Source organism: Pseudomonas sp. D1-1, assembly GCF_051132225.1.
Classification (GTDB): Bacteria; Pseudomonadota; Gammaproteobacteria; order Pseudomonadales; family Pseudomonadaceae; genus Aquipseudomonas.
This window is the reverse complement of sequence record NZ_CP071676.1, coordinates 4,382,020-4,497,362: the sequence shown is the minus strand read 5'-3', so window position 1 is coordinate 4,497,362 and position 115,343 is coordinate 4,382,020. Positions and strand designations below refer to the sequence as shown.

99 protein-coding genes, 4 tRNA genes and 1 riboswitch (1 of these 104 running past the window's edge) are annotated in these 115,343 nt (G+C 60.6%); of the genes, 64 read left to right on the top strand and 39 right to left on the bottom strand.

Features of this window, described 5'->3' with window-relative positions; all coding sequences use genetic code 11:
- Positions 1–20: 20 nt before the first annotated feature.
- The 6 genes from J3P86_RS20075 to rluB all read left to right on the top strand — a co-directional run bounded on the left by J3P86_RS20075 (position 21) and on the right by rluB (position 5,022).
- Positions 21–884 (top strand): PHP domain-containing protein, encoded by an 864-nt coding sequence (locus tag J3P86_RS20075; protein WP_434572306.1) that lies wholly within the window; start codon positions 21–23, stop codon positions 882–884.
- A 13-nt stretch (positions 885–897) separates the two neighbouring features.
- Positions 898–1,527 carry an L-threonylcarbamoyladenylate synthase gene (locus tag J3P86_RS20070; RefSeq protein WP_305499273.1) on the top strand — a complete coding sequence of 210 codons (630 nt, stop codon included), beginning with the start codon at positions 898–900 and terminating at the stop codon, positions 1,525–1,527.
- 132 nt (positions 1,528–1,659) lie between these two features.
- Complete coding sequence (locus tag J3P86_RS20065) at positions 1,660–2,358, top strand: segregation and condensation protein A (RefSeq protein ID WP_434700667.1); 699 nt, start codon at positions 1,660–1,662, stop codon at positions 2,356–2,358.
- 11 nt (positions 2,359–2,369) lie between these two features.
- A complete protein-coding gene (gene scpB / locus J3P86_RS20060; RefSeq protein ID WP_434697034.1) occupies positions 2,370–3,329 on the top strand; it encodes an SMC-Scp complex subunit ScpB in 960 nt (319 codons plus the stop codon).
- A 121-nt stretch (positions 3,330–3,450) separates the two neighbouring features.
- Complete coding sequence (locus J3P86_RS20055; protein ID WP_305499277.1) at positions 3,451–3,642, top strand: DUF1289 domain-containing protein; 192 nt, start codon at positions 3,451–3,453, stop codon at positions 3,640–3,642.
- A 144-nt stretch (positions 3,643–3,786) separates the two neighbouring features.
- The gene (gene rluB / locus J3P86_RS20050; RefSeq protein ID WP_305499278.1) at positions 3,787–5,022 is read left to right on the top strand and encodes a 23S rRNA pseudouridine(2605) synthase RluB; all 1,236 of its coding nucleotides are present in this window, start codon (positions 3,787–3,789) and stop codon (positions 5,020–5,022) included.
- A gap of 250 nt (positions 5,023–5,272) precedes the next feature.
- Here rluB and J3P86_RS20045 read toward each other — a convergent pair whose 3' ends face one another.
- Both J3P86_RS20045 and J3P86_RS20040 read right to left on the bottom strand, forming a co-directional pair.
- Positions 5,273–6,238, bottom strand: coding sequence for a leucyl aminopeptidase (locus tag J3P86_RS20045; protein ID WP_434698706.1), 966 nt, complete (start codon positions 6,236–6,238; stop codon positions 5,273–5,275).
- Positions 6,239–6,323: 85 nt separating this feature from the next.
- On the bottom strand, positions 6,324–6,461 hold the full coding sequence (locus J3P86_RS20040; protein WP_003178782.1) for a hypothetical protein: 138 nt from the start codon (positions 6,459–6,461) through the stop codon (positions 6,324–6,326).
- A gap of 657 nt (positions 6,462–7,118) precedes the next feature.
- On the opposite strand from J3P86_RS20040, the gene J3P86_RS20035 reads away from it, so the two are divergent.
- Both J3P86_RS20035 and arfB read left to right on the top strand, forming a co-directional pair.
- Positions 7,119–8,540 (top strand): amino acid permease, encoded by a 1,422-nt coding sequence (locus J3P86_RS20035; RefSeq protein WP_434628909.1) that lies wholly within the window; start codon positions 7,119–7,121, stop codon positions 8,538–8,540.
- Positions 8,541–8,823: 283 nt separating this feature from the next.
- A complete protein-coding gene (arfB, locus tag J3P86_RS20030; protein ID WP_030142489.1) occupies positions 8,824–9,237 on the top strand; it encodes an alternative ribosome rescue aminoacyl-tRNA hydrolase ArfB in 414 nt (137 codons plus the stop codon).
- On the opposite strand, the gene J3P86_RS20025 is transcribed toward arfB, so the two are convergent.
- From J3P86_RS20025 to J3P86_RS20015, 3 genes are all read right to left on the bottom strand, one after another.
- Positions 9,234–10,433 carry an MFS transporter gene (locus J3P86_RS20025; RefSeq protein WP_434601628.1) on the bottom strand — a complete coding sequence of 400 codons (1,200 nt, stop codon included), beginning with the start codon at positions 10,431–10,433 and terminating at the stop codon, positions 9,234–9,236. The genes arfB and J3P86_RS20025 overlap by 4 nt on opposite strands.
- Positions 10,434–10,516: 83 nt before the next feature.
- Positions 10,517–10,729, bottom strand: a complete 213-nt coding sequence (locus J3P86_RS20020) for a hypothetical protein (RefSeq protein ID WP_434628911.1) — start codon at positions 10,727–10,729, stop codon at positions 10,517–10,519.
- Positions 10,730–10,804: 75 nt separating this feature from the next.
- Positions 10,805–10,948, bottom strand: coding sequence for a hypothetical protein (locus J3P86_RS20015; RefSeq protein WP_305499286.1), 144 nt, complete (start codon positions 10,946–10,948; stop codon positions 10,805–10,807).
- Between the two features lie 288 nt (positions 10,949–11,236).
- On the opposite strand from J3P86_RS20015, the gene J3P86_RS20010 reads away from it, so the two are divergent.
- Positions 11,237–12,862, top strand: coding sequence for a methyl-accepting chemotaxis protein (locus J3P86_RS20010; protein ID WP_434628913.1), 1,626 nt, complete (start codon positions 11,237–11,239; stop codon positions 12,860–12,862).
- 202 nt (positions 12,863–13,064) lie between these two features.
- Here the strand turns inward: J3P86_RS20010 and J3P86_RS20005 are convergent, their stop codons facing one another.
- The 3 genes from J3P86_RS20005 to J3P86_RS19995 all read right to left on the bottom strand — a co-directional run bounded on the left by J3P86_RS20005 (position 13,065) and on the right by J3P86_RS19995 (position 15,824).
- Complete coding sequence (locus tag J3P86_RS20005) at positions 13,065–14,087, bottom strand: transporter (RefSeq protein WP_305499288.1); 1,023 nt, start codon at positions 14,085–14,087, stop codon at positions 13,065–13,067.
- Between the two features lie 181 nt (positions 14,088–14,268).
- Positions 14,269–14,574 carry a PepSY domain-containing protein gene (locus tag J3P86_RS20000; protein ID WP_434698705.1) on the bottom strand — a complete coding sequence of 102 codons (306 nt, stop codon included), beginning with the start codon at positions 14,572–14,574 and terminating at the stop codon, positions 14,269–14,271.
- Positions 14,575–14,696: 122 nt separating this feature from the next.
- A complete protein-coding gene (locus J3P86_RS19995) occupies positions 14,697–15,824 on the bottom strand; it encodes a glycerophosphodiester phosphodiesterase (protein ID WP_434628917.1) in 1,128 nt (375 codons plus the stop codon).
- Between the two features lie 234 nt (positions 15,825–16,058).
- Here J3P86_RS19995 and J3P86_RS19990 point away from each other — a divergent pair, with 234 nt between their 5' ends.
- Positions 16,059–16,385, top strand: a complete 327-nt coding sequence (locus J3P86_RS19990; RefSeq protein ID WP_434698704.1) for a DUF2025 family protein — start codon at positions 16,059–16,061, stop codon at positions 16,383–16,385.
- A 275-nt stretch (positions 16,386–16,660) separates the two neighbouring features.
- Here the strand turns inward: J3P86_RS19990 and J3P86_RS19985 are convergent, their stop codons facing one another.
- Entirely contained in the window at positions 16,661–16,969 is a 309-nt protein-coding gene (locus J3P86_RS19985) for an antibiotic biosynthesis monooxygenase family protein (RefSeq protein ID WP_434698703.1), read from the bottom strand.
- Positions 16,966–17,676 carry a CTP synthase C-terminal region-related (seleno)protein gene (locus J3P86_RS19980; RefSeq protein ID WP_434698702.1) on the bottom strand — a complete coding sequence of 237 codons (711 nt, stop codon included), beginning with the start codon at positions 17,674–17,676 and terminating at the stop codon, positions 16,966–16,968. The genes J3P86_RS19985 and J3P86_RS19980 overlap by 4 nt, the downstream gene beginning before the upstream one ends.
- Before the next feature lie 14 nt (positions 17,677–17,690).
- Between J3P86_RS19980 and J3P86_RS19975 the strand changes: the two genes are divergently transcribed.
- A complete protein-coding gene (locus J3P86_RS19975) occupies positions 17,691–18,638 on the top strand; it encodes a LysR family transcriptional regulator (RefSeq protein WP_434698700.1) in 948 nt (315 codons plus the stop codon).
- A gap of 3 nt (positions 18,639–18,641) precedes the next feature.
- Here the strand turns inward: J3P86_RS19975 and J3P86_RS19970 are convergent, their stop codons facing one another.
- Positions 18,642–19,250 (bottom strand): TetR/AcrR family transcriptional regulator, encoded by a 609-nt coding sequence (locus J3P86_RS19970; protein ID WP_434572330.1) that lies wholly within the window; start codon positions 19,248–19,250, stop codon positions 18,642–18,644.
- A 189-nt stretch (positions 19,251–19,439) separates the two neighbouring features.
- Between J3P86_RS19970 and J3P86_RS19965 the strand changes: the two genes are divergently transcribed.
- On the top strand, positions 19,440–20,486 hold the full coding sequence (locus J3P86_RS19965; protein ID WP_434698698.1) for an MBL fold metallo-hydrolase: 1,047 nt from the start codon (positions 19,440–19,442) through the stop codon (positions 20,484–20,486).
- 10 nt (positions 20,487–20,496) lie between these two features.
- Here the strand turns inward: J3P86_RS19965 and J3P86_RS19960 are convergent, their stop codons facing one another.
- Positions 20,497–20,814 (bottom strand): helix-turn-helix domain-containing protein, encoded by a 318-nt coding sequence (locus tag J3P86_RS19960; RefSeq protein WP_434698697.1) that lies wholly within the window; start codon positions 20,812–20,814, stop codon positions 20,497–20,499.
- 301 nt (positions 20,815–21,115) lie between these two features.
- Here J3P86_RS19960 and J3P86_RS19955 point away from each other — a divergent pair, with 301 nt between their 5' ends.
- Complete coding sequence (locus J3P86_RS19955; RefSeq protein WP_434698696.1) at positions 21,116–21,811, top strand: DUF6933 domain-containing protein; 696 nt, start codon at positions 21,116–21,118, stop codon at positions 21,809–21,811.
- A 45-nt stretch (positions 21,812–21,856) separates the two neighbouring features.
- On the opposite strand, the gene J3P86_RS19950 is transcribed toward J3P86_RS19955, so the two are convergent.
- On the bottom strand, positions 21,857–22,849 hold the full coding sequence (locus J3P86_RS19950; protein WP_434698695.1) for a hypothetical protein: 993 nt from the start codon (positions 22,847–22,849) through the stop codon (positions 21,857–21,859).
- Between the two features lie 343 nt (positions 22,850–23,192).
- Here J3P86_RS19950 and J3P86_RS19945 point away from each other — a divergent pair, with 343 nt between their 5' ends.
- Both J3P86_RS19945 and J3P86_RS19940 read left to right on the top strand, forming a co-directional pair.
- The gene (locus tag J3P86_RS19945; RefSeq protein WP_434698694.1) at positions 23,193–24,509 is read left to right on the top strand and encodes a HipA domain-containing protein; all 1,317 of its coding nucleotides are present in this window, start codon (positions 23,193–23,195) and stop codon (positions 24,507–24,509) included.
- Positions 24,506–24,910, top strand: coding sequence for a helix-turn-helix domain-containing protein (locus tag J3P86_RS19940; RefSeq protein ID WP_434628937.1), 405 nt, complete (start codon positions 24,506–24,508; stop codon positions 24,908–24,910). The genes J3P86_RS19945 and J3P86_RS19940 overlap by 4 nt, the downstream gene beginning before the upstream one ends.
- A 12-nt stretch (positions 24,911–24,922) precedes the next feature.
- Here J3P86_RS19940 and J3P86_RS19935 read toward each other — a convergent pair whose 3' ends face one another.
- From J3P86_RS19935 to J3P86_RS19915, 5 genes are all read right to left on the bottom strand, one after another.
- Positions 24,923–25,114: a DNA-binding protein gene (locus J3P86_RS19935; protein ID WP_434698693.1), complete on the bottom strand. Its 192-nt coding sequence runs from the start codon at positions 25,112–25,114 to the stop codon at positions 24,923–24,925.
- 163 nt (positions 25,115–25,277) lie between these two features.
- Positions 25,278–25,991, bottom strand: coding sequence for an HNH endonuclease (locus J3P86_RS19930; protein WP_434698692.1), 714 nt, complete (start codon positions 25,989–25,991; stop codon positions 25,278–25,280).
- A gap of 101 nt (positions 25,992–26,092) precedes the next feature.
- A complete protein-coding gene (locus J3P86_RS19925) occupies positions 26,093–26,626 on the bottom strand; it encodes a BRO-N domain-containing protein (RefSeq protein WP_434698691.1) in 534 nt (177 codons plus the stop codon).
- A 389-nt stretch (positions 26,627–27,015) separates the two neighbouring features.
- Positions 27,016–28,266 carry a ribonucleotide-diphosphate reductase subunit beta gene (locus tag J3P86_RS19920; RefSeq protein WP_305499322.1) on the bottom strand — a complete coding sequence of 417 codons (1,251 nt, stop codon included), beginning with the start codon at positions 28,264–28,266 and terminating at the stop codon, positions 27,016–27,018.
- Positions 28,267–28,755: 489 nt separating this feature from the next.
- A complete protein-coding gene (locus tag J3P86_RS19915) occupies positions 28,756–29,019 on the bottom strand; it encodes a DUF2790 domain-containing protein (protein ID WP_434698690.1) in 264 nt (87 codons plus the stop codon).
- A gap of 419 nt (positions 29,020–29,438) precedes the next feature.
- Here J3P86_RS19915 and acs point away from each other — a divergent pair, with 419 nt between their 5' ends.
- The 6 genes from acs (at position 29,439) to J3P86_RS19885 (ending at position 36,187) form a co-directional block, all read left to right on the top strand.
- A complete protein-coding gene (gene acs / locus J3P86_RS19910) occupies positions 29,439–31,394 on the top strand; it encodes an acetate--CoA ligase (RefSeq protein WP_434601607.1) in 1,956 nt (651 codons plus the stop codon).
- A gap of 630 nt (positions 31,395–32,024) precedes the next feature.
- Positions 32,025–32,798 (top strand): ABC transporter substrate-binding protein, encoded by a 774-nt coding sequence (locus J3P86_RS19905; protein ID WP_305499327.1) that lies wholly within the window; start codon positions 32,025–32,027, stop codon positions 32,796–32,798.
- A gap of 90 nt (positions 32,799–32,888) precedes the next feature.
- The gene (locus J3P86_RS19900) at positions 32,889–33,578 is read left to right on the top strand and encodes an ABC transporter permease (protein ID WP_434628947.1); all 690 of its coding nucleotides are present in this window, start codon (positions 32,889–32,891) and stop codon (positions 33,576–33,578) included.
- The gene (locus J3P86_RS19895) at positions 33,575–34,273 is read left to right on the top strand and encodes an ABC transporter permease (RefSeq protein ID WP_434572342.1); all 699 of its coding nucleotides are present in this window, start codon (positions 33,575–33,577) and stop codon (positions 34,271–34,273) included. The genes J3P86_RS19900 and J3P86_RS19895 overlap by 4 nt, the downstream gene beginning before the upstream one ends.
- 56 nt (positions 34,274–34,329) lie before the next feature.
- Positions 34,330–35,094 (top strand): ABC transporter ATP-binding protein, encoded by a 765-nt coding sequence (locus tag J3P86_RS19890; RefSeq protein ID WP_434572344.1) that lies wholly within the window; start codon positions 34,330–34,332, stop codon positions 35,092–35,094.
- 112 nt (positions 35,095–35,206) lie between these two features.
- Complete coding sequence (locus J3P86_RS19885) at positions 35,207–36,187, top strand: GlxA family transcriptional regulator (RefSeq protein WP_305499333.1); 981 nt, start codon at positions 35,207–35,209, stop codon at positions 36,185–36,187.
- 6 nt (positions 36,188–36,193) lie between these two features.
- On the opposite strand, the gene J3P86_RS19880 is transcribed toward J3P86_RS19885, so the two are convergent.
- A complete protein-coding gene (locus tag J3P86_RS19880) occupies positions 36,194–41,209 on the bottom strand; it encodes a dermonecrotic toxin domain-containing protein (RefSeq protein WP_434698689.1) in 5,016 nt (1,671 codons plus the stop codon).
- A gap of 291 nt (positions 41,210–41,500) precedes the next feature.
- Positions 41,501–46,675 carry an NEL-type E3 ubiquitin ligase domain-containing protein gene (locus tag J3P86_RS19875; protein ID WP_434698688.1) on the bottom strand — a complete coding sequence of 1,725 codons (5,175 nt, stop codon included), beginning with the start codon at positions 46,673–46,675 and terminating at the stop codon, positions 41,501–41,503.
- A 262-nt stretch (positions 46,676–46,937) separates the two neighbouring features.
- Between J3P86_RS19875 and J3P86_RS19870 the strand changes: the two genes are divergently transcribed.
- The 7 genes from J3P86_RS19870 (at position 46,938) to astE (ending at position 54,803) form a co-directional block, all read left to right on the top strand.
- Complete coding sequence (locus J3P86_RS19870; protein WP_305499337.1) at positions 46,938–48,158, top strand: aspartate aminotransferase family protein; 1,221 nt, start codon at positions 46,938–46,940, stop codon at positions 48,156–48,158.
- A gap of 209 nt (positions 48,159–48,367) precedes the next feature.
- Positions 48,368–49,387 (top strand): arginine/ornithine succinyltransferase subunit alpha, encoded by a 1,020-nt coding sequence (aruF, locus tag J3P86_RS19865; RefSeq protein ID WP_434698687.1) that lies wholly within the window; start codon positions 48,368–48,370, stop codon positions 49,385–49,387.
- 56 nt (positions 49,388–49,443) lie between these two features.
- Positions 49,444–50,469: an arginine N-succinyltransferase gene (gene astA / locus J3P86_RS19860; RefSeq protein WP_434628955.1), complete on the top strand. Its 1,026-nt coding sequence runs from the start codon at positions 49,444–49,446 to the stop codon at positions 50,467–50,469.
- The gene (astD, locus tag J3P86_RS19855) at positions 50,466–51,935 is read left to right on the top strand and encodes a succinylglutamate-semialdehyde dehydrogenase (protein ID WP_434631183.1); all 1,470 of its coding nucleotides are present in this window, start codon (positions 50,466–50,468) and stop codon (positions 51,933–51,935) included. Before astA ends, astD begins: the two co-directional genes overlap by 4 nt.
- A gap of 144 nt (positions 51,936–52,079) precedes the next feature.
- On the top strand, positions 52,080–53,426 hold the full coding sequence (gene astB, locus J3P86_RS19850) for an N-succinylarginine dihydrolase (RefSeq protein WP_434698686.1): 1,347 nt from the start codon (positions 52,080–52,082) through the stop codon (positions 53,424–53,426).
- A 69-nt stretch (positions 53,427–53,495) separates the two neighbouring features.
- Positions 53,496–53,783 (top strand): topoisomerase II, encoded by a 288-nt coding sequence (locus J3P86_RS19845; protein ID WP_305499345.1) that lies wholly within the window; start codon positions 53,496–53,498, stop codon positions 53,781–53,783.
- A 12-nt stretch (positions 53,784–53,795) separates the two neighbouring features.
- On the top strand, positions 53,796–54,803 hold the full coding sequence (gene astE, locus J3P86_RS19840) for a succinylglutamate desuccinylase (protein ID WP_434628959.1): 1,008 nt from the start codon (positions 53,796–53,798) through the stop codon (positions 54,801–54,803).
- A gap of 123 nt (positions 54,804–54,926) precedes the next feature.
- On the opposite strand, the gene J3P86_RS19835 is transcribed toward astE, so the two are convergent.
- Positions 54,927–55,436 (bottom strand): 6,7-dimethyl-8-ribityllumazine synthase, encoded by a 510-nt coding sequence (locus J3P86_RS19835; protein ID WP_305499349.1) that lies wholly within the window; start codon positions 55,434–55,436, stop codon positions 54,927–54,929.
- Between the two features lie 101 nt (positions 55,437–55,537).
- Positions 55,538–55,705: riboswitch (FMN riboswitch) on the bottom strand.
- Positions 55,706–55,966: 261 nt separating this feature from the next.
- Between J3P86_RS19835 and ltaE the strand changes: the two genes are divergently transcribed.
- The 7 genes from ltaE (at position 55,967) to J3P86_RS19800 (ending at position 61,922) form a co-directional block, all read left to right on the top strand.
- The gene (ltaE, locus tag J3P86_RS19830; RefSeq protein ID WP_434628963.1) at positions 55,967–56,971 is read left to right on the top strand and encodes a low-specificity L-threonine aldolase; all 1,005 of its coding nucleotides are present in this window, start codon (positions 55,967–55,969) and stop codon (positions 56,969–56,971) included.
- A 145-nt stretch (positions 56,972–57,116) separates the two neighbouring features.
- Entirely contained in the window at positions 57,117–59,738 is a 2,622-nt protein-coding gene (gene alaS, locus J3P86_RS19825) for an alanine--tRNA ligase (RefSeq protein WP_434698685.1), read from the top strand.
- An 83-nt stretch (positions 59,739–59,821) separates the two neighbouring features.
- On the top strand, positions 59,822–61,063 hold the full coding sequence (locus J3P86_RS19820; RefSeq protein WP_305499355.1) for an aspartate kinase: 1,242 nt from the start codon (positions 59,822–59,824) through the stop codon (positions 61,061–61,063).
- Between the two features lie 185 nt (positions 61,064–61,248).
- A complete protein-coding gene (gene csrA / locus J3P86_RS19815) occupies positions 61,249–61,437 on the top strand; it encodes a carbon storage regulator CsrA (RefSeq protein WP_003178872.1) in 189 nt (62 codons plus the stop codon).
- A gap of 62 nt (positions 61,438–61,499) precedes the next feature.
- Positions 61,500–61,590: transfer RNA gene (locus tag J3P86_RS19810), tRNA-Ser, on the top strand.
- A 106-nt stretch (positions 61,591–61,696) separates the two neighbouring features.
- A tRNA-Arg gene (locus tag J3P86_RS19805) sits at positions 61,697–61,773 on the top strand.
- Between the two features lie 72 nt (positions 61,774–61,845).
- Positions 61,846–61,922: transfer RNA gene (locus J3P86_RS19800), tRNA-Arg, on the top strand.
- Between the two features lie 47 nt (positions 61,923–61,969).
- Here J3P86_RS19800 and J3P86_RS19795 read toward each other — a convergent pair.
- Positions 61,970–62,455: a cell envelope protein SmpA gene (locus J3P86_RS19795; protein WP_434698684.1), complete on the bottom strand. Its 486-nt coding sequence runs from the start codon at positions 62,453–62,455 to the stop codon at positions 61,970–61,972.
- Between the two features lie 321 nt (positions 62,456–62,776).
- Between J3P86_RS19795 and mgtE the strand changes: the two genes are divergently transcribed.
- Positions 62,777–64,219, top strand: a complete 1,443-nt coding sequence (gene mgtE, locus J3P86_RS19790; protein ID WP_434628968.1) for a magnesium transporter — start codon at positions 62,777–62,779, stop codon at positions 64,217–64,219.
- Between the two features lie 121 nt (positions 64,220–64,340).
- On the opposite strand, the gene J3P86_RS19785 is transcribed toward mgtE, so the two are convergent.
- Positions 64,341–64,667, bottom strand: a complete 327-nt coding sequence (locus J3P86_RS19785) for an Arc family DNA-binding protein (RefSeq protein ID WP_010226671.1) — start codon at positions 64,665–64,667, stop codon at positions 64,341–64,343.
- 527 nt (positions 64,668–65,194) lie between these two features.
- Between J3P86_RS19785 and J3P86_RS19780 the strand changes: the two genes are divergently transcribed.
- The 12 genes from J3P86_RS19780 (at position 65,195) to J3P86_RS19725 (ending at position 85,380) form a co-directional block, all read left to right on the top strand.
- A tRNA-Arg gene (locus J3P86_RS19780) sits at positions 65,195–65,271 on the top strand.
- A gap of 430 nt (positions 65,272–65,701) precedes the next feature.
- Positions 65,702–67,363, top strand: coding sequence for a ShlB/FhaC/HecB family hemolysin secretion/activation protein (locus tag J3P86_RS19775; RefSeq protein ID WP_434698683.1), 1,662 nt, complete (start codon positions 65,702–65,704; stop codon positions 67,361–67,363).
- 9 nt (positions 67,364–67,372) lie between these two features.
- A complete protein-coding gene (locus J3P86_RS19770; RefSeq protein ID WP_434698682.1) occupies positions 67,373–67,891 on the top strand; it encodes a toxin-activating lysine-acyltransferase in 519 nt (172 codons plus the stop codon).
- Positions 67,892–67,936: 45 nt separating this feature from the next.
- Complete coding sequence (locus J3P86_RS19765) at positions 67,937–77,161, top strand: hemagglutinin repeat-containing protein (protein ID WP_434698681.1); 9,225 nt, start codon at positions 67,937–67,939, stop codon at positions 77,159–77,161.
- A 1-nt stretch (position 77,162) separates the two neighbouring features.
- Positions 77,163–77,759, top strand: coding sequence for an imm11 family protein (locus tag J3P86_RS19760; RefSeq protein ID WP_434698680.1), 597 nt, complete (start codon positions 77,163–77,165; stop codon positions 77,757–77,759).
- Between the two features lie 150 nt (positions 77,760–77,909).
- The gene (locus J3P86_RS19755; RefSeq protein ID WP_434628978.1) at positions 77,910–78,266 is read left to right on the top strand and encodes a hypothetical protein; all 357 of its coding nucleotides are present in this window, start codon (positions 77,910–77,912) and stop codon (positions 78,264–78,266) included.
- Positions 78,267–78,550: 284 nt separating this feature from the next.
- Entirely contained in the window at positions 78,551–78,787 is a 237-nt protein-coding gene (locus tag J3P86_RS19750; protein WP_434628980.1) for a hypothetical protein, read from the top strand.
- Positions 78,784–79,683 carry a PoNe immunity protein domain-containing protein gene (locus J3P86_RS19745; protein WP_434698679.1) on the top strand — a complete coding sequence of 300 codons (900 nt, stop codon included), beginning with the start codon at positions 78,784–78,786 and terminating at the stop codon, positions 79,681–79,683. Before J3P86_RS19750 ends, J3P86_RS19745 begins: the two co-directional genes overlap by 4 nt.
- 394 nt (positions 79,684–80,077) lie before the next feature.
- Entirely contained in the window at positions 80,078–81,685 is a 1,608-nt protein-coding gene (locus J3P86_RS19740; protein WP_434656293.1) for a response regulator, read from the top strand.
- Positions 81,678–82,370: a sensor histidine kinase gene (locus tag J3P86_RS19735; protein WP_434697060.1), complete on the top strand. Its 693-nt coding sequence runs from the start codon at positions 81,678–81,680 to the stop codon at positions 82,368–82,370. The genes J3P86_RS19740 and J3P86_RS19735 overlap by 8 nt, the downstream gene beginning before the upstream one ends.
- 330 nt (positions 82,371–82,700) lie before the next feature.
- Positions 82,701–83,942 carry a glutamine synthetase family protein gene (locus J3P86_RS19730; RefSeq protein WP_434700665.1) on the top strand — a complete coding sequence of 414 codons (1,242 nt, stop codon included), beginning with the start codon at positions 82,701–82,703 and terminating at the stop codon, positions 83,940–83,942.
- A gap of 70 nt (positions 83,943–84,012) precedes the next feature.
- Positions 84,013–85,380 (top strand): MFS transporter, encoded by a 1,368-nt coding sequence (locus J3P86_RS19725; RefSeq protein WP_434697061.1) that lies wholly within the window; start codon positions 84,013–84,015, stop codon positions 85,378–85,380.
- A 64-nt stretch (positions 85,381–85,444) separates the two neighbouring features.
- On the opposite strand, the gene J3P86_RS19720 is transcribed toward J3P86_RS19725, so the two are convergent.
- From J3P86_RS19720 to flgA, 4 genes are all read right to left on the bottom strand, one after another.
- Entirely contained in the window at positions 85,445–86,191 is a 747-nt protein-coding gene (locus J3P86_RS19720) for a flagellar brake protein (protein WP_434698677.1), read from the bottom strand.
- 92 nt (positions 86,192–86,283) lie between these two features.
- The gene (locus tag J3P86_RS19715; protein ID WP_434572372.1) at positions 86,284–86,751 is read right to left on the bottom strand and encodes a flagella synthesis protein FlgN; all 468 of its coding nucleotides are present in this window, start codon (positions 86,749–86,751) and stop codon (positions 86,284–86,286) included.
- Positions 86,752–86,799: 48 nt separating this feature from the next.
- On the bottom strand, positions 86,800–87,114 hold the full coding sequence (flgM, locus tag J3P86_RS19710) for a flagellar biosynthesis anti-sigma factor FlgM (RefSeq protein ID WP_434628992.1): 315 nt from the start codon (positions 87,112–87,114) through the stop codon (positions 86,800–86,802).
- Between the two features lie 161 nt (positions 87,115–87,275).
- Positions 87,276–88,040 (bottom strand): flagellar basal body P-ring formation chaperone FlgA, encoded by a 765-nt coding sequence (gene flgA, locus J3P86_RS19705; protein ID WP_434698675.1) that lies wholly within the window; start codon positions 88,038–88,040, stop codon positions 87,276–87,278.
- Positions 88,041–88,118: 78 nt separating this feature from the next.
- On the opposite strand from flgA, the gene J3P86_RS19700 reads away from it, so the two are divergent.
- From J3P86_RS19700 to flgE, 6 genes are all read left to right on the top strand, one after another.
- Positions 88,119–89,045, top strand: a complete 927-nt coding sequence (locus J3P86_RS19700; protein WP_305499370.1) for a chemotaxis protein CheV — start codon at positions 88,119–88,121, stop codon at positions 89,043–89,045.
- Positions 89,046–89,099: 54 nt separating this feature from the next.
- The gene (gene cheR / locus J3P86_RS19695; protein ID WP_305499372.1) at positions 89,100–89,927 is read left to right on the top strand and encodes a protein-glutamate O-methyltransferase CheR; all 828 of its coding nucleotides are present in this window, start codon (positions 89,100–89,102) and stop codon (positions 89,925–89,927) included.
- 354 nt (positions 89,928–90,281) lie between these two features.
- The gene (flgB, locus tag J3P86_RS19690) at positions 90,282–90,689 is read left to right on the top strand and encodes a flagellar basal body rod protein FlgB (protein WP_434572378.1); all 408 of its coding nucleotides are present in this window, start codon (positions 90,282–90,284) and stop codon (positions 90,687–90,689) included.
- A gap of 3 nt (positions 90,690–90,692) precedes the next feature.
- Positions 90,693–91,136: a flagellar basal body rod protein FlgC gene (flgC, locus tag J3P86_RS19685; protein ID WP_434698673.1), complete on the top strand. Its 444-nt coding sequence runs from the start codon at positions 90,693–90,695 to the stop codon at positions 91,134–91,136.
- Between the two features lie 15 nt (positions 91,137–91,151).
- Positions 91,152–91,871 carry a flagellar hook assembly protein FlgD gene (gene flgD, locus J3P86_RS19680; protein ID WP_305499375.1) on the top strand — a complete coding sequence of 240 codons (720 nt, stop codon included), beginning with the start codon at positions 91,152–91,154 and terminating at the stop codon, positions 91,869–91,871.
- Between the two features lie 32 nt (positions 91,872–91,903).
- On the top strand, positions 91,904–93,235 hold the full coding sequence (flgE, locus tag J3P86_RS19675; RefSeq protein ID WP_434698672.1) for a flagellar hook protein FlgE: 1,332 nt from the start codon (positions 91,904–91,906) through the stop codon (positions 93,233–93,235).
- 264 nt (positions 93,236–93,499) lie between these two features.
- On the opposite strand, the gene J3P86_RS19670 is transcribed toward flgE, so the two are convergent.
- A complete protein-coding gene (locus tag J3P86_RS19670) occupies positions 93,500–96,391 on the bottom strand; it encodes a ribonucleoside-diphosphate reductase subunit alpha (RefSeq protein WP_305499377.1) in 2,892 nt (963 codons plus the stop codon).
- Positions 96,392–97,265: 874 nt separating this feature from the next.
- Between J3P86_RS19670 and J3P86_RS19665 the strand changes: the two genes are divergently transcribed.
- Entirely contained in the window at positions 97,266–97,988 is a 723-nt protein-coding gene (locus tag J3P86_RS19665; protein ID WP_434601592.1) for a response regulator, read from the top strand.
- The gene (locus J3P86_RS19660; protein ID WP_434629008.1) at positions 97,985–99,595 is read left to right on the top strand and encodes an ATP-binding protein; all 1,611 of its coding nucleotides are present in this window, start codon (positions 97,985–97,987) and stop codon (positions 99,593–99,595) included. Before J3P86_RS19665 ends, J3P86_RS19660 begins: the two co-directional genes overlap by 4 nt.
- Before the next feature lie 200 nt (positions 99,596–99,795).
- Here J3P86_RS19660 and J3P86_RS19655 read toward each other — a convergent pair whose 3' ends face one another.
- Both J3P86_RS19655 and J3P86_RS19650 read right to left on the bottom strand, forming a co-directional pair.
- Positions 99,796–100,521, bottom strand: a complete 726-nt coding sequence (locus tag J3P86_RS19655; RefSeq protein ID WP_434629010.1) for a 4'-phosphopantetheinyl transferase family protein — start codon at positions 100,519–100,521, stop codon at positions 99,796–99,798.
- A 203-nt stretch (positions 100,522–100,724) separates the two neighbouring features.
- A complete protein-coding gene (locus J3P86_RS19650; RefSeq protein ID WP_434629012.1) occupies positions 100,725–101,516 on the bottom strand; it encodes a dienelactone hydrolase family protein in 792 nt (263 codons plus the stop codon).
- 143 nt (positions 101,517–101,659) lie between these two features.
- Here J3P86_RS19650 and J3P86_RS19645 point away from each other — a divergent pair, with 143 nt between their 5' ends.
- From J3P86_RS19645 to J3P86_RS19635, 3 genes are all read left to right on the top strand, one after another.
- A complete protein-coding gene (locus J3P86_RS19645) occupies positions 101,660–102,259 on the top strand; it encodes a hypothetical protein (protein WP_434629014.1) in 600 nt (199 codons plus the stop codon).
- A gap of 94 nt (positions 102,260–102,353) precedes the next feature.
- A complete protein-coding gene (locus J3P86_RS19640) occupies positions 102,354–103,031 on the top strand; it encodes a response regulator (protein ID WP_434572398.1) in 678 nt (225 codons plus the stop codon).
- On the top strand, positions 103,028–104,374 hold the full coding sequence (locus J3P86_RS19635; RefSeq protein WP_434629018.1) for an ATP-binding protein: 1,347 nt from the start codon (positions 103,028–103,030) through the stop codon (positions 104,372–104,374). Before J3P86_RS19640 ends, J3P86_RS19635 begins: the two co-directional genes overlap by 4 nt.
- A 187-nt stretch (positions 104,375–104,561) precedes the next feature.
- Here the strand turns inward: J3P86_RS19635 and J3P86_RS19630 are convergent, their stop codons facing one another.
- A complete protein-coding gene (locus tag J3P86_RS19630) occupies positions 104,562–105,560 on the bottom strand; it encodes an AraC family transcriptional regulator (RefSeq protein WP_434629020.1) in 999 nt (332 codons plus the stop codon).
- A gap of 334 nt (positions 105,561–105,894) precedes the next feature.
- Here J3P86_RS19630 and J3P86_RS19625 point away from each other — a divergent pair, with 334 nt between their 5' ends.
- On the top strand, positions 105,895–107,247 hold the full coding sequence (locus tag J3P86_RS19625; RefSeq protein ID WP_305499392.1) for a dicarboxylate/amino acid:cation symporter: 1,353 nt from the start codon (positions 105,895–105,897) through the stop codon (positions 107,245–107,247).
- 306 nt (positions 107,248–107,553) lie between these two features.
- Positions 107,554–108,729, top strand: coding sequence for a CaiB/BaiF CoA transferase family protein (locus tag J3P86_RS19620; RefSeq protein ID WP_434698671.1), 1,176 nt, complete (start codon positions 107,554–107,556; stop codon positions 108,727–108,729).
- A 121-nt stretch (positions 108,730–108,850) separates the two neighbouring features.
- On the opposite strand, the gene J3P86_RS19615 is transcribed toward J3P86_RS19620, so the two are convergent.
- Positions 108,851–109,345: a SprT family zinc-dependent metalloprotease gene (locus J3P86_RS19615; protein ID WP_434656316.1), complete on the bottom strand. Its 495-nt coding sequence runs from the start codon at positions 109,343–109,345 to the stop codon at positions 108,851–108,853.
- Between the two features lie 162 nt (positions 109,346–109,507).
- Positions 109,508–110,110 (bottom strand): Yip1 family protein, encoded by a 603-nt coding sequence (locus tag J3P86_RS19610; protein WP_305499396.1) that lies wholly within the window; start codon positions 110,108–110,110, stop codon positions 109,508–109,510.
- A gap of 431 nt (positions 110,111–110,541) precedes the next feature.
- Between J3P86_RS19610 and ttcA the strand changes: the two genes are divergently transcribed.
- Together ttcA and J3P86_RS19600 are read left to right on the top strand one after the other, a co-directional pair.
- Positions 110,542–111,366 (top strand): tRNA 2-thiocytidine(32) synthetase TtcA, encoded by an 825-nt coding sequence (gene ttcA, locus J3P86_RS19605; protein WP_434572407.1) that lies wholly within the window; start codon positions 110,542–110,544, stop codon positions 111,364–111,366.
- A gap of 68 nt (positions 111,367–111,434) precedes the next feature.
- Positions 111,435–112,109 (top strand): DNA-3-methyladenine glycosylase I, encoded by a 675-nt coding sequence (locus J3P86_RS19600; protein WP_434698670.1) that lies wholly within the window; start codon positions 111,435–111,437, stop codon positions 112,107–112,109.
- A 99-nt stretch (positions 112,110–112,208) separates the two neighbouring features.
- Here J3P86_RS19600 and J3P86_RS19595 read toward each other — a convergent pair whose 3' ends face one another.
- The 3 genes from J3P86_RS19595 to arsC are packed head-to-tail and all read right to left on the bottom strand — an operon-like array spanning position 112,209 to position 113,582.
- Entirely contained in the window at positions 112,209–112,634 is a 426-nt protein-coding gene (locus tag J3P86_RS19595; protein WP_434698668.1) for a DUF2069 domain-containing protein, read from the bottom strand.
- Positions 112,627–113,232 carry an NAD(P)H:quinone oxidoreductase gene (wrbA, locus tag J3P86_RS19590; protein ID WP_434698666.1) on the bottom strand — a complete coding sequence of 202 codons (606 nt, stop codon included), beginning with the start codon at positions 113,230–113,232 and terminating at the stop codon, positions 112,627–112,629. The genes J3P86_RS19595 and wrbA overlap by 8 nt, the downstream gene beginning before the upstream one ends.
- Positions 113,229–113,582 (bottom strand): arsenate reductase (glutaredoxin), encoded by a 354-nt coding sequence (gene arsC / locus J3P86_RS19585; protein ID WP_434697071.1) that lies wholly within the window; start codon positions 113,580–113,582, stop codon positions 113,229–113,231. The genes wrbA and arsC overlap by 4 nt, the downstream gene beginning before the upstream one ends.
- A gap of 105 nt (positions 113,583–113,687) precedes the next feature.
- Here arsC and J3P86_RS19580 point away from each other — a divergent pair, with 105 nt between their 5' ends.
- Positions 113,688–114,155 (top strand): TlpA family protein disulfide reductase, encoded by a 468-nt coding sequence (locus tag J3P86_RS19580; protein ID WP_434629035.1) that lies wholly within the window; start codon positions 113,688–113,690, stop codon positions 114,153–114,155.
- 75 nt (positions 114,156–114,230) lie between these two features.
- Here the strand turns inward: J3P86_RS19580 and J3P86_RS19575 are convergent, their stop codons facing one another.
- The 3 genes from J3P86_RS19575 to J3P86_RS19565 all read right to left on the bottom strand — a co-directional run.
- Positions 114,231–114,635: an META domain-containing protein gene (locus J3P86_RS19575; RefSeq protein WP_434698664.1), complete on the bottom strand. Its 405-nt coding sequence runs from the start codon at positions 114,633–114,635 to the stop codon at positions 114,231–114,233.
- A complete protein-coding gene (locus J3P86_RS19570) occupies positions 114,635–115,069 on the bottom strand; it encodes a hypothetical protein (protein ID WP_434572413.1) in 435 nt (144 codons plus the stop codon). The genes J3P86_RS19575 and J3P86_RS19570 overlap by 1 nt, the downstream gene beginning before the upstream one ends.
- Positions 115,070–115,247: 178 nt before the next feature.
- A protein-coding gene (locus tag J3P86_RS19565) for a 2-hydroxyacid dehydrogenase (RefSeq protein ID WP_434629041.1) crosses the window boundary here: on the bottom strand, positions 115,248–115,343 show its 3' end. 894 nt of this gene lie beyond the right edge of the window; 96 of the gene's 990 nt are visible here — the last part of the coding sequence; its start codon lies off the right edge, out of view; it ends in the stop codon at positions 115,248–115,250.

Sequence of the window (115,343 nt, the reverse complement as noted above, 5' to 3'; positions counted from 1 at the left end):
ATTTGAGGTAACAAAGTCTCGTGAATGTTGATTTGCACTGCCATAGCACGGCCTCCGATGGCGCCCTGGCGCCTGCGGTTCTGGTGGCGCGGGCGTTCGAGCACGGCGTGCGAGTCCTGGCCCTGACCGATCACGACACCCTCGAAGGTCTCGACGAAGCGCGTAGCGCCGCCACCGCGCTGGGCATGCAACTGGTCAACGGCGTCGAACTGTCCTGCACTTGGGGCGGTGCGACCATCCACGTGCTGGGCTACGGCTTTGATGTGAATGCACCGTCACTGGTCCAGGCCATTGCCGAATTGCGCGACGGTCGCTGGCTGCGCTCCGAGGAGATCAGCCGCAAACTGGCCCTCAAGGGCATGCCCGGCGCGCTGGAAGGCGCCCGACAGGTCCAGCAGGAACTGGGCGACAGCGGCAACGCCCCGGCCCGGCCGCATTTTGCCGACTGGATGGTGCGCGAGGGCTTCGTCAAGGACCGCGCCGAAGCCTTCCGAAAATGGCTGGGGGCCGGCAAGCTGGGGGACGTCAAGCAGCACTGGCCCACCCTGGAAGAAACGGTCGAGACTCTGCGGGCCGCCGGGGCGTGGGTCAGCCTGGCGCATCCCTGGCATTATGAATTCACCCGCAGCAAGCGCCGCCGCCTGATAGCCGACTATATTCAAGCAGGGGGCCATGCCATCGAAGTGGTCAATGGCCATCAGCCGGCCGAGCAGGTCGGCAGCCTGGCGATCCTCGCCCGGGAGTTTGGCCTGCTGGTGACCGCCGGGAGTGATTTCCACGGCCCGGGAGGCTGGTCCGAGATTGGCGAATACCGCCCGTTGCCGGAAGATCTGCCACCACTATGGTGTAGATTCAAACATGATCCCGTTATCGCCGCCGTCTGAACAGGTAGAACACGTGAGTCAATTTTTCCAGATTCATCCGGAAAACCCGCAAGCGCGCCTGATCAAACAGGCTGTGGAAATCATCCGTGGCGGTGGTGTTGTGGTCTATCCCACCGACTCGTCCTATGCCATAGGCTGCCAGATCGGCGATAAAAATGCGGTCGAGCGGGTAAGACGCCTGCGTCAGCTGGACGACAAGCACAACTTCGCGCTCATTTGCAGCGACCTCTCGCAGTTGGGCTTGTTCGCCAAGATCGACACCGGCACTTTCCGCCTGCTCAAGGCCCATCTGCCGGGCCCTTATACCTTTATCCTGAATGCCACCCGGGAAGTCCCACGGCTGTTGCTGCACCCAAAGAAGCGCACCATCGGGCTGCGGGTGCCGAGCCATCCCATTGCCCTGGCGCTGCTGGCGGAACTCGGTGAGCCGTTGATGAGCGTGACGCTGATCATGCCCGGCGAGACCGATCCGCTGACCGACCCCTATGAAATGCGCCAACTGCTGGAGCATCAGGTCGACCTGATCATCGACGGCGGTTACGGCGGCATGAAGGCGTCCACGGTGATCAACCTGGCCGACGGCGAACCGCAAGTGGTACGCGTCGGCTGCGGCGATCCGACGCCGTTCATGGTCGAGGCCTGAATGTCGGTTGTGGAAACCGCGGTCGAAAACGTCGACAGCCAGGCCGGTGCGCAACAGGAGCTGCCGTTCGCCATGGTCTATGGCCAGGCGGTCATGGAAATGCCCCTGGACCTGTACATCCCGCCGGATGCGCTGGAGGTTTTCCTCGAAGCCTTCGAAGGGCCGCTCGACCTGTTGCTGTACCTGATCCGCAAACAGAACATCAACATCCTCGACATCCCGGTGGCGGAAATCACCCGCCAATACATGGGCTACGTCGAGCTGATGCAGTCGGTGCGCCTGGAACTGGCGGCGGAATACCTGGTGATGGCGGCCATGCTGGCCGAGATCAAGTCGCGCATGCTGCTGCCGCGCTCGGCCGAGGTCGAAGAGGAAGAAGACGATCCACGGGCCGAGCTGATCCGTCGCCTGCAAGAGTACGAGCGCTTCAAGGCCGCGGCCGAAGGCATCGACGGCTTGAGCCGGGTCGGGCGCGATGTGCTGGTGCCCAGGCTCGACGCTCCCGAGGCGCGGGCGCGCAAATTGCTGCCGGACGTGAGCCTGGAAGAATTGCTGATGTCCATGGCCGAGGTCCTGCGCCGGGGCGACATGTTTGAAAGTCACCAGGTCAGCCGTGAGGCATTGTCCACTCGCGAGCGCATGAGCGATGTGCTGGAACGGCTCAAGGGCGGCAGTTTTGTGCCCTTTGTCGAGCTGTTCACCGCCGAAGAAGGGCGGCTGGGCGTGGTGGTGACGTTTATGGCGGTCCTGGAATTGGTCAAGGAATCCTTGGTCGAGCTGGTGCAGAATGAGCCGTTCGCAGCGATCCATGTGCGGGCCCGAGCCGAATAACGAGCAAACCGATGAATCTGACCGAACCCCGTGAACTGGCGCCCTTGCTTGAAGCTTTCCTGTTGGCCTCTGGAAAGCCGCAATCGATGGAGCGTCTGTTCGAGCTCTTCGAAGAAGGCGAGCGGCCTGAGCCTGCCGTGTTCAAGAAAGCCCTGACGCTGCTGGGTAAATCCTGCGAAGGGCGGGCTTTCGAACTCAAGGAGGTAGCGTCCGGCTACCGCTTGCAGATCCGCGAAAAATTCGCCCCCTGGGTCGGGCGCCTGTGGGAGGAGCGGCCGCAGCGTTATTCCCGCGCGATGCTCGAAACCATGGCGTTGATCGCCTATCGCCAACCGATCACCCGGGGCGAGATCGAGGACGTGCGTGGCGTGGCGGTCAACAGCCACATCGTCAAGACCTTGCTGGAACGTGAGTGGATCCGCGTCGTCGGCTATCGTGACGTGCCGGGCAAGCCAGCGATGTTCGCCACCACCAAGGCGTTTCTCGATCACTTCAACCTGAAGAACCTCGACGACCTGCCGCCGCTGGCCGAACTGCGGGAGCTGGAGCCCGAGCCGATGCTCGAATTCGACGACGCCCCGGTGCCCCAGGCCTTGCAGGAATTGGCCGACGCCAGCGCCGAGCCCGAAGAGCCGAAGGAAGAGACCAGTTTCCACTCGCTGCTGCTGGAGCTGGACACCATGGAGGAGGGCTTGAAGACCGACTTCGATGACCTGCTGCGTGACGCTCCTGGTCCTGAGGGTGAGTCGGATGAGCTGGCGGAGCCCGATAGCGCGGTGGAGCCCGAGCCCGAAGCGGAATGGGAACCGGAACCTGAAGAAGACATCCTCGGCGTTGCCCAAGCCCGGGAAAAACTGCTGGCCGCAGTCGCCGCCCTTGAGCCGCCAGAACCCGAGCTGAGCGACGAAGAAGCCGAAGCCCGCGCCCTGGCCGAAGCGATCGAAAACGAACGGCGCCAGTTCGACGACTGACACACCGCCTTCCCTTGTGGGAGCGAGCCTGCTCGCGAAAGCGTCCGCTCAGTCAACATGATTTTGACTGATACGCCGCCTTCGCGAGCAGGCTCGCTCCCACACAAATCCCGGGTGAATCATGAGTTCCACCAAAGACCCCTGCATCAGCCTCTGCAAGTTCGACGAAGATATTTGCATCGGTTGCGGGCGCAGCAAGCGCGAGATCAAGGCCTGGAAAAAACTCGACAAGGACGACAAGCGCGCCGTGCTGGCCGAAGCGGCGCTACGCCTGATCAAGCTGGGTGCCACCGGTCGGCGGAAAAAGCGCTGAGCGCGTTTCCATCAGCTAGTCTCTGATGCGCGAATCCTTCAACGAGCGTATGATTCGCGACCCTTTGGCGATCCCTTCGCCGAAAGACCCGTTTTCAAAGCGTCAGGCCAAGCCTGACTCGACCACACCGGGAGGTGCCCAGAAATGAAAGACCTAGACCAGAACGACAGCCAGGAAATCGGCCCAGCAGGCGAGAAACTGCAAAAAGTCCTCGCCCGTATCGGCGTCGGTTCGCGCCGTGACGTGGAAGCCTGGATCACCCAGGGCCGCATCAAGGTCAACGGCAAAGACGCCACCTTGGGCCTGCGTGTCGACATGCACGACGCCATTACCATCGATGGCAAGGTGATCAAGCGCGAAGAGGCCGCCGAAACGGTGCGCCGCGTGATCATGTACAACAAGCCCGACGGCGAAATCTGCACCCGTGACGACCCGGAAGGCCGTCCGACGGTGTTCGACAAGATGCCGCGTCCGAAAGAAGGCCGCTGGATCAACATCGGTCGCCTGGACATCAACACCACCGGTTTGCTGATGTTCACCACTGACGGTGAGTTGGCCAACCGCCTGATGCACCCGTCCTACGAGATGGACCGCGAATACGCCGTGCGCGTACGTGGCGAAGTCGATGACGAGATGATCGAGCGCCTCAAGGCCGGCGTCGTGCTGGAAGACGGCCCGGCCCGTTTCACCGACATCAAGCAAGCACCGGGTGGCGAAGGGTTCAACCACTGGTACCACTGTGTAGTGATGGAAGGCCGTAACCGTGAAGTACGGCGCTTGTGGGAATCCCAGGGCCTGGTGGTCAGCCGCCTGAAGCGCGTGCGTTTCGGCCCGGTGTTCCTCAACTCCGACCTGCCGATGGGCCGCTGGCGTGAAATGACCCAGCAGGAAGTCGACATCCTCGCAGCCGAAGTGGGCCTCAAGCCTGTCTCCATGCCGCAGATGACCGCCAAGAGCAAGGACAAGCTGGAGCGGATGCAGCGCAAGTCCTCGCGTCCGATGGGCAAGACCGAGCGCGTGCGTACGCTGCGTCCGGCGGCCGATGGCGCAGCGACTGGCCCGCGTCCTTCCCGTGAACCGCAGATCGAAGGCGAGCGTCCGGCCCGCAAGCCTGCGCCACGTCAGGATGGCGAGCGCGGCCCGCGTACACCACGTCCGGCCAACGGTCGTACCGAGCGCGGCGAAGGTCGCGGTGCTCCGGCGGGTCGTGGCACGCCGGTCGCCGATCGTCCGGCCGACACCAAGCGTCCGGCCAAGCCGGCGCCAAAAAAACGCCCGGGTATCATCCTGGCCGACCGTGACGCACCGTCGGGCAAGCGCCGTGGCGCGCCGGCAGGTTCGGGGCAGCGTCCGGGGTTTGGGCGTCGTAAGCCGGAGTAATACAGCTGCGAGCTACAAGCTTCTAGCTGCAAGAAAAAACGCCAACCGTTGGGTTGGCGTTTTTTTTGGTCTGGCTTCAGTGATGTGGTGCCTTTGGGTCCGCCTTCGCGAGCAGGCTCGCTCCCACATTTGACCTCATTGAGCGCCCCTGTGGGAGCGAGCCTGCTCGCGAAGAGGCCAGCAATCCCACCGCTATTCAAAAGATTGTCCTTTCTTCTTGCCGCTTGAAGCTCGCCGCTCGAAGCTGCTTTTAAAGCACAAACCGCCCCTCAAACACCGGCTCCTTGTCCAGCGCCAGCACACCCCCTTGGAAAATCAGATCCAGGTGATGGCTGCCCTTGGCCCCGCCACCGAGCCCCAGGTGCAAGCCGCAATGGCGCTCTTCGAAACCGGCATTGCGAGCGTACAGGCCCTTGACCCCTTCGTTGGTGCCGATGCCCAGTTCCTCGATGCGGCGGTTGGACGGGTTGGCGTCCAGGTACTTGTTGAAGTCGTGCTCCAGGCCCGGTACGTCTGTGGCGATTTTCTGGATCGTGGAGTCTTCGATCCACAGCTCCAGCGGCGATTGCAACACGCCGTACTTGCGCGCGAAGGGAATCGTACTGAGAAACGTGCCGACAAATTTCACCCGGCCATTGATGGTGTCGCTGTGAGTGGCGATTTCGCCTGGGGCCAGATCGTAGTTGCCGACGCCATTGATATCGGTCCACTTCTTGACGCTGTCCAGCGCCGTGTCGAAATACGAGCCGTGCTCATCTTCGAAGCTCAAGGTGGTGGCCTGGGACATGCGGCGGATGAGGTGGCTATTGAGCCCGGCGATGCGTTGCGGAATGACGCTGAAGGTGTCGTAAAAATATTCGCCGTAATCCTTGAACAGCAGCGATTTCTTCCAGTTTTCCGCCATCACGCCTTGCAGCGCACGGACAAAGTCCGGGCCGTCGGGGCGGGGATTGGGCAGGGTGGAAGAGTCATAGAAAAAAATGTACAGGTCGCTGTCGGCAATTGCCTGGGACAGGCGCTGCGTGGGTTCAAGATCCAGGCGCATGGCGCTGAACCTGAACGGTGAGCCGCTGCCGGCCTGTTCGGCAATCGCGCCGGTCAGGGCTTCGTAGTCGGCCGTGTGGCCGAGCAACACCTTGGCGGGCTGGATGCCGACCAGGGCGGGATGATGTTCGAGGTAGTAAAGGAAATGGGAGATGGCTCGTTGGGTGTCCATGCTTATTCTTCCTTGGCGATTGATGTGGCGTCCCTCGCGGTAAATGGCAGAGCCGACCGGCCGGATCAGCTCCGCCGGGTAGCGCTTACAGAGGCCACATCGCCGTGCCGAACGGCACAACGGCGTCGGCTTGCATCATTTCAACGGCGGCTTCATGGGTCGGCGCTTCGAACCATTCATCCAGTTGCAGTTCGGTTTCCAAGTCTTTGTCCAGTGCTTGCATAGTGAATCTCCTAGATGACTTTTGCGGAAAACGCGGGCCGATCCGGCGGGCAGAACCCAACTGAATCGGCACCGCAAAAACTCGCCGGCACGATGCCTGGGCAAGTGGCTGAAAACCTAGTCGAGGGTTTTTTGGAATGCAAAAAAAAATTTTATTTTTTTCGTTTGAACTTTTTGTTCTATTTTTTCGCGACAAATTAGCTATTGAAAAACAGCCGGCTGGCATCGGTTTTTTATTAGGTAGCTAGCTACCGTCAATTTGCAGTCATCCTCCGGAAAATTCCTGCATGGAAAGTTTACGTTACGGCTTGTAAAGGAATGCTGACGGCTTTGACCGGTCGAGCGAACCGGTATCGGCATTTGGGAGGGCTGTAAGAAAAAGCTGCCGAGTGGCTCGGCTTGACGCGTTTTTTGATACTTCGCAGCGCTTGTTTCAAGCCCGCGGGAAGGGTCAGATGCGCGCCAGACCTCAAGTTCGGGGTGAGACGCTGGTCTGCTGGTGTCTGGCAGCGAGGGTAGTGCAGTGTACAATGCGCCGCGTTTTACTGTGACCCTTCGCGTACCCACGCACTTTCAAGGTTATCCGCCTTGTTCACTCCGCCACGCCACAAGCGTGTCGGGTCCGATTTCGTCACAGATAAAAACAAATAGGTGACGCATGACCGTTGTAGAAAATACGCATTCAGGCGAGCTGAAGCGCGGCCTGAAAAATCGCCACATCCAACTGATCGCCCTCGGTGGCGCGATCGGTACCGGGTTGTTCCTCGGCTCGGCGGGGGTGCTGAAATCAGCCGGCCCGTCGATGATCCTCGGCTACGCAATCTGCGGCTTCATCGCCTTCATGATCATGCGCCAGTTGGGCGAAATGATTGTCGAAGAGCCGGTGGCCGGTTCCTTCAGTCACTTCGCGCACAAATACTGGGGCGGTTTCGCCGGATTCCTGTCGGGCTGGAACTGCTGGATCCTCTATATCCTGGTGGGCATGTCCGAGCTGACCGCCGTCGGCAAATACATCCATTACTGGGCGCCGGACATCCCGACCTGGGCCTCGGCGGCAGCGTTCTTCATCCTCATCAACGCGATCAACCTGGCCAACGTCAAAGTGTTTGGCGAGGCTGAGTTCTGGTTCGCGATCATCAAGGTGGTAGCGATCGTCGGCATGATCGCCCTGGGCAGTTACCTGCTGGTCAGCGGTCACGGCGGCCCGCAGGCTTCGGTTACCAACCTGTGGTCCCACGGTGGGTTCTTCCCCAACGGCGTCAGCGGCCTGGTGATGGCCATGGCGATCATCATGTTCTCCTTCGGCGGCCTGGAGATGCTCGGTTTCACCGCTGCCGAAGCCGACAAGCCGAAAACCGTGATCCCCAAGGCCATCAACCAGGTGATCTACCGGATCCTGATTTTCTACATCGGTGCGCTGGTGGTGCTGCTCTCGCTGACACCATGGGACAGTCTGTTGACCACCCTCAACGCCTCTGGCGATGCCTACAGTGGCAGTCCGTTCGTGCAGGTGTTCTCGATGCTCGGCAGCAACACCGCGGCGCACATCCTCAACTTCGTGGTGCTGACCGCAGCGCTGTCGGTGTACAACAGCGGCACCTACTGCAACAGCCGCATGTTGCTGGGCATGGCCGAGCAGGGCGATGCGCCCAAGGCGCTGGCGAAAATCGACAAGCGTGGCGTGCCGGTGCGGTCGATCCTTGCTTCGGCGGCGATCACCCTGGTGGCGGTGCTGCTGAACTACCTGATCCCCCAGCATGCGCTGGAGTTGCTGATGTCGTTGGTGGTCGCCACCCTGGTGATCAACTGGGCGATGATCAGCTACTCGCACTTCAAGTTCCGCCAGCACATGAACCAGACTCGCCAGACGCCGCTGTTCAAGGCGTTGTGGTACCCGTACGGCAACTACGTCTGCCTGGCGTTCGTGGTGTTCATCCTCGGCGTGATGCTGCTGATCCCGGGCATCCAGGTTTCGGTCTACGCGATTCCGGTGTGGGTGGTGTTCATGTGGGTGTGCTACGTGATCAAGAACAAGCGCAGTGCCCGGCATGAACTGGCCGTGGCGGCTGCCGCCAAGTAGGTTTTTCGCCAGTAAAACAAACCCGGCCAAGTGCCGGGTTTGTTGTTTCAAGAGCACACACACAAACCTTCTGTGGGAAATCCCTGTGGGAGCGAGCTTGCTCGCGATAGCGGCGTGTCAGTCAACATCTATGCTGCTGATCCACCGCCATCGCGAGCAAGCTCGCTCCCACATTGATCTTCAGTGTTCACAGAGTGTGTGTGGTCACCATCACTCCCATGGGGAGCAGGTGCGGTCTTGAGAATTCGCGGTATCCTGTGGAGCCTGACACCGGACGCTTTCCATGCTGGTCATTTCCAACACCGTGCACATCCCGGACGCCGAGATCGAGCTGACGGCCATCCGCGCCCAGGGCGCCGGCGGGCAGAACGTCAACAAGGTTTCCAGCGCCGTGCACTTGCGCTTCGATATCCCGGCTTCGTCGCTGCCCGAGTTCTACAAGGAGCGGCTGCTGGCCCTGCGCGACAGTCGCATCACCGGCGACGGCGTATTGATCATCAAGGCCCAGCAATACCGCACGCAGGAACAGAACCGGGCCGATGCGCTGGAGCGCCTGGTCGAGCTGATCCTCAGCGCCACCAAGGTCGAAAAGAAACGCCGTCCGACCAAGCCGACCCTGGGTTCGAAAAAACGTCGTCTCGAATCCAAGACCAAGCGCGGCTCGATCAAGGCCGGGCGCGGCAAGGTGGACTTCTAGTGCCTGTCCCGCTCCTCGCGATACCGAGGGGCCTGCCGATACAGGTAGACGCTCAATGCCAGCCCACCGAGGGCTGCCAGAGCGGCGAACAGAAAGATCGAGGCAAAGCCGAAACCCGCGGCAATCGCGCCGGCCAACGGACCGGTGATGCCCAGCGACAAATCGATGAACAGTGAATATGCGCCCACTGCCGCCCCACGGCTGGAGGCCGGTACCAGGTTGACCGCTTCCACCCCCAGCGCCGGGAATACCAGCGAAAACCCGAAACCACTCAACGCCGCACCCGCCAGGGCCCACTGCGCATCCGGCGCCAACCACAACAGCAGCAGGCCCAGGGTTTCCACCGAGAGGCAGGCGATCGCCACCCGGAAGCCACCAAGACGGTTGATCAGGTTGCCGAACAGCAAGCGTGCACCGATGAAACTCGCACCGAACAGGCTCAGGCAGAGCACGGCGTTATCCCAATGCCGGGTGGCGTAATACAGGGTGATGAAGGTGGCGATGGTGCCAAAACCGATGGAGCCCAGGGCCAGGCCGCAACCATGAGGCAGTACGCGCCCGAGCACATGCATGAATGGCAGGCGCTCGCCGGTGACGATCGGCGCTGCGGTTTTCGGCCAGGCCAGTGCCAGCCCGAGCACCGCCAGCAGGATGATACTGACGCCCATGCTCCACAGCCCCAGGGACTTGACCAGCCAGACCCCCAGCGGCGCGCCGATCGCCAGTGCGCCGTAGCTGGCGATACCGTTCCAGGAAATCACCTTGGCGGTATTGGCCGCGCCGACCCGGCCGATGCCCCAGCCAATCGAGCCTGAACCCACCAGGCTTTCCGCGCTGCCCAGCACCAGGCGTCCGATCAACAGGCTGCTCAGGCTCAGGGCCGGCATGCCCGCGGTCCAGGCCGAGACCAGCATGAACACGCCGCTCAGGCCACATCCGGCCAGGCCGAACATGACCGCCCGTTTACTGCCCAGGTTGTCGATGATGCGCCCCGCATAAGGCCGGCTGAGGAGGGTGGCCAGATACTGCACGCTGATGACCAGCCCGGCGATCACCGCGCCGAAGCCCAGCTCGCCATGAACGAAGCCGGGCAGTACGGCCAAGGGAATACCGATGTTCAGATAACCGATGAAGGTGAACAGGACGATGGAGACGACTTGCAGCGTGACCGCCAAGGGGCGCTGGGAATCTGGCATGGGTGAAAGGTCCACGGGGCAGCTGGATAGATAGGCTGCTTATGATAACGGCGACCGTGCGGGCGAAGCTTGGAAAAGTAGAACTATTTGCCGGACGGCGTCTCGCCAGGGGTTCTGCCAGCGACCAGATGCGTGGTGACGAGAGCGGCCAGGGCATTTTCTTCCGTGCCGAAGCGGGCCAGCAGGGCGGCTTGTTTCTCGGGTGAGAGACGGGTCCAGATGTCGACCATTTTCTCGGCGGTGTCGATCAGTACGCTGGCCTGGGCCGGGCTGAAGGAGGAGGTGTCGTCGGTCATGGTGCAGGGCTCGGATTCAGGCGGTGTGGAAAGCGCATCTTAGCGCTTTCCACACAGTCTGTTGGTGCGGGTGTATCAGTCTTCGCTGTCGGCCTGGCGGCGTTCAGTGGCTTGCGGCGGCTCGGGTTGCTGGGCGTCGGGTTGCCCCCCGGCTTGTAGCGTGGGCGTCTGCTCAGGTTCGTGCAGGCTTGGGAAGGGGAGATTCGGAATCTCGTGCATTTCGCGCTCCTCGCAAAGTCTGTTGATCGATCGGGTAGATCCGCGCTTGTACAAAGCGTGGGCAGGATACCCCAGAAGAAATGACAAAAAGACTTTTAAATCCAGGCGGAGCGACAAAAGGAGTTGTCCGGACAGGTCATGTTCACTCGCGGAAAACGACGCCGTTACCGGTGGTCGCCAAGGCTCAAGAACAGGGTATGCGTGCCGATGGCATGCTATATCCCGCACGTTCAGTTGCGACAGTGGACCCTGGACACGGACGGTCCTTTTTGCCGAGAGATCGACTCCATGTTTTTACAGAAATCCCTGAAAGCCCAGATTCTGGCGTTGCTGAGCGGCAGCTTGCTGGCAATGCTGCTGATCGCCCTGGCGTCCTTCCATTTCCTTTCCGATGGCATCCAGAATTATCGCAACCTGATCGACGGGCCGTTGCGCGCGTCGCAATTGATCGACGAGGCCAACCTGCAATTCAAGGTCCAGGTCCAGGAATGGAAAAACGTGCTGCTGCGTGGCAAGCAGCCGGCGGATCTGGAGAAATACTGGAAGCAATTCGAAGACCGTCAACGCGATGTCCAGGGCATCCTTGGCGACCTGATCAAACACGAGGGTGTTCCGGCGCAGATCAAGACGCGCATCGAACGCCTGCGAGGCGAACATGCCCAACTGGGCGCGGCCTATCAAAAGGGCCGTGATGCCTATGTTGCGGCGGGCGCCGACGCGGCGGCAGGTGATGCCGCGGTCAAGGGCGTGGACCGTGCGACCAGCGAGCAGATGAGCGAGCTGGTGGTCGAGCTGCACAAACTGGGTGATGAGCAGTCGGCGCTGATCAGTGCCGGTGCCGATCGCACGATCCTGCTGGGGACGGTGATCATGCTCGTCTCGGGAGTGCTGATCGGGTTGCTGAGTCTGTGGTTGGTCAACCGCAACCTGGTGCAACCGATCCGTAAGCTGATCGAGTACGTGACTCAACTGAGCCGCGGGCGTTTCGCCGAGCGTGTCACCAGCACGCGCCAGGATGAGCTGGGCGACCTGGCCCTGGCGGCCAACACGCTGCGCGATTTCCTTGCCGAAACCTTCACCCGCCTGCAACGCAGTGCCACCGAGCTGGACAGTGCCAGCGGTGAACTCAATGCCATTGCCAGCCTGATGAGCCAGGGCACCAGCGAGCAATTCGAGCGTACCGATCAGGTGGCGACGGCGATGAACGAGATGTCCGCCACCGCCCAGGAAGTTGCCCGCCATGCCGCCGATGCGGCGCGCGCTGCCGATGATGCCGATCATTCGGCGCAGCAGGGCGAGAAAGTGATGCAAGGCACGATTCACACCATCACGCAGATGCGTGGCGAAATTGCCAACACGGCCACGGTGATCCGTCGCCTGGAAGCCGACAGCGGGCGCATCGGCAAGGTATTGGAAGTGATCCGCGGGATCGCCGAACAGACCAACCTGCTGGCCCTGAACGCTGCCATCGAAGCCGCCCGGGCCGGTGAGGCGGGGCGTGGTTTTGCGGTGGTCGCCGATGAAGTACGCAGCCTGGCTCAACGCACGGCGTCGTCGATCATCGAGATCAATCAGATCATCCAGACCGTCCAGACCGGGGCGGTGGACGCGGCCCAGGCCATCGAAAGCGGGCAGTCGCGCAGTGAGGAAAGTGTCGAGCAGGTGACCCAGGCCGGCGAGATGCTCGAACGCATCACCCAGGCAGTCGAGGCGATTCGCGACATGAACCGCCAGATCGCCACGGCAGCGGAAGAGCAGACCTCGGTGGCCGAGGACATCTCGCGCAACCTGACGGAAATCACCTGCATCGCCAGCACCAACCTGGACAACGTGCAGCGCACCGAAGCGGCGAGCCGGGATCTGCACGGGTTGTCCGGGCAGTTGAATGAAGTGACGGCGCGGTTGAGTGCTTGAGTGCGTTGACCGTTTGGAATGGGGCCTGATTGAAACCTGTGGCGAGGGGATTTATCCCCGCTGGGCTGCGTAGCAGCCCTAAACCCATTCAACCCGGTGTATCAGGAAAAACTGGTTGAGGGACGGCTGCTGTGCAGCCGAACGGGGATAAATCCCCTCGCCACAGGCTTGCACCGACCTGAAGTGGGCAAGGCAACTCGATTCAATAATCACGGCGCTTGCGGAACGCCCAGCGCCCGGCGATCAGCGTGAACGTCGCCACCAGTGCAACAAGAATCCAGAAGCCGTGCGCATCATCGGCCAGCGGCACGCCGCCGACATTCATGCCAAAAAAACCGGCAATAATGTTGATGGGCAAGGCCAGCACCGTGACCACGGTCAAGGTGAACAGCGTGCGGTTGCTCTGTTCATTGAGGTTGGCGGCGATTTCTTCCTGCAGCAATTTGATCCGCTCGCCCAACGCGGTGAGGTCGTTGATGATCAGGGCGAATTCCTCGGTGGATTTGCGCAGCTCCTTGACGTCTTCTTTCTGCAACCACTGTGGCGGGCGATTGAGCAGACGCAGCAACGAACCCGGCTCCAATGCCAGCAGGCGTTGCAGGCGCACCAGTATCCGCCGTTGGCTACCCAGTTCGGCGCGGTTGTTGGACACCCGCGAGGACAGCAACTGGTCTTCTATCTGGTCGACGCTGAGGCTGGTCTTGCGCACGATCTGGGTCAGCACTTCGCCCTGGTCACGCAGCAGATGCACGAGCAATTCCAGCGGCGAACGGAAGCACTCGCCAGCCTTGACCGACGAACGCAGCTTGTCCACCGAGTGCAATGGCTGCAGGCGTGCGCTGATTATCAGCCGACTGTGAACGCAAACCCATAAGGTGGACACGTCCGAAGACACCAGGTTGCTGAGGTTGAATACCACATCGTTGACCACGGCCAGCAAGGCCGAGTCGACGTGCTCGATGCGGGTCGAGCGCGAGCCTTCGTGCAGGGCTTCGAAAAACTCCTCGGGCAAGGCCAGATGGTTTTTCATCCAGCGCTCGCAAGCGGCATGAGCCAGGTTCAGATGCAGCCAGAGGAATTCGTCGGCGTCCTCCGGTTGCTGCAGGCATCGCAGGGCCTGGGCCGAATCGATCTCTCGCCCGCGCTCGCCGGGGCGGAAGCGAAACCCGTAGAGCAGGCCGAACAGATCCGGATCGCGGTGGCTTTGATCGATGCTGTGATTCATGCGGGCTCGCTGGCGGGAGTGCCTGTCGTGGTGACGGCAGGTTCACTTGAGCGGCATCATTGCAGGGTTGTTTGAAGGTTTTGTGACGGTTGGACTGGGTGGGTGGATCAGCAGCGGTTTACCATCGGATGCAATAAAAGCCGCGCAACCTGGAAGTTGCGCGGCTTCTTTGGACGACTGATTAAGTGTCTTGTTTGTTGGTCAGGACTTTGCCGGTTGTTGCATCGAAATCAACGTCGAACTCTTTGCCATCGGCAGTTTTCAGTTCCACTTCATATTCGTAGCCGTTGAAGTGATTGTCCAGGTCGGTATCGGTGATGGTAGCGCCTGGATGCAACTTCAGGGCTTCGGCATTCATCGATTCCAGCGACTTGATCTTGCCGTCCTTGACCAACTGAGGAACCTGGTCGATTCGTACATCAGCCTGGGCCAGGCCGGCGGTGAGGGTCAGGGCGGCAGCGGTGAACAGGGCAGTCAAAGTTTTCATATTGTCTTTCCTTGGTGTCGTTAAAGGTTGATTCGTTTAAGTGGGTTCAGATTATCTCTGGCAACTTAATTCACCCTTAATTCGGAAAACTTGCAGCGAATGCGCCGATCCGCTGCTGTCCATCAGTATCCGTTCTTCTGCAGAAGTTGCGTCACGCTGCCTGTTTCAGGGCGTTTGAAGTACTTGAGCAATTCGCTGGCCCGGTTGGTGAAAATTCCGTCCACACCAGCATCCATGACTTTCTTGAAGTCCACCGGCTCATCCACCGTATAGACATGCACCAGCAAACCCTGATCGTGGGTGTACTGGTTCATCCAGGGTTTCACCAGATCCGCATAACTCTGGCTGCCGCCGTGGGTCAATGCTGCCGAAGGGCCGGTGCCGATGGCGCCCTGGGCCTTGGCGTACTGGACCCATTTTTCGAATTCGGCCTTGTCCTTGGGCTCCTGTTTCGCGTAGTAAACCGCCTTGTCGGTCTCGCCGGACTCGGCAAACGGCACCTTGGACTGGGGCTCGATATTGCCTTCGCCGATCCACAGCAACAGGATTTTCGGCACCTTGGGCATTTCCTTGTGCAGCAGTTCCAGGCTGCTCTTTTCGAAGGTCTGCAACACCACCTTGCCTTTGCCCTGGCCCACACCGAGGGCGCGCTTGGCCAGCTTGGAACCGGACGGGCTCAGCCAGCCACGATCCTGGAGCTTGTCCTTGAGGTCGCGCTCGATGCCCGGGAACAGCTTCGGTTCCTTGGTTTCGATGTAAAGCCCCGGCTTCTGTTGCGGGTTGCCCTCGGCGATATTGATGACCTCATCCAGGGTCAGGATCTTCAGGCCGACAAAGGCAGGACGCGCACGCTCCGGGTAGGCCGCGTTGAACCAGCTGCCGGCGTCCAGCGTCTTGAGTTCGGCCATGGTGAATTGGTTGGCGGTGCTGTCCTTGCGCTCGGGGAACTTGGTGGCGACATCGGTGGTGCGCAGCAGGCTATCGTCGTGCAGGACGAACAGCACGCCATCCTTGCTGCGTTGCAGGTCGAGCTCAAGATAATCAGCGCCCAGGTCACGGGCCAGCTTGTAGGCCGCGGCGGTGGACTCCGGCGCATCGAACGAGGCGCCGCGATGGGCGATGACCGCGGGATGGGGGATGCCCTGCTGGGTTGCCAGGGCCTTGGGACTTGGCACTTCGGCGGCGTGTGCCGGGCCGAAACCGAGCATCAGGCTCAACATCAACGCGCTACGGGTAAAGGTGACGGGCATGCTCGAGTTCCTTTCGTGGGGGCTGTAAAACCTCTCTTTTAACAATTGAACGCTGCGGACGCTATCGCCATACCGACATTGACCTATGCAAGAGGAATTTTCCCACGCATTTTCGAGCCGCTTTGAAGTACCCTTGGTCACCAGTTTCCCCGGTAGAGGGAAACCTCATTGATCGCCTGCCTTGCGTGTAAACCATCGATCAGACGTCTCTCGGGACGCACCATGAGGTTTACCATGCGCACCACTTCGACACTCATCTGCCAGGCCGCGGACCAGCTCAGGGGCTTCGTTGGCCTGAATCGCAAGACCGGCCATTACATCGTGCGTTTCAGCGAAGACTCCTTTGGCATGGACGTGGCCGCCGACGGCATCATCCCCACCTGCGAATTCGTCTGGGCCCCTGCGACTGGCGGCGCCATGGCGCTCAGGCGCGAGCGAATCCAACTGCTGCTTGACCAGAACATCAACGACCGGATCAACCTTACCGAACCGCTGCGGGTGTACATGGCCCGCCAAGACTTGCCGGAAATCGTAGCGGTGCGGCAGATGGTGGGAGGTTGAGCTACAAAACCTGAACTGAACCGAGAACCGTGTGGGAGCGAGCTTGCTCGCGATGGCGTTGGGTCAGTCAACATCGCCGTGACTGACATACCGCTATCGCGAGCAAGCTCGCTCCCACAGGGGATTTGGGTCGAGTCCGATATCTGGGTTCAATGAGGACCAATGTGGGAGCGAGCCTGCTCGCGAAGGCGTTGGATCAGTCAACATCGCGGGGGCTGACATACCGCCTTCGCGAGCAGGCTCGCTCCCACAAGGGTTTGAGTTCTGCCTCAGGTTTAGCGTTGGAAGGCATAGTCCCGTTCGACCTTGCACACCCGCGTATGGCATTGGCTGTACCAGGTGGAGCGACCACGCTCACGGATCGCGCGGTGTTCCGGATGCTGCTTCCAGGCCAGGATGGCTGCTTCATCGCGCCAGTAGGACACGGTGATTCCCAGACCATCATCGCCACGGGCCGTTTCGACGCCCAGGAATCCGGGCTGCTCCCGGGCAAGGGCCAGCATGCGTTCGGCGGCTTCGGCGTAGCCTTGGTCTCCCTTGGTACGCAACGATATGAAGATCACCGCGTAATAATGGCCGTTCATGGCATTTTCCTCGCGCAGGCTTCGACAAACGCTTTGACCAGCGGCGGCACCCGGCCTTCCAACGCGGCACGTTCCGGCTGGAACAGCGTTGCGACAAAAAACGGATGATCGCGCAGCTCCACGGCCCGCAGGTCCCCGGCCGAATCTCGGGCCACGGCGTGCAAGTGCTCATTCAGCAAGTCCTGTTCAAAATGCGGATTGACCCCGAAGCGGCAACGGTAACCCTCGAACGCTGTCGCGCAGCCATAAGCCTTGGCGATCAGCGAATCCACTTCGAGCTGAAGGCTGTCGATGGTTTCGATCAAGGCGCAGCTCAGCGGCGTCAGCAGCGCCCGTTCCGCCTCTGGAGAGGTTTCGCCATGGGCGGCGTTGGTCCAACCCAACACATTGCGGGCATATTCCAGTACGGCATGCTGAAGACCACCGCAGGTGCCGAGGAACGGGCGCCGCTGTTCGCGGGCAAAACGGATGGCCCGCAAGGCACCGCTTTCGTTCCGGTAAGGACTGCCGGGCACGCACCAGATGCCATCGAAGTTATCAAGCAGCGTGTCGTCGACGATGAGATCGGTGGCCAGCCATTGGAAACCGATGTCACAGCCGGTTCGCTCGCCCGCCAGCTCAAGTGCGAGGGGGATCGCTTGGTGAGCGGTGATTTGCGGGTCATGATCGCCGATCAGGGCGATATGGATGGGACGCTGTTTTTCCATGAGAGTCTCGCCGCTTGTTGATTCCTGATCGCCACTATAGATTGGCGTTCACGCAATCAATATTGGCGTTTATCCAAGTGCTCAATGCAGCGACGCAATACCGTCTCGGTTATCCCGACTTATCCTTGATCCTGGCGCTGGTCCGTGGCGGCTCGCTGGCCCGGGCCGGGCGGCTGCTGGAGGTGGATGTGTCGACGGTTTTCCGCTCGGTGCGCCGTTTGGAGGCGGCTCTGGGCCAGCCCTTGTTCGAGAAAAGCCGTTCCGGATATTTGCCCACGAGCCTCGCGCAAGCACTGGCCGAGCAGGCCGAGCGCGCTGAGCAGGCGCTGGAGGCCGCGCGTGTCGGGGTGGAGCAGGGCGGCAACGTGGTCAGCGGCACGGTACGCCTGACCTGTACCGACTCGGTGCTGCAGGCACTGCTGTTGCCCGCTTTAGCGAGGTTCATGCCTGCCTATCCGGCGTTGACGCTGGAGCTGAGCACCACGAATGACTTCGCCAACCTTAGCCGTCGCGATGCGGATATTGCCTTGCGGCTGACGCGCACGCCGCCGGAGCATCTGGTGGGTCGAAACCTGGGCCCCGTGGTTTACCGGGTATGTGCCGGCGCCACGTATTTGTCCTCAGCCAATGCGAATGACCTGGCCGCCATGACCTGGATCGCGCCGGACGATTTCCTGCCGGATCACCCCACCGTGGCCTGGCGCCGTCAGCACTTGCCTGGCGTGGTGCCTGCCTATCGCTGCAACAGCATGCTCTCGGTGACTGAACTGGTGCGGGCCGGTCTGGGCGTTGCGGCGCTGCCGGACTTCCTGATCGATGGCAACCAGGGCCTGACGCCCATTGGCGAGCCTTTGGCCGGGTATGACACGGCGCTCTGGTTGCTGACCCGGCCGGATTGCCGCGCGTTGCGCTCGGTGGTGACGCTGTTTGACGAGCTGGGGCGCGATCTGCGGCTGAACTGAGGTTCAGCGCTGGTAGCAGGCGAGGAACATGTCCAGTGCCGATTCGATCACCTGCGCCTGTTCATGGGGCGCCAGGCTTGGTTGGCCCATGGAGATCTGCGGCCAGAAAGCGAACGTCTTGATCAGCCCGTGCATCTGCTGGGCCGCAAATGCCGGGTCGACGGGTTTCAGCCGGCCATCGGCCTGGGCCATGCGAACCCAGACGGTCAGGCCTTCTTCACGCTCGCCCATGCGCGCAACCATGTCCTGGGCCCGCTCGGGGGAATGAATCGTGGCGGCGATGGCGATGCGCGCCAGGTCGAGGAAATTCTCGTCGGCCAGCATCTGCAGTTTGGCTTGGAGCAGCGTTCGCAGCTGATCGCGCAGTGGTGTTTGCGAATTGTAGGGCGTGAGCTGTTCCGCCGTGATGCTGTTCCACAACCGATTGAGAATCTCGGCGAACAGCTCTTCCTTGCTCGGGAAGTGGTTATACACCGTGCGCTTGGACACCCCCGCGGTCGCCGCGATCTTGTCCATGCTGGTGATCTCGAAGCCGCTGCTGCGGAATTCGGCAATCGCGGCCTGGAGAATAGCTTCGCGTTTTCGCTCGGTAAGGCGTTGCGGTACGGTCATGGGCACTCGTCGGCTGGAAAGGGAGAACTTACACTCGGCAGTTTACTTGCTCCCGGGATTCATGCAATCTAGAAACTACACCGTGCGGTGTAATTTATTTGCCAAACGGCTGAGCGTGTATGCAGCGGCCATCCAGCGTCCCACGACGGCGAAGCGCATCTGCGTTGACGCCCTTGGAGTTATCGCACCATGACCACTCCCTCGTTTCGCACCGACAACCCCTCATCACGGCATGAGCAAGGCAAGTTTCGCAATCATGCCTTCACTCCGCGCGAAGGATTCGGTACGACCCTGCGCGTCATCTGGAACATGATTTTTCACAAGCCGCGAACCACACGGCCCGCAGGCACCATCGAGGTCAAGCCGCTGACCCGGGACGCTCTGCTGGCCGCACCGAACCACAGCGTCTTCCGCCTCGGCCATTCCACGGTGCTGCTCAAGCTGCGAGACAAGTTCTGGCTGACCGATCCGGTGTTCGCCGAGCGTGCCTCACCCGTGCAGTGGGCCGGTCCGAAGCGTTTTCATCAGCCGCCCATCAGCCTGGAAGAATTGCCGCCGATCGAAGCGGTGATCCTGTCCCACGATCATTACGACCACCTCGATTATCAGGCCATCCTCAAGCTGGCGGCCAAGACTCGCCACTTCCTGGCGCCTCTTGGCGTCGGCGACACCCTGATCAAATGGGGCGTCGATGCCAGCAAGGTGCGTCAGCTGGATTGGTGGCAAGGCACCGAGGTGGACGATATCGAGTTCATCGCTACGCCATCCCAGCACTTTTCCGGACGTGGCCTGTTCGACAGCAACAGCACCTTATGGTCGTCCTGGGTCATGATCGACGGCGCCACGCGAATCTTCTTCAGTGGCGACACCGGTTACTTCGACGGTTTCAAACGCATCGGCGAGCAATACGGCCCCTTTGACCTGACGCTGATGGAAACCGGCGCCTATAACGTCGACTGGCCCCACGTCCACATGCAGCCGGAGCAGACCCTGCAAGCACATATCGACCTGAAGGGCCGCTGGCTGCTGCCGATCCACAACGGCACGTTCGACCTGGCGATGCACGCCTGGTATGAACCCTTCGATCGCATTCTGGCCCTGGCCTGGGAGCGCAACGTCAGCATCACCACGCCACAAATGGGCGAGGCCTTCAACCTGGCGCAACCGCAACGGGGTCGCGCCTGGTGGCTGGACGTGGAGCCCTCGGTTTATCAGAACCAGACCGGCGTGGCGTGAGAGCAGGCCGCTACTCGATCATGGCGTAATCCGCCCGCTCCATCGGGTTGGGCGTCGCGCCCTTGATATTCATGCCGCGCCCAGGAGTGAAGCCGGGGAAAAACACCAGGCCTTCGGCCTCGAATCGAAACGCCAGGGCCAGCCGAGTGACATCGAGCAACTCGCCGCCCGCCTCGAAACGTCGTATGGCCTGGACCGAGACCCCGGATTCATGGGACAGCTCTTCGACACTCCACCCCAGCATGGCTCGGGCCTGTGCGCTGTGGGCAGGGGTGAATTGATAGACGGCGATGCGTTCCAGGGTGGTCTTGATTGCGAGAGAGGCCATGGCGTGCTCCAAAGCTGTGGATTCAAAGATACTGTGTTTTTGTACAGTTGTTTTGATCCCGCTTCAATCTCATTTTCTTGATCAATGACCAGCGGTCGTTTCCGGCCAGATGCTCGGTGCGTGACCTAGTACCCGACGAAACTCTTTGAGATTGCTGGTTGCATATGATTTGCTGAGCGATCAGGAATTGGCGGTTCTGAGCGAGGAGTTACGTGAGAGGATTTCTGATGCTTATCGCCAACCCTTCGAGATTGAATGGGCCGAAGACGCCTAGTATTTCCAGCATTTTCCGAGAGCCCAAATGTTGATCTTCAACTGCACCGAAGCGGCGGGCAACTTTTTCAGCCGCTTGAGCAAAGGCAAGAAAATCACCCCGGTGGAAAAACCACCATCGCCTGTTATCGAGGACGATGAGCTGGGTGAACTCGACGAACAATGGCTGGTTCACGCGATCACTGTGCAACGAAAACACGTGTTGTTCGTCATCCACGTACGAACCCGCTACTGCATGATTTTCGCCGATGCTAAAAAGGCTGACATCGAAGGTTTTATCCGGCGGTTTTCCGAACGATGGATAGAAGGCCTGATGCGTCAGGCGGGGCTGCACGATCTTCTTGACTGGGTTGACGACGAACTGATGATGGAGCGTTTCCAGGAGAGCTGTCGCGAATACGTTTTTTACAGGCGCGGTCATCGCGGTGCGCAAAAGCACATCAACGAGATTTCCTGGACGTTCGAGGACTGCGCCGCTGAATGGGGCACGTTACCCTCTAATGAGGTCTCTGCAGGCCGCTTTGATGGCAGCATGAACGACGTCCCCAGAGGCAGTAAGGAATACAAGGGCTATCAGTACCCGGATGAAGAGATGATTGTTCACTGGTTACGACGTTATGGCGGCCTGGATGAATCAGCGGCCCAGGCAGCACATGAGCGGCACATTGAAGTGAAACAGGAGATCTGGGCGTACGGACGCGAACTTGCCCGGGAAACGCAATGAACTGAAGGTCGGGAATTTGCTGCCCGAATCAAGGCCCTGGCTTTTTTAAAGCGACTCAGTCAGTCCGGGCGCCTCCCGAATAATGAAGTGATCCAGGTTCTCGATATTGGCACTGAACACCCCGAACGTCTGCTCGGGGTTCTTCTTGCTCGGCACCTGCTGCAACTCCGGCGTCACGCCATAAAAGAAGCAATACAACGGCGCGTCACTGTCGATGGCGTGTTTGATCTCTTCCAGGAACGCCTTGCGCTTGCGGTAGTTATCGATCAGCTTCTTGCTCAGGTAGACGTTGACCGAGTAAGGCTTCTTCTTCGCCTCGTCCGGCTGTTTGAACCAGACCTTCGCTTCGAAATCGATGCGAAAGCTTTGTGTGTAATCCTTGATCTGCTTGATCTTGCCCCAGTAGATCAGTCCCTTGTTATCCAGTAAAAAGTCGATCTTCTTGAAAAAGGAACTGTAAGGCGCGGTGTGCTCGCCAATCTTCAGCGGCATGCGCTTGAGCAGATCCTTGTTGTCGAAATTCGAGACGAAACATTCCACCGGATGGGCGAAAACGCTGGTCTTGTCGGGCGTCGAGTCTTGGGCGGAATGGGCGTTGTCGCCGTGGGACGATGGGAGGTTCGACGTGGGCCGAGTCGTATCAACATCCTTCGGCTGATCCGGCGGCTTGCGAATGTACTCACGCCGAGTCAGCAACAGCTCCGACGGGAAATGCTCTTCACGGCCGTCATCCGTTTCTGCCTCGCCACTCTCCAGACCCAGCCCCGGCGTCTTCGGACTGACATACGGGCAACCCTCGATATGCCGGGTAGTTGGCTGATTCTTGAAATGTGGCGTGCGGATGTAATTGACGTTCTTGGCATTGAACGTCGTCAGCCGATTCTCCTCATCAAACCCCGCCCGACACACATCGTTGGGGCACTGAAAGCGCTCCTTGGCCGAATCGAATGCCATGGTCTCGTCGAAATTAAGATCCCGAACGTCATAGATCGAAAGCTTGGCATCGAGGCTGAGGCAGTAGGCAGTGTCGAATTTCATCGAGGCTCGGGTCCGTGAGAGGAAGTGTATTAATACCGAAGGACGCGGGGGGCTGCACCCAAAGTTTCAACGCACCACAAAACTCTGTGGGAGCGAGCCTGCTCGCGATGCCCTATCCCGAACCCGGTCATCAAGCCTGCCATCCGCCGATGACCCGAAACCCGTGGCGAGGGAGCTTGCTCCCGCTGGGCTGCGGAGCGGCCCTCGTTCTGCAGTCCAGGGGTAAGCGGAGCCGGCATCATAATACCGATTGTACGTAGAGCCCTGCCGGTAATCGGAATTATATTGCTGGTATATGGAATTTGAACGAGACTAACCGGCATCATAGTTCCGGTTGATGGAAATGTCAGAGCACCTTACGATCCAGACTTACGTTGACGGCCGGTGGCACGATGCTGTGGTCTTCACTGTGTCGAACGCTCAGAAGGTTGAAGAGTCGCGATGCAGCGTAGCTTATGACCAGCATTATTTGCTCCATTTCATCCATAGGCTGGATACGGCGTTTGAACCCGCCATCAGCGTAAACCTTCCGCTGAGCTGGGACGCTATCGATAGCAAAGGCTATCCGCCATTTGTCTACGACATCATACCGGCCGGTGCTGCTCGTAAATCTATGCAAAAACGATTCGGTGGGGATAAGCCTGACGGCATGGACATGAGCTTTTTCCTCCTGAGTCGCTGCACGCCTTCACCCATTGGACATTTACGGGTGAAGGAGTCTTTTGAGCATATCGATCAAACTCGAAAGGAGGCCTTTGCGCGCAAAGAAGTCGTAAGCCGAACCAATGATTTTCTCGAATACGCCTATGAGTCTGGTGCTGCGTTAGGCGGTGCTACGGGGGCTCAGGGGGAAGCTCCGAAGCTGATTATGGTCGAGGATGAGAATGGCGCTCTTTATGCCGACGCGATGCTTTCTGATGAGCTTGCGCGTCGCCATTGGCTGGTGAAATTTGCTCGCAACCAAGCTACTGAGCGCGACAAGAACATCCTTAGGGCCGAGTACCACTACTACAAAGCGATCTCCCAACTCGGTTTGAGCACCATATCTACAAATGAACTGGTACTTGAGGAAGCCGATAAGCCAAGCCTGTGGATGCCACGCTTTGATCGGCGAGTCGCCAACGGGGTGGTAGAGAGGATTCCGATCGAGTCGATTTATTCAGTGTGTGAGAACACTGAGCCTGGTTCGAGAATGAATCATGAGGATGTGCTCAGCCGACTGATCCACCTGTGGCGTACGAATGGGCAGGAAGGTGAGCTTGAGGAACTGTTATTTGAATACCTCCGCCGTGATCTGTTGAATCGTATCCTGGGGAATTCGGACAACCATGGGCGCAACACGGCCATCTTCAGGTATCGGGACAAATTCGAACTGGCGCCGATCTATGATCTTGCACCGATGGTTCTCGATCCGGAAGGCGTCACTCGGGTAACCAAATGGAAGGCCGAGCATATGGGAAGTCCAAACTGGGAAGTGATCTGCAGTGGCTTCCAAGACTTGGTCAGCCCTGACGTGCTCTTTGAGCGTCTGCTCGGAGCCGCCGAGACATTCAGAGCGTTACCGGATCTGCTGGTCGATCTTCCTGATGAAGTGAGGCTCGCTCAGTCTATTCCGCTGAACAATTTGGATAAGCGCCTGGTTGCATGGGGGCTGCGATGAAAGAGAACACCAACGAACGGCGCAGGGAGCTCATTGACAACATCGTCATGCAGCATGTGACGGGGATCGAAACCCTGGGAACCGCTATTCGCCGGCTACGGCTTGAGGTGACTGGCCTGGATCAGGAAACCTTTGCAGCCATGTGCAAGATGTCGACCAAGGCCCTGTACCAGATCGAGAAGGACAAGGGTAATCCAACCATTAGCACCATCGAAGCTATCTTGAGGAAATTCGGGCTGCGCCTGGGATTGACGAAGTCTGCCACGACCCTTTACACGCCGCCGCCCAAGCCGCAAAAAACGACTTCCCCAATGCCCGTTCGCGGTGCCAATCCTAAACGCAAAACCGCAGCACAGCTCGGTACGAAGGCCAAGGATGGCGACAAGGGCGTGACCGAGTAGGTGGAGAAATCTTCACTGGTTTTGAGGGTGGCCAGCTCTGAGTTCAGACGAGTCTTCTTGCTCTAGGATTTCAGCAGACACCTCGGCTATGCAGTCCTCATCGAACTCCCGCATAGTGGCCATGTCCATAGCGCCGATTTTCAGCAGCGCTTCGGCCGAGCTGTGAATCGACTCGAAGGCCTCACTTCTTTTTTTTTTCGTCATTACGTGTCTGCTTGGATTGTTCTAATCCAACATAAGCTGGACTGACGCTGATGCTCTAAAAATCATGGATCATGCTTGCCTGTCGCCTTAACGCCAGTACCCGTGGTGAGGGAGCTTGCTCCCGCTGGGCTGCCTAGCAGCCCCAACCCAACTGAGCGTTTTCTCACTCAACGACCAAACGATCAACCTTCTTATACAGCGACAAAGTAAATGCCTCTCTATCACTAGCAAGATGACAACGCCGATGGCAATTCGGGCATAGCGCAACCGCGTTAGTAATGCTGTCCGACCCGTTCTGAGCCAGATGCTTCACATGATGCACTTCAAGAAACGGTAAACCATCCACCTTGAACGGTGCGTTCTGACCGCAACCTTCGCAAACACCTTTAGCCAACTCAGCAACCCATGCCCGGATTTTGGGATCCCGAACGTAAGACGTCGTGGTCGTACTGACTTGTTGCGGGTTCGGGTTACCTAACGGTGCGATCTTGAGCCCATTCTTTTGCAACTTGGTGGCCCGGCGGATCAACGTCTTAAAATCAGCAGTTGGAGCAGACTCGGCCGTCCCAGGCAGCATCTTATTGGCAAGCACCTTGCGGATTCGCTGAGCCACACCCGCACCAATATTCTTGGCAGGCATATAGCCGCTGATTCGGCGCAACTCCATTTGATCGAGCACCGCAGAGATGTTTTGCATGCGATATTCAATCGACGCAGGGCTACGCTTGCTCAGCGGCCCGTCGCGTAAAAGCTGGTTTTCCACCGACTTCTTGAAGCTCTGGCCGTTTAACTCGCGGTCCAGCATCTTCAAGTACGCATCAACCGAAGCCTCGAGCTCTTCGTCGCTCCAGTTACTTTTTTCCTTTGAGGTATCCATACAGTCGCCGAGGGTTGAAAACCCTCGGACGATACTGAGTGGCCATTACGGTTGTCTACGAAAATTCCTACAGAAAAAGCCGCGCTTTCGTCTTGCTGTTTCTACGGCGTCGATTGTCCGGATACGTGAAATACCTCCACCAGCCGACGCCACCAAGGTTTAGCTGTAACTGACCGCCCCCGAGTCCGATTGAGCAACAAATACGGCATGTCCCGAAGTCGAATCCAGCCGTCGTTTTGCCAATGCAACATGCTCAAGGACATCTCCGGCCAGTCCAGAACACTCAGCATCGGCCGCTCGGTATCGCTTGATGCCTGGGCGTCACGCAGGGCCGGTACGACTTGATGCGTTAGCCATTCACGCAGCAAGCGATTCCCTGGCGCGTAGTGATAAACCAGTAGGGCATACGCGCCGGACTCGCTGAGCATTAGCCGCTTTTCAGGATGGCCGTGGTAACGAATCAGCAGGGCGTGTCGCTGGTCCTCATCCAATTTGCTGACCATGCGGTCGCTCAGATGCACGCCCATTAACCGTCCGAGGTCGCGAGCGCAGAACCAAGGTTGGTTCTCCAAAAGCAGGGCATGAAGATGGAGGCTATGACGGATGAAAACCGCCGGAATGTAAGCATCAGACATGATGTGTCTCCGAGGTATACGGAGAGCAGAGCTGTGTTTTTATGGGCATGACCACCTCTACGTTAGAAGGTTAGCGGCGCAAACCCGACGTAGAGGATCTAAGAAAAATCCCAACTAGCTTTTCTTCCCACAGAATTGCAACGTCCTTAGACAGTATGCGGTTCTATGTTCGGCGATTAGCTACTACGTTGGGCGTTTCTTAGGCACCTGCGACTAAGATAGGTAACGAGGCGATACGGCGTCAATACGGAACGATTCTGAGTTTTGCGTAGGGCAAAGACAGCGTTACAGTCTCAGAGCTAAACGCAGTTTTGCTCCCGTAGAAAACTAAAAACCCCGTTTTCACGGGGCTTTTAATTAAATGCTGATGGTGCAACGGGGTCTAAAAATCAATCCCAGCTCAAAGCCCCACCCGTCTGATACTCAATCACCCGAGTCTCAAAGAAATTCTTCTCTTTCTTCAAGTCCATGATCTCGCTCATCCAAGGGAACGGGTTGGTCGTCCCTGGGTACTCTTCCTTCAGGCCAATCTGCGACAGGCGGCGGTTGGCGATGAACTTGAGGTAGTCCTCCATCATCGCCGCGTTCATGCCCAGTACGCCGCGAGGCATGGTGTCGCGGGCGTATTCGATTTCCAGTTGGGTCCCTTGCAGGATCATCTGGGTTGCTTCTTCCTTCATTTCGGCGTCCCACAAGTGTGGGTTTTCGATCTTGATCTGGTTGATCACGTCGATGCCGAAGTTCAGGTGCATGGATTCGTCGCGCAGGATGTACTGGAACTGCTCGGCGACGCCGGTCATTTTGTTGCGGCGGCCCATGGAGAGGATCTGGGTGAAGCCACAATAGAAGAAGATGCCTTCCAGGACGCAGTAGTAGGCGATCAGGTTGCGCAGCAACTCTTTGTCGGTTTCCGGGGTGCCGGTTTCGAACTTCGGATCGGAGATCGAACGGGTGTATTTCAGGCCCCAGGCGGCTTTTTTCGCGACCGATGGGATCTCGTGGTACATGTTGAAGATTTCACCTTCATCCATGGCCAGCGATTCGATGCAGTACTGGTAGGCGTGGGTGTGGATCGCCTCTTCGAAGGCCTGGCGCAGGATGTACTGGCGGCACTCCGGGTTGGTGATCAGGCGGTACACGGCCAGGACCAGGTTGTTGGCAACCAGGGAGTCGGCGGTGGAGAAGAAGCCCAGGTTGCGCATGACGATGCGGCGTTCGTCGTCGGTCAGGCCTTCCGGGTTTTTCCAGAGGGCGATGTCGGCGGTCATGTTGACTTCTTGCGGCATCCAGTGGTTTGCGCAGCCGTCCAGGTACTTCTGCCAGGCCCAGTCGTATTTGAAAGGCACGAGCTGGTTGAGGTCGGCGCGGCAGTTGATCATGCGCTTTTCATCGACGGCGACACGGGCGGAGGCGCCTTCGAGTTCGGCGAGGCCTTCGGCGACGTCGAGTTTGTCGAGGGCGGCCTTGGCGCGAATGATCGCGGCCGAGTCGCTGGCCGTCACGGCGCGGGCTTCGAGCGCGGCGGCACCGCCGGCGCTGTCGAGGCGGTCCATGTTGGCTTCAGAAGCGTGGCCGGCGTTGGCGCCTTTTACCGCGACTTCGCCGTCGTCTTCTTTGTCGAATTCGTCCCAGCTCAGCATGACGTGTCGTCTCCTGCGTGAGGGCCAGATGCCCATTGAAAGGCCTACTGGCCGCGGTGGATCTTGGAAAGTCGTTTGTTGCAGCAGCTGACGCAGGCAATAAACAGAAAAATGTACGGGTTGTACTGAAGCGGCTTGCACGCATCGGCATGATCGGCCGTTACGCAGGCTTCAGGTTGGCTTTGATCCCTGTAAGGGGATATTGCAGGCCCGTTTAAGGCGGCATTATAAGGACTTTTTTGCCTACGTGGTGCGGCGAAATAGCTCACAGAAGAGGTCGCGGGGGGCATACCCGCATGGGAGCGAGGGTTTACAAGGCTTTGACCGTTGAAGATTTTTTTTGCCTGGATCGGATGGCGGGCTTTTTTGATCAGAAAGTGATCGATTTTTGCCGTTTTGCACTACATGTTGTGTTTGCTGGCGGTTTTTGGTGGCTCCAGACACAACCAGGCCCGATCGAAATCGGGCCATGGAAACTGCCAGTTGTGATCAGCCGTTGGAGCAGCCGGTGCCCATGACGCTGTAGCGCATGATGTGGCGCTCGCCTTTGGAATCTTCATATTCCATTTTCGCCGGGACCACTTCGCAGACGTTCGGGATGGTGCTCATGGAAATGACTTTGGCGATGTCCAGGTGGGTGGAGTAGGTGTATTCCTCGATCGCCGGTTTCTGCGGTGCGACATCGGTCGGGGCCTCATCCGCCATGGCGGTGGCGCAAAGGCTGCCAAGGACCAGAACCCATAAAGCTTTCATCTGTATTTCACCTTTCTTGAGGTCGAGTGGGGTCACGCAGCCTTTTTGGGGCTGCGCGTGGAGCAAGTGTTGGAAGTTGGATCAACGGCCTTCGTGGGGGCTGTGTTGCGTCAATCGGGTTTGCCGGTTGGCGGGGTTGATTTTAGGAGGCGAGGGGAGGGGTAAACAGACTTGGTTTTGATAAACACTGTTGGTTGATCTGGTAATAATCGGCTGATTACCCGTTGGACTGATGTTGGCTCACAGGGCGCCTTCGCGAGCAGGCTCGCTCCCACATGAAGATATCTTCAGGTGGATTTGCAGGTTAGTACCGACATTTTGTAGGGACTTGTTACTACCATCGTCGAATGGTTCTATAGGCCCGCCCCAAGCTACAACGGAACCATACAAAAACAACTATTGTCACCGAGGTAAGAAAGATGAGTGCGGCTTCTGTGTATCCCGTTCGTCCCGAGGTTGCGGCCAGTACGCTGACTGACGAGGCGACCTATAAGGCCATGTACCAGCAGTCGGTCGTCAACCCCGATGGCTTCTGGCGCGAGCAGGCCAAGCGCCTCGACTGGATCAAGCCTTTCACCACGGTTAAACAGACCTCGTTCGATGATCACCATGTCGACATCAAGTGGTTTGCCGATGGCACCTTGAACGTTTCCTACAACTGCCTCGACCGTCACCTGGAAGAGCGCGGCGATCAGGTTGCGATCATCTGGGAGGGCGACGACCCGTCCGAGAGCCGCAACATCACTTATCGCGAACTGCATGAAGAAGTCTGCAAGTTCGCCAACGCCCTGCGCGGTCAGGACGTGCACCGCGGCGACGTGGTGACTATCTACATGCCGATGATTCCCGAGGCTGTGGTCGCCATGCTGGCCTGCACCCGGATCGGTGCAATCCACTCGGTGGTGTTCGGCGGCTTCTCGCCGGAAGCCCTGGCCGGCCGCATCATCGACTGCAAATCGAAAGTGGTGATCACCGCCGACGAAGGCATCCGTGCCGGCAAGAAGATCCCGCTCAAGGCCAACGTCGATGACGCGCTGACCAACCCGGAAACCAGCAGCATCCAGAAAGTCATCGTGTGCAAGCGCACGTCGGGCAACATCAAGTGGAACCAGCATCGTGACATCTGGTACGAAGACTTGATGAAAGTGGCTGGCACCGTTTGCGCGCCGAAGGAGATGGGCGCCGAGGAAGCGCTGTTCATCCTCTACACCTCCGGTTCCACCGGCAAGCCCAAGGGCGTGCAGCACACCACCGCCGGTTACTTGCTGTACGCGGCGCTGACCCATGAACGCGTGTTCGACTACAAGCCCGGTGACATCTACTGGTGCACCGCTGACGTCGGCTGGGTTACCGGCCACAGCTACATCGTCTACGGCCCGTTGGCCAATGGCGCGACCACGCTGCTGTTCGAAGGCGTGCCGAACTACCCGGACGTCACCCGGGTGGCCAAGGTGATCGACAAGCACAAGGTCAATATTCTCTACACCGCGCCGACCGCGATCCGCGCGATGATGGCCTCGGGCACCGCCGCTGTCGAAGGTGCCGATGGCAGCAGCCTGCGCCTGCTGGGTTCGGTGGGCGAGCCGATCAACCCGGAAGCCTGGGACTGGTACTACAAGAACGTCGGCAAGGAGCGTTGCCCAATCGTCGACACTTGGTGGCAGACCGAAACCGGCGGCGTGCTGATCAGCCCGCTGCCAGGCGCCACAGCGTTGAAGCCGGGTTCGGCTACGCGTCCATTCTTTGGTGTGGTGCCGGCGCTGGTGGACAACCTCGGCAACCTGATCGAAGGCGCCGCCGAAGGCAACCTGGTGATCCTCGATTCGTGGCCGGGCCAGGCACGTACGCTGTACGGCGACCATGACCGTTTTGTCGACACTTACTTCAAGACTTTCAGCGGCATGTACTTCACCGGTGACGGCGCTCGTCGCGATGAGGATGGCTACTACTGGATCACCGGTCGGGTGGACGACGTGCTCAACGTTTCCGGCCACCGCATGGGCACCGCCGAGATCGAAAGCGCCATGGTCGCCCACCCGAAAGTCGCCGAGGCGGCGGTGGTGGGGGTGCCGCACGACATCAAGGGGCAGGGCATCTATGTCTACGTCACCTTGAATGCCGGCGAAGAAACCAGCGAAGCCCTGCGCCTGGAATTGAAGAACTGGGTGCGCAAGGAGATCGGCCCGATTGCTTCGCCGGACGTGATCCAGTGGGCGCCGGGGCTGCCGAAAACCCGTTCGGGCAAGATCATGCGCCGCATCCTGCGCAAGATCGCCACGGCGGAATACGACGGTTTGGGCGATATCTCCACTCTGGCCGACCCAGGTGTGGTGGCGCACCTGATCGAGACGCACAAGACCATGAACGTCGCCTGACGCTCTGCAACACACAAAAAGCCCCGCCTGGCGTTTGCCGGGCGGGGCTTTTTTGTGCGCGCCTGATGAAATTTGTGGCGAGGGGTTCGAATGACTATTGCGCCTGTTTTGGGGCCGCTGCGCAGCCCAGCGGGAGCAAGCTCCCTCTCGCCACGGGAGGCGTTTGAATAAATATCGGGCTTCAAAGTAGGAGGTGTCTGAACGTTACCGGTGTTTCGAAATGTGTAACCGAACGCGCCACGACGGGGCGAAGTGAAACGCAGAGCCCCGTTTCAGGGCCGTTTCGGGCCGATGGAAAAACAAGCCGACACGCTGTGCTTGCCGGATTAGAAGGGTTTGCGAATAATGGGCCCGCTATTTGCAGCATGGATCGGTTCCCTGTCTTTTGCTCTTGCATGAATTTGCGGAGCTGTCAATGTGCTCGAACAGCTTTCTCGGTGCTTCTGTAATTAGTTGTCGCATTGAAGAAATATCGGCTTCGGGCCTGTCGTTAGAATGCCGATCACTCGCTCGTCGTGGCTCGCGTTGAATAAATCGTGAGCTTCCTAGGACGCAAGTTCGTTTCACCCATTCGCATATTGGGCTGTTGCTCACTCTGCCGTTTTCGCCCTTTACCGATGGAGTCCCAAGATGAAGAAACTTGTGCTGCTTGGCGCCCTGGCACTGTCCGTGCTGTCCCTGCCGACATTCGCCGATGAGAAACCCCTGAAGATCGGTATCGAAGCGGCTTACCCTCCGTTCGCCTCGAAAGCCCCGGATGGCAGCATCGTCGGCTTCGACTACGACATCGGCAATGCGCTGTGCGAAGAGATGAAGGTCAAGTGCGTGTGGGTCGAGCAGGAGTTCGACGGCCTGATCCCGGCGCTGAAGGTACGCAAGATCGACGCGATCCTGTCGTCCATGTCGATCACTGAAGATCGCAAGAAGTCCGTTGACTTCACCAACAAGTACTACAACACCCCGGCCCGCCTGGTGATGAAGGCCGGTACCCAGGTGAGCGACGGCCTGGCCGAACTCAAGGGCAAGAACATCGGTGTACAGCGCGGTTCGATCCACGAGCGTTTCGCCCGTGAAGTCCTGGCCCCGCTGGGTGCCGAGATCAAGCCGTACGGTTCGCAGAACGAAATCTACCTGGATGTTTCCGCCGGTCGTCTCGATGGCACCGTGGCCGACGCGACGCTGCTGGATGACGGCTTCCTGAAGACTGACGCGGGCAAGGGCTTCGCCTTCGTCGGCCCGGCCTTCACCGACGAGAAATACTTCGGCGACGGCATCGGTATCGCGGTTCGCAAGGGCGATGCGCTGAAAGACAAGATCAACAGCGCGATCACCGCCATTCGCGAGAACGGCAAGTACAAGCAAATCCAGGACAAATACTTCGCCTTCGATATCTACGGCAAGTAACCACGTCCCGCCACTGCGGCGAAATGGCGCAAGCAACAGAATCTCTGCGGTTTGCGCCATTTTTTCATCCCACTTTCGAGGACCTGAATCATGTTGAAAGGCTACGGGGCTGTCATCCTCGATGGCGCATGGTTGACGCTTCAGCTCGCCTTGTCGTCCATGGCCCTGGCCATTGTCCTGGGGCTGATCGGTGTCGCGTTGCGCCTCTCGCCGGTGCGTTGGCTGGCGTGGCTGGGCGACCTGTATTCCACGGTCATCCGCGGCATTCCCGACCTGGTGCTGATCCTGCTGATCTTCTATGGCGGCCAGGACTTGATCAACCGCGTTGCGCCGATGCTCGGCTATGACGACTACATCGACCTGAACCCGTTGGCGGCCGGTATCGGCACCCTGGGTTTCATCTTCGGTGCGTACCTGTCCGAGACCTTTCGCGGCGCCTTCATGGCGATCCCCAAGGGGCAGGCCGAGGCGGGCATGGCGTATGGCATGAACGGCTTCCAGGTGTTTTTCCGGGTGCTGGTGCCGCAGATGATTCGCCTGGCGATCCCGGGCTTCACCAACAACTGGCTGGTACTGACCAAGGCCACCGCGCTGATTTCGGTCGTGGGCCTGCAAGACATGATGTTCAAGGCCAAGCAGGCGGCGGATGCCACCCGTGAGCCTTTCACCTTCTTCCTCGCGGTGGCGGCGATGTACCTGGTGATCACCAGTGTCTCGTTGCTGGCATTGCGTCACCTTGAGAAGCGCTACTCGGTAGGCGTAAGGGCGGCTGATCTATGATCTTCGACTACAACGTCATCTATGAAGCCTTGCCGCTGTACTTCAGTGGCCTGCTGACCACCTTGAAGCTGCTGGCCCTGTCGCTGTTCTTCGGCCTGTTGGCGGCGCTGCCCCTGGGGCTAATGCGGGTGTCGAAGCAGCCAATCGTCAACATGACGGCCTGGCTCTACACCTACGTGATCCGCGGCACGCCGATGCTGGTGCAGCTGTTCCTGATCTACTACGGGCTGGCGCAGTTCCAGGTGGTGCGCGAGAGCTTCCTCTGGCCATGGCTGTCCAGCGCGACGTTCTGTGCGTGCCTGGCGTTCGCCATCAACACCAGCGCCTACACCGCCGAAATCATCGCCGGCAGCCTGCGAGCCACGCCTAACGGCGAGATCGAGGCGGCCAAGGCCATGGGCATGTCGCGCTACAAGCTGTACCGCCGAATCCTGCTGCCGTCGGCGTTGCGCCGGGCGCTGCCGCAATACAGCAACGAAGTGATCATGATGCTGCAGACCACCAGCCTGGCGTCCATCGTCACCCTGATCGACATCACCGGCGCCGCGCGCACGGTGAACGCGCAGTATTACCTGCCGTTCGAGGCCTACATCACGGCCGGCGTTTTCTACCTGTGCCTGACCTTCATCCTGGTGCGCCTGTTCAAACTGGCCGAGCGCCGCTGGCTGGGTTACCTGGCCCCGCGCAAGCACTGATAACGCATCGATCCGATCGACTGCTCAACGACTGACGTTTTGTGAGAACCGACCGCATGTACAAGCTTGAAGTCCAAGACCTGCATAAACGCTATGGCAGTCACGAAGTGCTCAAGGGCGTGTCCCTGAAAGCCGCCGCCGGTGATGTGATCAGCATCATCGGCTCCAGTGGCTCCGGCAAGAGCACGTTCCTGCGTTGCATCAACCTGCTTGAGCAACCCCATGCCGGCAAGATTTTGCTCAACAACGAAGAGCTGAAGCTGGTAGCGGGCAAGGACGGCGCCATGAAGGCCTCGGATCCCAAGCAGCTGCAACGCATGCGTTCGCGGTTGTCGATGGTGTTCCAGCATTTCAACCTGTGGTCGCACATGACCGCACTGGAAAACATCATCGAAGCGCCCGTGCACGTACTGGGCGTGGCCAAGGCCGAGGCGCGGGAGAAGGCCGAGCATTACCTGAACAAGGTCGGCGTGGCGCATCGCAAGGACGCCTACCCGGGCCACATGTCCGGCGGCGAACAACAGCGCGTGGCGATTGCCCGGGCGCTGGCGATGGAGCCTGAAGTGATGCTGTTCGACGAGCCAACCTCGGCGCTGGACCCGGAGCTGGTCGGCGACGTGCTCAAGGTGATGCAGGCCCTGGCCCTGGAAGGCCGGACCATGGTGGTGGTGACTCACGAGATGGGCTTCGCCCGCGAGGTGTCGAACCAACTGGTGTTCCTGCACAAAGGCATCGTCGAAGAAAGCGGCAACCCGCGCGAAGTGCTGGTCAATCCGCAATCGGAGCGCTTGCAACAATTCCTGTCGGGCAGCCTGAAGTAATCGCTCCCGTACGCACCTGATTTGGGTCATGCTGCGCACCGCGCGCCAGATGGTCTAATTTGGTTGCAGCCGCTTTTGGCTTTAACACTGTTTTCGCTTCGGATCGCTCGCCATGACTGCCCATCGAATAGGTTTCCTGATTTGGCCCAGCACTAAAGCGTTGACGCTGGCGCTGGCCGAGGAGGCCTTGCGTGTTGCGCAGCGAGTGCATCCGGACGTGGTCTACGAGCTGTCGTTTTTGCACGCCGAGCCGCCGGCCGAGGGTGCCTGGCAGCTGCCGGGCGAACCCTGGGCCGGCAAGCTCGAAGGCCTGCAGAAACTGTTCCTGCTGGCCGACGAGCCGCCGACGTCGCTGGCCTCGCCGCTGAGCAGCGCGCTCAAGCAACTGGTGCGCGCCGGATGCGTCATTGGCGGCTTGTCCGCCGGTGTCTATCCGCTGGCCCAGTTGGGCTTGCTTGATGGGTACCGGGCCGCCGTGCACTGGCGCTGGCAGGACGATTTCTCGGAGCGTTTTCCCAAGGTTATCGCCACCAGCCATTTGTTCGACTGGGACCGCGATCGCCTGAGCGCCTGCGGCGGCATGTCGGTGCTCGACCTGTTGTTGGCGGTGCTGGCGCGCGATCACGGCGCCGAGCTGGCCGGTGCGGTCTCGGAGGAACTGGTGGTCGAGCGCATTCGCGAAGGCGGCGAGCGCCAGCGCATCCCGTTGCAGAACCGCCTCGGCTCCAGTCATCCGAAGCTCACCCAGGCGGTGTTGCTGATGGAGGCCAACATCGAAGAGCCGCTGACCACCGACGAAATCGCCCAGCATGTGTGCGTGTCCCGTCGGCAGCTGGAGCGGATCTTCAAGCAATACCTCAACCGCGTGCCCAGCCAGTACTACCTGGAGCTGCGCCTGAACAAGGCCCGGCAGATGCTGATGCAGACCAGTAAATCCATCATCCAGATCGGCCTGTCCTGCGGTTTCTCCTCCGGGCCGCATTTCTCCAGCGCCTACCGCAACTTCTTCGGCGCCACGCCGCGGGAAGATCGTAACCAGCGGCGCAGCAGCAGCCCGTTCGAATTGTCGTCGGTGCCGTCGGAGCGCGGCTGAGATTTGCTAGCGGTGTGTCTGCAACGGGTTCCCTTGCGCATCCAGCCTGGCCGCGGCCACGCCCATGTCGTTACCGGTTTGCTGATAGCGGATTCGTAGAAGCCTCAGGCCCTGTTCCGAGAACGGGTTGCCGTCCAGTTCGAAGTCCTCACCAGTCTCGGCGCTCATTTCGAGGATATCGACGGGCAGGTCGGTGATCAGGTTATTGCTGAGGTCGAGGGTCAGCAGCGTGGGCATGCTGAAAACGTCTTCTGGCACCCGCGTCAGTTGCGAGTCGGGTAGCAATAAGGTTTTCAACCGGGTCATGCGCCAGACCTCTGGCGTAGTACCCAGCGGGTTGCCGCTCAAATCCAGATCTTCCAGCCCGGTCAATCCGGCGAGACGCCCTGCGTCGGCAGGTGTCAGCCGAATCCTGCAGTTTTGCAGGGTGAGGTCGGTCAGCTGGGGCATGTTGAATATCGATTCGGGCAGCTGTCCCAGGTTGAAATCGGCCACGTTCACGGTCTGAAGATTGGGAAAGCACTGGAGCAGGCCATCCACTCCGGTCGTGGCAACGCCGCCTTGCAGGTCGACTGTCGTAATGTGCTCGAATCGCGCATCGAGCCTGGGCATTGCGCCATGGATGTTCCCGGCGAACGCGAACCTGTCGGGAAGCTCGGCGGGGTCTTGATAGAAGTCGCGTTGCCAGCAATCCACAAGCTTCTCTTTGAGCGCACTGCGCCTGAGCTGCTCTTGTGTCAGGGCGATCGGATCCGGCAGGAACACGTCTTGCCGCCATCGTTCGAGGTCGGCTGTGAGCTGGGCCAATTCGCTTTCCAGGCGTGACAGCCCTCCGGGGACCTCATCGAGCGTACCCGGCAGGCTGAAAATGAATCGATTGGCGTCCCTGCGGCTAAGTGACGGGTACAGCGCCTGTACCCGTCGGCTCAATTCATGCGGGGCATCGACACTCATGTGCTCGGCGTTTTCCAGGGCGTAGGCTTTCACTCGGTCGAGCGCCGCCCGGGAGAGGGGATTGCCGGTGAGGTCGATCTTCTTGCTGACCTCGCCCGGCAACTCGAACAGCGCTGGGGGCAGGTCGGTGATGCGGTTGCGTTCGAGCCTCGCGGTGGTCAGGTGCGGACGAGTTTCAAGCCCTGTTGGCACCTGATCGATACCTGTGTTCCTGAGCTTCAACTGCCGCAGCTCTGCCATCCTGCTTACATCGGGGGCCCCCCCGAGTGGATTATCGGACAGGTCCAGCACACGCAACCGAGTCATGGATGAAAGCGCGGCATGGGTGTTGGCATCCAGAGTGATCCGGCAATTGTTCAGCGTCAGTACGCCCAGATCCGGCAGGCTGGTGATCTGCTTCGGTAGCGTTCGGATCGGTATCCCATCGATGTCCAGATGCCGGAGGCTGGGAAAGGCCTGCAGGAATTCGACGAGGCCCTCGGTTGTGCTGTCGCCAGCCAATTGCAGATAGGTCACATGCCTGAAGCGCATCCTCAGGGGCGGCAACGGACCTGGCATCGGTTCTTCCAGTTCCAATACGTGGCTGGGTCTGGTATGGCTGCCTTGAAACTCATCCAGCTCCGTTTCCCGCCGCAGGCATCGCTTGATCTCCTCGGCCCAGCGCTGACGGTTGAGTCTGGCTGCCTGGTAGTCGCTGGCGCTCACGATGACTCCCGTCCCGGCGGCGGGTTGCGGCGTATCGCTCACCCATCGGGAAAGATCCACCTCCAGTGCCGAGTAGGATTGTTGCAATGCCACCAAGGTCGAGTTGGCACCTCCAGGGCGGCTTTCCAGAGACCTGACCAGGTTGCGGATCTGCTCGGCATTGAACGTCGGAAACAGGTCTTGCGCGCGTTCCTCCGGCGTTGGTGAAGCGCTCGGTCCACTGGCCGGCGCGCCGGGCCGATAGCCATCCATGCCGCCGGGCAGGCGCATGATTCTGCTGTCGTAGTGGGGTTTGCGGACTGGGTCGCTGGCCAGCAGTACTCGCATGCTGTCGCGGTCCAGCGGGGAGCGGCCGATGGCCTGGCGCAGGCGCTCGCCTTGGCCGATGTGGATGTCCAGCGCGTTGCGTTGTGCGTCGGGCAAAGCCTGCAGCACGCCTTGATAGATATCCGTCGGGCCATGCAGCTCAAGACCGGCATCATCAAACGGGGTATAGCGTCTGTCGTCGCCGCGAACCAGGGTCCTGACGATTTTTGCCTGGGGGGCTCCGACGCTGTCGTGCATCGTGCCCCTGAAGGAATAAGCGCGCATGTCCAAGCGTACGTCCGCGGACCAGTTGGGCAATCGATCCAACGAATGCAGGACCAGCCGGTCAGTGTCGGCCCCGCCAAGGTTGTCGATATACAGCCCTTCGTAGGCGCGAACGGTGCGGGTTTCCAGCAGGGTCCAGCGCGCCAGTTCATCGATGCGCGGCGAAAAACGGTTGGCGCCGATGCCCTTGTATTCCTCGACCGTGGCGGTGCGCAGCAGCTCTTCGGCGACGCTGCGAGGCAGACCCTGATAACGGTCCATCAGGTTTCGAGCCGCGGGATCAGGGGGGACCTGCTTCGCGCTGTAGCGCGTTTCGAATAACGAGGCCCATTTGTCATTGGCCAGTTTTGCCATCTGCTGGCGCAACCGGGCCGTTCGGGCGCCGAGGCTGGTGGGCGGGAGGCCGGGTTCTTCGTCCAGCAGCGTCTTGATCTCCGGTTCGCTCAAGCCCTGCATGATCGTATCGAGCATCGCCCCATTGTTCATCTGCGCTTCGGGGATGTCGATCATGGGCAGGCGCGAGGCGGGCGGAAAACTCCATGCGACTTTTCCGGCGCTATCGAGAAAGCGCAGCCCCCGGGTCGATGGCAGCAGCCCATAACTGGTCAACAGCTGTATTTGGGTTTGCACGTCGGCGCGGCGATAGAGCAACGGATCGTCACTGCCCATCAGGTCAACGAAACGTTGAAGATCCTGGGCGACCTTGAAGCGCTCCAACGTATCGGCCAGCAGCGGCGGTGGCGGTTCGTTGTTGACGTGCAATTTGCGCAGCGCATCGGGGTGAGTGCCGCTGACGGTGAGCATCTGCTGGAGTTGTTCGTCGGAGAATGCGTCGGTTTGCTGGCCTAGACGGCGGACGAGCGTGGTGTCGTCCCAGGTCAACGGGCGGTCCAGCTCCGTTCGCCAGGCGCCGGCGCCATTGTGGCTGAGCTGTGGAGCATAGGCATCCACGCGTGCCGGGTGCTCGATCTGATAAATGCCTTCGCCGGCATCTTGCCTGACGACAAAGCGCTGCGTGTCTAGCTTCAGGATTTTTCGGCCGAGGTGCTCATGCAGGCCAAGCTGATCGGGGCCGGCGCTGCTGACCGGTTCGATATCCTGGTGATAGGGTGTCAGGTCCGGGTACCACAAGCGTTGCTGGCCATCGGGGCGGGTGACCGGCATCAGGTTGTCGATGAAGCTCCACAATTGCTTTGGCAGTGCCTGGCGCAGCATACCTTCGGCTATCGGTACGCCAACGGCGAAGCCGCCCAGCTGGACCAGAGTTTCCATCACGCTCATCAGGTGCTCGAAAGCCTGCTGTTTTAATCCTTCGGCCCAATCGACAATTCCTTCGAACGTATCGTCCAGCAGTTGGTAAGCGGCATAGCCGAGCATCAGGGCGCCCAGCGGCGGGAAAAAAGGCGTGGCGATGAACGCGGCGATACTGACCAGTTCGCTGGCAATCCTGGACAGGGCGTCCCAGCGTTTCCAGCGGGCGTTGCGGTCGGCGCTGGCAGTGGAAACGGCAATGGTTCGCGCGTCATTGAGGATTTTGTTCAGCTTGCCTTGATAGAGGTGCCGCATCAGGTCGCCTGGGGTCAACTGTGCGCTGAACAGCAGGTTGGGCTTATCGGCCGGGGTTTCTCGCCATGGTGGGCGGGAGTCACCGGGAGCCGGTCGGTGCCATTGGATGGAAGCCAGCCGCTGGTTCAGCTCGAAGAAAAACAACGGGCGTTCCTGGTGTCCGACAAAGCGACTGAAGAATTGCTGGTAGTCTTTTTCTCGCAGCCTTTGAGTCAACGCCGAGCTGAACAGCGTTGAAGAGGCGTATTCCTTGATCGCGCCTTGGGGATCGTCGGGAATATAAGCCACCAACGGCACGGTGTGCTGCGCCTGTTCGAAGTCCGGGGCGAACAGCACTATGCCGGTCAGCGCAACGTCCATGATCTTCAAGTCATGGCTGCACAGTGGCTGGCCGTCGAGCTGCATGCCTGGCAAACCGTCCAGCAGGCCGAGGACCTGCGAGTGGCTTTGCGCGCTGATGTCTTTTTTCATCAGCGCCAGGTGCAGGGCGGCCTTGAGTGCCGCTTCCTGGCTTTCGCTGACCTGGCGCTGCAGTGCGCGGGTTGCAACGGTGTCGCCGATGCCCAGTTGTTGCTGAAGATGACGCTGGTACTGGCCGCCGATATCCAGTTCCCGACACAGCTGGATAAATGCCGGAATCGGCATCTGCTGCCTGATCGACGTCAGCGGTTTGAAACGTCCCGTCTCGCCTTCCTCCGAGCTCTTCGTGGTCTCGGCGACATAGGTCGAGTCTGGTTCGTAGGCATCGGGTTTTGCCTCGTCCGGTTCAAAGTTGTGCAAAGCAGCATCCAGCAAGGAAACCTTCCACGTTCGCGCGCCACCGGAGGGGATCGGCAGCCATGGAATATTCAGTGGTACGTACAGCCATAACTGGGTTTTCTCGACGTCCAGCGTCAAGCCGAACTGAGTCCTGATAGCGGCTTCAAGCAGCGGCTTGGCAAAGGCATTGATGTCCTGCAGCGCTTGCAGTCGCTCCTCGAGCCCATTGCGTGCGCGCCACTGGGCGGCATTCAAGCGCTTCATCTGCGCGTGCCGGGAGGCGGGTGCGCCGAGCAGCCAGGGAGCAAATAGCGGCTTGGCCTGCCTGAGCTCAGTCTGTTGTTGTGCGGGGGCCTTGCCCACCCAGGACGGGATGGCATCGAGCACGTGCTGATAGTGGGATTTGACCGGGGTTCCGGTGTCGGCTGTAGTGTTAAGTTCGTGCATTAGGGGGGCCTTCGAAAGTCAGTGAAGGCGCCAGCAGAACAAAATTTCCCAAGCCAAAGGCACTACATATGTATAGCGCCTGAAATGCATGGCACGCCGCGCGGTGTTGCGTAATCTGCGGCGCGGCGTGGATGCGGTGTACACAGTTTCAAGAGCTTCGCGAGCAGGCTCGCTCCCACGGGTTTTTGTTGTGGATACGGAACCTTCGGCAGCCCCGAACCCTTGTGGGAGCGAGCCTGCTCGCGAAGGGTGGCTCGTCGAGCCGTCATCGCTGCCAGGTGCAGACGAGTGTTAAACCAGGCGGGCCCGGGTGAGCGCTTCACTGGTCAGTTGGCGCCTGAGCTCTTTCCGCCGGTCGGCGATGGCGCTGTAGGCTCGGTTATAGGTGCTGTCCGGCATTTTACCTGCGGTCAGCACATCAGCTTCAGGCACGCTCAACTGGCTGGCGAGCTCGATCAGCCTCTGTTTTTTTGCCGGATTCCTGTCTTCCAGGCGGGTATTGAATTCGACCCACTCGTGTTGCAGGTCCCGCAGTTCTTCTAGCTGCTCGGCCTGGGCTTCGTAGAGTTCATCGTTGGCCTGGAGTCTATCGGCGTAGGCGTCGCTCAGGTAAGTGTCCCAGAACTCGACATCAAGGATCTGATTGACCAGGCCACCGTTACGCTCACCCTCTCGCACCAGGCGCATGGCATTCTTTATTTGCGGTTCGGTGACGTTCGCCGTGTTTCGATAAACCATGTGCTTCGATACCCACGGCAGCTCCAGGCTATTGGTAAATCGGGCCTGATAGGCCGTGTGCACCTCGACCTCGTCCACCGTGCCGGGTTCACCGTTGATTACCTCGCTGGTGAACCGCAGGCCCAGGCCGTCCTTTTCTACAGGCGATACACGCTGCGCCACGTCGGCGCGGGCGATTTCGTAGAGCTTGTTGAGCCGTGCTTTGCCCCTGGCCAGGCCGATCAGGTTTTTTTCCAGCGTCGGCGCATCGCTGCCTGCGTGAGAGAACTCAGAGAGCATGGTCTCGATCCCCATGGCATTGAAGATCTGCGCCCCGGCATCTGCACAGTTGGTGGGGGCGTCGGCCATTGTGAACAGCTTCTCGCGAAGCTCGGTGTCGTCACTGGCTGCCTCTATCACTCGCCAGACCTGGTCAGTGAGTGCAGAGCGGTTTTCTTCATAGGCTTCTTGATCCTCGTCGGTCTGGAAGAGGGTGTCGTCGGTTATTTCCAACTTGGCGATGACTTCGAAAAAACCTTGGGAGCCGACTTCGTTTTCCAGAATATCCCAAGTGAATCTCAGCGCCTCCAGATCCGTTCCGCGATAATCCTTCACCCAGAAAGCACTGCCTTTATCGCCCCGCGGCGGGTAGGTACGGTGAGGATCAAGGCCCACCGAGCGACGGTAATTGGCGAGCTTGTCATCGTTTTGCAGATCGAGTTTCTGCCGGTCCAGGCGCGTGCGGGCCACAATCCAGGCCTCGGGGGATCCGGCTTCGCAGTCGGGCACGGTGGTTATCTCGTTGCCCTGCATTTGTAAGTCGAAGTGCTCGGCTCTTGGGTGCGAAAACAGCCCTCGAGGCCAGTCGGTGATCTGCGTCCTGTTCAGCATGAGCGCTTTGAGAGCGGGCAGTTGACTGACGTCGGGAGCGAACCCCAAGGGGTTTTGGTTGAGGTTCAGAGATAGCAGCGCGGGTTTTTGCAGACTGGCTGCGGAGGCAGGATCAATCACGATCTTGTTTTGCGAAAGATTGATAACGCGCAATGTGGGCAGGTCGTTCAAGGCCTCAGGCAGGCTTTGCAAGTTGTTGCCGACGGCGGTCAACACCTGAACCTCAGGGAAGTTGGAGAGGAAATCTGTGCTGAGTGAAGACAAATTGCACTGATTCAGGCTCAGTTTTATTACATGGGGCAGCTTTTTGCTCAACGCGAGATCTTCGATTTTCACCCCCTCAAACGATATCTGGTCCAGCTTCAGTGTGACGTCCTCGCGAGATATCTCACCGTTGGTGCGGATCTGCTCTTTTTCGCCACGCAGCCAGGAGTCCTTGATTCGACGGGTGATCTCGCGTCGTGCGGCGAGGATCCTGCGAGCATTGATATGGCGAGGCAGGGTGGACGCCCACTGGTCCAGCTCATCGAAAAGCTGTGCCTTCTCGTCCTCCAGCTCGGCGAGCTTTTGCAGCTGCTCATCGGAGTCGAGTCTGCTGACCATGTTGGCGATCTGCTCTTCATCCCGAGTCGGGTAGATTTTTTTCAGCCGTTCAGCCAACGGGTCGACTTCGGCGGGCAAGGCTTCGGCCGCAGGCCATAAACGGCTAAAAATCGGCCCACGCAGCAGGGTTTCGGTTTCGCGGGCGGTGGAGGCGCCGACGGCTGGGAAATCCATCGCGGTGCGTATCCGGCGGGTGTTCTGGTACTGGTCGATAAGCCAGTGCTTGAATTTTTCGCCTGGCTTGAAGCGCGAGGTCAATTTGCCGAGATTTTTCGGCGGCAGGGCATTGAGCAATGCGTTGTGGAAACGTTTGGCCGGATGCAGCAATTGGTCATCATTGTCACGCACTTCATATTTGCCTGGCTCTGTGCGCACCAGCACGCGTTTGAGCGTAGCGCGCTGCGGTTGATGGTTTGCGCGCAGCGTGCCGTCAATTACTTTGTCGCGGACTTCAATGTGGACATCGCTGATCGCGTCGGAAAAAGCCTTGAGGGTGTTGAGCGTCAGCGTTTCACCTTCTGGGGTGAGCAGGTCGTCTTCAAGAAGACCTTCCTGGGCGCGGGTTATCCGGGTTTGTACGTGCATCTCCTCGGCCAGGTTCCTGAGTCGCAGGGGAACGCGGTTCTGGTCGGTCATAGCGGTGTTTTCCGCAGGCGTGGCCGTGTCGAGCAGTACCCGGGTCACGGGCGCAGGCAGGTCCGCAATCGTGTTTTCGACCAGTGCAGCTTCTGGCGCCTGCCTGGGTTCTTGTCCGCGGTATTCCTGCTCGAAGATTTCCATCTTGCGGCTCGCGGCGCGGTCGGCCAGTTTTTCGTTCAGACGCTGTGGCGCCTGTTCTTTCGGGGTTTGCGATCCGACCAAGTCGCTGAGTTGTTGCTCATCGAGACCCTCGACAATAAGCGGAGCAAGTTTTCCGCCGTTCAGGTCCCCCAGGGAGATCTTGAAGGTGTCGGCGGACGGGACGGATGCCCCGTAGTGATGAGGTGTGCCGGTTAACGTGAAGTCGGCAAATACTTCCAGGGCTTTGTCGCTGGGCCAGCCATCGAGTTCGGTTACCAAGGGTTCAAACCAGCCGCCTTGGGTGTCCAGCGCTTCGCCCGCGCGGATACGGCCGATATTCTGGTCGACAGTCCGGTAGGTTCTGAAGCGCGCCAGGGTATCGTCCAGCAAGGGCGGCATGGCTTCGTTTTGCAGATGAACCCTGCGCAGAACGCCTTCGTCGGTGCCGCTGATGATGCGCAGCTGTTGCAGTTCGGCATCGCTGAAGCCATCCGTCGCGTGGCCCAGGCGCCGCATCAGTGTCTGGCTTTTCCAGGCTTGCGGTTGTTCACCCTCCATCAACCAGGCGCCCTGGCCGTTATGTTCCATTCGCGGGCTGTAGGCGTCGGGCCGGGTCGGGTGAGTCAGGGTATAGCGTTCTGTTTCGGCGGTTTTGCTCAGGGCCAGGGTGTGCTGTGAATCGTCATCCGCTGCCAGCTTCAGCAAGATGCGGCTGTCATGTTCGTGCAGGCCAAGCGTGTCGGGTTTCGAGGTGGGCGGTACTTCGATCGGGTGTGCATAGGGTGCCGGGTCAGGGTTCCACAGCCGCGTTTTGCCATCGGTGGAAATCACCGGCTTGAGGTTTTTGACGAACGATGATGGTTTGGCGAGCAAATCCCCGACAATGCTGCCCCCTACGGCAAACCCGGCCGTTTGGAGTACGGTTTCGACAATGCTGAACAAATGTTCAAAAGCTTCGATCGATTTGCCCGCCACCCAGTCGCGTACACCTTCGTAAGCGTCTTCGAGCAGTTGATAGGCCATCTGCAGCAACATCAACTCGCCGACGACCGGCACAAAGGGCGCGATGACAAATAGCGCGGCGTTGAACAGCGCAAGGCCGATACTCTTTATTCGCTCCCAGCGATCATGGCGGGTCTTGCGGTCTTCACTGTCGGTAGACACAGCGATGACTTTCGCGTCCTTGAAAATCTTGCTCAATTGTTTGCTGTAGAGCTCTTCCAGGACGTTCCCGGATATTTTCGAAGCCGAGTAGGCCAGGCTTGGGTCTGGAATGGGTTTCAGATCTTCGACAAATCCATGCTCCGGCATCCCGAAGTCGGGAGCGTTAGGGCGATCCTCGATGACGTGGAAAAATTTGCGCTTGAGGGCCCCGTGGAAACTGCCCAGTTGGTCATGCTGGATAAAGCGGCTGAAAAACTTTTTGTAGCTGTCGCCGCGTAGTTGCTCGGTGAGGTGCGTCATGAACGCAGCCATCGACGGGTATTCCTTGAGGGGGACCTTCGGGTCGTGGGGGATGTAGACGACGACGGGGGCGGAGGCTGACCACTCATTGCCGGGGGAGAAGATCATCGGGCCGGTCAATGGCGTCGAGAGTAAGGTCAGGTCATAGGTCTGCCATGTATTATCCCGCCCCGCGATAAAGGCCAGCAGCGACTGCAGGCTGCTTTTCTGGATGGCGAGAGTCAGGCTTGCGTGGTGCAGGGCGGCTTTCAGGTCCGCTAGTTGGCTGGCGATGATCCGGGTTTTGAGGCGCAGTTGTTTGCCATGGTCATCCAGGCCCAGCTCCTCCCTCAAATGAGTGTCGTAGCGCCGACCGATATCCAGCTCCCGGCAAAATCTGACGAACTGATCGACCGGAAGCTTGCCGGTGACCTCGTCGAGTATCCTGAACCGGCCATGTGCGTCAGGGCGGGTGATGAAGCCGGACTCGGGAAGGTGTGCATCCGCTTCTCCCTCGAAGGCCTCGAAGTTATGCAAGGCTGCGTCGAGTACCGACACACGCCATTGCTTCGAGCCGTCCGTGGGCAGGTCAATGATTGGAAGTCTGGTCGGAATATAGAGGTTTATGAATGTTTCCCTGACATCCAGATCGATGTTGAAGCGTTGCTTGATGTGTTTCTTGAGCAACGGCTCGGCAAACGAATGCACATCCAGTAATCGCACCAGCTCCTTTTCGACCTCGTTACGTTTTGTCCAGCTGTCTGTGTGTGTACCTCTCAGCTCCTTGTGTTGTGCCGGCGTGGCCTGCTTGAACCAATCGGGAAGTTCGGGCCGGATGGTTTTCAATCGCTCGAGTTGCTTGAGCGGGGTCTTGGCGATCCACTCAGGCAGGGCTTTTTCAATGAGCTTGTGATGGGCGATCTTGCGCCTGGGAAGCACGACGGTGATGGGCGTATTCATGGTTGATTCCGAATAGGTTGATGGAGGCCAATCCCCGCGGGATCGGCACGCCAGCAAACCTGATTTGCGCAACGCAAAGGCACTACATATGTATGGCATGGGCGATGCCGACCGATGCTTGAAGCAAATCTCGACGCTGTCGCCGCAAATCCTGCGCCAACGTTTAAACTGCGCCTTTGCGATGCTATTTGTCGCATTGGCGTAAACCCGCGAAAATCATGGGTTGGCGCTATAAGAAGTTGTCGCTTGGCGGCAAGGCCGGGCTGAAAACTGTCCTTACAATCCTCACCAAGCTCGCCAGTTCCAGGCGGGTGTTCCTCTTCAGGAGACTCCGATGTCCGTTGAGCAAGCCGCGGTCCAACGCGCCGATTTCGACCAGGTAATGGTTCCCAACTATGCACCTGCTGCCTTTATCCCTGTGCGTGGTGCCGGTTCCCGCGTGTGGGACCAGTCCGGTCGCGAGCTGATCGATTTTGCTGGCGGTATCGCAGTCAACGTACTGGGCCATGCCCATCCGGCGCTGGTCGGAGCCCTGACCGAGCAGGCCAACAAGCTGTGGCATGTGTCGAACGTATTCACCAACGAGCCGGCCTTGCGCCTGGCCCACAAGCTGGTCGACGCGACCTTTGCCGAGCGTGCGTTCTTCTGCAACTCCGGCGCCGAAGCCAACGAGGCCGCGTTCAAGCTGGCCCGTCGCGTCGGCTTTGATCGGTTTGGCAGCGAGAAATACGAGATCATCGCCGCGCTCAATAGCTTCCACGGGCGGACCCTGTTCACCGTCAACGTTGGCGGGCAGTCGAAGTACTCCGACGGTTTCGGTCCTAAAATCACCGGCATCACCCACGTTCCTTATAACGACCTTGCGGCTTTGCAGGCGGCGGTCTCGGACAAGACCTGCGCCGTGGTGCTGGAGCCGATCCAGGGCGAGGGCGGCGTGTTGCCGGGCGATCTGGCTTACCTGCAAGGCGCCCGCGAGCTGTGCGACGCACACAATGCGCTGCTGGTATTTGACGAAGTGCAGACCGGCATGGGCCGCAGTGGCGAATTGTTCGCCTACATGCACTACGGTGTGGTTCCGGACATCCTCACCAGCGCCAAGAGCCTGGGCGGTGGTTTCCCGATCGCGGCGATGCTCACCACCGAAGCGCTGGCCAAGCACCTGGTGGTCGGCACCCACGGCACCACCTATGGCGGCAACCCGCTGGCCTGTGCGGTGGCCGAAGCGGTGATCGACGTGGTCAATACGCCTGAAGTGCTCGGTGGCGTCAAAGCCAAGCATCAGAAATTCAAGGCGCGCCTGGAGCAGATCGGCGAGAAGTACGGCCTGTTTACCCAGGTGCGCGGTCTGGGCCTGTTGATCGGCTGCGTGCTGAACGACGCCTGGAAAGGCAAGGCCAAGGACATCTTCAACGCCGCCGAGCAGGAAGGCCTGATGATTCTGCAAGCCGGCCCGGACGTGATTCGTTTCGCCCCGAGCCTGGTGGTGGAAGACGCCGACATCGACGCCGGCCTGGACCGCTTCGAGCGGGCTGCGGCGAAGCTGACGCAAGCCTGATTCAGACTTGACCGGCCCTGGTGGGGGTCGGGCTTTTGTGGGAGCGAGCCTGCTCGCGAATGGAATCGCCTCGGTCCGCCAGGCAGATCGAGTCGTCTGCTTCGCGAGCAGGCTCGCTCCCACAGGAGGTTCACTTCAGTGTCCGGTTTTTATTCTCTGTGTATCGGCCTTACGGTCGAACCGTTTATTTCAAGTTAAGGAGTGACACCATGCTGGTGATGCGCCCCGCGCAAATGGCTGACCTGGGCGAGGTACAGCGGCTGGCTGCGGACAGTCCGATCGGTGTCACTTCCTTGCCGGACGACGTGGAACGCCTGAGCGACAAGATCGCTGCAAGTGAAGCCTCGTTCGCCGCCGAAGTCAGTTTTAACGGCGAGGAAAGCTATTTCTTCGTCCTCGAAGACACCACCACCGGCAAGCTGGTCGGCTGTTCGGCCATCGTCGCGTCGGCGGGCTATTCCGAGCCGTTCTACAGCTTTCGCAACGAGACGTTCGTCCATGCCTCCCGCGAGCTGAAGATCCACAACAAGATTCACGTCCTGTCCCAGTGCCACGACCTGACCGGTAACAGTCTGTTGACCAGTTTCTACGTGGTCCCGGAACTGGTCGGCTCGCCCTGGGCGGAGCTCAACTCCCGCGGACGCCTGCTGTTCGTGGCCAGCCATCCGGAGCGCTTCGCCGATTCGGTGGTGACCGAGATCGTCGGCTACAGCGACGAGAATGGCGATTCACCGTTCTGGGACGCCATCGGTCGCAATTTCTTCGACCTCAATTACGCCGCCGCCGAGCGCCTGTGCGGGCTGAAAAGCCGGACCTTCCTCGCCGAGCTGATGCCGCATTACCCGATCTACGTGCCGCTGTTGCCGGACGCCGCCCAGGAAGCCATGGGCCAGGTCCACCCGCGTGCACAGATCACCTTCGACATCCTGATGCGCGAAGGTTTCGAGACCGATCACTACATCGACATCTTCGACGGCGGTCCGACCTTGCATGCGCGTGTCTCGGGGATCCGCTCGATCGCCCAGAGCCGCGTGGTGCCGGTCAAGATCGGTGAAACGGTGAAGGGCGTGGGCCGCCAGTACCTGGTGGCCAATGCCCAACTGCAGGATTACCGCGCCGTGCTGCTCGAACTCGATTACGCGCCGGGCAAGCCCGTGACACTGGATATGGACGCGGCCGAAGCCTTGGGCGTCGGCGAGGGTGCCAGCGTGCGCCTGGTAGCCGTATAACGCTTTACAGACGAGTTTTTCGCGGGTGGCTTGAGCGGCCCGTTTGAGGAGATAGCATGATCGTTCGTCCCGTACGCAGCAGCGATTTACCCGCGCTGATCGCCCTGGCCCGCAGCACCGGCACCGGCCTGACCACCTTGCCGGCCAACGAAGAGCGCCTGGCGCATCGGGTCGGCTGGGCCGAGAAGACCTTTCGCGGCGAAGCCGGGCGCGGCGATGCGGACTACCTGTTCGTGCTTGAAGACGACGACGGTCGCGTGGTGGGCATTTCCGCCATCGCCGGTGCCGTGGGGCTGCGCGAGCCCTGGTACAACTTCCGGGTCGGCCTGACGGTCAGCGCTTCCCAGGAGCTGAACATCTACCGGGAAATCCCGACGCTGTTCCTGGCCAACGACCTGACCGGCAATTCGGAACTGTGCTCGCTGTTCCTGCACGCCGACTACCGCAACGGCCTCAACGGCCGCATGCTGGCCAAGGCGCGGCTGCTGTTCATCGCCGAATTCTCCCAGCTGTTCGGTAACAAAATCATCGCCGAGATGCGCGGCATGTCCGACGAAAACGGCCGTTCGCCGTTCTGGGAAAGCCTCGGTCGGCACTTCTTCAAGATGGAATTCAGCCAGGCCGATTACCTGACCGGCGTGGGCAACAAGGCTTTCATTGCCGAATTGATGCCCAAGTTCCCGCTGTACACCTGCTTCCTGTCCGAGGATGCCCGGGCCGTGATCGGCCAGGTCCATCCCGACACCGAACCGGCGCTGTCGATGCTCAAGAGCGAAGGCTTCAGCTATCAGGGCTATGTCGACATCTTCGACGCCGGCCCGGCCGTCGAATGCGAGACCGGCAAGATCCGCGCGATTCGCGACAGCCAGGCGCTGGTGCTGGCCATCGGCACGCCGGGCGATGACGCCACGCCGTTCCTCATCCATAACCGCAAGTGCCAGGACTGCCGCATCACCGCGGCGCCTGCGCGCTTCGCCGCGGGCACCCTGGTGGTCGATCCGCTGACCGCCAAACGTCTTCAACTCAACGCCGGCGACCAGGTGCGTGCCGTGGCGTTGTCCGCCGCTCGGGAGACCAAATAATGAAATCGTTGTACATCGCGGGAAGCTGGCTGGAAGGCCAGGGCGACGTCTTTGAGTCGTTGAACCCGGTCACCCAGCAAGTGTTGTGGACGGGCAAGGGCGCCACCGCGGCGCAGGTCGAGTCGGCCGTGCAGGCGGCGCGCCAGGCGTTCCCGGAGTGGGCGCGGCGCTCGCTGGATGAACGCATCCAGGTGCTCGAAGCCTTCGCCGGCACCTTGAAGACGCAGGCTGACGAATTGGCCCGTTGCATCGGTGAGGAAACCGGCAAGCCGCTGTGGGAAGCCGCCACCGAAGTCACCAGCATGATCAACAAGGTGGGGATTTCGGTACAGAGCTACCGCGAGCGCACCGGCGAAAAGAGCGGCCCCCTGGGCGACGCCACCGCCGTGCTGCGGCACAAGCCCCACGGTGTGGTGGCGGTATTCGGCCCTTACAACTTCCCCGGCCATTTGCCCAACGGGCACATCGTGCCGGCGCTGCTGGCGGGTAACTGCGTGTTGTTCAAACCGAGCGAGCTGACCCCGAAAGTCGCCGAGCTGACGGTCCAGTGCTGGGTCGAGGCCGGCCTGCCGGCGGGCGTGCTGAACCTGCTGCAGGGCGCGCGGGAAACCGGTATCGCCCTGGCGGCGGATCCGGGCATCGACGGGCTGTTCTTCACCGGTTCCAGTCGCACCGGCAACCTGCTGCATCAACAATTCTCCGGTCGTCCGGACAAGATCCTCGCGCTGGAAATGGGCGGCAACAATCCACTGGTGGTGGACGAAGTGGCCGACGTCGATGCGGCGGTCTATACGATCATCCAGTCGGCGTTCATTTCCGCCGGCCAGCGTTGCACCTGCGCGCGCCGCCTGTTGGTGCCGGAAGGTGCCTGGGGCGATGCCTTGCTGGCGCGCCTGGTGCAGGTCAGCTCGACTATCGAAGTCGGCGCCTTTGACCAGCAACCGGCACCGTTCATGGGCTCGGTGGTTTCCTTAGGCGCGGCGAAGGCGCTGATGGACGCGCAGAATCATTTGCTGGGCAAGGGCGCCGCGCCGCTGCTCGCCATGACCCAGCCACAGCCCCAGGCCGCGTTGCTGACACCGGGTATCCTCGACGTGACCGCCGTGACCGAGCGCCCCGACGAAGAGTTGTTCGGGCCGCTGCTGCAGGTGATCCGCTACAAGGATTTCGCCGCCGCGATCAGCGAAGCCAACAATACCCAATATGGCCTGGCCGCCGGGTTGCTCTCGGATTCGCAAGAACGTTACGACCAGTTCTGGCTGCAAAGCCGCGCCGGCATCGTCAACTGGAACAAACAGCTGACCGGCGCCGCCAGCAGCGCGCCGTTCGGCGGCATCGGCGCCTCGGGCAACCACCGCGCCAGTGCTTATTACGCGGCGGATTACTGCGCGTACCCGGTGGCGTCGCTGGAGACACCAAGCCTGGTGATGCCGGCCAGCCTGACACCTGGCGTGCGAATGGCGTAGCACCCTTCGCGAGCAGGCTCGCTCCCACAAGGGATTGCGCTGAACCCTGTGGGAGTGAGCTTGCTCCGGGCGGCGATCCGACGAAGGCCGCGCTGCGGTTGTAATTGATGCCTATAAAAAACAGATTCTCGTGGAGCCTCGCTGATGAAATCCTATGAAGTCAACTTTGACGGTCTAGTGGGGCCGACCCATAACTACGGCGGGCTCTCGTACGGCAACGTCGCGTCCCAGAGCAACAGCCAGCAATCCTCGAACCCCAAGGAGGCGGCGCTGCAAGGCCTGGCGAAAATGAAGGCGCTGATGGACATGGGCTTTCAGCAGGGCGTGCTGGCGCCGCAGGAGCGTCCGGACGTGGCGGCCTTGCGTCGGTTGGGCTTTGCCGGCAGCGATGCGCAGGTCATCCAGCGCGCCGCGAAAGAAGCGATGCCGCTGCTGGTTGCCAGTTGCTCGGCCTCGAGTATGTGGGTGGCCAACGCCGCCACCGTCAGCCCGAGCGCCGACACCGCTGACGGCCGCGTGCATTTCACCGCCGCCAACCTCAATTGCAAGTACCACCGCAGCATCGAGCACCCGACCACCAGCCGTGTGTTGGGCGCGATGTTCGCCGACCAGCAGCACTTCGCCCATCACGCCGCGTTGCCCGCGGTGGCGCAGTTCGGCGATGAAGGCGCGGCCAACCACACGCGATTCTGCCGTGCCTATGGCGAGGCCGGCGTCGAGTTTTTTGTCTTCGGCCGCAGCGCCTTCGACAGCCGTTACCCGTCGCCACAGAAATACCCGGCGCGCCAGACCCTTGAAGCGTCCCGCGCCGTTGCCCGCCTGCACGGCCTGAGCGAGGAGGGCGTGGTGTACGCCCAACAGAACCCGGCGGTGATCGACCAGGGCGTCTTCCACAACGACGTGATCGCGGTCGGTAACGGCGAAGTGTTGTTCTATCACGAGGACGCGTTCCTCGACACAGACCGGATGCTGGCCGAGCTGAGCAGCAAGATCGCCAAAGTCGGTGGGAAATTTCAGCCAGTGTGCGTACCGCGTTCGGCGGTCACCGTGGATGATGCGGTACGTTCCTACCTGTTCAATAGCCAGTTGCTGTCGCGTGCCGACGGCTCGATGCTGTTGATCGTGCCGGAAGAATGCCGTGGCAACGAACGCGTCTGGAACTACCTGCAAGGCCTGACGGGGTCTGGCGGGGTGATTCGCGAAGTGAAGGTCTTCGATCTCAAGCAAAGCATGCAGAACGGCGGCGGCCCCGCTTGCCTGAGGTTGCGCGTGGCGCTTAACGAAACCGAACTGGCGGCCGTCAACCCAGGGGTTATCATGACCGCGCCGCTGTATGAGTCGTTGACCCAATGGGTCGAGCGCCATTACCGCGACCGCATGACCGAAAACGACCTGGCGGACCCGCAATTGTTGCTTGAGTGCCGGTCGGCACTGGATGAACTGACACAAATCCTTAAACTTGGCGCGGTTTATCCTTTCCAGATCAATTGAAAGCGCGCGCGTCCTGACTACAGTCAAAGCAGGGCGCGTTGCCTTATCCCCCGACGAGAATGTAAAGACATGAGCGATACCCTGCAGCTGATCCTAGAAGACACCGACGGCACGCAACTGGAAACCTCCTGCACCCGCGTCGCGGTGATGTGGCAGGGCAAGGAGCTGTGGATCCAGCAGGACGGCCGCGGCCAGCTGTTGATCGGCGTCGACGTCGAGGAAGGGGACGCGGAATACGCCAACCTCTTGCTGCGTCCATTGGCGACCAACCTGGTCAGCCTGCAACTGGAAATGGAACCGGCCGACATCGGCGATGACGACCACGTCCATGGCCCTGACTGCGGCCACGATCACTAAGGAAACCGCGCTATGCTCGCCCTCGGCAAACTGCTTGAACTGACCCTCGCCGGCCGCGAACCGGCGGAGAAGACTCAACTGACTGTCGAAGGCGTACGGATGCGCTGGTTGAGCGAGGGCGCGCTGGAGGTCAAGCCGCCCGAAGCCCGGGACAACGGCCTGGACCTGCTGCTGTCGGCCGGTATCCATGGCAATGAAACCGCGCCGATCGAGTTGCTCGATCGACTGCTGCACGACATTGCCCGTGGCGACCTGAAGCCGCGGGCACGCATTCTATTTCTGTTCGGCAACCCCGAGGCGATTCGTCGCGGCGAGCGTTTTGTCGAGCAGGACGTCAACCGGCTGTTCAACGGCCGCCACGAACTGAGCGGCGGCCCCGAGGCGTTGCGCGCCTGTGAGCTGGAACGGCTGGCTGCGAGTTTCTTCAGCGTGCCGGACCGCAGCCGTCTGCACTACGACTTGCACACCGCCATCCGCGGTTCGAAGATCGAGCAGTTCGCCCTGTACCCCTGGAAGGAAGGCCGCCAACATTCACGTCGCGAGCTGGCGCGCCTGCGCGCGGCGGGCATGGAAGCGGTGTTGCTGCAGAACAAACCGTCCATCGTCTTCAGCGCGTACACCTACGATCAGCTGGGCGCCGAGTCCTTCACTCTGGAACTGGGCAAGGCCCGGCCGTTCGGGCAGAACGGTGGCGTCAACGTCAACCAGCTGGAAACCCGCCTGCACCAGGTCATCGAAGGCAACGAGCCGGAGCTGGAAGACAGCCTGGATGGTCTGCAACTGTTCAGCGTGGCGCGGGAAATCATCAAGCACAGCGACAGCTTCCGCCTGAACCTGCCGGCGGACATCGAGAACTTCTCGGAACTTGAAAAAGGTTACGTCCTGGCCGAGGACATCGCCCAGACCCGCTGGGTGATCGAAGAAGAGGGCGCGCGGATCATCTTCCCGAACCCCAAGGTCAAGAATGGCTTGCGCGCGGGCATCCTGATCGTGCCCGCGACGGACGAGAACCTGGCCTAAAGCCAACGCAGAACCAATGTGGGAGCGAGCTTGCTCGCGATTGCGGTGCTTCAGTCAATGTTGAAGGTGACTGACAGTCCGCTATCGCGAGCAAGCTCGCTCCCACAGGGTCTCAGTGTTTCTTTAGACCGCTACCGCCCGCTGCTCACTGCGGCGCAACGCCCGCGTCTTGTGCAGCGTATCGGCACAGGTCTTCGCCGCTTCCTGGCCCTTGTGCACGAAGTGCTCGAAGAAGAATTTCTGATGTTCTTCGCCAGCGTGGAAGTGATGCGGCGTCAACACGACCGAAAATACCGGCACTTCGGTTTCCAACTGGACCTGCATCAGGCCGCTGATCACCGATTGGGCGACGAACTCGTGGCGATAGATGCCACCGTCCACCACCAGGCCGGCGGCGACGATGCCGGCGTAACGACCTGACTTGGCCAGCAGCTTGGCGTGCAGCGGGATTTCGAACGCGCCGCCGACTTCGAAGAAGTCGATGTCACTTTCCTGATAACCCTGGCTGATCATCTCAGTGACGAAGCCTTTACGGCTCTGGTCGACGATTTCCTTGTGCCAGCAGGCCTGGATGAACGCGACGCGCTCGCCCGGATGGGTTTTGGTCTTGCTGTCGATTGCGGTGGGTTGCATGTTCTGGTTCCTGTTTGTGTGAAAAACAGGGCGTCATGAATCGAAGGGGATTCGAGGGTACGCCGCGCACAAGACAGTCGCAGGCGGCCCTTGGGTGTCAATCCCGTTCTCTCTTCATCCGGACTATGACCGTCGGCCCCGGAATCACACCGGGTCTGCTGACCTTGTCGCTGCACTGTAAAGACCGTGTAGCACCAAGCGCTCGCGGGCTATGCGCATTGCGCGCAATTACCGCCGGTGGGGAGTTGCACCCCGCCCTGAGAACGTTTTGCCGTCACGTTTTGTGACGGCGCAGGATTTTTAACACATAACCCCCTGTGGGAGCGAGCCTGCTCGCGAATACGGTGTGTCAGCTAAATAAATGTCGCCGACCCAACGCGTTCGCGAGCAGGCTCGCTCCCACAGGGGAACTGATCAATCTTCAGGTCAGGTGTTCTTTTCCTTCGGCCGGGCTTGATTATTCCTGCCCATGCCCGCAGTAATTGCCCTTCGAAAGGGAATTTCCCCCATCTGAAACCGAGGCCAGATTCATGAGCGCTATCGACCTTCGCAGCGACACGGTGACCCAACCTTGCGCCGGCATGCTGGATGCCATGGCCAGCGCGCCGACCGGCGACGATGTGTATGGCGAAGACCCGACCGTCAATCGTCTCGAAGCCGAGCTGGCCGCGCGCCTGGGGTTCGCGGCGGCGTTGTTCGTGCCCACGGGCACCATGAGCAACCTGCTGGGGTTGATGGCCCACTGTGAGCGCGGCGATGAATACATCGTCGGCCAGCAGGCCCACACCTACAAATACGAGGGTGGCGGTGCGGCGGTGCTCGGTTCGATCCAGCCCCAGCCCCTGGAAGTGCAGGCGGACGGCTCGCTGGACTTGGCGCAAGTGGCTGCCGCGATCAAGCCCGACGATTTCCATTTTGCCCGCACCCGCCTGCTGGCCCTGGAAAACACCATGCAGGGCAAGGTCTTGCCGCTGGAATACCTGGCGCAAGCCCGGCGTTTCACTCGGCAACATGGCCTGGCGCTGCACCTGGACGGCGCGCGGCTGTACAACGCCGCCGTCAAGCTGAACGTGGACGCCCGGGAGATCACCCAGCATTTCGATTCGGTGTCGGTGTGCCTGTCCAAGGGGCTCGGTGCCCCGGTGGGCTCGGTGCTGTGCGGCACTGACGAGTTGATCGGCAAGGCCCGTCGGCTGCGCAAGATGGTCGGTGGCGGCATGCGCCAGGCCGGGATCCTCGCGGCGGCGGGGCTGTATGCCCTGGAACATAACGTCCGACGCCTGGCCGACGATCACGCCAATGCCCAGCGGCTTGCCGAGGGCTTGCGTGCGGCGGGTTATTCCGTCGAGCCGGTGCAGACCAACATGGTCTACGTGCAGATCGGCGAGCGGGCCGAGGCGATAAAGGCCTATGCCGCCGAGCGACGCATCCAGCTCAGTGCCGCGCCCCGTCTGCGGATGGTCACCCACATGGATGTCGGCGCCGGGCAAATCGACCAGGTGATCGACACTTTCGTCGAATTTTCCCGCAACTGATCCTTTCAGCGGTCCGATTGACGGTTTCTATCGCATAACACACTGTACCCCACGCAAAGGGCCGATATAATGCGGCCCTTTGCCGTTGCTTCGTCTGTTGACGTTTTGCACAGGCCTTTGGCCGCAGCCTCCGTGGAAGAACCTAATGAAAAGCGCAGAAATCCGTGAAGCCTTCCTTCGCTTCTTCGAAGAGCAAGGCCACACCCGAGTAGCCTCCAGCTCTTTGATTCCGGGCAACGACCCGACCCTGCTGTTCACCAACGCGGGGATGAACCAGTTCAAGGACTGCTTCCTGGGCCAGGAAAAACGTGCCTACACCCGCGCGGTGAGCAGCCAGAAATGCGTGCGTGCCGGTGGCAAGCACAACGACCTGGAAAACGTCGGCTATACCGCTCGTCACCACACCTTTTTCGAAATGCTGGGTAACTTCAGCTTCGGTGACTATTTCAAGCGCGACGCCATCACCTTCGCCTGGACATTCCTGACTTCCGAAAAGTGGCTGAACCTGCCGAAGGAAAAGCTCTGGGTCACGGTCTACGCCACCGACGACGAAGCCTACGACATCTGGACCAAAGAGGTCGGTGTCCCGGCTGAACGCATGGTGCGCATCGGCGACAACAAAGGCGCGCCTTACGCTTCCGACAACTTCTGGACCATGGGCGATACCGGCCCGTGCGGCCCTTGCACCGAGATCTTCTACGATCACGGCGCCGACATCTGGGGCGGCCCACCCGGCTCGCCGGAAGAAGACGGCGACCGTTACATCGAGATCTGGAACAACGTGTTCATGCAGTTCAACCGCACCGCCGACGGCGTGTTGCATCCGCTGCCGGCGCCGTCGGTAGACACCGGCATGGGCCTGGAGCGGATCAGTGCGGTGTTGCAGCACGTCCACTCCAACTACGAGATCGACCTGTTCCAGAGCCTGCTGGCCGCTTCGGCCAAGGCCATCGGTTGCACCAACGACAACCAGGCCTCGCTGAAAGTGGTGGCCGACCATATCCGTTCCTGCGGCTTCCTGATCGCCGACGGCGTGCTGCCTTCCAACGAAGGTCGCGGCTATGTGCTGCGCCGGATCATTCGTCGCGCCTGCCGTCACGGCAACAAGCTGGGCGCCAAGGGCAGCTTCTTCTATCAGATCGTCGCGGCGCTCGTGGCCGAGATGGGCGAGGCCTTTCCGGAGCTCAAGACTCAGCAGGCGCACATCGAACGTGTCCTCAAGGGTGAAGAAGAGCAGTTCGCCAAGACCCTGGAGCAGGGCCTGAAGATCCTCGAGCAGGATCTGGCCGAGCTCAAGGGCAACGTGGTTCCTGGTGACGTGGTGTTCAAGCTGTACGACACCTATGGCTTCCCGATGGACCTGACCGGCGACATCGCCCGCGAACGCAACCTGACCCTCGACGAGGAAGGTTTCGAGCGCGAGATGCAAGCCCAGCGCGTGCGTGCGCGCTCCGCCAGCTCCTTCGGCATGGACTACAACAGCCTGGTCAAGGTTGACGTGGCCACCGAATTTACCGGTTACGCCGCGACCACCGGCTCGGCCAAGATCGTGGCGATCTACAAGGACGGGCAATCGGTCGACATCCTGAGCGAAGGCCAGGAAGGCGTGATCGTGCTGGACACGACACCTTTCTACGCCGAGTCCGGCGGCCAGATCGGCGACAGCGGCTACTTGCAGGCCGGCAACTCGCGCTTCGATGTGCGTGACACCACCAAGACCGGCGGCGCGTTCCTGCACCACGGCGTGCTGGCCTCCGGCAGCCTGATGGTCGCAGCGCCCGTGGCCGCCCATGTCGACGCCGAGGTCCGTCACGCGACTGCGTTGAACCACTCCGCGACACACTTGCTGCACGCAGCGTTGCGCCAGGTGCTGGGCGAACACGTTCAGCAGAAGGGCTCGTTGGTGGACAGCCAGCGCCTGCGCTTCGACTTCAGCCATTTCGAAGCGATCAAGCCTGAGCAACTCAAGGCGCTGGAAGACATCGTCAACGCCGAGATCCGCAAGAACTCCCCGGTAGAGACCGAGGAAACCGACATCGAGACCGCCAAGCGCAAAGGCGCGATGGCGCTGTTCGGCGAGAAGTACGGCGATAACGTGCGCGTGCTGAGCATGGGCGATTTCTCGGTGGAGCTGTGCGGTGGCATCCACGCCAATCGTACCGGCGACATCGGCCTGCTGAAGATCATCAGCGAAGGCGGCGTGGCCTCCGGTGTGCGGCGTATCGAGGCGGTCACTGGCGCTGCTGCGCTGGCCTACCTCAACGCGGCTGAAGAACAACTCAAGGAAGCGGCGAGCCTGATCAAGGGCAGCCGTGACAACCTGATCGACAAGTTGTCGGCTGTGCTGGAACGCAACCGCCTGCTGGAAAAGCAGCTTGAACAGTTGCAGGCCAAGGCTGCCAGCGCCGCGGGCGACGATCTGTCGGCCCAGGCGGTGGACGTCAAGGGTGTGAAAGTGCTGGCTGTGCGTCTCGACGGCCAGGACGGCAAGGCGCTGCTGGCGCTGATCGATCAACTGAAAAACAAACTCGGCCGCGCAGTGATCCTGCTCGGCGGTGTCCATGAGGAAAAGGTCGTTCTCGTCGCAGGCGTGACCAAAGACCTGACTGGCCAACTCAAAGCCGGTGATTTGATGAAGCAGGCCGCTGCGGCAGTGGGCGGGAAGGGCGGTGGTCGTCCGGACATGGCGCAAGGCGGCGGTACCGACGCCAGCGCCCTGGACGCGGCACTGGCCCAGACCGTTGCATTTGTAGAGCAGGGCATTTAAGGCAGCGCCCCGGGTTCGCCAAGGCGGGCCCGGGCGCTGTCGAGATTATTTGGGCGCCCTTCATGGGCAGAGGCGGCTTTGAAATGGCTTTGATCGTACAGAAATTTGGAGGCACCTCGGTCGGCACCGTCGAGAGAATCGAACAAGTCGCCGACAAGGTTAAGAAATTCCGTGACGCTGGCGATGACCTGGTGGTCGTGCTGTCGGCAATGAGCGGCGAGACCAACCGTCTGATCGATCTGGCCAAGCAAATCAGCGGCGACCAGCAACCGGTCCCCCGTGAGCTGGACGTAATCGTTTCCACTGGCGAGCAGGTGACCATCGCCTTGCTGGCCATGGCGCTGATCAAGCGTGGCGTACCGGCGGTGTCCTACACCGGCAACCAGGTGCGTATCCTGACCGACAGTGCGCATAACAAAGCGCGTATCCTGCAGATCGACGACCAGAAGATTCGCGGTGACCTGAAGGCTGGCCGCGTCGTGGTTGTCGCCGGTTTCCAGGGTGTGGACGAGCACGGCAACATCACCACCCTCGGCCGTGGCGGTTCCGATACCACTGGCGTGGCCCTGGCGGCAGCCCTCAAGGCTGACGAATGCCAGATCTATACCGATGTGGATGGCGTCTACACCACCGATCCGCGGGTCGTGCCCGTGGCTCAGCGCCTGGACAAGATCACCTTCGAAGAGATGCTGGAAATGGCCAGCCTCGGTTCCAAGGTGTTGCAGATCCGCGCGGTAGAGTTCGCCGGCAAGTACAACGTTCCGCTGCGCGTTCTGCACAGCTTCAAGGAGGGTCCGGGCACCCTCATTACTATCGATGAAGAGGAATCCATGGAACAGCCGATCATTTCCGGCATCGCTTTCAACCGCGATGAAGCCAAGCTGACCATCCGTGGCGTGCCAGACACTCCCGGCGTGGCGTTCAAGATTCTCGGCCCGATCAGCGCGGCCAACATTGAAGTCGATATGATCGTGCAGAACGTCGCGCACGATAACACCACCGACTTCACCTTCACCGTGCACCGCAACGATTACCAGGCCGCTGAAACCGTGCTGAAAAAGACCGCTGGCGAGATTGGCGCCCGGGAAGTGGTGGGCGACACCAAGATCGCCAAGGTCTCGATCGTCGGCGTCGGCATGCGCTCCCACGCAGGCGTGGCCAGCCGCATGTTCGAATCGCTGGCCAAGGAAAGCATCAACATCCAGATGATCTCCACCTCGGAAATCAAGGTGTCGGTGGTGATCGAAGAGAAGTACCTGGAACTGGCCGTGCGCGCCCTGCACACGGCTTTTGAGCTCGACGCTGCGGCCCGACAGGGCGAGTAAGGCGTTGCCTTGAGGGCGCGGTTTCGACCGCGCCCTTTGTTTTTCCGGATGGCATGTCCCAAAACTGTTCTTTTGCGCCCGCTGGTCAATACTAGGCCTGTGGGCTGCGACCGTTTCGGTTGTAGGTGTCATGCCCTTTTTTTGCAGACTGTTGTTCCTGAACTGAATCGCGTGAGGAGAAAGGTATGCTGATTCTGACCCGTCGGTGCGCAGAGAGCCTGATTATTGGCGATGGCGAAATCACCGTGACCGTGCTCGGCGTCAAAGGAAACCAAGTGCGTATCGGCGTCAACGCGCCGAAAGAGGTCGCTGTGCACCGGGAGGAAATTTACCTGCGTATCAAGAAAGAGAAGGACGACGAACCAAGCCATTAATTTTTATCGATTTTTATGTTTGCAAACGGGGATGAAGGTGGTTAATATACGCCCCGTGTTGCGGAGAGCTGGCCGAGTGGCCGAAGGCGCTCCCCTGCTAAGGGAGTACACCTCAAAAGGGTGTCGGGGGTTCGAATCCCCCGTTCTCCGCCATTATTCGTTTAGTGCGCTGTCTCTGGCTTGATTGGTAAGTGTTTGAAATTACTGAAAAAAGCGCTTTACAAAAAGATTCGGCGACCTATAATGCGCGGCAACAAATGCACTCGTAGCTCAGCTGGATAGAGTACTCGGCTACGAACCGAGCGGTCACAGGTTCGAATCCTGTCGAGTGCACCATTTAAGAGTTGCTTGCAGCGATGCAAATAACTTGGCTACAACCAGTTGTGATCTGGTATAAAACCACAACTTGCACTCGTAGCTCAGCTGGATAGAGTACTCGGCTACGAACCGAGCGGTCACAGGTTCGAATCCTGTCGAGTGCACCAAACACCAAAAAGCCTGCGTCCAACGCGGGCTTTTTGCCGTCTGGGATTTAACGTTTCACGCAGCCTTTTCCATCGAACGCGACCTCGGTGCTGCGGCCGTTCCTCTTTTTGTAGGTATAGCGCGTGTTCGAATTCCGCACCTTGATCGTGTCGGGCCGGCCAAGTGCGCTCTCCACGTCTTGCTGGCTCATGCCAGCGATTACCCGCCGATCCATGATTGCCTCCCGGCGCTGACTGGCGTCGATCAGATTCCCGCAGTCGTCCTCCAACTGGCCAACGATGGTCGGTGCCTTGCGTCTGTTTGTGTTGCCGGATGTTTTCAGCGGCAGCGCTTCCGGCAGCAGCGGTGCGACGTGGCCTGGGTTGAATGAGTTTATCTGCTGCACGGACAGGATCTCCCCGGACGGGCAGCTCAGGCTCGTGAACGTCACCTGCCCGGCGCCGTTTTCGCAGCGATGCGCGGTTTGTGCGACGCTCCAGAGAGGCAGGCAGGCTAAGGCGGCGAGTGGAAACAGACAGCGGTTTGCGAGCATCCGGGCTTCCTCCTTGACCGTTGGTAAAGAAGGGTAGCCGCTACATTTGCGCCGCAGCGTGTGTTTTCTTTTCAGAATAAGTCGTCGTAAATGCAGAGGTTCAGCCTGTGTTCAGGTTTGTCTCGCAAGCGCTTGTTCTTGCCACGATTTTTTAACGTTCTAGAGCGTCAAGCGGTGTATGATTGCGGCCGTCAGCCCCGCCGGGGCTTTGGAATATCTTCATGGACTTACCCAGTAGTTACTCAATATCGCGTTTTACCAATCATGAATTGACTGATTGATCCTTCCGGCGTGCTCCACTGCTGGGAGTGGAGTTCGCCTATGACCGAAGTAGAAGTAAAAAAAACGCAGGAAAGCCTTCAGGATCGCCTCGCTCAAGTCGTTGAGCTGCTGCATCGTCAGCGGGTCGTCGAAGACCTGACGCATCGCCAGGAAGGCCCTCATTCCGACCGGGTCGGGAACCTGGTCCACCGGCAGAATCTCGTCGAGTTGCAGCGCAAGCTCGATGACCTGCACTCGGCCGACGTCGCCTACATCCTCGAAGCCTTGCCACTGGAAGAACGTCTGACCGTCTGGCAGCTGGTCCAGGCCGATCGCGACGGTGACATCCTGCTGGAAGTGTCCGACTCGGTTCGTGAAACCCTGATCGCCGACATGGATGATCACGAGCTGTTGGCGGCGGCCAAGGAGATGGACGCCGACGAGCTCGCCGACCTCGCCCCCGAACTGCCGCGCGATGTTGTCCATGAGTTGATGGAAGCCCTTGATGGGCAACAGCGCGAGCGTGTCCGCTCGGCATTGTCCTACGACGAGGAGCAGGTCGGTGCGCTGATGGACTTCGAGATGGTGACGATCCGCGAGGACGTCAGCCTTGAAGTGGTCTTGCGTTACCTGCGTCGCCTCAAGGAGCTGCCGGGGCATACCGACAAACTCTTCGTGGTCGATTACGACGGCGTGCTCACCGGCGTGCTGCCGATCAAGCGGCTGCTCGTCAATGACCCGGAGAAGCAGGTTGCCGAGGTCATGGCCAGCGACACGGTGAGTTTCCATCCCGACGAAAATGCCTACGACGCGGCCCAGGCATTCGAGCGTTATGACTTGATTTCCGCGCCGGTGGTGGACAAGAACGGCAAACTGATCGGCCGCCTCACCATCGACGAAATGGTTGACCTGATTCGTGAGGAAAGCGAAAGCGAAGTCCTCAGCATGGCCGGTCTGCGAGAAGAGGAAGACATCTTCGCTTCGGTCTGGAGATCCCTGCGTAACCGTTGGGCCTGGCTGGCGGTCAATCTGGTTACGGCGTTTGTCGCTTCTCGCGTCATCGGCCTGTTCGAAGGCTCCATCGAGAAACTGGTAGCGCTGGCGGCGTTGATGCCTATCGTAGCCGGCATCGGCGGCAACTCTGGCAACCAGACCATCACCATGATCGTTCGCGCCATGGCGCTGGACCAGGTCAGCACCGGCAATACTTCGCGATTGATGCGCAAGGAGCTGGCTGTGGCATTGATCAACGGCGTGATCTGGGGCGGCGTGATCGGCGTGGTGGCGTACCTGCTATACGGCAGTTGGTCGCTGGGTGTGGTGATGACCGCGGCGATGACGCTCAATCTGCTGCTGGCGGCGTTGATGGGAGTATTGATCCCGATGACCCTGGCCCGCCTGGGGCGCGACCCGGCAATGGGCGCCAGCGTGATGATTACCGCCATGACGGACAGTGGAGGGTTCTTCATCTTCCTGGGCCTGGCGACGATTTTTCTGCTCTGAATGGCTCCTCAAGAAGCCCGCCTGTTTGGCGGGCTTTTTTGTGCGCGATGGTTTTTGCCAGGGGCCGGATTCCAGGCAAAAAAAAGCCAGCACAAGGCTGGCTTTAATAATTGGGTGGTGATCAGGACGCGTCTGCGGCCATTTCTGCGTCGTGGGCAATCAGCGAAACGAGGGCGTTCTGCTGACGATGGGAAAGTTGTCGGAAGCGTTGAAGCAACTCGCGCTCGTGCAACGACAGCTCAGGGCTGTCCAGGCGCATGCTCAACTCTTCACCCAATGCCCCTTCCTGAATCAGGCTTTGCTCAAGGCGCGCGATGATTTCGGAGTTCATGCTGCGGTGATGATTACGAGCCACCTCGGCAATGCGTTCCCGCATTCCGTCTGGCAGACGCACGACGAACTTGTCAGCCGTACGGCTGGAATAAATTGCCTGTTTCATTGGGCGCATATTTATTTAACCGGTTAGTTCAGGGGAGCGGTTCTCGGGATTGGCCGCAGGATGTCGATAGGACAAGGTCTGCAGCCAAATGTTCAACCTGAATTGTTAAGAGGCCGCATGATGCCTCAAAATTGCCAGATCATTGGCGCCAATTCTGTGACAAATTCTGATCCGGGTAAAGGCGTTATGCCAGCACCCTTCGTCAAAAAATGCGGACTGGTTTGAAAAAACACACAGGTTCCGCATTTGTGACCACTGCATCGTGTCGTTGTGCCATACCGTTTGGCGGATAACCGCTACGGAGCAAAACGCCGACTGTCCTTGCTCTGTACAGGATAGTGGCAAAATGCCGATTTACTAGGCCGACGAGCCGGGGATGGATGAATGGTGGCTGAATTCGCCAGGTCTGTGCTCCACGCAGCGGTTCAGCTGCACCATTTGCCTACACTTATCAGGCAACGACGACATGACAAACGCGAGAGCGGCCGTTAACATGCACGCCGTCCAACGCACCGCGTTTCTCGCGGTCGACCCGTGTCTCAGTAGCTCAATTGGATAGAGCATCCCCCTCCTAAGGGGAAGGTTGGCAGTTCGAACCTGCCCTGGGACACCATTATTAAACAGTGATTTAGCGCAAATGCCGCTCACTTCCCCGCGTGCATACTCCCTATCCAAACGAACAACCTCTACTTCAGCGTCCTGATCGTGCCCTGAACAGCCTTTCATCCTCCTCAGGCTGTGACCGATTGCCCATTTTGACCCTTTTGTATCGAGTCTGTTTCTGTAACACGAAACTTCCTCCCCCCTCTGCTATCTGACCGTCTCGGTACGTTGTAGGAATACCTACCTCTTTTATCTGTATCAGTGCCAATGCCGCGACCGGCGGGCCTGACTTATCGTGTTTTTGATTCAAACCACAAGGATGTGACATGCAGCCAGCCGCACCCTGCCGACCGCGTAGCAGCCCTCGCCGTTGTGTTGACGCAACCCGTTCATCTGCACGAAACGCCAGGCGTCTCGCGCTGCTGTTGATGGCGGCCTGCATGACGGGACCGTGGAGTGCTGCACAGGCGGCTGGGCCTGAAGAAGAACTCTTGCGCCAGCAAGAGCGCGAACGGGTGCTGAGGGAGCAACTGGAATCCCGGCCGGACGTGCGCCTGCAGGCGGCACCCGTGGACGAAGGTGTCGATCGTTTGCCCTCCAGGGAGAGTCCCTGCTTCGCCATCAATGACATTCGCCTGATCGGCGAAGCGTCGGAACAATTCCAGTGGGCGTTGCGCGCCGCCAACCCCAAGGATGATCCGGCCATTGGCCGTTGCCTCGGTGGCGGCGGGATCAACCTGACGATGAAACGCATGCAGAATGCGATCATCGAATCCGGCTACGTCACCACTCGCGTACTCGCCGAAGCCCAGGATTTGAACAGCGGCGTTCTGGTATTGACCCTCGTGCCAGGGCGCATCCGCGAAATCCGTTTCGAGGAGGGCACCCGTTCCCGTGCCAATGCGTGGAACGCGATGCCGGCCAGTCCTGGCGATCTGCTCAACTTGCGCGACATCGAGCAGGCGCTGGAGAACTTCAAGCGCGTGCCGACCGCCGAAGCCGACATCAAGATCGCGCCCGCCCGTGCCGCCGACGCCAAACCCGGCGAAAGCGACGTGGTAATCGCCTGGAGCCAGCGGTTCCCCGCCCGCGTGAGCCTGTCGGTGGACAATTCGGGCAGCAAGACCACCGGCAAATACCAGGGCAACGTGTCGCTGTCCTTGGACAACCTGCTGTCGCTCAACGATTTGTTCTACGCCAGTGTGAACCATGACTTGGGCGGTGGTGAATCCGGCCATCGCGGCTCCGATGGCAGCACGCTGCATTACTCGCTGCCGTTCGGCTACTGGCAGTTGGGGTTCACCAGCAGCGAATACAACTATGAACAGTCGGTCGCCGGCGCCAACCAGACCTATCAGTACCGGGGCGAGAGCCGCAACAACGAATTGCGCCTGTCCCGCCTGCTGTACCGCGACGCTGTTCGCAAGACTACCGCCTGGGGCAGCCTGTGGACGCGTTCGTCGGAGAACTTCATCGACGACACCGAAATCGGTAACCAGAAACGCCGCATGGCCGGTTGGCAGTTGGGGTTGGACCATCGGGAATTCATTGGCGCTTCGATTCTCGACCTGGGCGTCGCCTACCGTCGCGGCACTGGGGCCAACGACGCGCTCAGGGCCCCCGAAGAAGATTTTGATGCCGGCACGTCACGCTCGCAGATCATTACCGCCGATGCCCAATTGCAGGTGCCGTTCCTGGTCGGCGATCAGCGCCTGCGCTACATCGGCGGCTGGCGCGCGCAATGGAACCGTACGCCGCTGGTGCCCCAGGATCGCTTCTCCATTGGCGGGCGCTACAGCGTGCGGGGCTTTGATGGCGAAAACATTCTGTCCGCCGACCGCGGCTGGACGCTGCGCAACGAAATCGGCCTGTCCCTGGGGCAGACCGGCCAGGAGCTCTACACCGGTATCGACTATGGCGAAGTCAGCGGCCAGGCCAGTGAATTCCTGATCGGCCAGCGCCTGGCGGGGGCCGTAGTGGGTATCCGCGGTGGTTACAAGGGCCTGTCCTATGACTGGTCGCTGGGTACGCCGTTGAAGAAACCCGATGGTTTCGAGACGGCCAACGTGACCAGCGCGTTCACCGTCATCTGGTCATTCTGAGGTGATCCCATGCAGTTCGAGACGCTAGACATTATCGCCCCCGGCCTGATCGACGAACCCTGGAGCGAAGCCGCGGTGTTCGGCTCCGCCACCTGGTTGTGGATGCATTCCAAAGCCCATCGCGATGCGCCGTTGCACACGTTGCCGACGCTGCTGTTGCCGGCCCTCAAGCATCGCCAGTTCGTGCTCGGCTCCGAACACGGCAAGCCGGTGTTCTACCTGTCCTGGCTCAACCTCGACGAGGCGGCAGAGCAACGTTACCTGCGCCAGTCGCCGCTTGCGCTGACCCAGGGCGACTGGAACAGCGGCGAACGCCTCTGGCTCAACGACTGGGTCGCTCCCTTTGGGCACACGGCGGCATTGAGGCGCTTGTTGCAACGTCATCTCTTCATCAATCGCTGCGCCCGTGCTCTCTATCACCGAGGTGACGAGCGCGGCCTGCGGGTCAAGACATTCCAAGGCATCGGGGTCATTCCCGAACAGGCCCAGGCCTGGTTTGCCGCCCATCCGCTGGCAATCGAAGCGTAACTCCAACCACTGCTCGTGCGGGCTGGCTCCGCAAATGGAATTGCTATGAACAAGCATCTGTACCGAATCGTTTTCAACAAGGCTCGCGGACTGTTGATGGTAGTGGCCGAGAACGTTACCAGCCAAGTCAAGGCGCCGGGGACTCGTTCTGGCCCGGCGGCTGGCGCAGCGGCTTGCACGGCGACACTCGGGGCGTTGCGCTTTGCCTTGATGGCAGCGATTGGCCTGGTGTCCTTCAGCGTGGCGCCAACCTGGGCCGGCACCATTGTCGCCGATCCAGGCGCGCCGGCCGGTCAGCGACCAGGAGTGATACAGAGCGCCAACGGCACGCCGCAGGTCAATATCCAGGCCCCCAGCGCCGGCGGTGTCTCGCGCAATACCTATAACCAGTTTGACGTCGATGGCCGGGGGGTAATCCTCAACAACGGCGCGGGCAATAGCCAGACGAAACTGGGCGGTTGGATCGAAGGCAACCCGATGTTGGGCAATGGCGGCGCGCGAGTCATCCTCAACGAAGTCAATTCCAGTAATCCCAGCCAGTTGCGCGGTTACGTCGAAGTCGCCGGCCAGCGCGCCGAAGTGGTGATCGCCAACCCGTCCGGTATCACCTGCAACGGTTGCGGTTTCATCAACGCGGATCGGGCCACCCTCAGCACCGGCCGGGCGCAACTGGAGAGCGGTCGCATCACGGGCTACACCGTGCAGGGCGGCGCCATCAACATTGAGGGCAAAGGCCTGGATGCCCGCGAGACCGACTACACGGACCTGATTGCCCGTTCGGTGCAGGTCAACGCCGGGGTGTGGGCCAACGACTTGAAGGTCACCGCCGGACGTAATCAGGTCAATGCCGACAACACCCAGGCCACGCCGCTGCCGGGCGCCGACGATGAGAAACCCACCGTTGCCGTCGATGTCGCCAAGCTCGGCGGCATGTATGCCGGGAAGATCATGCTGGTGGGTACGGAGGCCGGCGTAGGGGTGCGCAACGCCGGGCAGATCGGCGCCATGGCTGGCGAGGTGGTCATCAGCGCCGACGGCAAATTGCAAAACCAAGGTGCGATCAGCAGCGCAACGGCGACGCGAATCACTGCCGCCAGCGTTGATAACAGCGGCACGCTCTATGCCAAGGGCGACCTGGGGCTCGACAGCGCCAGTGACATCGACAACAGCGGCACCGTTGCCAGCCAGAACCACACGACGCTGACCGCCAAGACTATTCGCAGCACCACGGCCTCGAGCCTGGCGGCGGGCGTCGGGGCGGACGGCAAGCTGGGCAGCAGCGGCAACCTCGCGCTACGGGCCGCCACGGTCAAGGCGCAGGGCCAGAACCTTGCCGGCGGCGATGTCAGCGTCGAGGCGGCTGACCTGGACCTGAGCGGCAGCCAGACCCTGGGCCGCAACATCACCCTGACGGCCCGCACTGGCGATGCCAACCTCAGTGGCAGTCAAGTCGATGCGACCCAGGTGCTGAATGCCAAGGCGGCCAAGACCCTGCGCACCGATGCGGCCAAGGTCAACGCCGGCAACCTGCAAGTGAGCGCGCGTGATGTGTCCAATATCGGCGGTGAACTGGTGCAGACCGGCACCGCCGATACCTCGATCACCGCCGTCGCCACGCTCGACAACAGCGGTGGGCGGATTGCCTCCAACGGCAACAACCTGAAGCTTGGCGCCCATCGCCTCGACAACAGCAACAGCAAGGTCGAACACGCCGGCAAAGGCACCCTGGACATCCAGGCCACTCAGTTGGCCGGCAGCAAAGGCACCTTGGCGAGCAATGGCACGTTGAGCGTCAAGGCCCGCGAGGTGGTGGTCGATGATGGTCTGACCCAAGGCCAACAGATCACGCTCGACACCACGACCCTGTCCAACCAGCGTGGACGCATTCTCCAGACCGGCGCGCAAACGTTGCAGGTCACCGCCCGTGAACGTTTCGACAATCAGGCCGGGCAAGTCAGCAGTCCCGGCGCGGTGAACGTGAAGGTCGGCACGTTGAACAACCAGGGCGGTAAAGTCCTCGCTACCGATAACGGTACGTTGACCGTCACGGCCGACAAAGAGATCAATAACGGCGGCGGGACGCTGGCCGCCAGCGGTACGACAAAGGTCAGCGGCGAGGCGCTGGATAACGCCCAAGGCACCGTGAGTGCCGGCGGTGAGCTGTACGCGACGTTCGACCGCTTGAACAATATCGGCGGCACGCTGGCCGCGACCCAGCGCATGGAGATCATCGCCGGGCAGTTGAACAACACCAACGGCGTGCTGGGTTCGGTGAAGTCCGGACTGCTGGTCAGTGTCTCGGCCGATGAATTGAAGAACAGCGGCGGGCGTCTTGAAGCACTGGCTGATATCACCCTGTCGGCCCAGGGCCTGAATAACCAGGGCGGGGTAATCAGTGGCCGGGCCTTGGACCTGAACAGCCACGGCCTGCTGATGGACAACAGCCAGGGCACGTTGAATGCCGGTGCGACCCTCGACCTGCGCAGCGGCGAACTGCGCAACGCGGCGGGCCTGATCCAGGCCAAGGGCAAGCTGTTCATCGATACCGGCAGCCAGGCGCTGAACAACCTTCAGTCCGGCACCACCCAAGGCATCAGCGGCCAGGACGCGGTGGAAATCCACAGCGCCCATTTCAACAACAGCACCGGCTTCCTCGGCGCCAAGGGCGCGCTGGTGCTCAAGGCCACCGACCTCACCAACGGCAGCGGCGGCCAGATCATTGGCCAGAACAGCGTACAGGTCGAAGGCGCCCGGGTGGATAACCGCGGCGGCCAGTTGCAGGGCCTCGGCGATGTCCAGTTGGTGCTGGGCGAGACGCTCGACAACCAGGGCGGACTGGTTCGCAGTGCCGGAACCCTGGGCGTGACTGCCGATGTGCTCGACAACAGCGCCACCCAAGGTGCCAACCAGGGCCTCGAAGGCCGCGCCATGAGCCTGGCGCTCGACACCTTCGGCAACCAGGCCGGTGCCGTGCGCGCCGACCAAGGGTTGTCCATCGGCGTCAGCCAGGCGTTGGATAACCAGGGCGGCCTGGTTTCCGCGGGAGCCGGCCTGACCATCACCGATCGCGATCCGGCGCAACGTCGCCAGGCGGTGCACAACCTCGACGGAACCCTGCTCGCCGGTAGCCTGCTGTCCCTCAACGCGGCCTATTACGCGGGCACCGGTCGAGCCCTGAGCCTGGGCGACCTGACGTTCAGCCTGCAAAGTGGCCTGGACCTGAGTGGCCAGATCCAGGCCAATAACAAAGTTGACCTGAGCACCGATGGGGCTTTCAACAACAGCGGAAAACTGCTGGCGGGCAATCTCCTGCTGGTGCGTTCGCAGACGCTGGACAACGCCGCCACTGGCGAGATCAGCGCCGGCCAGGTTCGCCTGACCGTCAACAACAGCTTGACCAACCGTGGCCTGATCGACGGCCAGCAAGTGCGTGTGCAAGCGCTGTCGCTGAATAACCTGGGCACCGGGCGTCTGTACGGTGATCGATTGGCGATCGCCACCTCGGCGCTGGCCAACCGCGACGAGAACGGCGTCGCTGCGACCATCGCCGCCCGCGAGTCGCTGGATATTGGCACCGGCACGCTGGACAACCGCGAACAGGCGATGATCTTCAGTGCCGGAGACCTCGCCATCGGCGGTGCGCTGGGCGCCACTGACAGGGCCCAGGACCGGGCCCAACTGCTGACCAACGCCAGTGCGACCATTGAGGCCCTCGGCAACCTGTCGCTCGATGTGCAAAGCGTGCGCAACACCAACGAACACTTCAGTACCCAACAGGTGGAAGTCAGCCGCACCGCCTTGCAGGAATTCCAGCTCAGCGGTTCGCCGAACCGTTACCAGGGCAACCAGATTTCCGTTAGCCACGACGAGGTCAATTACCTCAACACGCCTGAGGGGAGCAAAGATAGCTGGAACCGCTACGACTACACCCGCGTGGTCCAGGAAACCCAGATCGCCACCTCGGCACCGGCGCAGATCCTCTCGGGCGGGACGATGCAGATCAATGCAGGGGATGTGCTCAACGACAAGAGCCGCATCATTGCCGGTGGGTTGTTGCAGGCCGACATTACCAGCCTGACCAACACTGAACTGACCGGCCAGCGCATCACCACCGACAGCGGCACCGCAACGAGCTTCTATCGCATCCAGCGCAAGGGCCGGGACCGTCAGGGAACAGCCATGACGGGCTACACGCCTGCGCCCTTGATCCAGGACATCACCTTGCAACCGACCGTGTTCGCCCAGAACGCCGCCGGCAATGGTACCGGCACCCAGATCAGCGCTCGCGCCACACAGGGCGTCGGCGAACAGATCGCCGCCACGGGCACGGTCAGCGCTCCGGTCGACAGGACCTTTCAAGTGGCACCCATCGTTCAGGTCGCGGCCCAGACCACCCTCAACAGCAAGGGCGTGGCCGAGCAGATCCGCAGCGGCGGGCCATCCCTGGCCTTGCCGGACAACAGCCTGTTCACCACAAATCCCCAGAACACCAGCAGCTACCTGATCGAAACCGATCCGCGTTTTGCCAGCTACCGCACCTGGCTGTCATCGGACTACATGCTGCAGCGCCTGCAAGTCGACCCGGCATTGACGCAACAACGTCTGGGCGACGGTTTCTACGAACAGAAATTGATCCGCGAACAGGTGGCGCAACTTACCGGCCGACGTTTCCTTGATGGTTACGCCAATGATGAAGCGCAGTATCGCGCCCTGATCGACAACGCCGTGACCGTCGCCAGTCAATGGCAGCTGGTGCCCGGCGTGGCCCTGACCTCCGCGCAAATGGCTCAGTTGACCAGCGACATTGTCTGGCTGGTGCAGAAGCAGGTGACCCTGGCCAACGGCGACACCCGCAATGTGCTGGTGCCACAAGTGTATGTACGGGTCCAGGAGGGCGACCTCAACGGCTCCGGCGCGTTGATAGCCGGGCAGCAGTTGAACCTGAACATCGCTGGCGACCTGATCAACAGTGGCAGCCTGGCCGGGCGCAGTGTCATGGCGATCACTGCGCAGAACATCGACAACCTCGGTGGGCGCATCCAGGCCGACAAGGCATCGCTCACCGCGCGGGAAAACCTCAACAACCTCGGCGGCCTGATCGGTGCCGTGGACAACCTGTCGATCAAGGCTGGGCAGGACGTCAACGTCGTCTCCAGCAGCCGGGACAGCAGCAGCGCCCAAGGCACCCGCACCAACCTGTCGCGGGTGGCCGGGCTGTTCGTCAGCGGCGCCCAGGGCACGATGGGCGTGAGTGCCGGCAACGACCTCAACCTCACCGGGGCCCAGGTGGTCAACGCCGGCAAGGGCGGCAGCACGTTGCTGGAGGCAGGCAAGAACATCAACCTGGCCACCGTCGGCGAAGCCCATGAGCAAGCGCTGGCCTGGAACAGCAGCAACTGGCGCAAGGACGCCAGCCAGACCGAAGTCGGCTCTCAGATCCAAGGGCAGGGCGACGTGCGCTTGAGCGCCGGCCAGGACCTCAACGCCCGCGCGGCCCAGGTCACCAGCGAGCAAGGCGCGGTGTTTGCCGAGGCCAAGCGCGACGTCAACCTGACCACCGGCCAGAACTACCAGTTCGCCGATGAAGCCCACAAGGTCAAGGGCAGCAACGGGATGTTCTCCAGCAAGACCACCACCACCCGCGACACCATCAGCCAGACCTCGCTCGAAGGCTCCACTCTGAGCGGCGAGCAGACCTATGTGCAGGCCGGTCGCGACATCAACCTCAAGGGCAGCAACGTGGTCTCGACGACCCAGACGATTCTGGTGGCGGACAACAACGTCAACATCGAGGCCGACACCGCCAGCAGCAGCGAACGCCACGACAAGTCCGTGAAGAAAAGCGGCCTGTTCAGCGGCGGCGGTATCGCCGTTACCATGGGGACCCAGCAACAAAGCGTCAAGGACCTCACCACCGAGCATACGGCCGTGGCCAGCACGGTCGGCTCGACCACCGGTGATGTGCTGATCGAAGCGGGCAAGGGCTATCGCCAAGTGGGCAGCCAGGTGTCGGCGCCACAAGGCAACATCGACGTCACGGCGCAGACCATCGACGTCGTCGAGGCGCGCAACACCCGCGAGCGCGAGCGTGAAACCCTGTTCAAGCAGACCGGGTTCACCCTCACCGTGACCAATCCGGTGATCAGCGCGATCCAGACGTCCCAGCAAATGAAACGGGCATCGGAGAAAACCGATGACGGGCGCATGAAAGCCCTGGCCGCCGCCACCGCCGTACTGGCGACCAACAATGCCGCCACCGCCGTGGCGATGGACCCGGGCGCGGCGGGCGGGATCAACATCAGCCTGTCCCTGGGCACCAAGAAGAACGAAAGCACCACCACCTACACCAGCGACAGCGCGGCCGGTTCGACCATGACCGCCGGCAACGACGTTCGCCTGCGTGCCACGGGCGCGGGTGCCGCCAGCAACATCACCGTACAAGGCAGCGATATCAAGGCCGGCCGCAACGCCAGCCTGCTGGCGGACGGTGACATCAACCTGCTCGCCGCGCGCAATATCGACAAACAGGAAACCGACAGCAAAGGCAGCAGCGCGAGCATTGGCATCGGCTTCTCCCTCGGTGCTCGCAACGGTTTCACCCTGGACCTTGGGGCGTCCGGCACTCGCGGCCAGGCGGACGGTGATGGCCTCACCCACACCAACACCCATGTCCAGGCGGGCAACCAGTTGCTGCTGTCCTCGGGCGGTGACACCAACCTCAAAGGCGCGGTGGCGAGCGGCAAGCGAGTGTTGGCCGATATCGGCGGCGACCTGAACATCGAAAGCCTGCAAGACACCAACACCTACGTGGTCGATGAGAAGAGCCTGGGCGTTGGCATCAGCCTGTGCATCCCGCCGTTCTGCTACGGCATGAGTTCGGTCAACGGCGTCAGCGGCAGCTTCGGTGCCACGGATATCGATTCCAACTACGCCAGCGTGACCGAGCAATCGGGCATCAAGGCCGGGGACGACGGCTTTGATATTCGCGTGGGGGGCAACACCGACCTGGTCGGCGCGGTCATCGCCAGCAGCGACAAGGCCGTGCAGGACGGCAAGAATCGCCTGGTCACCGCCAGCCTCACCAGCCGTGACATCAAGAACAGGGCCGAGTACGACGCCAGTACCGTCAGCGTCGGTGGCGGCTATCGCGAAGTCGGCAAGGACCAACAGGGCAACGCCACCAGCGGTGGCACGCAAACCCCGGGCACCGACCTGCCGAAGAATGACAACGACCTCAGCGCCACCATGCCGATCGCCATCAGTGCCAGCGACGACGCCAGCAGCGTCACCCGCAGCGGCATCAGTGGCGGGACCATCGTCATCAGCAACGACGCCGAGCAACAGAAACGCACCGGCCAGAATGGCGAGCAAACCGTCGCCAGCCTCAATCGCGATGTTTCCAGCGACCGCGACACCACCAACACCCTCAAGCCGATCTTCGACGAAGACGAAATCCGTGCCGGTTTCGAGATCGTCGGGGCGTTCTCCAACGAAGCCAGCACCTTGCTCGCCAACAAGGCCAAGGAAGTCGACTACAAGCGCAAACAGGCCGAGGAGGCGCAGAACAAGGCCCTGGACCCCAACGCCAAACTCACCGACAGCGAACGCCTGGCGTTGCTCGGCAGCGCTCAGCGCCTCAATGCCGAAGCCAGGGGCATCGCCGACAAGTGGGGCGCGGGCGGCACCTACCGGCAGATCACCACCGCCCTGGTCGGCGCGGCCAGCGGCAACATCAGCGGCGGCAACAGTGCGTTCGTCCAAGGGCTGGTGGTCAACTACCTGCAGCAGCAGGGCGCCGGCTACATTGGCGACCTGGTGGCGGACGGCAAACTCACCGAAGGCTCGCCGCTGCACGCCGCCCTGCACGGCATCGTCGCCTGCGCGGGCGCCGCCGCCAGCAGCCAGAGCTGTGGCAGCGGAGCCGCAGGCGCGGCGGCGTCGAGCCTGCTCACCGGCCTGTTCTCCGAAGCCAGCCCCGATGAAAGCGAAGCCCAGCGCGAAGCCAAGCGCAACCTGATCGTCAGCATTGTCACCGGGTTGGCCGCCACCAGTTCCTCGCTCGACCCGGCTACCGCCAATAGCGCGGCCGGTGCAGCGGTGGACAACAACTGGCTGGCGACCCAGCAGTTGGTTCAGGCGGAGAAGGAATACAGCGCGGCTGATGGCTTAGGCGCCAAAGCGCAAGTGATCGCCAAGTGGGCGTACATCCATCAGAAGCAAGACGTCCTGACCCGCTTCGGCTTGGGTAAGGGCTTGGTGCAGGCGGGTTGGAACGACGTCGAAGGGTTGGCGCAATTCCTCCTTAATCCGGTTGACGGGATCAACGGTATCAAAGCCCTGATCAACGATCCGGAGGTCCGCAAGCAGTTACAGGACGGCGTGTTCAATGAGCTCAATGCCAAACTGGACCGCGTTAAAGATGCCTTGGAAAACGGGGGTGATGATCGCGCCGTGCAATTGGGGCAGGACATTGGCGAACTCGTCTGGCAGGTCGGGAGCATCGCCACGGGCGTCGGTGGGGCGGCCAAGGGCGGGGTGGCGTTGGCGAAGGCCGGGATCAAGGTGGGGGCGGAAGGGCTTGAAAAGATGGCCGATATGGCTAGACTCGAAAAGCTCGCGAAAAATGTAGATCAGTTGCCAGAACGTATTCCTGTCGAGCCAGTAAGACCAAATACTTCCAATGCAGGAGCGGAGACTGGCGGGCAACATGTCGAAAGTCCGCTGGCGTTACCAGCACCTGCAAGGCACAGTGTTCCTGACGGCTATACAGTTGCCGAAAATGCGAACGGAACTGTCACCGTAACCGGGCCACGCGGTGGTATCTATAACTCAACAGGTCGGTATACAAATGACGGTAAGCCGATTTATCGAGATAATAACGGTGGCTTTGTATCGCTCGAAGGTGGACGTACACCTGTTTCCGCGCCGCCGGATTATTCCAGCGTTCCTGTACACCATATCTGCACTAATAAATGTAATGCCGGGGCAAACGGACAGATTGCCTGGTCTAAGCAGTTCCAAAAATTCTTTGATGGTTCCGATCTGGACATTAATAAGGCAACTGAGAATCTGGTCGCGGTTCCGGGTCATAGAGGTCCACACCCTCAAAGTTATCATCAATATGTTTATGGTAGCCTCGACGATGCTACGCGTGGGTTGGAACCCGGTACCGCGCAATATAAGAGTGCAGTGGTGAATACTTTAAATAGGATCAAGGTTGAAGCAGTCACGCCGGGAAGCTCGGTTAATCGATGGCTTACAGGAAGCTGAAATGAAATATTACTTGTTGCGAGAAGATGTACAGTTTCCTGAGCGTTGGTATTTGGGTGATATAAAGCACTGCAATAACTGGCTCTTTATCGATCCTCCTGCAGAATATATGGAGCCATGTACCTACGCTCTTGAGGTTCTTGAAGAGGGCGTGAGTCTGGATTTTTCCTTAGCTGGATATGCCTCCGTGCCGATCTTGAGTAAAAAAGCCAGGGATGCGTTGGCAGGAATTCCCGACGTTGATGAGCCTTATATGAATGTCGTGCTTGAGCCTGTGACGGTTGCAGGTAAGCAAACTCATGATCATTACTATGTAATGATCGTCGAGACTCAATTGGATTGCGTAGATGAATCACGTTCCACTTTTGAAAAATATGAGGTTGATGACCCCGTTCGACCTGATCGAGCTGGTGAGTACAGAGTTTTTCTCAATCTTATAATTGATCCTACCAAGGCTCAGAGAAAACATATTTTTCGTATCAAGAAACATTTGGGGGCATTGATAGTTAGCGAGGATGTAAAACTTAAACTGGAACGAGCAGGTCTTACAGGGATGCTATTCGAAGGTGTTAATGGCGAGGGCGAAGTTGTGTGTTAATTGGCGAGAGGAGAGGGTGAGCCAATGTTTCCTCTGGAGCGATAGTCTGGACTCAGAGCTAACAGGTCAGTCAGTATGGAAAAGTAGCAGATTTGTTTATTTGCTCGGTTGTAAATAAAGCTGCCCATTTGTTCTGCGATGTGCTTTGTAATGAAGTTGAAAATTGAATTTCCCAAAAATTTAGTTACGGTTGAGCTGCTCCGACAGGAACGGATTCCCTGTGTATGCAAGATAGCCAGCGAGTTTGAGGTTTATTTTGCTGAGACTATTCCTGAATCGTCTGGAGTGGTGTTGGAGTGGGATCGGAAAGAATTGGAGTTAAGAGCTGTTGCGGGGGCGGGGGGGCAGTACACGCATCATGCTTCTGGTTTGATCACCCTGAAGGACGTTGGGGGCGGGGTTTATGAAATAATCGATCTTGAGATGTTTTATAGGAGTTTTGGTTGGTGCGCTATCTTGAAGAATGGTGAATGTGCACCACCTGGGGAATTCTGGGACGAAGAGTGATGGTTGCGCGGATTTATTGCAGCGTTCACTAAAGAACGACGGGAGCTAGACGTGAAGTCTTTGTTGTTGGACTGGTGTGCCTTCTGTGAAGGCCGGGCAGTCTTCGATAAAACTCGCTTTTTGGGATTGTTGAAGAGGGAAAAGGGGACGGATTGATTTGTTGGGATAAGGGGCGGGTTTATTTAATTGTTAGGCTCTAGGTTTTCAAATAAATCTGTCCCCTTTTCTTTATTTTCTTCAAATTCGGCTCGTCCAAGTTGAAACCAACTAAAGACGGTTTGCAGATGAGTGATGATTGGTTGCAGGGAACCAACACCAACTACGACCGCATTCTGGCGTCGGTCGGGGGCAACCAAAAAGCGGCTGATAGCATCAATAAAGCGATGGCGGCTGGTCGTGTCGAGAAGTGGTTGGTACACACAGATCCATTCGGAAACGTTACCGTAGGTGTTCTGGAAAAAGGCGGGAAGTTCGTGGCTGATCCTGTTGCAACATCCAAGTTACTAGGGGGGATTAAATGATTCGGGCACCGCTGGGAGACTCCCGCTATTGGTCGGAATGGGTTGAGTATGGTGATGAGAGTATCGTCGACGCGCTGGAGACCGCCGCCAAACCTGCTGGCGATCCCGATTATGCGCCGCAGTACGTTTTCATCATTGCGCAGAAACACTGGCACCAGATGCTGCGCCGGTATTCCGCTGGAGATCCGATAGCGGACCTTTCGCGATACTTCCCCGGGCTGCTCGATGCTTGGGAAGAGGCCGAGCACCTTGGCGCGACGGTCTGGACCCAGGAGCAGCAATTCACTCGCCATAGCTGGCGCGTCAACTACGACCATTACATCACCTGCTTCTGGCTGGTAGGGTTGGGATTGGCGCTGGATATTCCAGATGACCAGTGGAAGCGGTTGTTGACGTTGATCGGTAACGAAGGCGAGGACGTGCTACTCGACCGAATAATCGCGAGTCGCAGCCCTGAACGCAAAACAGGTTCTGTGCTTCTTTATCCGAAACCCTACGCTCGGTTGCTGACGGCGATAGACGCTCCGGCGGATTCGCAAGCCTCCCTGTTGAGTGCGTTCGTCAAGCATTGGTACGTGGAGGTGCGTACCGGTGCCAAGTCTGGCTCTGATCTTCAGGCCGTCAGTTATAGACACCCCTATTGGTACACCTATGGCGATGAAAATTTCGAGGGCGGCGCCTATTTCGGTCGTTGGTGCGTTGAGGCCGTGGCGGCGGTCAAGGCTTTCGATATCGACGACTCACAGTGCTTGGGGCTTGAGCATTACCCGGGGGACTTATTGAGACCCAATGGGCCGAGTACGCATCCGGCGAGGCTGGAAGTTGACCCGCCTGCTACGGTGGTTGTGGAGAATAAGGGAGGGTTTTGGGCGAGGTTGTTGGGCCGTCGTGAATGAGCAGTTTTGCGCAGATGGTGGGCCTGACATCGTCCTTTGTGGCAAGGGAGCTTGCTCCCGCTCGGTTGCGCAGCAGCCGCCAAAAAAAATAGGTCCGCTGCGCGGCCCAGCGGGAGCAAGCTCCCTCGCCACGGGGGGCAGCCGGTTCCCTGCACTCGGTTTCTCCCACACCTTCTCCTTAACGGAACGCCACCTCCTGCCGATAACCCGATGAGCCCGTTTCTCTCCAACGTTTCGGCTCGCAATGTACGTCATGACACAGCCAGGCCAAGCGGGTGCTGAAATCCCTTGAACGTTGCTGGCTGGTGGCTATCATCTGCGCGCCTCGGGGTTGTGACACGGCGTTTCGTTGTTATGCCATTGGGTTATTTTCTTACTTGCCTGGACATCCTCGATGCTCGCGTACCACCAAAAAAGTTTTCTGATCGTCGATGATTTCTCGGATTTCCGCAGTTCCGTCCGGTCCATGTTGCGGGAGCTGGGCGTCAAGGACGTGGATACCGCCGATACCGGTGAAGTGGCCCTGCGCATGTGCTCGCAGAAGCGCTACGACTTTATCCTGCAGGATTATCACCTGGGCGACGGGCGCAAGAATGGCCAGCAGGTGCTGGAAGACCTGATGGTCGAGAAGCTGATCAGCCATGAAAGCGTGTTCCTCATGGTGACCGCCGAGACCAGCCAGGCGATGGTGCTCAGTGCCCTGGAACATGAGCCGGATGCGTACCTGACCAAGCCATTCAATCGCTCCGGCCTGGCCCAGCGGTTGGAGCGGCTCGAGCAGCGCAAGACCTTGCTCAAGCCGATCCTGCAAGCCCTTGACCGTGGCAAGCCGATGGAGGTGCTCAATGCCTGTATCGCCCTTTGCAAGCAGGACCCTCGCTACGGGCCGCTGTGCCTGCGTTATCGCGCCGATGCGTTACGCGACCTGAATCAGAACGAGGCCCTTGAGCGGTTGTACAACTCCATCATCGCGGATCGTCCGTTGCCTTGGGCGTACGCGGGGCTGGGGAAGCTGCTGTTCAAGCGCGGGCAGGTGGGCGAGGCCAAGGCTGTCTATGAAAAAGCCTTGAAGGCTTTTCCGATGATGCCCGCCCTGTACGACGGCATGGCCGATGTGCTGGTGGCCGAAGGTGATACGAAGCAGGCGCAAAACGTGCTGGAAGAGGCGGTGCGCCTGTCGCCCCTGGCGGTGCGCCGGCAAGCGCTGCTGGGCAAGCTGGCAATGACCAACGAAGATTACGACACCGCGTCGAGAGCCTACCGCCAGGCGGTGGGGCAGGGCGCGCAGTCGCGCTTCAAGGACCCGGAAACCAACCTCGGCCTGGCCCATGCGCTGATCAGCAAGGGCAGCGAAAAAGGCCTGGATACCCGCACTCGCCTGGAAATCAACACGACGCTCAGCGCCGTGGCCAAGGAAAACCCCAGCGATCCGGGGCTGCAAGTCCGGGCGCGGCTGATGAAGGCCACGAGCCTGCTGCTCAACGATGCCGAAACCGCCGAGAAGCTCACCGAGCAGGCGTTGCAGCGCCTCGACGGCATGGAGCAATTCATGAGCGCCGAAGCCGCCTTGCTGGTGGCCAAGCAGTTGCAGATGCTTGGACAGACCAGCGCCGGCGAGTCGATGCTGAAGAACTGCGCGGAAATCTACGGCGATGACCCGACGGTGATGCAAGGCATCGCCAAGCTCACCGATGACCCCAACATTCTCAATCAGGGCAACGCCGCCGCCGAGCTGAACCGTGAGGGTGTGCGCGTCTACAAGACCGGCGCCTTGCCCGAGGCGCGAGAGCTGTTCCGGCGCGCCCTGAAGCTGCAACCAAAAAACATCAGTATTGCCCTGAACATGGCGCAATCCCTGCTGCACGGCACCGATACCAGCGTCGAATCGGAGCTGCTCCAGGAATGTCGCGCCTGCCTGAAACTGGTGGGCATGATGCCCGATACCGATGCGCGTTTTGCGCGCTATCAGAAACTGCGAAGCAAGGCATTTGGCGATGAATGACAGCGAACAGGCTCTCGATTTTTCCACGGTGATTGCATCTACCGTGCACGATATGAAGAACTCCCTGACCTTGCTCATGCAGGCTCATACGCAATGGCTCGAGCGTTTGCCGGAGTCCGAGCGACAGACTTCGGAGCAGGGCGTGATGGACTTCGAGTTCGCCCACCTCAACGGCCTGCTGGTGCAACTGCTGGGGCTGTACAAGCTGGGGGTCAACCAGTTGCCGTTGCATCCGGCCTATCATGAGTTGGATGACTTCATCGAAGCGCAGCTGGCCGGCCATCAGGACGTGTTCCGCAGCCGCGGAATCATGGCCACCTACGAAGTCGACCCGCTGAGTCCGCTGGGCTTTTTTGATCGTGAGTTGATTGCCTCGGTGCTCGACAACATGATCAACAACGCGATTCGCCATGCTCGGCAGACGCTCTTGATCAGCGTGAGCGACGAGGCCGGGCAACTGGTATTGACCATCAATGACGACGGCGAAGGCTATCCAGCTGCGATGATCGAGCGTCAGGCCGAGTATGTGCAGGGCATCAACCACAGCTCCGGCAGCACCGGCCTGGGCCTGTATTTCGCCGCGAGGATCGCCGGTCTGCATCAGCGGGGTGGCTTGAGCGGGCGTACCGAGATTGCCAATGGCGGCGTGCTGGGCGGCGGGGTGTTCAGGCTTTACCTGCCCTGAACAAAACCTCTCGCAACACTTCCCTCACCTGTGGGAGCGAGCCCGCTCGCGAAGGCGTCCGCCCATTCGATACTGAATTGGCTGATCCACCGCCTTCGCGAGCAGGCTCGCTCCCACAGTTGTTTCAGTAGTAGCTGTTTATTTTTGTAGCTGCTTGATATTCCGAACAGCTGGAGCCTATTTTGTACGGGTTGCCGTTCGCGGCTCGCACATAACAAGGATTGCGTCATGACGACCGATGGCCAGCGTTCACTCGCACAGCGACTGACGGGCATTGATGAGATTGAATGTGTCACGCCGGATTTGAATGGCGTGCCGCGAGGCAAGGTGATGACCGCCGAGGGCTTCCTCGAAGGCCGGCGGTTGCAGATGGCGCGGGGCGTGCTGCTGCAATGCATCATGGGCGGTTACCCGCCGTCGCGTTTTTATGGCAGCGATGATGGCGACCTGGCGCTGGTGGCCGATCCGAAACAGATCCATCGCTTGCCATGGAGTCATCCGCCCCGTGCCCTGGCGATTTGCGACGCCGACGAGCTCAGCGGGGAGAGCTCGCCGCTGTCGACCCGTGGTCAGCTCAAGGCTGTGATAGCGCGCTATGCGGCGCTTGGGCTGGCGCCGGTCGTCGCGACGGAACTGGAGTTTTTTGTCTTCGCAGCCAATCCGGATCCGACCCAGCCGTTCCGACCGCCGGTGGGCCTGGACGGACGCCGCGAAGACGGCCAGTCGGCGTTCAGCGTCAGCTCCAACAATGGCTTGCGCCCGTTCTTCACTGAAGTCTACGAATGCATGGCGGCGTCGGGTTTGCCGCGCGATACGTTCATGCATGAAATGGGCGTGAGCCAGTTCGAAATCAATCTGCTGCATGGCGATCCTCTGTTGCTGGCCGACCAGACGTTCCTGTTCAAGCACTTGCTCAAGGAAGTGGCGCTCAAGCACGGCCTGACGGTGGTCTGCATGGCCAAGCCCCTGGCGCAGACGCCAGGCAGTTCGATGCACATTCATCAGAGCGTCGTCGAGCTGGACAGTGGTCGGAATGTATTCAGCGACGAGGCGGGCGAGCCGACGGCTGTTTTCCGTCACTTCATCGGTGGGCAGCAGGCCGGCATGGCGGATTTCACCGCACTGTTCGCGCCGAACGTGAATTCCTACCACCGCTTGTGCCACCCGTTTGCTTCGCCAAACAACGCCTGTTGGTCCCATGACAATCGTTCGGCCGGGTTGCGCATTCCGGCCAGTTCGCCGGCGGCCCGACGGGTCGAGAACCGCTTGCCGGGGGCTGACGCCAACCCGTACCTGGCGATCGCGGCGAGCCTGGCGGCCGGGCTGTATGGCATCGAAAACCGGCTGGAGCCAAGCGCCGCAATCCAGGGCGAATTCGAAGTGCCGGAGAATCTCTCCCTGCCATGTACCTTGCATGCGGCCCTTGAGCGTCTCAAGCGTAGCCACTTGGCGAAGGAACTGTTCGGCAGCGAGTTCATCGAAGGTTACATCGCGTCGAAGAGCCTGGAACTGACCAGTTTCTTTGACGAGATCACGCCTTGGGAGCGGCGCGTCCTGGCGGCCCAGGCATAACCAACCGTCGCATTCGGGCTATCTTCAGAAGATAGCCCTCACTCACCTCAAGGAGCCGCTCGGAACGCCGATGCGCCAAATCTGGAAACCTTTTCGAGCGCTTTATTTCGCCTCGCTGATGATGCTCATCGGCTCGGGCCTCCTGAGTACGTACCTGGCCTTGCGTCTGGCTGCCGACAACGTCGACAGCCTGTGGGTCGGTGCGTTGATGGCCGCCAACTATTTCGGCCTGGTGCTGGGCGGCAAGATCGGCCATCGGCTGATCGCCCGGGTCGGGCATATTCGCGCCTATTCGGCGTGCGCCGGGATCGTCGGCGCGGCGGTATTGGGTCACGGCCTGGTGAACTGGCTGCCGGCCTGGATCGTGCTGCGGATGATTGTCGGCCTCGGCATGATGTGCCAGTACATGGTTATCGAGAGCTGGCTCAACGAGCAGGCCGAGGCCAAGCAGCGCGGGGTGGTGTTCAGCGGCTACATGATTGCCTCGTACCTGGGGCTGGTGCTGGGCCAGCTGATTCTGGTCATGCACCCGGCCCTGGGCCTGGAGCTGCTGATGCTGGTGGCGTTGTGTTTCGCCCTGTGCCTGGTGCCCGTGGCGCTGACCCGGCGGATTCACCCGGCGCCGCTGCATCCGGCACCGATGGAGCCGCGTTTCTTTATCAAACGCGTGCCGCAATCGTTGACCACGGTGCTTGGCTCGGGGCTGATCGTCGGCTCCTTCTACGGCCTGGCGCCGCTGTACGCTTCCCAGCAGGGGCTTACTACCGAGCAGGTCGGTCTGTTCATGGGTAGCTGCATCTTTGCCGGCCTGCTGGTGCAGTGGCCGCTGGGTTGGCTGTCGGATCGTTATGATCGTGCGCTGCTGATCCGCTGCTTCGCGCTGATCCTGGTGGTGTGCGCGTTACCACTGGCGATCCTGTCGAAGGTGCCGGTGGAGGTCCTGTTCATCGCGGGATTCTGCTGTTCGCTGGTGCAGTTCTGTTTGTATCCGTTGGCGGTGGCGTTTTCCAACGACCACGTCGAAGGCGATCGCCGAGTGTCGCTTACGGCCATGTTGCTGGTGACTTACGGCGTGGGAGCCAGTATCGGTCCGTTGGCGGCCGGGGTGCTGATGAAGCTGTTCGGTAGCCAGATGTTGTACGGATTTTTCGCCTTGTTCGCCTTGGTGCTGGTGTGGCGGATCCGGCCGAAAGCGGTCACCAACCTGCATCAGGTCGATGATGCGCCGCTGCACCACGTGGCCATGCCGGACAACATGACCAGCTCACCCTTGGTGGCGTGCCTCGACCCTCGGGTAGACGAGCAGGTCGTCCAGGATCAGATGCAGACCTCGCCCAACCCCGACGTGGAGCCTGAGCCTGAGCCGGAATTGGAGCCGGTCACCGAAGGCGCGGAAGACGAACCGCCACCTTCGGATTTCACCCGGGCCAGGCCTTGAAGCGGCGATAAAAAAACGGGCAACCCTTGCAAGGGATTGCCCGTTTTTTATCGCCCGCGAAAAATCAGAAATCGTCTTTGTCGAACCGCCGGGCTTCACGCTGCAATTGATACACGAAGCGTTCGACCTGGCGCTGCACCAGGCCGCTGATGTTGTGAAAGCGCACGCCGGCGAAGGTGGTATTGATCCGCTCTTCAAAATGCAGGTAGCGCAGTTCGACCGGCGCGGTCATGTTGCCGAAGGGCAGGGCGGCGACAAAACGTTCGTAGACCTGGCCCAGTTGCAGGCGTGCGGTAATGTCGCCATCGAAGCGCAGCTTGCAGCCGGTTGCGGAGATATCCAGCAGTTTGCCGTTCACCGGTGACTTGAACTTGTCGCCACCCAGTTCAACATTCACCAGTTGCGCCAGTTTCAGTGCGGCCCGGAAGGCGTTGCGGCGCTGGTGGTAAACCACTTCTTCAGGCAGGGCGCCGCGGTAGCAGCGGCCGTCCTTCGAGTCCTGGATAGTCAGCGGCCCGTTGCCTTCCCACGCAATGCGCACGCCGTCATGAAAACCCTCGACCCGAAACGGCTCGCCGGCCAGCAGGAAACGCTCGCCGTCCCGTGGGATCATTTCGTCCAGGGCGATGGTGTTGGTGTCGCGATCGACATCCACCAGGTAGCTCTGGAAACGCTGGGTGCGCTCATGAAAGGTAATGATCAGGGGGTCGTGGCTCTCTTGCAGCATCCGCAGGTTGCCGGAGATTTCCAAGGGGGTGGTGAGGACCATGGGCGGCTGCGGAGCATCATCCGCGTTTGTGGCATTGAACACGGTGGGTCAATCTCCAGGCAAAATACGACTACAAAGAGCCAGCATTTTGCCAGCATGTATCGCGCGTTGATAGTGCGCAGGCATCGTTCGTTTCACGCCTGGCTGAGCGGACGGTGCTTGACCATTTTTGCGGTCGAACCGCGAGCGTCGTAGAGCGTCGGGATTTCGCCGCCATTGAGGATCCGCAACTGGTTGGCGGTAGCGACTTGCTGCATCTGGATGGATTGACCGTTGCGGGCGTTGGCGGCCTGACACTGGCTGAGCAGGTCATTGAGCACCGCGCTTTGCGACAACAGCTGATCGCCAACCGACGACTGGCTGGCCAGTTGCGCGAGGCCGTTGTTGTCAGCGGGCAGGTTGAGGCTGGCGAGAATCTCGCTGCGCTTGCGGCCATGCTGATCGAGCAAAATGATCAATGCCTGTTTCTGCGCCAGAAGATTTTCCAGCAGAGGCATATCCCGCCCGTGCAATGCCAGGGCTTCGGTCTGCAACAGCTCCAGCAATTGTTGCGCCGGGGCAAAGTCGTCGATGATCAATTGCAACAAATTAGTATCGTGCATGGCTGGCCTTGGGTCTTAAGCGTCCAAAAGCCTGGCGCTGGCATCAGCCTAGCGCTGGGCTTCGAAGTTGAGCAGTTTGCTGGCTACACGGTTGCTGTCGACTTTATAGCTGCCATCGGCGATTGCTGCTTTCAACTGCGCCACGCGGGCGTCGTCGACGACAGGTTGATCGCGCAGCTTGTCAGTGACCTTCTGCAACTGCTGAGCCTCATTGCTGAGGTGTACCGACTCCCCGTTGTTGACAGTGACGGCCTTGTCAGCCGGCTTGGACTTGTCGGTTTCGACGGTTTCCTTGCTGGCGCCAGTGCGCGTTGTGCCTGTCAGCGGCGAGGAGCTGTTTAAACGATTGAAATCGATGACCATGGTAAAAAACCTCTGGGTATTTGGACGCTTGCCATGTTTTCGGCCATTCCCAAAATAACTTTAGGCTCATTTATCAAATGAACGTGCGCACGTCTGCGCTTGCCTTTGCGTAAGGCACAGTCTAGGGAACACCGAGGTCAAGCGCCAGCCTGTCTACCCCGTTACATGGCCACTTCCACGTGGCCGGGCGCTATCACCTGCGCCTTGATCACCCGTTTCGAATTGAGGTTCTTCACCCGAATCTGCTCGCGTACGCCGCCATTGGCCAGCGCCTCGCCGGGCATCCGCACGGCCAGGGTGCCGCTGCGGGCGGTAATGACGACCTGGTCGCCCTTGCGGATCACTTCGGCCTGTTCCAGGTGCACGAGGGTAACGACCTGATCGGCGACCATTGGTCGGACAAGTTTCTGCCCGATGGCCTGATCGGCGGACGTCAGGAAACCCTGGCTGATCTGGCTGATGTCGCGTTCACGCAGCACCACGTCCTGCGGCTCAACAATCCCGGCGCGCTTGAGCGGACGGGTGGTCGTGACAATCTCGCGGAACAGCCGCACTTGAGCGGGCACAAAAACCGTCCAGGGCGCGGCGCTGTCGCAACGTACCTTCACCGTGACCCGGCCCAGGGGCCTTGCCGGGCTTTCCAGCGAGGCAGTCAATTCCTTGTCGCACATCGGCATGCGCAGGCGCGGATCGAGCTGGTTGACTTCAATCTCGTAGCGACCTTCGGTTTGACTGGTTGCCAGATAGTCTTCTACGGTGAATTCAAGAAAGCCCTGCGTGACGCCGATAAGGAGATCAGGCAAGGTAACCGGCACATCAGCGACGGCGCGTCCGCCGACCGCAAACAGGCAGACGGCAAACAGTGCACCGAGCCAGTGGCGGCAGTGAGTGGTCAGGCGTCGAGAAAATGTCGTTTGTGCGTTCATGCCGGTTCAATAGCAAGCCCCGTGCCGTTTAGTGATGAATGCGCGTCGGACACATTAGCGTTAGGTAGGAGTCAGGGCATGGCGGGAGTGATGGATTCGGTAAACCAGCGCACACAGCTGGTCGGTCAGAATCGCCTGGAGCTGTTGTTGTTCCGTCTCGATGGCCAACAACTGTATGGGATCAACGTGTTCAAGGTTCGCGAAGTGCTGCAATGCCCTAAGCTGACCCTGATGCCGAAGTCCAGTCCCGTCGTGTGCGGTGTGGCGAATATCCGGGGGGCGACCATCCCGATTCTCGACCTGGCAATGGCGACCGGTTCCGGTCGGCTGCTGGATCAGAGCAATCCGTTTGTGATCATCACCGAGTACAACACCAAGACCCAAGGGTTCCTGGTGCGGTCGGTGGAGCGCATCGTCAACATGAACTGGGAAGAGATCCATCCGCCGCCCAAGGGCACCGGCCGCGATCACTACCTGACGGCGGTGACCCGGGTCGACAACCAGTTGGTGGAAATCATCGACGTGGAGAAGATCCTCGCCGAAGTGGCGCCGACCCCGGAGACGATTTCCGTCGGCGTGGTGGATGCCGAGACCCAGCACAAGGCGATTTCGCTGCGAGTCCTGACCGTCGACGATTCTTCAGTGGCACGCAAGCAGGTCACGCGGTGTCTACAAACGGTCGGCGTCGAAGTGGTCGCCCTCAACGACGGACGGCAAGCGCTGGATTACCTGCGTCAGATGGTCGATGAGGGCAAGAAGCCGGAAGAAGAGTTCCTGATGATGATTTCCGACATCGAGATGCCGGAGATGGATGGCTACACGCTGACGTCGGAGATTCGCAGCGACCCGCGCATGCAGAAGCTGCACATCATCTTGCATACTTCGTTGTCCGGGGTTTTCAACCAGGCGATGGTCAAGAAAGTCGGCGCCGATGATTTTCTGGCCAAGTTCCGGCCCGATGACCTGGCGTCGCGGGTGGTCGAGCGAATCAAGGCAGCAGAATAAAGGTCGGGCGCGTTGTGCGCCCGGCAAGTCAACACAGTGAAAAGAGGCGGTATCTTGTCTACGGGTAATTTGGATTTCGAACAGTTCCGGGTCTTCCTGGAAAAAGCCTGTGGCATCTTGCTTGGTGAAAACAAGCAGTACCTGGTGTCGAGCCGTCTCAACAAATTGATGGAACAACAGGGTCTCAAGTCGCTGGGCGAACTGGTGCAGCGCATCCAGACCCAGCCACGCAGCGGTTTGCGCGAGATGGTGGTGGATGCGATGACCACCAACGAAACCCTGTGGTTTCGCGATACCTATCCCTTCGAGGTATTGAAGAACCGGGTGTTGCCGGCGGCCATCAAGGCCAGTCCGGGGCAACGCCTGCGCATCTGGTCGGCGGCCTGCTCGTCGGGACAGGAACCGTATTCGCTGTCGATGTCCATCGATGAGTTCGAACGCTCCAACCTCGGCCAGCTGAAGATGGGCGTGCAAATTGTCGCCACCGACCTGTCCGGGACCATGCTCAACAACTGCAAGACCGGTGAGTACGACAGCCTGGCGATCGGCCGTGGCCTGTCGCCTGATCGCCTGCAACGCTATTTCGATCCGAAAGGGCCGGGCAAGTGGGTGGTCAAGGCGCCGATCAAGAGCCGCGTGGAGTTCCGCTCGTTCAACCTGCTGGACAGCTATGCCAGCCTGGGCAAGTTCGACATCGTGTTCTGCCGCAACGTGCTGATCTACTTCTCCGCCGAGGTGAAGAAAGACATCCTGCTGCGTATCCACAGCACCCTGAAGCCGGGCGGCTACCTGTTCCTAGGCGCGTCCGAGGCGTTGAACGGCTTGCCGGATCATTACCAGATGGTCCAGTGCAGTCCGGGGATCATTTATCAGGCGAAGTGATTGGCCTGGGTTGTAAAAAACGGGAGCCCTACGGGGCTCCCGTTTTTTTTGCCCTCCAGTTCCTCCAATCCAACACATCCCTGTGGGAGCGAGCTTGCTCGCGATAGCGGCGGCACATCCAAAACCCATGTATCTGACAGATCGCTATCGCGAGCAAGCTCGCTCCCACATTTGTCCCCCATTGTCTGGATGAAAGCGGCAGAAAAGCGGCAGCCAGCGGAAACCGATTGCCGCTTTTCTGGCATTGCCGCTTTGCCGATCCCCGCAAAGCCCCGGTTTACGGGCTTTTGGAAAGTGGCACGGTGATTGCTAAAGCCATCGTACGAACATTCTGGTCACCCAAAGGTTTCCGCCATGAGCATCAGCTTCGATAAAGCGCTCGGTATCCACGAACAGGCCCTGAGCTTCCGCGCCCAGCGTGCCGAAGTCCTGGCCAACAATATTGCCAACGCCGACACCCCGAACTACAAGGCCCGTGACCTGGACTTTTCCAAGGTGCTCGCCGAGCAGAACGAAAAAACCAAGAACGGCCACTTCGCCTTGAACATGACCAACAACCGTCATATCGAAGCCGAGGGCGTTGGCAGTGGCGACGGATCGTTGATGTATCGCACGCCGATGCAGCCGTCGATCGACCAGAACACCGTGGATGCTCAACTGGAACAGTCCAACTACGCGGAAAACTCCGTGAACTTCCAGGCCAGCTTCACCCTGCTCAACAGTAAATTCAAAGGGCTGGTATCAGCCCTGCGTGGAGAGTAATTCATGTCGATCGCGAGCGTATTCAACATCGCCGGCAGTGCCATGAGTGCCCAGACCACTCGCCTGAACACCGTCGCCAGTAACATCGCCAACGCCGAGACCGTCTCGTCGAGCATCGACCAGACCTACCGCGCCCGCCACCCGGTATTCGCCACCATGTTCCAGGGCGGCCAGTCCGGCGGCAGCGACTCGCTGTTCCAGGACCAGGACGCGGCCGGGCAGGGTGTACAGGTACTCGGCGTGGTTGAAGACCAGAGCAACCTCGACGCCCGTTACGAGCCGAATCATCCAGCCGCCGACGCCAAGGGTTACGTCTACTACCCGAACGTCAACGTCGTTGAAGAAATGGCCGACATGATTTCCGCCAGTCGTTCGTTCCAGACCAACGTCGAAATGATGAACACCGCCAAAGCCATGATGCAGAAGGTCCTGACCCTCGGTCAGTGATAAGGGGCGAGTCACATGAGCGTCACCAATACCACCGGTTTGAGCCTCAACGAAGTACTGGCCAACTCCTCGGTCAAGACCAACACCACGACCGATGGCCTGGGCGCGGCGTCGGCTGCGGCGACTGGCAAGAAAGAGCTGGGCAAGGATGCGTTCCTGCAGTTGCTCGTCACTCAGCTGAATAACCAGAACCCGCTGGAGCCACAGGACAACGGCGAGTTTGTTGCCCAGTTGGCGCAGTTCAGCAGCCTGGAAGGCATCACCACCCTCAACGACACCGTCAGGGGTATTGCCAGCAACTACAACTCGTCCCAGGCCCTGCAGGCTTCTTCGCTGGTGGGCCGTTCGGTCATTGCCCCGGGCGACAAGGCGGTGGTCGACACCTCCAAGAGCCTCAACGGCACCGTGGTGGTACCGACATCGGTGTCGTCCCTCTCGATCAAGATCAACGACAAGGACGGCAAGACGGTGCGCACCATCGAGCTGGGCAGCCAGAACGCCGGCAAGGCCGATTTCATCTGGGACGGCAAGGGCGAAGACGGCACCCCGCTCGAGTCGGGCACCTATACCTTCGCCGCCTCGACCACCATCGATGGCAAGGCGACTTCGCTGGTCACCAACCTGCCGGCCACGGTCAGCAGCGTCACGATCAGCCAGACCGGCGGCGAGCTGATGCTCAACCTCGCCGGCCTGGGCAGCATCCCGCTGTCACGCGTACAAACTATTGGTATGTAAGAGCCGACTAACCCGGCAAAAAGGAGTGCAATATGTCTTTCAATATCGGCCTTAGCGGTCTCTATGCAGCCAACAAACAGCTGGACGTGACGGGTAACAACATCGCCAACGTGGCGACCACCGGTTTCAAGTCGTCCCGCGCGGAATTCGCCGACGTCTACTCGGCCACCAAGCTGGGCTCGGGCTCCAAGACCGTCGGCAACGGCGTGCGCCTGGCCAACGTTTCCCAGCAGTTCGGCCAGGGTGACGTGAACAACACCGGCAACGTGCTGGACATGGGTATCCAGGGCCAGGGCTTTTTTGTCCTGAGCAACAACGGTTCGCTGAGCTACACCCGTGCCGGTACCTTCAAGACCGACAAGGAAGGCTTCATCACCAACAGCGAAGGCACCGCGCGCCTGCAGGGTTATGGCGTGGATGCCAACGGCAAGATCCAGAACGGCATCCTGACCGACCTGCGCATCGACACGTCCAACCTGCCGCCCAAGCCTACCGACCTGATTTCGTCGACCATCAACCTGAACTCGACGGCAGACGCGATTCCGAAGACGGCGACCTACAAGTTCGATCCGGCCAATACCGCCACCTTCACCAAGCAGTTCACCACCCCGGTCTACGATGCCCAGGGTAACCAGCACTCCATGGACCAGTACATGGTCAAGACGGGCGCCAACACCTGGGACGTCTACACCCTGATCGATGGTCGTAACCTGGACGGCAGTTTGCCGACCGCCGCAACCAGTCTTGCGGTCCCTTCGACCATGACTTTTGGTGAGAGCGGCGAGTTGCTTCAGGTGAGCACTCCCGCTCCCATTGCTGTTCCGCCCAATCCACCGATCGTGGGTAGCGATCTGAAGCTCACAGGCTGGATTCCAGGTACCGTGAAAGATGGCGTGTGGAGTGCCAACGGTGCCGATGGCGCTGATACCATTACACTTTCCCTGGGCAAGACCACCCAGTTCAACGCTGACACCGCACGGTCGATTCCTACTCAGAACGGCTACGCCACCGGCCAGATCACCAACCTGACCATCGACGGCAGCGGTGTGCTGCTGGCCAACTTCAGCAACAACCAGACCAAGCCGATCGGCCAGCTCTCCCTGGCCAGCTTCACCAACGAGCAAGGTCTGCAGCCGGTAGGCGGCACCAGTTGGAAAGAAACCTTCGCGTCGGGTATCCCGGGCTACGATGCTCCGGAAACCGGCACCTTGGGTTCGATCGTCTCCAACTCCCTGGAAGAGTCCAACGTCAACCTGACCAACGAACTGGTCGAGCTGATCAAGGCCCAGAGCAACTACCAGGCGAACGCCAAGACCATCTCCACCCAGAGCACCATCATGCAGACCATTATTCAGATGACTTGATGCCGATGGTTGCTTGAAGCTGCACAAGGAGCCCCTCGCAAGAGGGGCTTTTTCATGGGCGATGGTTTTGTATTGTTTGTGCCGGCCTCTTCGCGAGCAGGCTCGCTCCCACAGAAAGGACACATTCCAATGTGGGAGCGAGCCTGCTCGCGAAAGCGCTGGGTCAGTCAACACTCTATTCCAGACAAAAGAAAACCCCCGATAAACCAGCGGTCTATCGGGGGCTTTCCTCAGCAGGCGCCTTTCAGCGCCCACCCGCTCAGCTTATTGGCAAGCTTCGCAATCCGGCTCGTCGATGGCGCAGGCTTTTGGCACTGGCGCAGGGCCGGCTGGAGCAGCCAGGACCGAATCGTCACCGTGGTTGCCGCCAGCGGAAACCGCGTTCAGCTTGCCGGTGTTGATGGTCGACTTCTCGGTGCTGGTGGCGGCCAGGGCACGGAGGTAGTAGGTGGTTTTCAGGCCACGGTACCAGGCCATGCGGTAGGTCACGTCGAGCTTCTTGCCCGAAGCGCCGGCGATGTACAGGTTCAGCGACTGAGCCTGGTCGATCCACTTCTGACGACGGCTGGCGGCGTCGACGATCCACTTGGTGTCCACTTCGAACGCGGTGGCATAGAGCTCTTTGAGCTCCTGCGGGATGCGCTCGATCTGCTGTACCGAACCGTCGTAGTACTTCAGGTCGTTGATCATGACCGAGTCCCACAGGCCGCGAGCCTTGAGGTCGCGAACCAGGTACGGGTTGATCACGGTGAATTCGCCCGACAGGTTCGACTTCACATACAGGTTCTGGTAGGTCGGTTCGATCGACTGCGACACGCCGGTGATGTTGGCGATGGTCGCGGTCGGTGCGATGGCCATGATGTTGGAGTTACGGATGCCTTTCTGCACACGGGCGCGAACCGGAGCCCAGTCCAGGGATTCGTTCAGGTCGACATCGATGTACTTCTGGCCACGCTGGGCGATCAGGATCTGTTGCGAGTCCAGCGGCAGGATGCCCTGGGACCACAGCGAACCCTGGAACGTCTCGTATGAACCGCGCTCGTCGGCCAGGTCGCAGGAAGCCTGGATCGCGTAGTAGCTGACCGCTTCCATGGACTTGTCGGCGAACTCGACCGCAGCGTCCGAACCGTACGGGATGTGCTGCAGGTACAGCGCGTCCTGGAAGCCCATGATGCCCAGGCCGACCGGACGGTGCTTGAAGTTGGAGTTCTTCGCTTGCGGCACCGAGTAGTAGTTGATGTCGATCACGTTGTCGAGCATGCGCACGGCGGTGTTCACGGTGCGTTGCAGCTTGGCGGTGTCCAGCTTGCCGTCGACGATATGGTTCGGCAGGTTGATCGAGCCCAGGTTGCAGACTGCGATCTCATCCTTGTTGGTGTTCAGGGTGATCTCGGTGCACAGGTTCGAGCTGTGGACCACGCCCACGTGCTGCTGCGGGCTGCGCAGGTTGCACGGGTCCTTGAAGGTCAGCCATGGGTGGCCGGTCTCGAACAGCATCGAGAGCATCTTGCGCCACAGGTCTTTGGCCTGGACGACTTTGAACAGCTTGATCTTGTTGTACTCGGTCAGGGCTTCGTAGTACTCGTAGCGCTCTTCGAAGGCCTTGCCAGTCAGGTCGTGCAGGTCTGGCACTTCGGATGGCGAGAACAGGGTCCACTTGCCGTCATCGAAGACGCGCTTCATGAACAGGTCCGGGATCCAGTTGGCGGTGTTCATGTCGTGGGTACGACGACGGTCATCACCGGTGTTCTTGCGCAGCTCGATGAACTCTTCGATGTCCATGTGCCAGGTTTCCAGGTAGGCGCAGACCGCGCCCTTGCGCTTGCCGCCCTGGTTGACCGCAACGGCGGTGTCGTTGACCACTTTGAGGAACGGCACGACGCCCTGGGATTTGCCGTTGGTGCCCTTGATGTACGAGCCCAATGCGCGAACCGGGGTCCAGTCGTTGCCCAGGCCACCGGCGAATTTCGACAACATGGCGTTGTCGTGGATGGCGCCGTAGATGCCCGACAGGTCGTCCGGCACGGTGGTCAGGTAGCAGCTCGACAGTTGTGGACGCAGGGTGCCGGCGTTGAACAGAGTCGGGGTCGACGCCATGTAGTCGAAGGACGACAACAGGTTGTAGAACTCGATGGCACGGTCTTCACGCTGCTTCTCTTCGATCGCCAGGCCCATGGCCACACGCATGAAGAACACCTGCGGCAGTTCGAAACGCACGCCATCCTTGTGGATGAAGTAACGGTCGTACAGGGTTTGCAGGCCCAGGTAGGTGAACTGCTGGTCGCGCTCGTGGTTGATCGCCTTGCCGAGTTTTTCCAGGTCGAATTCGGCCAGGACAGGGTTCAGCAATTCGTACTCGATACCCTTGGCGACATAGGCCGGCAGGGCCTTGGCGTACAGGTCGGCCATTTCGTGGTGGGTCGCGCTCTCGGCGACTTCCAGGAAGCTCAGGCCTTCGGCGCGCAGGGTGTCCATCAGCAGGCGGGCGGTCACGAACGAGTAGTTCGGTTCGCGCTCCACCAGGGTGCGGGCGGTCATCACCAGCGCGGTGTTGACGTCCTTGAGGGCGACGCCGTCATAGAGGTTCTTCAGGGTCTCGCGCTGGATCAGGTCGCCGTCGACTTCTTCCAGGCCTTCGCAGGCTTCGGTGACGATGGTGTTCAGGCGGCCCATGTCCAGTGGCGCCAGGCTGCCGTCGGCGCGGGCGATGCGGATCGAAGGGTGAGCCTGGACCGGTGCGTCGGCCGGCGTGCGGATGGCGCGTTCCTTGGCCCGGGAGTCACGGTAGATCACGTAGTCGCGGGCGACTTTCTGCTCGCCGGCACGCATCAGGGCCAGTTCGACCTGGTCCTGGATCTCTTCGATGTGGATGGTGCCGCCCGACGGCATGCGACGCTTGAAGGTCGCGGTGACCTGTTCGGTCAGGCGGGCCACGGTGTCGTGGATTCGCGACGAGGCGGCAGCGGTGCCGCCCTCAACTGCGAGGAACGCTTTGGTGATGGCGACGGTGATCTTGTCATCGGTGTAAGGAACGACAGTCCCGTTACGCTTGATCACGCGCAGCTGGCCAGGCGCGGTGGCGGACAGATCCGGGCTCGAATCGGCGGCCAGCGGCGCGGTGCCCTGCGGGTTCTCGCGAGTTGTGTCGGTGTGCATGGGTGTCTCCACGTTCTCTATGTTTATTTGGGCACCATCACGGTGCCCACCGTTCCGTCCTGAAGCACTACAACCGGCTGGCGCCGGGTATAACAACTTCGGGACAGTAGGAAGCGGGCCGGTGGCACCGCTTCCATCCGAAGTTCTCGGGTCGCGAGCCTGGGCTCGAAACCGGGTTTGCCAGGTGGCAGCAAAGGACTGCAACACCCGTACCGTTCCGGTCGTTTTCGACCTTGGAAACAGTTGCCATCCGCAGGGGCGGTCTGGGTTTGGAAAAATGCGCTGTTGCAGCAAGACAGAGGCAAGAAAAGCGCTTGAATTCTCTATCCGACTTGTGTTTGGTTTTTGGCATGAAACCCTACATGTAGGGTTTTTTGCGCGGCGGGCTACAAGATAATGCGTTTTGGGGGATGAATCAACGTGCTACCTGTGGATAAGCCTGTGCGTAATTTGTGTGCGAAACGTGGAACTGCGCTGTAGGCCGCGACCTTGCTGGAGCGAGCCTTTTTTCAACGATTTCGAGCGGCCGAAAACAGCTTGGTGTTTTTGCGGGCGCGCACGTTACCACACACATCCGGCTCGACCGAACGCATTTGTCCGCTTGTTTTCCATGCAGCCGCCGTTTATACAATCGGCCGGTGCATGAGCGGGATGATCCTCCTTTGATATGACAAAAAGATGGGAGGGTCCGTATCAAGCGGGTGGTTGTGGCGAGGGGATTTATCCCCGCTGGGCTACGCAGTGGCCCCAAAAGGACTGTAGTGTTTCAGATGGTATGCAGGGGGCCGCTTCGCGACCCAGCGGGGATAAATCCCCTCGCCACAGGGTTGTGCTTACCCTTCTTTTTATAGCTACAACAAGACGAGGCCCCTCCGTGGAACAAGAAGCCTGGCAGATATTGATTGTCGAGGATGACCAGCGCCTGGCCGAGCTGACCCGCGAATACCTGGAAAGCAACGGCCTGCGCGTCGCCATCGAGGGCAACGGCGCGGTGGCGGCCCAGCGGATCATCGACGAGCAGCCGGACCTGGTCATTCTCGACCTGATGCTGCCCGGCGAAGATGGCTTGAGCATTTGCCGCAAGGCGCGCGAGCACTACGACGGGCCGATCCTGATGCTCACCGCGCGGGCTGACGACACCGACCAGATCCAGGGCCTGGACCTGGGCGCCGACGACTATGTCTGCAAACCGGTGCGCCCGCGCGTACTGTTGGCCCGCATCCAGGCCCTGCTGCGACGCAGCGAGCCGGAGCCGTCCGCAGCGCCGAAGCAGCGGCGCCTGGAGTTCGGCCCGTTGGTGGTGGACAACGCCTTGCGCGAAGCCTGGCTGCAGGGCAACGGTATCGAGCTGACCAGCGCCGAATTCGACCTGCTCTGGCTGCTGGTGTCCAACGCCGGGCGCATCCTGTCCCGCGAGGAAATCTTCACCGCCCTGCGCGGCATTGGCTACGACGGCCAGGATCGCTCGATCGACGTGCGCATCTCGCGCATCCGTCCGAAGATCGGCGACGACCCGGACCATCCTCGATTGATCAAGACCATCCGCAGCAAAGGCTACCTGTTCGTCCCTGAAGCCTGCGTAGACGCGACCCCGTGAACTCCATCTTCCTGCGCATCTATGGCGGCATGTGCGCGGCACTGGTGCTGGTGGCGGTGCTTGGCGTGCTGGCGCTGCACCTGCTCAACCAGACGCGCGGCGAGCAATACCGCGAGCGCCTGGCCCATGGCACGTTTTCCTTGATGGCCGACAACCTGCGGCCGATGAACGACACCGAACGGCGCCGGGCCCTGGCGGTGTGGGAGCGCCTGCTGGGCATTCCGCTGGCGTTGCAGACGTTCAGCCAGACCGACCTCGACCTGGGCCAGCGCACCCGGGTATTGCGCGGGCAGGTCCTGGTGGAGCAGATCGGGCCGCATGCGGCGAAGGTTTATCGGCTGGTCAGCGACGGCGAGCAGTTGACCCTGGTCGGGGAGGTTCGCCAGATCAGCGAGCAACTGGCCCGGGCGACCATTTACCTGTTGGCCGACGAACTGGTGCGCTATCCGGTAGCCGAGCAACCCGAGCGGCTGGCGCAACTCAAGCAGGAAAAAGGCTTCGGTTTCGACCTGCGCCTGATGACTGTCGAGCAGGCGGACATGGACGACGACCAGCGCCGGCGGGTGGCCGAGGGCGACACGGTGATGGCCCTGGGCAAGGGCGCCGACTCGATCCGGGTGTTCGCCGGCATGGTGGGGACGCCGTGGGTGCTGGAAATCGGCCCGCTGTACCAGATGAATCCGTACCCGCCCGAGTGGCTGGTGCTGATCGCCGCGCTCGGGTTGAGCCTGATCGGCCTGATTGTCTATCTGCTGGTGCGCCAGCTGGAGCGGCGTCTGCGTGGCCTGGAGTCGGCCGCGACCCAGATCGCCCAGGGTAGCCTGGAGACCCGCGTACCCGCTCGGGGCGCTGACTCGGTCGGGCGCCTGGCAGCAGCGTTCAACGGCATGGCCGAGCACTTGCAGCAACTGCTGGCGATCCAGCGCGAGTTAGTGCGCGCGGTGTCCCATGAACTGCGTACACCGGTGGCGCGCCTGCGCTTCGGCCTGGAAATGCTCGGCAGCGCCAGCACGCCCGAGGCCCGGGACAAGTACCTGGCCGGCATGGATCACGACATCGAAGACCTGGATCGGCTGGTGGATGAAATGCTGACGTATGCGCGGCTGGAGCAAGGGTCGCCGGCGTTGAATTTCCAACGGGTCGACCTGGATGCGTTGGTCAACCAGGTCATCGAAGAACTGGGCCCGTTGCGCGCCGGGGTTACCGTGGAGCGCGGTCTGTGCCTGTCCGCCGCCGATTGCGACGGCGCCTGGGTCGAGGCCGAGCCACGCTTTTTGCATCGGGCGTTGCAGAACCTGGTAGGCAATGCCATGCGCCACGCCAGATCCCAGGTGACCGTCAGTTACCAGGTCGGCCAGTTGCGCTGTCGGGTCGACGTCGAGGATGACGGCCCGGGCGTACCGGAGGCGGCCTGGGAGCGGGTGTTCAAGCCATTCCTGCGCCTGGACGACAGCCGCGCACGCGCGTCGGGCGGCCATGGGCTGGGGCTGTCGATTGTGCGGCGGATCATCCATTGGCACGACGGCCGGGCGCTGATCGGCAAGAGCAAGCGCCTGGGCGGGGCGTGTTTCAGCTTGAGCTGGCCGAGGCATCAGGATCGGTCTTGAAATATGGGGTGCCCGACCTGCCGTCATCGCGAGCAAGCTCGCTCCCACAGTGGATCTGGTGAACACCAATGCCGTGCCCAACCCCGAATCCATGTGGAGCCTGCTCGCGAAGAGGTCCCGAAAGTCTCCCACATTGAAATGCAGTCCAACCTGTGGGAGCGAGCTTGCTCGCGATGAGGCCCTGTAAAGCGCCAGAAATCTCAGGCCTTGACTCCCAACAGGCTCAACAACTGCCCATCCTTCACCCCAAACTGCCCCTGCAGCTCACTGCCATGGCGCCACTCGGTCGACAGATCGGTCAATAACCGCAGCCGCGCTTGCCCGGAGTGGGACCACTCGACTATTTCGGCATGCTCGAAGTAGAAACGCTGCCCGACGATGGGGTACAGCGCCTTGAACAGGCTTTCTTTCATCGAAAAAGTCAGGGTGACCAGCAATGCGCGGTCATCCTGCGGCGCGGTGGCCATGCGCAGCAGTTCCGCCGGGGTGAGGATTTCACCGGCCAGGCGCTCGGCGCGTTCGGGGTCGAGGAGGTTTTCCAGATCCATGCCCAGCCCTTGCCAGTCCCGTTTTTGCGCGACGATTGCCGCGGCCCGGCCGGTGCTGTGGGTGATCGAGCCGCTGACATGGGCCGACCACACCGGGGCGCGGTCTTCGCCGATGGCCGGCACGTCGGCCTGCCCGTCGAGGCGCAGCAGTGCCGCCCGGGCACAGATCCGCCCGGCGAGAAACTCCGCCTGACGTTTGGCTACCGAGCGCCGGATGCTCGCCGGAGGCTCGATGGCGCTGTTCGGAAAATCGTCAGCGACAAGCAACATCGGATCGAAGCGAGTACTGAGCAGCACCGTATCGGGCAGGGCGTCAGGCAGCAGCCATTGGTCATCCAGGGGCGAACAGCAGGCGGGCAGGGCAGGGAGTGGGTTCATGCCGGGCATTTTGCCGGGTTGGCTTGCGCCTGGGTAGTGGCAGGGGCTGTGAGCGAGGAGGCTTTTGTGGCGAGGGAGCTTGCTCCCGCTGGGCGGGCTGGCGCTCCAGCGCGAAGCGGCCCTGAAATCTTGCGGTCGCTGCGCAACCGAGCGGGAGCAAGCTCCCTCGCCACGGGTGATGGTTTCAGCTGAAAGACCCGCCGTCAGTTGAAAATCTTCTTGAAGAACTTCTGCATATCCGCCCACGACTTCTCGTCAGCTTCCTTGTTGTAGGCGATGTCCGGCCCACCATGTTCGCCATGGCTCAGGCGGTCGGCGTCGGGGTTGCTGAAGCCGTGCTTGGCGCCTTCCAGGCTGACAAACTTGTAGTCGGCGCCGGCCTTGTCCATCTCGCTCTTGAACGCGGTGACGTTGTCTTCGGTGACCATGCTGTCCAGCGCGCCGTGCTCCACCAGGATCCTGGCCTTGACGCTGCCGGGGGTGGCCGGCGTGTTGGTGACCAGCGCGCCGTGGAAGCTCACCACGCCGGCCAGTGGAACGCCTTGGCGCGCCGCGTCCAGCACCACCTTGCCGCCGAAGCAGTAGCCGATGGCGGCGAGTTTGTCCGGGTCGGTCTGCGGTTGTTTCTTCAACAGGTCGAGGCCGGCCTGGAAGCGCGCGCTGGCCGCCTTGCCATCCTTGAGCGCGGCCTGCATGAAGCCCTTGGCGTCCTCCGGATGCTCGGTGTTCTTGCCGTCGCCGTACATGTCGATGGCCAGGGCGCTGTAGCCCAGGCCGGCGAGGTCACGGGCGCGGCGCTTGGCATAGTCGTTCAGCCCCCACCATTCATGCACCACCACCACGCCGGGGCGCGGGCCTTTGACCGCGTCGTCATAGGCGTAATAGCCGATCAGCTTCGTGCCGTCGGCACTGGTGTAGGGAATCTCCTGGGTCTGGATGGCGGCGTGGCTCGCGCCGCTCAAGGCCAGAAGTACAACAGCAAGCAACCTGCGCATGATCGATCTCCTTAAAAAGTTTGTTGGAACAGACTAGCCGATTCATTCAGCCCAGGTTCAGAGAACGTTCAAGAGGGGTTCAGGGACCCCTGGATATCGTGGCTGCGACTTCACACAACCACCGCATCACAAGGAACCTGACCATGACTCATATGAAAAAACTGCTGCTGGCCTTCACCGTGCTGGGCGCCAGCGCCCTGGCCCATGCCGATGACAACTTCGCCGGCCTGACCCTCGGCCAGACCAGCGACAAGGTCAAGAAATCCAACGCCCTGGACAGCGCGCTGAACAACCCGAACGCCGACGGTATCATCGGCAAGGACACCACCTACGGCCTGCGCCTGGGTCGTCAGAATGACCAGGGCCGCTACTACGCCACCTACGACAACGTATCGGGCACCCACAACGGAATCAAGCTGCGCCAGGAAAACCTGCTGGGCAGCTACGATCTGTTCTATCCGGTCACCGCCAGCACCAAATTGTTCGGAGGTGGCACGGCGGGGCTGACTAAGTTGACCCAGGATTCCCCAGGCTTCAGCCGCGACAGCGATATCGGTTATGCCGTTGGCCTGCAAGGCGGCGTGCTGCAGCAGATTTCGCAAAACACCTCGGTGGAACTGGGTTACCGTTACCTGCGCAGCAATGCCAGCACCGAGATGAGCCCGCGCGATGGCGCCAAGGTGGGATCGCTGGACCTGACCAGCAGCGCCCAGACCTACCTGTCCGCCAACTATACGTTCTAGGCGGCAGGGCAATGATGACGTGAAGCCGGATCGGCGCGTACGATCCGGCGCCTTTGGTTGGAAATTGGTTGTTTGATTCGCCTGGGAGAGGCCCATGAAACTATTGGTTGTCGAAGACGAAGCGTTGTTGCGCCACCACCTGCAAACCCGTCTCACCGACAGCGGCCATGTGGTCCAGGCCGTGGCCAATGCCGAGGAGGCCTTGTACCAGGTCGGCGAATTCAATCACGACCTGGCGGTGATCGACCTGGGCCTGCCGGGCATCAGCGGCCTGGAACTGATTCGCCGGTTGCGCTCGCAGGACAAGACCTTTCCGATCCTGATCCTGACCGCCCGCGGCAATTGGCAGGACAAGGTCGAAGGCCTGGCTGCGGGGGCCGATGACTACGTCGTGAAGCCGTTTCAGTTCGAAGAGCTCGAAGCCCGGCTGAATGCACTGCTGCGTCGCTCCAGCGGTTTCACCCAGTCAACCATCGTCGCCGGTCCATTGTTGCTCGACCTCAACCGCAAGCAGGCGTCCCTCGGTGACGAGCCGCTGGCCTTGACCGCCTACGAATACCGCATCCTCGAATACCTGATGCGCCATCACCAGCAGGTGGTCGCCAAGGATCGCCTGATGGAGCAGCTTTATCCCGATGACGACGAGCGCGATCCCAATGTGATCGAAGTGCTGGTCGGGCGCCTGCGCCGCAAACTGGAAGCCCCGGCCGGGTTCAAGCCGATCGATACCGTGCGTGGCCTGGGTTACCTGTTCAACGAGCGCTGCCAGTGATTCGTTCGCTGCGATTGCGGTTGATGCTGGCCGCCATGACATTGGCGGTGCTGTTCATGCTGGCGCTGCTGCCGGCGATGCAGGGCGCCTTCAGCCTGGCCTTGCAGGAATCCATCGAGCAGCGCCTGGCTTCGGACGTGACCACGCTGATCTCCGCCGCCCGGGTCGAAAACAATCGCCTGAAGATGCCGGCGCAATTGCCCGATGAGCGCTTCAACCTCGCCGATGCCCGCCTGCTGGGCTACATCTATGATCGCGAAGGGCGGTTGGTCTGGCGTTCGAAGGCGACCCAGGAAGAACACATCAACTACGCGCCGCGCTACGACGGGCTGGGCAACCAGTTTGCGCGCATCCGCGAGGACAACGGCCAGGAGTTTTTTGTCTACGACGTCGAGGTCAAGCTGCTCGGGGGCCAGAGCGCGGCGTTCAGCATCGTCACCCTGCAGCCGGTGCACGATTACGAAATGACGCTGCAAGGCCTGCGAGAAAACCTTTACCTGGGGTTCGGCGCCGCGCTGGCGGTGCTGCTGGCGCTGTTATGGATCGGCCTGACCTGGGGCTTGCGGGCGTTGCGCCGTCTGAGCCAGGAGCTGGATGAGATCGAAACCGGCACCCGCGAAAGCCTCAGCACCGCGCATCCCCGCGAACTGCTGCGCCTGACCGGCTCGCTCAACCGCCTGCTGCACAGCGAGCGTGAGCAGCGCAGCCGCTATCGGGACTCCCTCGATGACTTGGCGCACAGCCTCAAGACTCCGCTGGCGGTGCTGCAAGGCGTCAGCGAGGACATGGCCCGGCGTCCCGAGGATCGTGGGCAGGCCTGGGTGCTGCAAACCCAGATCGAGCGCATGAGCCAGCAGATCGGCTACCAGTTGCAGCGCGCCAGCCTGCGCAAAAGCGGCCTGGTGCGCCATCAGGTGCCCTTGCGCCCGGTGTTGCAAAGCCTCTGCGACACCCTCGACAAGGTCTATCGCGACAAGCGCGTGCAGGTCGAATTCGACCTGCCGGAGGATTGCCAGGTGCCGATCGAGCAGGGCGCCTTGCTGGAGATGCTCGGCAACCTGTTGGAAAACGCCTATCGGCTGTGCCTGGGGCACGTGCGGGTGAGCGTGCACCAGACGCTCGGCGGGACGGAGTTGAGCATCGAGGACGACGGACCGGGCGTGCCACCGGACCAGCGTGCACGGATCCTGCAGCGGGGTGAACGGCTGGATCGCCAGCATCCGGGGCAGGGGATCGGCCTGGCGGTGGTAAAAGACATCATCGAGAGCTATGGCGCCCGGTTGACGCTGGGAGATTCAGAACTGGGCGGGGCGGCGTTCCGGATTCATTTCTCGGTGGTTTGACTGGAACATTTTCGGTGTGTTTGCCGGCCCCTGTGGCGAGGGGATTTATCCCCGCTGGGCTGCGTAGCAGCCCCCCAAACAGACAACTCGGTGTGTCAGGTAGATTGAGTCACTGCTTTAGGGCTGCTGCGCAGCCCAACGGGGATAAATCCCCTCGCCACGGGGGCAGCACATTCGATGTCACCACTCAGCTCTCCTGCTCCCGATAAGCCCCCGGCGTCACCCCCGTCCACTTCTTGAACGCCCGATGAAACGCCGACGGTTCGGAGAACCCCAGCTGTTCGGCGATCTGCTGCAACGACAGGTCCGCGCGGCCCAGGTGGTAGATGGCGATATCCCGCCGCAACTGATCCTTGAGCTCCTGGAAGCTGGTGCCTTCCTCGCGCAGATGCCGGCGCAGGGTCTGCGAGCTGATATGCAGATGCGCAGCGACCGTGTCCAGGTCCGGCCAGCGCGCCGTGTCGCGGCTGAGCAGGCGCCGCAATTGGCTGGTGAGGCTGTGGCCATCGTCCGGGCGCGAGAGCAGGTCGGCGGGGGAGCGTTCGAGAAAGTGCTTGAGGGTTCGCTCGTCCTGCAGCAACGGCATTTCCAGGTAGCGGGCATGGAATAACAAGCTGCTGCTTCGCGCCTCGAAGACCAAGGGGCAGGAGAACAGCAAGTCGTACTCCGCGCCGTGGCTTGGCCTGGCATAGCTGAACGTCGCTTGTTCCAGGCCGATCCGCTGGCCGATCAGCCAACTGCCGAGGCGATGCCAGATGACCAGCAGGCTTTCGGCCAGGAAGTGGTCGGGATCACGCAGTGTCGACTCGTCCAGGCTCAGCCTTACCCGTTCGCCTTCAGCTTCGAGGGTCAGGCTCGGGGCGTCGGGGAACAGGCTGTAGAACAACAGGCCGCGCTGCAGCGCCTTGCCCAGCGTCCGACAGTGGATCAACGTGTGGCACATCATGGCGAACGTCCCGGGTTTACTCGGTGCCCGGCCAAATCCCAGGTATTCGTCCGCCAATGCGACCCACAGCGCCTGCAACAGGCGGGCGAATTGCTCGGGGGCGATTCGCGCGCGCGGCTCGTCCAGCAGCTCCGGGCTGATCCCCAGTTGCTGCAGCAGGGGAACGTAGTCGAACCCCTGGCGACGCGCGCCACCCAGGGCGGCGCGGGCGAAGTGGCTGGCGATGGTGCGTTGGCGCATGGCACAAATCCGTCCGTTGAGCGGACGAATGGTAACAGGGCGTCTGGGCTCGACAAGGCGGATATCCGCCAAATCCAGGAACGTGACGCGGGAGGTTGGCGGAAAACCGCCAAGTTTGGGCGTGCGTTTAATTTCCAGGTAAGAAGCAAACGCCGTCTGCCCCGGCACTTGTAGGACGTTTCGTAAAAATGGCACGGGCCTTGCGATGCCATACACAGGTCTGCCGCGTGCAGCCGACAAAAAACAAATCCCTCCAGTGCAGGAGGGTTCGCAATTGAGGTGTCGTGGACAACAGGTGGATGTTGTCACACGGGACTCTTGAGGAAGGTTTGCCATGACGACTCGTCAGCCACTGTACAAATCCCTGTATTTCCAGGTGATCGTAGCCATTGCCATCGGCATTCTGCTCGGCCACTTCTACCCGCAGACCGGCGTTGCCCTCAAGCCGTTCGGTGACGGGTTCATCAAACTGATCAAGATGGTCATCGCACCGATCATTTTCTGTACCGTCGTCAGCGGCATCGGCGGCATGCAGAATATGAAATCGGTCGGCAAGACCGGCGGCTATGCACTGCTCTATTTCGAAATCGTTTCCACCATTGCCCTGCTGATCGGCCTGGTCGTGGTCAACGTCGTGCAGCCGGGCAACGGCATGCACATCGACGTGTCGACCCTGGACACCAGCAAGATCGCCGGCTTCATCAATGCCGGTAAAGACCAGAGCATCGTTGCCTTCATCCTCAACGTGATCCCGAACACCATCGTCGGCGCCTTCGCCAACGGCGACATCCTGCAAGTGCTGATGTTCTCGGTGCTCTTCGGTTTCGCCCTGCATCGCCTGGGTGCCTACGGCAAGCCGGTGCTGGACTTCATCGACCGCTTCGCCCACGTCATGTTCATCATCATCAACATGATCATGAAGCTCGCGCCGATCGGTGCGTTCGGTGCCATGGCCTTCACCATCGGCGCCTACGGTGTCGGTTCGCTGGTGCAACTGGGCCAGTTGATGATCTGCTTCTACATCACCTGCGTGGTGTTCGTGCTGGTGGTGCTGGGCGCCATCTGCCGCGCCCACGGCTTCAGCGTGATCAAGCTGATCCGCTACATCCGTGAAGAACTGCTGATCGTGCTGGGCACCTCCTCGTCGGAATCGGCCCTGCCACGCATGCTGATCAAGATGGAGCGCCTGGGTGCCAAGAAGTCCGTGGTGGGCCTGGTGATCCCGACTGGCTACTCGTTCAACCTCGACGGTACCTCGATCTACCTGACCATGGCTGCGGTGTTTATTGCCCAGGCCACCGACACCCCGATGGACATCACGCATCAGATCACCCTGTTGCTGGTCCTGCTGCTGTCCTCCAAAGGTGCTGCCGGCGTAACCGGTAGCGGCTTCATCGTACTGGCGGCCACCCTGTCGGCCGTGGGCCACCTGCCGGTTGCCGGCCTGGCGTTGATCCTCGGCATCGACCGCTTCATGTCCGAAGCTCGTGCGCTGACCAACCTGGTCGGTAACGCCGTTGCTACCATCGTGGTTGCCAAGTGGGTCAAGGAACTGGACGAAGACCAGTTGCAGACCGAACTGGCTTCCGGTGGTCGCGGTATCTCCGACGTGCGTGAAGATGACGAGCAGATCGCTCAAGCGCAGATTGTCGCGGCTGAATCCGCTGCTCCAGGCGCTGTGAAGTAAGCTTCAGGCTGCAACGAAAAACCCGCTTCGGCGGGTTTTTTGTTGCGCCGCATTCTCCAGGTGAGGCGCTTTTGTGGCGAGGGAGCTTGCTCCCGCTGGACTGCGCAGCAGTCCCCCTGCGTATGACCTGAAGCTATGCGGTGGCAGATAGATCCTGGGGCTGCTTCGCAACCCAGCGGGAGCAAGCTCCCTCGCCACGACAGCCCTCGCGCTGAGCGGATTTGTCAGCCCGAACGACACCCCCGGTAATTGCCCCATCGCCAGCCCCTGCCTAGTCTTGAACGCACCATTAAGCGGAGATCGCCCATGCAAGGCCCACTGGCATCGCTCAAGGTTCTGGATTTTTCCACCCTGCTGCCCGGCCCGTTCGCCTCGTTGTTGCTGGCGGACATGGGCGCCGAGGTGCTGCGCATCGAATCGCCGGAGCGTCCTGACCTGCTGCGGATATTGCCGCCCCACGACCAGGACACCTCGGCCAGTCATGCCTACCTCAACCGCAACAAGCGCAGCCTGGCCCTGGACCTCAAGCAACCGGCGGCACTGGAGATCATCAAACGGTTGCTGGACGACCATGACATTCTGCTGGAGCAGTTCCGCCCCGGCGTGATGGAGCGGCTGGGCCTGGGTTACGAAGCCTTGGAGGCGATCAATCCCCGGCTGATCTACGTGTCGATCACCGGTTATGGCCAGACCGGCCCGTTCAAGGATCGCGCCGGCCACGACATCAACTACCTGGCCCTGGCCGGGCTGGCGAGCCACACCGGTCGGGCCGACAGCGGGCCGCTGCCGCTGGGCATCCAGGCGGCGGACATCGCCGGCGGTTCGCTGCACGGGGTGATCGGCCTGCTGGCGGCGGTCATTGCCCGCCAGCAGAGCGGGCAGGGCCAGCACCTGGACGTGAGCATGACCGACTGCGTCTTCAGCCTGAACGCACTGGCCGGCGCCGGTTACCTGGCCTGCGGTGTGAAACCGGGGTGGGAAAACCATGCGTTGAACGGTGGCAGTTTTTATGATTACTACCGCACGCGGGATGGTCGCTGGATGTCGGTGGGCAGTCTCGAGCCAGGGTTCATGCAGGCACTGTGCGCGGCCTTGGGGCGGCCGGAGCTCGCCGCCCAAGGCCTGGCGCCCGAGCAGCAGCAGCGGCTCAAAGAGCAATTGCGCGCCGAATTCGAGAAGCGCGATTTTGCTGACCTTTGCGCGCTATTCGCCGAGGTGGATGCCTGCGTCGAACCAGTGCTGGAGCTGGACGAAGCGCTTGAGCATCCGCAGTTGAAGGCCAGGCATCTGGTCACCCAGGTGCCCCGTGGCGACGGGTCGAGCCAGGCGCAAATGGCGTGCCCGTTGAAGTTTTCCGAAGGCTTGCCCGAGCCTCGGCATATAGGCGCGAGGCTGGGGGCGCATACGGAGCAGGTGTTGCGGGAGTTGGGGTTCAGTGATGAGCGGATTGCCCGGCTGCGGGATGACGGGGTGGTTGTGTAGCGTGCTTTCTGGCCTCATCGCGAGCAAGCTCGCTCCCACAATGGATCTGCGGCGTTCACAAAATCCCCTGTGGGAGCGAGCTTGCTCGCGATGAGGCCGGCCAAGACACGACTAATCCAGGCTACTCGACTCGCGTTTCTCCACTGAACACCAACGTATTGCGACAACTTCGGCACAAGTACCGCCGCCCCTGGCGGACCAGGCTGTGGCGCTGTGCGGTAAAGGGGAAGTCGCTGCCGTCGCACGGGCACTTGTAGATGTAGCGGGTGGCGGTGCGACGTTTTATCTCGTAGGTGTGGCAACGGTTGGGCGGCAGTTCGTAGACCCCGCGCATGATCAGTTGCCATTCCTCGCCATGGGCCTGGATGCGGTCGCCAAACAACTGATGGGCGATCAGGTGCGCGACTTCGTGGGCAACGGTCTGCTTGAGGAAGTCGTCGGCGTTTTCCCGGTACAGCTGGGGATTGAAACGCAGCAGGTTTTCATGAAGGTGCGCGACACCGGCCTTCTGGCCGCGCAACTTGAGGCTGACCACCGGGCGTTTGAAAGGACGTTTGAAAAAGGATTCGGCTTGTTGGTAACACTCTTCGACGCGGGTATTGAGTTGCTCGAGCATGCTTTACGGGTCTCCAGAAAGCCGAGTATGCCGCAAGCGCTGGCCGTTGCGAATCGCCCAGCTGCCCAGCGGTCGTTTCGCCGGCCCCAGGCACAGGAAGGCCGCCTTGCGGCGGCCAGTGTTGGCAGATCGTCTTTTTTCTCGGAGGGCTAGTGCAAGCCTTCAGTTGGTATAGACCGGACCCACGCCCAATCCCCAGACAATGACCGTGAACGCCATGATGGCGACCAGCACGACCAGGCCGACGGCCAGCACCGAGCTGGAAAACAGGAAGCCTTCGTCCTGCGGGATGTTCATGAACGTCGGCAAACCCACGTACAGCAGGTAGACCGTGTAGCAGATCGCCGCGGTGCCGACGATCATCCCCAGCCACATGTGCGGGTAGAGCGCTGCCAGCCCGCCAATGAACAACGGCGTCGCGGTGTAGGTAGCGAACGCGACACAACGGGCCAGGCTCGGGTTGGCGTCATAGGTGCGAGCCATCCAGTGGATGAACGCGCCCATCACCGCCACGCCGCCCAACATCGCGAGGTACGACATGATGGTCATCCACAGCGCGCTTTCCAGGGTGAGCATGACCGGTGGACGATTGCCGATGACCCATCCCACCTGCGTGGTGCCGATGAACGCCGACACCGCGGGGATAGCCGCGAGGATCAGCGTGTGGGTGAGGTACATGTGGCTGATGCTTTCCTCCTGATCGCCACGGATTTCCTTCCATTCTTGATCAGGGTGGGTAAAGAGCCCCACGACATGATGGATCATAGTCAGTCACTCCTTTGTTATTGCCATCGCCCCCCAACGGAGCGCCTACGGGCCAAAGGGCCGGGTAAGTAAAGGTCTGTAAGTGTGTGCGACCTTATGCCGCAGTATAGAAAGGAGTGACCGCCAAGGGGATGGGCGGCTTAGAGCAAATCGCGCTGTAGGCCGTGGTGCTAATCGCCGATGGGTCTGTGACCCTTGCGTCTGGCTGACAGGGATTTACTTGTGGCGAGGGGATTTATCCCCGCTGGGCTGCGCAGCAGCCCCTTTTGTCAGGTCTGGCACAGTACGGTGTACAGGCGGATTAGGGGGCGCTTCGCACCCCAGCGGGGATAAATCCCCTCGCCACAATAGCGTCCGTCATCAGTCTTCGCCGACGGCGGATTTTTTGCGTAAAATGCCGGCCTTTCGTCACACCTCACGGATTTCGCGTCATGGGCACTCTCACGGTCAACCAGAACAAACTGCAAAAGCGCCTGCGCCGCCTGGCCGGTGAGGCCGTCGCCGATTTCAACATGATCGAGGATGGCGACAAGGTCATGGTCTGCCTGTCCGGCGGCAAGGACAGCTACACCTTGCTCGACGTGCTGATGCATCTGCAGAAAGTTGCGCCGATCAAGTTCGACATCGTTGCCGTGAACATGGACCAGAAGCAGCCGGGCTTTCCCGAGCACGTGCTGCCGGCTTACCTCGAATCGTTGGGCGTTGAATATCACATCGTCGAGAAAGACACCTATTCGGTGGTCAAGGAACTGATCCCCGAAGGCAAGACCACCTGTTCGCTGTGCTCGCGCCTGCGCCGTGGAACGCTCTATACCTTCGCTGACCAGATCGGCGCGACCAAGATGGCCCTGGGTCACCACCGCGACGATATCGTCGAGACCTTCTTCCTCAACATGTTCTACAACGGCTCGCTCAAGGCCATGCCGCCCAAGCTGCGCGCCGACGACGGGCGCAACGTGGTGATCCGTCCGCTGGCCTATTGCAGCGAGAAGGACATCCAGGCCTATTCGGATTTCAAGCAGTTCCCGATCATTCCCTGCAACCTGTGCGGCTCCCAGGAAAACCTGCAACGCCAGGTGGTCAAGGAGATGCTCCAGGAATGGGAGCGCAAGACCCCGGGCCGTACCGAGAGCATTTTCCGGGGCCTGCAAAACGTCATTCCGTCGCAACTGGCGGACCGCAACCTGTTCGATTTCGCCAGCCTGCGCATCGACGAAAGCGCCACGCCGCGGTTCGTCAATGTGGTGAATCTCTGACGGTCCCAGCGATAGCTATTCACGGCGCTTGCGAGCGCCGTTTTTTATTTCCGACCTCAGGAGAGGGCATGCGCGATTACAAGTGGCTGCACGAGTATTGTCTGAACCGCTTCGGTTCGGCGGCTGAATTGGAAGCCCACCTGCCTGTACCCAAGACCCCGGCGCAACTGCGCAAGATCAGCGATGATCGCTACCTCTCGACCATGGCGCTGCGGGTGTTTCGCGCCGGGCTCAAGCACAGCCTGGTCGATGCGAAATGGCCGGCGTTCGAAGAGGTGTTTTTCAGGTTCGACCCGGAAAAGGTCGTGCTGATGAGTGCCGAGCACCTGGAGCGGCTGATGCAGGATGCACGGATCATCCGCCACCTGGGCAAGCTCAACAGCGTGCCGCGCAACGCGCAGCTGGTGCTGGATGTGGCCCATGAAAAGGGCAGCTTCGGTGCGATGATCGCCGATTGGCCGGTGACCGATATCGTCGGCTTGTGGATCTACCTGAAAAAACACGGCCATCAGTTGGGCGGCCTGTCGGCGCCGCGTTTCCTGCGGATGATGGGCAAGGATACGTTCGTGCCCAGCTATGACGTCGTGGCGGCGCTCAATGCCCAGGACCTCATCGATAAAGTCCCGACCAGCCTGCGGGACCTGGCTACCGTGCAGAATGCGTTCAACCAGTGGCATGAAGAGAGTGGCGGGCGGCCGCTGAGCCAGATCTCGATGATGCTGGCTTATACCGTGAATCATTGAAACCGAGTTGCGGCCATCGCGAGCAAGCTCGCTCCCACAGGGGATTTCTGAACGCCGCAGATCCAGTGTGGGAGCGAGCTTGCTCGCGATGGCGGTCTATCAGGCGACGGAGATATCGCCCTCGCCAGCCAACCGCCGGTTCAACTGGAAACGCCAGCGCACATATAGCAATGCCGAGCAGAACAGCGCCACGCTCGCCGCCATCTCCAGCACGCCGAACCATTGCCGGTTCGGATCGTAGGCCGCCAGCGCGCCCTTGATGAAATACAGGTTCACCACGAAGCACATCCACGAATGCCCGCGCGCGCTGCCGCTGAGCATGCCTGGCGCGAGTATCAGCAACGGCACCAGTTCGATCAGCAGAATCACCCAGGGGCGCGCGCCGTGCAGGTCGGCGATCAGCAGGTAATACCCGCTGAGCAGCCCCACCAGGCCGAAAAAGCACAACAGGCTGAGGTTACGGGCGATGTGCACACGCGGCTCCAGCCACTCGACCGGCGGCAGGATCTTCGGCTTCTTAGCCACGGCCGTTCTCCAGCAACAAAGCGGTTTTTGCCAGGCGCAGGCCCAACGCGCGGCACAGGGCGACTTCGTGTTCATTCAGGCCGCTTTTACCGTCGGCGCCGGCGTGGTGGCTCGGGCCGTAGGGTGTGCCGCCGCCCTGGGTGTCGATCAGGGCCGACTCGCTGTAGGGCAGGCCGGTGATCAGCATGCCGTGGTGCAGCAGTGGCAGCATCATCGACAACAACGTGGTTTCCTGGCCGCCATGCAGGCTCGCGGTGGAGGTGAACACCCCGGCCGGCTTGCCCACCAGGGCGCCGGTCAGCCACAGGTTGCTGGTGCCGTCGAGGAAGTATTTGAGCGGCGCGGCCATGTTGCCAAAGCGGGTCGGACTGCCCAGGGCCAGGCCGGCGCAGTTCTTCAGATCATCGAGGTTGGCGTAGAGCGGGCCCTGTTCGGGGATATCCGGCGCCACCGCCTCGCACTCGGTGGAGATCGCCGGCACCGTGCGCAACCTGGCTTCCAGTCCGGCCTGCTCGACGCCGCGAGCGATCTGGCGGGCCATTTCGTTGGTAGAGCCACTGCGGCTGTAATACAGCACCAGGATATAGGGCGTGCTCACGGCAGGATCTCCAGGATTTTCTCCGGTGGGCGACCGATCACCGCTTTGTCGCCGACTTCGAGAATCGGCCGTTCCATCAGTTTCGGGTGGGCGGCGATGGCGGCGATCAACTGCGCCTGGCTCAGGCTTTCGTCAGCCAGGTCCATGGTCTTGTATTCATCTTCGCCGGTGCGCAACAACTGGCGTGCCTCAATGCCGAGCTTGCCCAGCAGCCGCTCCAGCTGCGCAGCGTCCAGCGGAGTTTCGAGGTAGCGGACCACGGTTGGCGCCAGGCCACGGGCTTGCAACAGTTCCAGCGCACCGCGGGATTTCGAGCAGCGCGGGTTGTGATAAAGCGTCAGATCAGTCATGAGCGGGTCGCATCTTGCGTAAGGTGGCGGCTATTCTACTGTGCTGCGAGGCCCCTAGCACCTGATGGGTCGCGCAGCTGTTCACATTCAGACAAGGATCGGCACATGGCAAGGCGATTGGCGGCGGCACTGACATTCATCGGCTTTTTATTGCTCGGCGGCTGCGGCAACGATTACGGCGTGGACCAGAACGGTCAGCCGATTGCCGCGCAGCGGCTGGACAACCAATGGCTGGTGCTCAACTACTGGGCCGAGTGGTGCGCGCCGTGTCGCACTGAAATCCCCGAATTTAATGCCTTGGCCGAACAGCTCAAGGGACGCAACGTAGGTGTCTTCGGGGTCAACTTCGATCAGGTGCAAGGCGAAGAACTCAAGAGTGCCAGCGAGAAGCTGGGCATCCGCTTCACCGTACTGGCCCGGGATCCGGCCGAGTTCTTTGATGTCCCGCGCAGCGAAGGCCTGCCGGTGACGTACATCATCGACACCCAGGGCAAGGTGCGTGAACAATTGCTGGGAGAGCAGACGGCGGCGGCGGTGATGGCCAGGCTGGAGGCGTTGCAAGCGCTAAAATAGCCTGATTGGGAATAGGCACTTTGTGGCGAGGGGATAAATCCCCTCGCCACAGGCAGAAGCTGGTTGACCTGGGCCTCAACCCTCTTCCAACCACCACCGCAACGGCTTGCCCTGGGCCGGCCAGAAACGGGTCTGGCCCGTGGGCGATACGTCCCAGCGCTCGACCTTCTCCAGCGCCTGCAAGAAACGCGTCTCTTGCTCCATCAACGCCGGGGCGCAGAGTTTGCGGGTGCTGCCGATCTTGCCGAAACTCAAGCGGTCGCTTTCCAGAGTGTAGGGCGCAAACCAGTGGTTGCAGCCGGCATTGCCGTAGGCACGGCCATCGTCGTCGAGGGTGATGGTCAGGTGGCTGTAGTCCATCAACGGCCGCTCGCCGATCCATTCGAGGATGTAGCTGCGGTTGGGTTGCAGTTGCACCGGATCGGCGGCGCAGCCCATCAGGCCGGCGCCCATCAGCGTGGCCAGGACCAGATGTTTCATCAGGCGGCTTCCTGGCATTTCGGGCACCGGTGTTTCTCCCCGTCGGTCGTCCAGCCCAGCTCGGCAATGCGTGCGCTGGCGGCCGGTTTCTGGGCCTTGGTGCCGAGCTTGGCATCGACGGCGAACTCGAAGCTCAGTTCCTTGGCGCATTGGTCGCACTTGACCTGCCAGGTGTGGATCGCCAGTTCACCGAACACCGGACCGGTGGTCATGGCGGTCCATTGGCCGATCGGCTTGAGCAGATGGCGAACGGTGTCGACGGTCAGGCGCATGGAAAGATCCTTGCTGCCCTTGAGGGTGACGAGCAATACATCGTTGGCCTGGATCGAGCCGCCATTGCCGGTGACCTGGTAACGGCCCGGCGCCAGGGCGCGGACCTCGGTCAAGGTGTGCTGCGGGTTCATCAGGGTGTAGCGAAAATCGTGTTCGGCCATGGGTCCTCCAGATAGGCGCGACATGCTAGCACGGGGGCTGGCTTGGGCATCGCCTACAAGCAGGGCGGGCCGACGAAATCCCCCTGTGGGAGCGAGCCTGCTCGCGAAAGCGGCGCCTCAGTCGATCGATGTGTGGCTGACACACCGTCTTCGCGAGCAGGCTCGCTCCCCACAGGGGTCAGCCATCCACCAGGTTCTGCGGAGCGCCAGCCGCCCAGGCGGCAATGTTGTCGAGGGTGGTGGTGGCAATCGCGGCCAGTGCTTCGCGAGTCAG

Excerpts from the sequence above, each read along its gene's own strand:
- alaS (WP_434698685.1), top strand. The coding sequence starts at position 57,117 with ATGAAAAGCGCAGAAATCCGTGAAGCCTTCCTTCGCTTCTTCGAAGAG.
- J3P86_RS19895 (WP_434572342.1), top strand. The coding sequence starts at position 33,575 with ATGATCTTCGACTACAACGTCATCTATGAAGCCTTGCCGCTGTACTTC.
- J3P86_RS19765 (WP_434698681.1), top strand. The coding sequence starts at position 67,937 with ATGAACAAGCATCTGTACCGAATCGTTTTCAACAAGGCTCGCGGACTG.
- J3P86_RS19625 (WP_305499392.1), top strand. The coding sequence starts at position 105,895 with ATGACGACTCGTCAGCCACTGTACAAATCCCTGTATTTCCAGGTGATC.
- astA (WP_434628955.1), top strand. The coding sequence starts at position 49,444 with ATGATCGTTCGTCCCGTACGCAGCAGCGATTTACCCGCGCTGATCGCC.
- J3P86_RS19915 (WP_434698690.1), bottom strand. The coding sequence starts at position 29,019 with ATGAAAGCTTTATGGGTTCTGGTCCTTGGCAGCCTTTGCGCCACCGCC.
- J3P86_RS19650 (WP_434629012.1), bottom strand. The coding sequence starts at position 101,516 with ATGCGCAGGTTGCTTGCTGTTGTACTTCTGGCCTTGAGCGGCGCGAGC.
- J3P86_RS20045 (WP_434698706.1), bottom strand. The coding sequence starts at position 6,238 with ATGGACACCCAACGAGCCATCTCCCATTTCCTTTACTACCTCGAACAT.
- J3P86_RS19795 (WP_434698684.1), bottom strand. The coding sequence starts at position 62,455 with ATGCTCGCAAACCGCTGTCTGTTTCCACTCGCCGCCTTAGCCTGCCTG.
- csrA (WP_003178872.1), top strand. The coding sequence starts at position 61,249 with ATGCTGATTCTGACCCGTCGGTGCGCAGAGAGCCTGATTATTGGCGAT.
- J3P86_RS19655 (WP_434629010.1), bottom strand. The coding sequence starts at position 100,521 with ATGAACCCACTCCCTGCCCTGCCCGCCTGCTGTTCGCCCCTGGATGAC.
- J3P86_RS19995 (WP_434628917.1), bottom strand. The coding sequence starts at position 15,824 with ATGCCCGTCACCTTTACCCGTAGCGCGTTGATGTTGAGCCTGATGCTC.
- flgE (WP_434698672.1), top strand. The coding sequence starts at position 91,904 with ATGTCTTTCAATATCGGCCTTAGCGGTCTCTATGCAGCCAACAAACAG.
- J3P86_RS19940 (WP_434628937.1), top strand. The coding sequence starts at position 24,506 with ATGAAAGAGAACACCAACGAACGGCGCAGGGAGCTCATTGACAACATC.
- J3P86_RS19770 (WP_434698682.1), top strand. The coding sequence starts at position 67,373 with ATGCAGTTCGAGACGCTAGACATTATCGCCCCCGGCCTGATCGACGAA.
- J3P86_RS19640 (WP_434572398.1), top strand. The coding sequence starts at position 102,354 with ATGAAACTATTGGTTGTCGAAGACGAAGCGTTGTTGCGCCACCACCTG.
- arfB (WP_030142489.1), top strand. The coding sequence starts at position 8,824 with ATGCTGGTCATTTCCAACACCGTGCACATCCCGGACGCCGAGATCGAG.
- J3P86_RS19580 (WP_434629035.1), top strand. The coding sequence starts at position 113,688 with ATGGCAAGGCGATTGGCGGCGGCACTGACATTCATCGGCTTTTTATTG.
- astB (WP_434698686.1), top strand. The coding sequence starts at position 52,080 with ATGAAATCCTATGAAGTCAACTTTGACGGTCTAGTGGGGCCGACCCAT.
- flgC (WP_434698673.1), top strand. The coding sequence starts at position 90,693 with ATGTCGATCGCGAGCGTATTCAACATCGCCGGCAGTGCCATGAGTGCC.
- flgM (WP_434628992.1), bottom strand. The coding sequence starts at position 87,114 with ATGGTCATCGATTTCAATCGTTTAAACAGCTCCTCGCCGCTGACAGGC.
- J3P86_RS19980 (WP_434698702.1), bottom strand. The coding sequence starts at position 17,676 with ATGGAAAAACAGCGTCCCATCCATATCGCCCTGATCGGCGATCATGAC.
- J3P86_RS20010 (WP_434628913.1), top strand. The coding sequence starts at position 11,237 with ATGTTTTTACAGAAATCCCTGAAAGCCCAGATTCTGGCGTTGCTGAGC.
- ttcA (WP_434572407.1), top strand. The coding sequence starts at position 110,542 with ATGGGCACTCTCACGGTCAACCAGAACAAACTGCAAAAGCGCCTGCGC.
- mgtE (WP_434628968.1), top strand. The coding sequence starts at position 62,777 with ATGACCGAAGTAGAAGTAAAAAAAACGCAGGAAAGCCTTCAGGATCGC.
- J3P86_RS19885 (WP_305499333.1), top strand. The coding sequence starts at position 35,207 with ATGACTGCCCATCGAATAGGTTTCCTGATTTGGCCCAGCACTAAAGCG.
- J3P86_RS19985 (WP_434698703.1), bottom strand. The coding sequence starts at position 16,969 with ATGAACGGCCATTATTACGCGGTGATCTTCATATCGTTGCGTACCAAG.
- J3P86_RS19950 (WP_434698695.1), bottom strand. The coding sequence starts at position 22,849 with ATGAAATTCGACACTGCCTACTGCCTCAGCCTCGATGCCAAGCTTTCG.
- J3P86_RS19955 (WP_434698696.1), top strand. The coding sequence starts at position 21,116 with ATGTTGATCTTCAACTGCACCGAAGCGGCGGGCAACTTTTTCAGCCGC.
- J3P86_RS20025 (WP_434601628.1), bottom strand. The coding sequence starts at position 10,433 with ATGCCAGATTCCCAGCGCCCCTTGGCGGTCACGCTGCAAGTCGTCTCC.
- J3P86_RS19575 (WP_434698664.1), bottom strand. The coding sequence starts at position 114,635 with ATGAAACATCTGGTCCTGGCCACGCTGATGGGCGCCGGCCTGATGGGC.
- J3P86_RS19730 (WP_434700665.1), top strand. The coding sequence starts at position 82,701 with ATGACCGCCGAGGGCTTCCTCGAAGGCCGGCGGTTGCAGATGGCGCGG.
- J3P86_RS19920 (WP_305499322.1), bottom strand. The coding sequence starts at position 28,266 with ATGCTGAGCTGGGACGAATTCGACAAAGAAGACGACGGCGAAGTCGCG.
- scpB (WP_434697034.1), top strand. The coding sequence starts at position 2,370 with ATGAATCTGACCGAACCCCGTGAACTGGCGCCCTTGCTTGAAGCTTTC.
- J3P86_RS19750 (WP_434628980.1), top strand. The coding sequence starts at position 78,551 with ATGAGTGATGATTGGTTGCAGGGAACCAACACCAACTACGACCGCATT.
- J3P86_RS19740 (WP_434656293.1), top strand. The coding sequence starts at position 80,078 with ATGCTCGCGTACCACCAAAAAAGTTTTCTGATCGTCGATGATTTCTCG.
- J3P86_RS19960 (WP_434698697.1), bottom strand. The coding sequence starts at position 20,814 with ATGGCCTCTCTCGCAATCAAGACCACCCTGGAACGCATCGCCGTCTAT.
- arsC (WP_434697071.1), bottom strand. The coding sequence starts at position 113,582 with ATGACTGATCTGACGCTTTATCACAACCCGCGCTGCTCGAAATCCCGC.
- J3P86_RS19615 (WP_434656316.1), bottom strand. The coding sequence starts at position 109,345 with ATGCTCGAGCAACTCAATACCCGCGTCGAAGAGTGTTACCAACAAGCC.
- J3P86_RS19880 (WP_434698689.1), bottom strand. The coding sequence starts at position 41,209 with ATGCACGAACTTAACACTACAGCCGACACCGGAACCCCGGTCAAATCC.
- J3P86_RS19870 (WP_305499337.1), top strand. The coding sequence starts at position 46,938 with ATGTCCGTTGAGCAAGCCGCGGTCCAACGCGCCGATTTCGACCAGGTA.
- J3P86_RS20035 (WP_434628909.1), top strand. The coding sequence starts at position 7,119 with ATGACCGTTGTAGAAAATACGCATTCAGGCGAGCTGAAGCGCGGCCTG.
- J3P86_RS19905 (WP_305499327.1), top strand. The coding sequence starts at position 32,025 with ATGAAGAAACTTGTGCTGCTTGGCGCCCTGGCACTGTCCGTGCTGTCC.
- J3P86_RS19785 (WP_010226671.1), bottom strand. The coding sequence starts at position 64,667 with ATGCGCCCAATGAAACAGGCAATTTATTCCAGCCGTACGGCTGACAAG.
- J3P86_RS19645 (WP_434629014.1), top strand. The coding sequence starts at position 101,660 with ATGACTCATATGAAAAAACTGCTGCTGGCCTTCACCGTGCTGGGCGCC.
- J3P86_RS19755 (WP_434628978.1), top strand. The coding sequence starts at position 77,910 with ATGAAGTTGAAAATTGAATTTCCCAAAAATTTAGTTACGGTTGAGCTG.
- J3P86_RS20055 (WP_305499277.1), top strand. The coding sequence starts at position 3,451 with ATGAGTTCCACCAAAGACCCCTGCATCAGCCTCTGCAAGTTCGACGAA.
- aruF (WP_434698687.1), top strand. The coding sequence starts at position 48,368 with ATGCTGGTGATGCGCCCCGCGCAAATGGCTGACCTGGGCGAGGTACAG.
- J3P86_RS19970 (WP_434572330.1), bottom strand. The coding sequence starts at position 19,250 with ATGACCGTACCGCAACGCCTTACCGAGCGAAAACGCGAAGCTATTCTC.
- J3P86_RS19630 (WP_434629020.1), bottom strand. The coding sequence starts at position 105,560 with ATGCGCCAACGCACCATCGCCAGCCACTTCGCCCGCGCCGCCCTGGGT.
- J3P86_RS19945 (WP_434698694.1), top strand. The coding sequence starts at position 23,193 with ATGTCAGAGCACCTTACGATCCAGACTTACGTTGACGGCCGGTGGCAC.
- J3P86_RS19990 (WP_434698704.1), top strand. The coding sequence starts at position 16,059 with ATGCGCACCACTTCGACACTCATCTGCCAGGCCGCGGACCAGCTCAGG.
- J3P86_RS19930 (WP_434698692.1), bottom strand. The coding sequence starts at position 25,991 with ATGGATACCTCAAAGGAAAAAAGTAACTGGAGCGACGAAGAGCTCGAG.
- J3P86_RS19935 (WP_434698693.1), bottom strand. The coding sequence starts at position 25,114 with ATGACGAAAAAAAAAAGAAGTGAGGCCTTCGAGTCGATTCACAGCTCG.
- flgD (WP_305499375.1), top strand. The coding sequence starts at position 91,152 with ATGAGCGTCACCAATACCACCGGTTTGAGCCTCAACGAAGTACTGGCC.
- astE (WP_434628959.1), top strand. The coding sequence starts at position 53,796 with ATGCTCGCCCTCGGCAAACTGCTTGAACTGACCCTCGCCGGCCGCGAA.
- J3P86_RS19835 (WP_305499349.1), bottom strand. The coding sequence starts at position 55,436 with ATGCAACCCACCGCAATCGACAGCAAGACCAAAACCCATCCGGGCGAG.
- J3P86_RS19570 (WP_434572413.1), bottom strand. The coding sequence starts at position 115,069 with ATGGCCGAACACGATTTTCGCTACACCCTGATGAACCCGCAGCACACC.
- J3P86_RS19900 (WP_434628947.1), top strand. The coding sequence starts at position 32,889 with ATGTTGAAAGGCTACGGGGCTGTCATCCTCGATGGCGCATGGTTGACG.
- acs (WP_434601607.1), top strand. The coding sequence starts at position 29,439 with ATGAGTGCGGCTTCTGTGTATCCCGTTCGTCCCGAGGTTGCGGCCAGT.
- J3P86_RS19890 (WP_434572344.1), top strand. The coding sequence starts at position 34,330 with ATGTACAAGCTTGAAGTCCAAGACCTGCATAAACGCTATGGCAGTCAC.
- J3P86_RS19925 (WP_434698691.1), bottom strand. The coding sequence starts at position 26,626 with ATGTCTGATGCTTACATTCCGGCGGTTTTCATCCGTCATAGCCTCCAT.
- J3P86_RS19820 (WP_305499355.1), top strand. The coding sequence starts at position 59,822 with ATGGCTTTGATCGTACAGAAATTTGGAGGCACCTCGGTCGGCACCGTC.
- J3P86_RS19735 (WP_434697060.1), top strand. The coding sequence starts at position 81,678 with ATGAATGACAGCGAACAGGCTCTCGATTTTTCCACGGTGATTGCATCT.
- J3P86_RS19745 (WP_434698679.1), top strand. The coding sequence starts at position 78,784 with ATGATTCGGGCACCGCTGGGAGACTCCCGCTATTGGTCGGAATGGGTT.
- J3P86_RS20015 (WP_305499286.1), bottom strand. The coding sequence starts at position 10,948 with ATGCACGAGATTCCGAATCTCCCCTTCCCAAGCCTGCACGAACCTGAG.
- J3P86_RS19775 (WP_434698683.1), top strand. The coding sequence starts at position 65,702 with ATGACGGGACCGTGGAGTGCTGCACAGGCGGCTGGGCCTGAAGAAGAA.
- rluB (WP_305499278.1), top strand. The coding sequence starts at position 3,787 with ATGAAAGACCTAGACCAGAACGACAGCCAGGAAATCGGCCCAGCAGGC.
- flgB (WP_434572378.1), top strand. The coding sequence starts at position 90,282 with ATGAGCATCAGCTTCGATAAAGCGCTCGGTATCCACGAACAGGCCCTG.
- J3P86_RS20005 (WP_305499288.1), bottom strand. The coding sequence starts at position 14,087 with ATGAATCACAGCATCGATCAAAGCCACCGCGATCCGGATCTGTTCGGC.
- J3P86_RS19715 (WP_434572372.1), bottom strand. The coding sequence starts at position 86,751 with ATGCACGATACTAATTTGTTGCAATTGATCATCGACGACTTTGCCCCG.
- J3P86_RS19600 (WP_434698670.1), top strand. The coding sequence starts at position 111,435 with ATGCGCGATTACAAGTGGCTGCACGAGTATTGTCTGAACCGCTTCGGT.
- J3P86_RS20000 (WP_434698705.1), bottom strand. The coding sequence starts at position 14,574 with ATGAAAACTTTGACTGCCCTGTTCACCGCTGCCGCCCTGACCCTCACC.
- J3P86_RS19760 (WP_434698680.1), top strand. The coding sequence starts at position 77,163 with ATGAAATATTACTTGTTGCGAGAAGATGTACAGTTTCCTGAGCGTTGG.
- J3P86_RS19845 (WP_305499345.1), top strand. The coding sequence starts at position 53,496 with ATGAGCGATACCCTGCAGCTGATCCTAGAAGACACCGACGGCACGCAA.
- J3P86_RS19620 (WP_434698671.1), top strand. The coding sequence starts at position 107,554 with ATGCAAGGCCCACTGGCATCGCTCAAGGTTCTGGATTTTTCCACCCTG.
- J3P86_RS19610 (WP_305499396.1), bottom strand. The coding sequence starts at position 110,110 with ATGATCCATCATGTCGTGGGGCTCTTTACCCACCCTGATCAAGAATGG.
- ltaE (WP_434628963.1), top strand. The coding sequence starts at position 55,967 with ATGAGCGCTATCGACCTTCGCAGCGACACGGTGACCCAACCTTGCGCC.
- J3P86_RS19670 (WP_305499377.1), bottom strand. The coding sequence starts at position 96,391 with ATGCACACCGACACAACTCGCGAGAACCCGCAGGGCACCGCGCCGCTG.
- J3P86_RS19700 (WP_305499370.1), top strand. The coding sequence starts at position 88,119 with ATGGCGGGAGTGATGGATTCGGTAAACCAGCGCACACAGCTGGTCGGT.
- J3P86_RS19965 (WP_434698698.1), top strand. The coding sequence starts at position 19,440 with ATGACCACTCCCTCGTTTCGCACCGACAACCCCTCATCACGGCATGAG.
- J3P86_RS20040 (WP_003178782.1), bottom strand. The coding sequence starts at position 6,461 with ATGCAAGCACTGGACAAAGACTTGGAAACCGAACTGCAACTGGATGAA.
- J3P86_RS20020 (WP_434628911.1), bottom strand. The coding sequence starts at position 10,729 with ATGACCGACGACACCTCCTCCTTCAGCCCGGCCCAGGCCAGCGTACTG.
- flgA (WP_434698675.1), bottom strand. The coding sequence starts at position 88,040 with ATGAACGCACAAACGACATTTTCTCGACGCCTGACCACTCACTGCCGC.
- J3P86_RS19725 (WP_434697061.1), top strand. The coding sequence starts at position 84,013 with ATGCGCCAAATCTGGAAACCTTTTCGAGCGCTTTATTTCGCCTCGCTG.